Origin of the sequence: Enterococcus sulfureus ATCC 49903 (assembly GCF_000407605.1) — a bacterium.
In the GTDB taxonomy this organism is placed as follows: Bacteria; Bacillota; Bacilli; order Lactobacillales; family Enterococcaceae; genus Enterococcus_G; species Enterococcus_G sulfureus.
Window position 1 is genome coordinate 57,672 of the sequence record NZ_ASWO01000001.1, and the last position, 115,343, is coordinate 173,014.

At 38.6% G+C, this 115,343-nt stretch carries 116 protein-coding genes, 1 tRNA gene and 3 other annotated features (1 of these 120 only partly in view); of the genes, 19 read left to right on the plus strand and 98 right to left on the minus strand.

Annotation, left to right across the window (positions count from 1 at the left end; genetic code table 11):
• The 3 genes in view from I573_RS00300 to map are tightly spaced (at most 19 nt apart) and all read right to left on the minus strand, a layout consistent with a single transcriptional unit that may run on beyond the window.
• Positions 1–253, minus strand: the beginning of a protein-coding gene (locus I573_RS00300) for a glycosyltransferase family 4 protein (RefSeq protein ID WP_016184554.1). It extends 884 nt beyond the left edge of the window; 253 of the gene's 1,137 nt are visible here — the first part of the coding sequence; it begins with the start codon at positions 251–253; its stop codon lies off the left edge, out of view.
• Entirely contained in the window at positions 253–1,182 is a 930-nt protein-coding gene (locus I573_RS00305; RefSeq protein ID WP_016184555.1) for a YihY/virulence factor BrkB family protein, read from the minus strand. Before I573_RS00305 ends, I573_RS00300 begins: the two co-directional genes overlap by 1 nt.
• Before the next feature lie 19 nt (positions 1,183–1,201).
• The gene (gene map, locus I573_RS00310; RefSeq protein WP_016184556.1) at positions 1,202–1,966 is read right to left on the minus strand and encodes a type I methionyl aminopeptidase; all 765 of its coding nucleotides are present in this window, start codon (positions 1,964–1,966) and stop codon (positions 1,202–1,204) included.
• A gap of 156 nt (positions 1,967–2,122) precedes the next feature.
• Here map and I573_RS00315 point away from each other — a divergent pair, with 156 nt between their 5' ends.
• On the plus strand, positions 2,123–2,566 hold the full coding sequence (locus I573_RS00315) for a flavodoxin (protein ID WP_016184557.1): 444 nt from the start codon (positions 2,123–2,125) through the stop codon (positions 2,564–2,566).
• Between the two features lie 110 nt (positions 2,567–2,676).
• Here I573_RS00315 and I573_RS00320 read toward each other — a convergent pair whose 3' ends face one another.
• Positions 2,677–3,270 (minus strand): TetR/AcrR family transcriptional regulator, encoded by a 594-nt coding sequence (locus I573_RS00320; protein ID WP_016184558.1) that lies wholly within the window; start codon positions 3,268–3,270, stop codon positions 2,677–2,679.
• A 229-nt stretch (positions 3,271–3,499) separates the two neighbouring features.
• Between I573_RS00320 and I573_RS00325 the strand changes: the two genes are divergently transcribed.
• The 3 genes from I573_RS00325 to zwf all read left to right on the plus strand — a co-directional run bounded on the left by I573_RS00325 (position 3,500) and on the right by zwf (position 7,024).
• The gene (locus tag I573_RS00325; RefSeq protein WP_016184559.1) at positions 3,500–4,735 is read left to right on the plus strand and encodes an aminopeptidase; all 1,236 of its coding nucleotides are present in this window, start codon (positions 3,500–3,502) and stop codon (positions 4,733–4,735) included.
• A gap of 109 nt (positions 4,736–4,844) precedes the next feature.
• Positions 4,845–5,507, plus strand: coding sequence for a transcriptional regulator EfaR (gene efaR, locus I573_RS00330; protein WP_016184560.1), 663 nt, complete (start codon positions 4,845–4,847; stop codon positions 5,505–5,507).
• Positions 5,504–7,024: a glucose-6-phosphate dehydrogenase gene (gene zwf, locus I573_RS00335; protein WP_211213384.1), complete on the plus strand. Its 1,521-nt coding sequence runs from the start codon at positions 5,504–5,506 to the stop codon at positions 7,022–7,024. Before efaR ends, zwf begins: the two co-directional genes overlap by 4 nt.
• Positions 7,025–7,062: 38 nt before the next feature.
• On the opposite strand, the gene I573_RS00340 is transcribed toward zwf, so the two are convergent.
• The 19 genes from I573_RS00340 to I573_RS00430 all read right to left on the minus strand — a co-directional run bounded on the left by I573_RS00340 (position 7,063) and on the right by I573_RS00430 (position 31,243).
• On the minus strand, positions 7,063–8,502 hold the full coding sequence (locus I573_RS00340) for a glutamate synthase subunit beta (RefSeq protein ID WP_016184562.1): 1,440 nt from the start codon (positions 8,500–8,502) through the stop codon (positions 7,063–7,065).
• A gap of 5 nt (positions 8,503–8,507) precedes the next feature.
• A complete protein-coding gene (gene gltB, locus I573_RS00345) occupies positions 8,508–13,001 on the minus strand; it encodes a glutamate synthase large subunit (protein ID WP_016184563.1) in 4,494 nt (1,497 codons plus the stop codon).
• Between the two features lie 296 nt (positions 13,002–13,297).
• Complete coding sequence (ileS, locus tag I573_RS00350) at positions 13,298–16,093, minus strand: isoleucine--tRNA ligase (protein WP_016184564.1); 2,796 nt, start codon at positions 16,091–16,093, stop codon at positions 13,298–13,300.
• A 58-nt stretch (positions 16,094–16,151) separates the two neighbouring features.
• Positions 16,152–16,359: a binding site (T-box leader), on the minus strand.
• Positions 16,353–17,051: a DivIVA domain-containing protein gene (locus I573_RS00355; RefSeq protein ID WP_016184565.1), complete on the minus strand. Its 699-nt coding sequence runs from the start codon at positions 17,049–17,051 to the stop codon at positions 16,353–16,355. (Overlaps the previous feature by 7 nt.)
• A gap of 18 nt (positions 17,052–17,069) precedes the next feature.
• Positions 17,070–17,852 (minus strand): YlmH family RNA-binding protein, encoded by a 783-nt coding sequence (locus tag I573_RS00360; protein ID WP_016184566.1) that lies wholly within the window; start codon positions 17,850–17,852, stop codon positions 17,070–17,072.
• 21 nt (positions 17,853–17,873) lie between these two features.
• Positions 17,874–18,128, minus strand: coding sequence for a YggT family protein (locus I573_RS00365; protein ID WP_016184567.1), 255 nt, complete (start codon positions 18,126–18,128; stop codon positions 17,874–17,876).
• Positions 18,129–18,164: 36 nt separating this feature from the next.
• Positions 18,165–18,803 carry a cell division protein SepF gene (locus tag I573_RS00370; protein WP_016184568.1) on the minus strand — a complete coding sequence of 213 codons (639 nt, stop codon included), beginning with the start codon at positions 18,801–18,803 and terminating at the stop codon, positions 18,165–18,167.
• Positions 18,804–18,819: 16 nt separating this feature from the next.
• Positions 18,820–19,497 carry a YggS family pyridoxal phosphate-dependent enzyme gene (locus I573_RS00375; protein ID WP_016184569.1) on the minus strand — a complete coding sequence of 226 codons (678 nt, stop codon included), beginning with the start codon at positions 19,495–19,497 and terminating at the stop codon, positions 18,820–18,822.
• Positions 19,498–19,512: 15 nt separating this feature from the next.
• Positions 19,513–20,754, minus strand: coding sequence for a cell division protein FtsZ (gene ftsZ / locus I573_RS00380; protein ID WP_016184570.1), 1,242 nt, complete (start codon positions 20,752–20,754; stop codon positions 19,513–19,515).
• Positions 20,755–20,778: 24 nt separating this feature from the next.
• Complete coding sequence (gene ftsA / locus I573_RS00385) at positions 20,779–22,116, minus strand: cell division protein FtsA (RefSeq protein ID WP_016184571.1); 1,338 nt, start codon at positions 22,114–22,116, stop codon at positions 20,779–20,781.
• A 164-nt stretch (positions 22,117–22,280) separates the two neighbouring features.
• A complete protein-coding gene (locus I573_RS00390; protein ID WP_016184572.1) occupies positions 22,281–23,225 on the minus strand; it encodes a cell division protein FtsQ/DivIB in 945 nt (314 codons plus the stop codon).
• 11 nt (positions 23,226–23,236) lie between these two features.
• Entirely contained in the window at positions 23,237–24,331 is a 1,095-nt protein-coding gene (gene murG, locus I573_RS00395; protein ID WP_016184573.1) for an undecaprenyldiphospho-muramoylpentapeptide beta-N-acetylglucosaminyltransferase, read from the minus strand.
• A 14-nt stretch (positions 24,332–24,345) separates the two neighbouring features.
• Positions 24,346–25,710 carry a UDP-N-acetylmuramoyl-L-alanine--D-glutamate ligase gene (murD, locus tag I573_RS00400; protein WP_016184574.1) on the minus strand — a complete coding sequence of 455 codons (1,365 nt, stop codon included), beginning with the start codon at positions 25,708–25,710 and terminating at the stop codon, positions 24,346–24,348.
• 12 nt (positions 25,711–25,722) lie between these two features.
• Positions 25,723–26,685 carry a phospho-N-acetylmuramoyl-pentapeptide-transferase gene (gene mraY, locus I573_RS00405; protein WP_016184575.1) on the minus strand — a complete coding sequence of 321 codons (963 nt, stop codon included), beginning with the start codon at positions 26,683–26,685 and terminating at the stop codon, positions 25,723–25,725.
• A gap of 22 nt (positions 26,686–26,707) precedes the next feature.
• On the minus strand, positions 26,708–28,924 hold the full coding sequence (locus I573_RS00410) for a penicillin-binding transpeptidase domain-containing protein (protein ID WP_016184576.1): 2,217 nt from the start codon (positions 28,922–28,924) through the stop codon (positions 26,708–26,710).
• Positions 28,925–29,332, minus strand: coding sequence for a cell division protein FtsL (gene ftsL, locus I573_RS00415; protein WP_016184577.1), 408 nt, complete (start codon positions 29,330–29,332; stop codon positions 28,925–28,927). It lies immediately after the preceding gene.
• Positions 29,325–30,296: a 16S rRNA (cytosine(1402)-N(4))-methyltransferase RsmH gene (gene rsmH, locus I573_RS00420; RefSeq protein ID WP_016184578.1), complete on the minus strand. Its 972-nt coding sequence runs from the start codon at positions 30,294–30,296 to the stop codon at positions 29,325–29,327. Before rsmH ends, ftsL begins: the two co-directional genes overlap by 8 nt.
• A gap of 13 nt (positions 30,297–30,309) precedes the next feature.
• Complete coding sequence (gene mraZ, locus I573_RS00425; RefSeq protein ID WP_016184579.1) at positions 30,310–30,741, minus strand: division/cell wall cluster transcriptional repressor MraZ; 432 nt, start codon at positions 30,739–30,741, stop codon at positions 30,310–30,312.
• A 130-nt stretch (positions 30,742–30,871) separates the two neighbouring features.
• A complete protein-coding gene (locus I573_RS00430; RefSeq protein WP_016184580.1) occupies positions 30,872–31,243 on the minus strand; it encodes a DUF3397 domain-containing protein in 372 nt (123 codons plus the stop codon).
• Positions 31,244–31,347: 104 nt separating this feature from the next.
• On the opposite strand from I573_RS00430, the gene I573_RS00435 reads away from it, so the two are divergent.
• Positions 31,348–32,301 carry a magnesium transporter CorA family protein gene (locus I573_RS00435; RefSeq protein WP_016184581.1) on the plus strand — a complete coding sequence of 318 codons (954 nt, stop codon included), beginning with the start codon at positions 31,348–31,350 and terminating at the stop codon, positions 32,299–32,301.
• Between the two features lie 81 nt (positions 32,302–32,382).
• The gene (locus tag I573_RS11295) at positions 32,383–32,502 is read left to right on the plus strand and encodes a DUF4044 domain-containing protein (RefSeq protein ID WP_081634494.1); all 120 of its coding nucleotides are present in this window, start codon (positions 32,383–32,385) and stop codon (positions 32,500–32,502) included.
• Positions 32,503–32,541: 39 nt separating this feature from the next.
• Here the strand turns inward: I573_RS11295 and recN are convergent, their stop codons facing one another.
• The 21 genes from recN to I573_RS00540 form a co-directional block, all read right to left on the minus strand.
• Positions 32,542–34,227 (minus strand): DNA repair protein RecN, encoded by a 1,686-nt coding sequence (recN, locus tag I573_RS00440; protein ID WP_016184582.1) that lies wholly within the window; start codon positions 34,225–34,227, stop codon positions 32,542–32,544.
• A 19-nt stretch (positions 34,228–34,246) separates the two neighbouring features.
• A complete protein-coding gene (argR, locus tag I573_RS00445) occupies positions 34,247–34,699 on the minus strand; it encodes an arginine repressor (protein ID WP_016184583.1) in 453 nt (150 codons plus the stop codon).
• 12 nt (positions 34,700–34,711) lie between these two features.
• A complete protein-coding gene (locus I573_RS00450) occupies positions 34,712–35,524 on the minus strand; it encodes a TlyA family RNA methyltransferase (protein ID WP_016184584.1) in 813 nt (270 codons plus the stop codon).
• A 1-nt stretch (position 35,525) separates the two neighbouring features.
• Positions 35,526–36,407, minus strand: a complete 882-nt coding sequence (locus tag I573_RS00455; protein WP_016184585.1) for a polyprenyl synthetase family protein — start codon at positions 36,405–36,407, stop codon at positions 35,526–35,528.
• Positions 36,404–36,625 (minus strand): exodeoxyribonuclease VII small subunit, encoded by a 222-nt coding sequence (locus I573_RS00460; protein WP_016184586.1) that lies wholly within the window; start codon positions 36,623–36,625, stop codon positions 36,404–36,406. Before I573_RS00460 ends, I573_RS00455 begins: the two co-directional genes overlap by 4 nt.
• On the minus strand, positions 36,606–37,961 hold the full coding sequence (xseA, locus tag I573_RS00465) for an exodeoxyribonuclease VII large subunit (protein ID WP_016184587.1): 1,356 nt from the start codon (positions 37,959–37,961) through the stop codon (positions 36,606–36,608). Before xseA ends, I573_RS00460 begins: the two co-directional genes overlap by 20 nt.
• Positions 37,942–38,811, minus strand: coding sequence for a bifunctional methylenetetrahydrofolate dehydrogenase/methenyltetrahydrofolate cyclohydrolase (locus tag I573_RS00470; RefSeq protein ID WP_016184588.1), 870 nt, complete (start codon positions 38,809–38,811; stop codon positions 37,942–37,944). Before I573_RS00470 ends, xseA begins: the two co-directional genes overlap by 20 nt.
• Before the next feature lie 123 nt (positions 38,812–38,934).
• Positions 38,935–39,384, minus strand: coding sequence for a transcription antitermination factor NusB (gene nusB / locus I573_RS00475; protein WP_016184589.1), 450 nt, complete (start codon positions 39,382–39,384; stop codon positions 38,935–38,937).
• On the minus strand, positions 39,377–39,802 hold the full coding sequence (locus tag I573_RS00480) for an Asp23/Gls24 family envelope stress response protein (RefSeq protein ID WP_016184590.1): 426 nt from the start codon (positions 39,800–39,802) through the stop codon (positions 39,377–39,379). Before I573_RS00480 ends, nusB begins: the two co-directional genes overlap by 8 nt.
• A 166-nt stretch (positions 39,803–39,968) precedes the next feature.
• Positions 39,969–41,036, minus strand: a complete 1,068-nt coding sequence (locus I573_RS00485) for a M24 family metallopeptidase (RefSeq protein WP_211213385.1) — start codon at positions 41,034–41,036, stop codon at positions 39,969–39,971.
• Positions 41,037–41,134: 98 nt separating this feature from the next.
• Positions 41,135–41,521: a DUF956 family protein gene (locus I573_RS00490; RefSeq protein ID WP_016184592.1), complete on the minus strand. Its 387-nt coding sequence runs from the start codon at positions 41,519–41,521 to the stop codon at positions 41,135–41,137.
• Positions 41,522–41,587: 66 nt separating this feature from the next.
• Positions 41,588–42,499 (minus strand): PTS system mannose/fructose/sorbose family transporter subunit IID, encoded by a 912-nt coding sequence (locus I573_RS00495; protein WP_016184593.1) that lies wholly within the window; start codon positions 42,497–42,499, stop codon positions 41,588–41,590.
• 24 nt (positions 42,500–42,523) lie between these two features.
• Entirely contained in the window at positions 42,524–43,324 is an 801-nt protein-coding gene (locus I573_RS00500; RefSeq protein WP_016184594.1) for a PTS mannose/fructose/sorbose transporter subunit IIC, read from the minus strand.
• 25 nt (positions 43,325–43,349) lie between these two features.
• Positions 43,350–44,333 carry a mannose/fructose/sorbose PTS transporter subunit IIA gene (locus tag I573_RS00505; protein WP_016184595.1) on the minus strand — a complete coding sequence of 328 codons (984 nt, stop codon included), beginning with the start codon at positions 44,331–44,333 and terminating at the stop codon, positions 43,350–43,352.
• 33 nt (positions 44,334–44,366) lie between these two features.
• Positions 44,367–44,855: a mannose/fructose/sorbose PTS transporter subunit IIB gene (locus I573_RS00510; RefSeq protein WP_016184596.1), complete on the minus strand. Its 489-nt coding sequence runs from the start codon at positions 44,853–44,855 to the stop codon at positions 44,367–44,369.
• A gap of 200 nt (positions 44,856–45,055) precedes the next feature.
• A complete protein-coding gene (locus I573_RS00515; protein WP_016184597.1) occupies positions 45,056–47,866 on the minus strand; it encodes a sigma-54-dependent transcriptional regulator in 2,811 nt (936 codons plus the stop codon).
• A 15-nt stretch (positions 47,867–47,881) separates the two neighbouring features.
• Complete coding sequence (locus I573_RS00520) at positions 47,882–48,244, minus strand: DUF1634 domain-containing protein (protein WP_016184598.1); 363 nt, start codon at positions 48,242–48,244, stop codon at positions 47,882–47,884.
• Positions 48,244–49,080, minus strand: a complete 837-nt coding sequence (locus I573_RS00525; protein WP_016184599.1) for a sulfite exporter TauE/SafE family protein — start codon at positions 49,078–49,080, stop codon at positions 48,244–48,246. Before I573_RS00525 ends, I573_RS00520 begins: the two co-directional genes overlap by 1 nt.
• A complete protein-coding gene (locus I573_RS00530) occupies positions 49,077–49,619 on the minus strand; it encodes a GNAT family N-acetyltransferase (protein WP_016184600.1) in 543 nt (180 codons plus the stop codon). The genes I573_RS00525 and I573_RS00530 overlap by 4 nt, the downstream gene beginning before the upstream one ends.
• The gene (locus I573_RS00535; protein WP_016184601.1) at positions 49,620–50,531 is read right to left on the minus strand and encodes a diacylglycerol/lipid kinase family protein; all 912 of its coding nucleotides are present in this window, start codon (positions 50,529–50,531) and stop codon (positions 49,620–49,622) included.
• A 32-nt stretch (positions 50,532–50,563) separates the two neighbouring features.
• Positions 50,564–51,283: a GntR family transcriptional regulator gene (locus I573_RS00540; protein WP_016184602.1), complete on the minus strand. Its 720-nt coding sequence runs from the start codon at positions 51,281–51,283 to the stop codon at positions 50,564–50,566.
• 148 nt (positions 51,284–51,431) lie between these two features.
• Between I573_RS00540 and I573_RS00545 the strand changes: the two genes are divergently transcribed.
• Both I573_RS00545 and I573_RS00550 read left to right on the plus strand, forming a co-directional pair.
• Positions 51,432–52,328 carry an ABC transporter ATP-binding protein gene (locus I573_RS00545; RefSeq protein ID WP_016184603.1) on the plus strand — a complete coding sequence of 299 codons (897 nt, stop codon included), beginning with the start codon at positions 51,432–51,434 and terminating at the stop codon, positions 52,326–52,328.
• Positions 52,321–53,580, plus strand: a complete 1,260-nt coding sequence (locus I573_RS00550) for an ABC transporter permease (protein WP_016184604.1) — start codon at positions 52,321–52,323, stop codon at positions 53,578–53,580. Before I573_RS00545 ends, I573_RS00550 begins: the two co-directional genes overlap by 8 nt.
• Before the next feature lie 43 nt (positions 53,581–53,623).
• Here the strand turns inward: I573_RS00550 and celB are convergent, their stop codons facing one another.
• The 22 genes from celB to I573_RS00660 all read right to left on the minus strand — a co-directional run bounded on the left by celB (position 53,624) and on the right by I573_RS00660 (position 76,670).
• Positions 53,624–54,892 carry a PTS cellobiose transporter subunit IIC gene (gene celB, locus I573_RS00555; protein WP_016184605.1) on the minus strand — a complete coding sequence of 423 codons (1,269 nt, stop codon included), beginning with the start codon at positions 54,890–54,892 and terminating at the stop codon, positions 53,624–53,626.
• A 21-nt stretch (positions 54,893–54,913) separates the two neighbouring features.
• Positions 54,914–56,335: a glycoside hydrolase family 1 protein gene (locus I573_RS00560; RefSeq protein ID WP_016184606.1), complete on the minus strand. Its 1,422-nt coding sequence runs from the start codon at positions 56,333–56,335 to the stop codon at positions 54,914–54,916.
• Positions 56,336–56,417: 82 nt separating this feature from the next.
• Entirely contained in the window at positions 56,418–56,864 is a 447-nt protein-coding gene (locus I573_RS00565; RefSeq protein WP_016184607.1) for a GNAT family N-acetyltransferase, read from the minus strand.
• A gap of 55 nt (positions 56,865–56,919) precedes the next feature.
• The gene (locus tag I573_RS00570; RefSeq protein ID WP_016184608.1) at positions 56,920–57,738 is read right to left on the minus strand and encodes a M15 family metallopeptidase; all 819 of its coding nucleotides are present in this window, start codon (positions 57,736–57,738) and stop codon (positions 56,920–56,922) included.
• Positions 57,701–59,584: a glycoside hydrolase family 13 protein gene (locus tag I573_RS00575; RefSeq protein WP_016184609.1), complete on the minus strand. Its 1,884-nt coding sequence runs from the start codon at positions 59,582–59,584 to the stop codon at positions 57,701–57,703. Before I573_RS00575 ends, I573_RS00570 begins: the two co-directional genes overlap by 38 nt.
• Positions 59,565–62,006: a glycogen/starch/alpha-glucan phosphorylase gene (locus I573_RS00580; RefSeq protein ID WP_016184610.1), complete on the minus strand. Its 2,442-nt coding sequence runs from the start codon at positions 62,004–62,006 to the stop codon at positions 59,565–59,567. The genes I573_RS00575 and I573_RS00580 overlap by 20 nt, the downstream gene beginning before the upstream one ends.
• A gap of 84 nt (positions 62,007–62,090) precedes the next feature.
• Positions 62,091–63,527, minus strand: a complete 1,437-nt coding sequence (gene glgA / locus I573_RS00585; protein WP_016184611.1) for a glycogen synthase GlgA — start codon at positions 63,525–63,527, stop codon at positions 62,091–62,093.
• A gap of 5 nt (positions 63,528–63,532) precedes the next feature.
• Positions 63,533–64,675, minus strand: coding sequence for a glucose-1-phosphate adenylyltransferase subunit GlgD (glgD, locus tag I573_RS00590; RefSeq protein ID WP_016184612.1), 1,143 nt, complete (start codon positions 64,673–64,675; stop codon positions 63,533–63,535).
• Positions 64,665–65,807, minus strand: coding sequence for a glucose-1-phosphate adenylyltransferase (locus I573_RS00595; protein ID WP_016184613.1), 1,143 nt, complete (start codon positions 65,805–65,807; stop codon positions 64,665–64,667). The genes glgD and I573_RS00595 overlap by 11 nt, the downstream gene beginning before the upstream one ends.
• A 29-nt stretch (positions 65,808–65,836) precedes the next feature.
• The gene (gene glgB / locus I573_RS00600) at positions 65,837–67,720 is read right to left on the minus strand and encodes a 1,4-alpha-glucan branching protein GlgB (protein WP_016184614.1); all 1,884 of its coding nucleotides are present in this window, start codon (positions 67,718–67,720) and stop codon (positions 65,837–65,839) included.
• Between the two features lie 244 nt (positions 67,721–67,964).
• Positions 67,965–68,639: a TVP38/TMEM64 family protein gene (locus tag I573_RS00605; protein WP_016184615.1), complete on the minus strand. Its 675-nt coding sequence runs from the start codon at positions 68,637–68,639 to the stop codon at positions 67,965–67,967.
• A 19-nt stretch (positions 68,640–68,658) separates the two neighbouring features.
• Positions 68,659–68,838 (minus strand): hypothetical protein, encoded by a 180-nt coding sequence (locus tag I573_RS00610; protein ID WP_016184616.1) that lies wholly within the window; start codon positions 68,836–68,838, stop codon positions 68,659–68,661.
• A gap of 102 nt (positions 68,839–68,940) precedes the next feature.
• Positions 68,941–69,234 (minus strand): 50S ribosomal protein L27, encoded by a 294-nt coding sequence (gene rpmA, locus I573_RS00615; RefSeq protein WP_016184617.1) that lies wholly within the window; start codon positions 69,232–69,234, stop codon positions 68,941–68,943.
• 12 nt (positions 69,235–69,246) lie between these two features.
• A complete protein-coding gene (locus I573_RS00620) occupies positions 69,247–69,591 on the minus strand; it encodes a ribosomal-processing cysteine protease Prp (RefSeq protein ID WP_016184618.1) in 345 nt (114 codons plus the stop codon).
• A gap of 25 nt (positions 69,592–69,616) precedes the next feature.
• Positions 69,617–69,925 carry a 50S ribosomal protein L21 gene (rplU, locus tag I573_RS00625; RefSeq protein ID WP_016184619.1) on the minus strand — a complete coding sequence of 103 codons (309 nt, stop codon included), beginning with the start codon at positions 69,923–69,925 and terminating at the stop codon, positions 69,617–69,619.
• Between the two features lie 19 nt (positions 69,926–69,944).
• Positions 69,945–70,018, minus strand: a sequence feature (ribosomal protein L21 leader region).
• Between the two features lie 61 nt (positions 70,019–70,079).
• On the minus strand, positions 70,080–70,655 hold the full coding sequence (gene leuD, locus I573_RS00630; protein WP_016184620.1) for a 3-isopropylmalate dehydratase small subunit: 576 nt from the start codon (positions 70,653–70,655) through the stop codon (positions 70,080–70,082).
• A gap of 1 nt (position 70,656) precedes the next feature.
• Positions 70,657–72,036, minus strand: coding sequence for a 3-isopropylmalate dehydratase large subunit (leuC, locus tag I573_RS00635; protein WP_016184621.1), 1,380 nt, complete (start codon positions 72,034–72,036; stop codon positions 70,657–70,659).
• Positions 72,020–73,078: a 3-isopropylmalate dehydrogenase gene (gene leuB / locus I573_RS00640; RefSeq protein WP_016184622.1), complete on the minus strand. Its 1,059-nt coding sequence runs from the start codon at positions 73,076–73,078 to the stop codon at positions 72,020–72,022. The genes leuC and leuB overlap by 17 nt, the downstream gene beginning before the upstream one ends.
• Positions 73,075–74,592, minus strand: coding sequence for a 2-isopropylmalate synthase (locus tag I573_RS00645; protein ID WP_016184623.1), 1,518 nt, complete (start codon positions 74,590–74,592; stop codon positions 73,075–73,077). The genes leuB and I573_RS00645 overlap by 4 nt, the downstream gene beginning before the upstream one ends.
• A gap of 370 nt (positions 74,593–74,962) precedes the next feature.
• Positions 74,963–75,036 (minus strand) — tRNA-Arg (locus I573_RS00650).
• Positions 75,037–75,092: 56 nt separating this feature from the next.
• The gene (locus tag I573_RS00655; RefSeq protein ID WP_016184624.1) at positions 75,093–75,938 is read right to left on the minus strand and encodes an alpha/beta hydrolase; all 846 of its coding nucleotides are present in this window, start codon (positions 75,936–75,938) and stop codon (positions 75,093–75,095) included.
• Positions 75,939–75,956: 18 nt separating this feature from the next.
• Entirely contained in the window at positions 75,957–76,670 is a 714-nt protein-coding gene (locus I573_RS00660) for an O-methyltransferase (RefSeq protein WP_016184625.1), read from the minus strand.
• Between the two features lie 377 nt (positions 76,671–77,047).
• Here I573_RS00660 and proS point away from each other — a divergent pair, with 377 nt between their 5' ends.
• Positions 77,048–78,484: a proline--tRNA ligase gene (proS, locus tag I573_RS00665; protein WP_016184626.1), complete on the plus strand. Its 1,437-nt coding sequence runs from the start codon at positions 77,048–77,050 to the stop codon at positions 78,482–78,484.
• Positions 78,485–78,531: 47 nt separating this feature from the next.
• On the opposite strand, the gene lplA is transcribed toward proS, so the two are convergent.
• From lplA to I573_RS00710, 10 genes are all read right to left on the minus strand, one after another.
• Positions 78,532–79,536: a lipoate--protein ligase gene (gene lplA / locus I573_RS00670; protein ID WP_016184627.1), complete on the minus strand. Its 1,005-nt coding sequence runs from the start codon at positions 79,534–79,536 to the stop codon at positions 78,532–78,534.
• An 11-nt stretch (positions 79,537–79,547) separates the two neighbouring features.
• The gene (locus I573_RS00675; protein ID WP_016184628.1) at positions 79,548–80,285 is read right to left on the minus strand and encodes an MBL fold metallo-hydrolase; all 738 of its coding nucleotides are present in this window, start codon (positions 80,283–80,285) and stop codon (positions 79,548–79,550) included.
• A 43-nt stretch (positions 80,286–80,328) separates the two neighbouring features.
• Positions 80,329–81,411, minus strand: a complete 1,083-nt coding sequence (locus tag I573_RS00680; protein ID WP_016184629.1) for a M42 family metallopeptidase — start codon at positions 81,409–81,411, stop codon at positions 80,329–80,331.
• 117 nt (positions 81,412–81,528) lie between these two features.
• Entirely contained in the window at positions 81,529–82,806 is a 1,278-nt protein-coding gene (gene dltD, locus I573_RS00685; RefSeq protein ID WP_016184630.1) for a D-alanyl-lipoteichoic acid biosynthesis protein DltD, read from the minus strand.
• Positions 82,803–83,039: a D-alanine--poly(phosphoribitol) ligase subunit DltC gene (gene dltC, locus I573_RS00690; protein WP_016184631.1), complete on the minus strand. Its 237-nt coding sequence runs from the start codon at positions 83,037–83,039 to the stop codon at positions 82,803–82,805. The genes dltD and dltC overlap by 4 nt, the downstream gene beginning before the upstream one ends.
• Positions 83,040–83,062: 23 nt before the next feature.
• On the minus strand, positions 83,063–84,262 hold the full coding sequence (gene dltB, locus I573_RS00695) for a D-alanyl-lipoteichoic acid biosynthesis protein DltB (protein WP_016184632.1): 1,200 nt from the start codon (positions 84,260–84,262) through the stop codon (positions 83,063–83,065).
• Positions 84,259–85,794, minus strand: coding sequence for a D-alanine--poly(phosphoribitol) ligase subunit DltA (dltA, locus tag I573_RS00700; protein WP_016184633.1), 1,536 nt, complete (start codon positions 85,792–85,794; stop codon positions 84,259–84,261). The genes dltB and dltA overlap by 4 nt, the downstream gene beginning before the upstream one ends.
• On the minus strand, positions 85,784–85,933 hold the full coding sequence (locus I573_RS11300; protein WP_016184634.1) for a teichoic acid D-Ala incorporation-associated protein DltX: 150 nt from the start codon (positions 85,931–85,933) through the stop codon (positions 85,784–85,786). The genes dltA and I573_RS11300 overlap by 11 nt, the downstream gene beginning before the upstream one ends.
• Positions 85,934–86,080: 147 nt before the next feature.
• The gene (locus I573_RS00705) at positions 86,081–88,153 is read right to left on the minus strand and encodes an FtsX-like permease family protein (RefSeq protein ID WP_016184635.1); all 2,073 of its coding nucleotides are present in this window, start codon (positions 88,151–88,153) and stop codon (positions 86,081–86,083) included.
• Positions 88,143–88,910, minus strand: a complete 768-nt coding sequence (locus I573_RS00710; RefSeq protein ID WP_016184636.1) for an ABC transporter ATP-binding protein — start codon at positions 88,908–88,910, stop codon at positions 88,143–88,145. The genes I573_RS00705 and I573_RS00710 overlap by 11 nt, the downstream gene beginning before the upstream one ends.
• Positions 88,911–89,179: 269 nt before the next feature.
• Here I573_RS00710 and nrdD point away from each other — a divergent pair, with 269 nt between their 5' ends.
• Together nrdD and nrdG are read left to right on the plus strand one after the other, a co-directional pair.
• Positions 89,180–91,339, plus strand: a complete 2,160-nt coding sequence (gene nrdD, locus I573_RS00715; RefSeq protein ID WP_016184637.1) for an anaerobic ribonucleoside-triphosphate reductase — start codon at positions 89,180–89,182, stop codon at positions 91,337–91,339.
• A 15-nt stretch (positions 91,340–91,354) separates the two neighbouring features.
• Positions 91,355–91,912, plus strand: coding sequence for an anaerobic ribonucleoside-triphosphate reductase activating protein (gene nrdG, locus I573_RS00720; RefSeq protein WP_016184638.1), 558 nt, complete (start codon positions 91,355–91,357; stop codon positions 91,910–91,912).
• Here nrdG and dinB read toward each other — a convergent pair.
• Positions 91,903–93,030 (minus strand): DNA polymerase IV, encoded by a 1,128-nt coding sequence (gene dinB / locus I573_RS00725; protein WP_016184639.1) that lies wholly within the window; start codon positions 93,028–93,030, stop codon positions 91,903–91,905. The two genes, nrdG and dinB, sit on opposite strands and share 10 nt — an antisense overlap.
• 131 nt (positions 93,031–93,161) lie before the next feature.
• Between dinB and I573_RS00730 the strand changes: the two genes are divergently transcribed.
• Positions 93,162–95,078, plus strand: a complete 1,917-nt coding sequence (locus tag I573_RS00730) for a fructose-bisphosphatase class III (protein WP_016184640.1) — start codon at positions 93,162–93,164, stop codon at positions 95,076–95,078.
• Between the two features lie 160 nt (positions 95,079–95,238).
• Here I573_RS00730 and rsmI read toward each other — a convergent pair whose 3' ends face one another.
• Genes rsmI through dnaX form a run of 9 tightly spaced genes read right to left on the minus strand, consistent with a single transcriptional unit; the run spans position 95,239 to position 101,918 of the window.
• Positions 95,239–96,096: a 16S rRNA (cytidine(1402)-2'-O)-methyltransferase gene (gene rsmI, locus I573_RS00735; RefSeq protein ID WP_016184641.1), complete on the minus strand. Its 858-nt coding sequence runs from the start codon at positions 96,094–96,096 to the stop codon at positions 95,239–95,241.
• 54 nt (positions 96,097–96,150) lie between these two features.
• A complete protein-coding gene (locus tag I573_RS00740) occupies positions 96,151–96,495 on the minus strand; it encodes a DNA replication initiation control protein YabA (protein WP_211213379.1) in 345 nt (114 codons plus the stop codon).
• On the minus strand, positions 96,488–97,309 hold the full coding sequence (locus tag I573_RS00745; RefSeq protein WP_016184643.1) for a PSP1 domain-containing protein: 822 nt from the start codon (positions 97,307–97,309) through the stop codon (positions 96,488–96,490). Before I573_RS00745 ends, I573_RS00740 begins: the two co-directional genes overlap by 8 nt.
• A 12-nt stretch (positions 97,310–97,321) precedes the next feature.
• Positions 97,322–98,236, minus strand: coding sequence for a DNA polymerase III subunit delta' (gene holB, locus I573_RS00750; RefSeq protein WP_016184644.1), 915 nt, complete (start codon positions 98,234–98,236; stop codon positions 97,322–97,324).
• Positions 98,237–98,249: 13 nt separating this feature from the next.
• A complete protein-coding gene (locus tag I573_RS00755) occupies positions 98,250–98,579 on the minus strand; it encodes a cyclic-di-AMP receptor (RefSeq protein ID WP_016184645.1) in 330 nt (109 codons plus the stop codon).
• Positions 98,580–98,584: 5 nt separating this feature from the next.
• Positions 98,585–99,229: a dTMP kinase gene (tmk, locus tag I573_RS00760; RefSeq protein ID WP_281168753.1), complete on the minus strand. Its 645-nt coding sequence runs from the start codon at positions 99,227–99,229 to the stop codon at positions 98,585–98,587.
• Between the two features lie 28 nt (positions 99,230–99,257).
• Positions 99,258–99,854 (minus strand): recombination mediator RecR, encoded by a 597-nt coding sequence (gene recR, locus I573_RS00765; RefSeq protein WP_016184647.1) that lies wholly within the window; start codon positions 99,852–99,854, stop codon positions 99,258–99,260.
• A 16-nt stretch (positions 99,855–99,870) separates the two neighbouring features.
• Entirely contained in the window at positions 99,871–100,185 is a 315-nt protein-coding gene (locus I573_RS00770; protein WP_016184648.1) for a YbaB/EbfC family nucleoid-associated protein, read from the minus strand.
• Between the two features lie 20 nt (positions 100,186–100,205).
• Positions 100,206–101,918 carry a DNA polymerase III subunit gamma/tau gene (gene dnaX, locus I573_RS00775; protein WP_016184649.1) on the minus strand — a complete coding sequence of 571 codons (1,713 nt, stop codon included), beginning with the start codon at positions 101,916–101,918 and terminating at the stop codon, positions 100,206–100,208.
• Positions 101,919–102,093: 175 nt separating this feature from the next.
• Between dnaX and I573_RS00780 the strand changes: the two genes are divergently transcribed.
• From I573_RS00780 to I573_RS00795, 4 genes are all read left to right on the plus strand, one after another.
• Positions 102,094–103,317 carry an SPFH domain-containing protein gene (locus I573_RS00780; protein WP_016184650.1) on the plus strand — a complete coding sequence of 408 codons (1,224 nt, stop codon included), beginning with the start codon at positions 102,094–102,096 and terminating at the stop codon, positions 103,315–103,317.
• Between the two features lie 20 nt (positions 103,318–103,337).
• Positions 103,338–104,408, plus strand: a complete 1,071-nt coding sequence (locus I573_RS00785) for a TFIIB-type zinc ribbon-containing protein (RefSeq protein WP_016184651.1) — start codon at positions 103,338–103,340, stop codon at positions 104,406–104,408.
• Entirely contained in the window at positions 104,405–105,211 is an 807-nt protein-coding gene (locus I573_RS00790) for a TPM domain-containing protein (protein WP_016184652.1), read from the plus strand. The genes I573_RS00785 and I573_RS00790 overlap by 4 nt, the downstream gene beginning before the upstream one ends.
• A gap of 114 nt (positions 105,212–105,325) precedes the next feature.
• On the plus strand, positions 105,326–106,345 hold the full coding sequence (locus I573_RS00795) for a branched-chain amino acid aminotransferase (RefSeq protein WP_016184653.1): 1,020 nt from the start codon (positions 105,326–105,328) through the stop codon (positions 106,343–106,345).
• Positions 106,346–106,438: 93 nt separating this feature from the next.
• On the opposite strand, the gene I573_RS00800 is transcribed toward I573_RS00795, so the two are convergent.
• The 6 genes from I573_RS00800 to rplK form a co-directional block, all read right to left on the minus strand.
• A complete protein-coding gene (locus I573_RS00800; RefSeq protein ID WP_016184654.1) occupies positions 106,439–106,639 on the minus strand; it encodes a cold-shock protein in 201 nt (66 codons plus the stop codon).
• Between the two features lie 276 nt (positions 106,640–106,915).
• The gene (locus tag I573_RS11480; protein WP_016184655.1) at positions 106,916–107,089 is read right to left on the minus strand and encodes a hypothetical protein; all 174 of its coding nucleotides are present in this window, start codon (positions 107,087–107,089) and stop codon (positions 106,916–106,918) included.
• Between the two features lie 89 nt (positions 107,090–107,178).
• Complete coding sequence (gene rplL / locus I573_RS00805; RefSeq protein WP_016184656.1) at positions 107,179–107,544, minus strand: 50S ribosomal protein L7/L12; 366 nt, start codon at positions 107,542–107,544, stop codon at positions 107,179–107,181.
• A gap of 61 nt (positions 107,545–107,605) precedes the next feature.
• Positions 107,606–108,109: a 50S ribosomal protein L10 gene (rplJ, locus tag I573_RS00810; protein ID WP_016184657.1), complete on the minus strand. Its 504-nt coding sequence runs from the start codon at positions 108,107–108,109 to the stop codon at positions 107,606–107,608.
• Between the two features lie 36 nt (positions 108,110–108,145).
• Positions 108,146–108,270, minus strand: a sequence feature (ribosomal protein L10 leader region).
• Positions 108,271–108,324: 54 nt separating this feature from the next.
• Positions 108,325–109,014, minus strand: coding sequence for a 50S ribosomal protein L1 (rplA, locus tag I573_RS00815; RefSeq protein WP_016184658.1), 690 nt, complete (start codon positions 109,012–109,014; stop codon positions 108,325–108,327).
• A 99-nt stretch (positions 109,015–109,113) separates the two neighbouring features.
• On the minus strand, positions 109,114–109,536 hold the full coding sequence (gene rplK / locus I573_RS00820; RefSeq protein ID WP_016184659.1) for a 50S ribosomal protein L11: 423 nt from the start codon (positions 109,534–109,536) through the stop codon (positions 109,114–109,116).
• Positions 109,537–109,758: 222 nt separating this feature from the next.
• On the opposite strand from rplK, the gene sdaAB reads away from it, so the two are divergent.
• Both sdaAB and sdaAA read left to right on the plus strand, forming a co-directional pair.
• Positions 109,759–110,424 carry an L-serine ammonia-lyase, iron-sulfur-dependent subunit beta gene (gene sdaAB, locus I573_RS00825; RefSeq protein WP_016184660.1) on the plus strand — a complete coding sequence of 222 codons (666 nt, stop codon included), beginning with the start codon at positions 109,759–109,761 and terminating at the stop codon, positions 110,422–110,424.
• Between the two features lie 12 nt (positions 110,425–110,436).
• Complete coding sequence (sdaAA, locus tag I573_RS00830; protein WP_016184661.1) at positions 110,437–111,303, plus strand: L-serine ammonia-lyase, iron-sulfur-dependent, subunit alpha; 867 nt, start codon at positions 110,437–110,439, stop codon at positions 111,301–111,303.
• Positions 111,304–111,346: 43 nt separating this feature from the next.
• On the opposite strand, the gene I573_RS00835 is transcribed toward sdaAA, so the two are convergent.
• The 4 genes from I573_RS00835 to rpmG form a co-directional block, all read right to left on the minus strand.
• Positions 111,347–112,207: an alpha/beta hydrolase gene (locus I573_RS00835; protein ID WP_016184662.1), complete on the minus strand. Its 861-nt coding sequence runs from the start codon at positions 112,205–112,207 to the stop codon at positions 111,347–111,349.
• 53 nt (positions 112,208–112,260) lie between these two features.
• On the minus strand, positions 112,261–112,806 hold the full coding sequence (nusG, locus tag I573_RS00840) for a transcription termination/antitermination protein NusG (protein WP_016184663.1): 546 nt from the start codon (positions 112,804–112,806) through the stop codon (positions 112,261–112,263).
• A gap of 121 nt (positions 112,807–112,927) precedes the next feature.
• Complete coding sequence (gene secE, locus I573_RS00845; RefSeq protein ID WP_016184664.1) at positions 112,928–113,098, minus strand: preprotein translocase subunit SecE; 171 nt, start codon at positions 113,096–113,098, stop codon at positions 112,928–112,930.
• 18 nt (positions 113,099–113,116) lie between these two features.
• Positions 113,117–113,269, minus strand: a complete 153-nt coding sequence (rpmG, locus tag I573_RS00850) for a 50S ribosomal protein L33 (RefSeq protein ID WP_016184665.1) — start codon at positions 113,267–113,269, stop codon at positions 113,117–113,119.
• Between the two features lie 141 nt (positions 113,270–113,410).
• Here rpmG and cbpA point away from each other — a divergent pair, with 141 nt between their 5' ends.
• On the plus strand, positions 113,411–114,052 hold the full coding sequence (gene cbpA, locus I573_RS00855; protein ID WP_016184666.1) for a cyclic di-AMP binding protein CbpA: 642 nt from the start codon (positions 113,411–113,413) through the stop codon (positions 114,050–114,052).
• 29 nt (positions 114,053–114,081) lie between these two features.
• Here cbpA and I573_RS00860 read toward each other — a convergent pair whose 3' ends face one another.
• Complete coding sequence (locus I573_RS00860; protein WP_016184667.1) at positions 114,082–114,579, minus strand: QueT transporter family protein; 498 nt, start codon at positions 114,577–114,579, stop codon at positions 114,082–114,084.
• Between the two features lie 117 nt (positions 114,580–114,696).
• Complete coding sequence (locus tag I573_RS00865; protein ID WP_016184668.1) at positions 114,697–114,972, minus strand: hypothetical protein; 276 nt, start codon at positions 114,970–114,972, stop codon at positions 114,697–114,699.
• Positions 114,973–115,343 lie beyond the last annotated feature (371 nt).

The window sequence follows — 115,343 nt, forward strand, 5'->3', positions numbered from 1 at the left end:
ACGCGCCTAATAAAATCGGAAGTACACTTGTATCCAATAGATTCGAACGAAATTCCCAAATCGTCGAGAGCGTAAAGGTAATAAAAATCGCCAATCCACCTGCAGTAGGCATCGGTTTTTTATTGATTCGTCGCGCATTGGGCATGTCGACGGCTCCGATTTGAAAAGCCAATAACTTCACGATCGGTGTGATCACTGCAGCAAACATCATCGTCAAAAATAACTGCGTAATAAGTTTAAAGGTAAATTCCATTAGTCAGACCCACCTTCTTTTTTTACTTTACGTTTGATTTTACGCGACAAGCGATTGATGCGATCTTTCCCTTGTTGCACTTCGCGCCCGCTGACCATTTCTTCAATCACGGCATTTAAAATCCCACCTAAAATAATGATCATCGAAATAAAATTCAACCAAATCATCAGAACGATAAAACTTCCGATAATCTGATACCCGCTGACCCGTCTAGCAAAGTAAGTCGCATAGATCCCAAAGACTTGGGACAACACGATCCAACCAATCGAAGTAAAGACTGCTCCAGGAAGCGCCGAACGTAATTTTACTCGACCGTTTGGTACTAACCAATAGATCATCGTCATCATCGCGATCAACACTACCATCGTCAGTGGCCAACGAATCGTTTGGAAGAGACTGACCCATTCACTTGGGAACTGCAAAATCGGTTGCAATACATCTAAAATCACTTTTCCAACACCAAAGACGATGAATACGCCGACAATCGAAATCATAAAGAAAATAATGACGACCAACGATACTGCACGGACCACAAAAAAGTTGGCTCGTTCTTCTACACCATAGGCTTTGTTCATCGCCGTTTGCAATGCATTGATACTTTTACTCGCTGACCATAACGCACCTAATGCCGAGATCGACAATAATTTTCCAGATCCCTGTGTCAATAATTCTTTGATTACAGGACCTAAAAATTGATAGATTTGCTCTGGGATCAGCTCTTGCATATACGGTAAAATTTTATTCGGATCGATTTGTAATAAAGGCAACACATTCCCTATTGCGATCAATAATGGAAAAACAGATAACAATAGATAATAGGTGACTACTACTGCGCTGTTTCCGATTTCCGCGTCTGTTAAGCGTGTTTTTAAAATATCTAGAAAATGGGTGAGTTTCTCATTTTGGAGAATCTTGTTTACACGTTTCATATGAGCTACCTCTCAGGCATTAGTACGTGCCTTCTTCTCCTTGTGAAGTCAATAGACGTGGACCATCTTTCGTAATCGCTAAGCTATGCTCATATTGGCAGCTTAATGAATTGTCTTTGCTGTAAGCTGTCCAACCATTTGGATCCATTTTCATCCGCCAATCGCCAATATTGACCATGGGTTCGATCGTAATGACCATTCCTTCACGCAAACGCAAGCCTTTTCCAGCTTGACCATAATGCGGGACCATGGGTTCTTCGTGGATCGTAGGTCCAATTCCATGTCCAATAAAGTCACGGACCAATCCATAACCCTCACCTTCAACATACGTTTGAATCGCATGTCCAATATCACCAATACGATTTCCAACTACCGCTTGTTCGATCCCAAGATAAAGAGCTTTTTTTGTTACTTCCATTAATTTCTCAACTTCAGGTGTTGGCGTTCCTACTGAATACGCCCAACATGAATCAGAGATAGCACCTTTATAGTCGACACACATATCGACCTTAATCAAATCGCCTTCTTTTAATACTTTTTTGCGTGGAAAACCATGACAGATTTCATCATTGATACTGCAACAAGTCGCATATTCATATCCTTCATAGCCAATTTGAGCTGCCACAGCTCCACGGCTTTCAATTAAATCACGAACAAATACTTCGATATCCCAGCTTGTAATCCCTGGTTTGATAAATGTGCGCAATTGTTTATGTACATCTGCTAAAATGGCACCAGATTCTGCCATTTGGTCAATTTCACGTTGTGATTTTAAAGTAATCATAATTTTTTCGTCCCCTTTATTTAAATACTACTCATTTTACCATAGGAGAATTCATTTTTCCAAATTCTCTCATGGTTTTGTTGTCTATTTTCAATCATTCTTTCTTTTGCTATACTAAGAGCAGATACAGAAATAACGAAGATGGTGGGAATAACAATGACTGTAGCAAAAATTGTTTATGCAAGTTTAACTGGAAACACAGAAGAAATCGCCGATATCGTAGCGGAAACAATGGAAGATGCTGGAATCGATGTCGAGATCAATGAGTGTACACAAGTTGATGCATCTGAATTTAGTGATGCTGATATTTGTATCGTTGCTTCATATACCTATGGAGATGGTGATCTTCCAGATGAAATCATGGACTTTTATGACGACTTAGAAGAACTCGATTTAACAGGTAAAATCTTTGGGGTCTGTGGTTCTGGCGATACATTTTACGATTTCTTTTGTAAAGCGGTAGATGACTTTGAAGCAGTATTTGAGAAAATTGGTGCTTCAAAAGGTGCGGATAGTGTAAAAGTCGATCTTGCAGCGGAAGAAGAAGACATCCAAGCGCTTGAAGCATTCGCAAAAAAACTGATTGAAGCCGCTCAATAATGCCAAAAAGGATATTCTAGACAGATTTTTCATTGTCTTAGAATACCCTTTTTTTCATACTGTTTTTTCGCATTTTCGTCCCTTACACTTCTAAAAACACTGAAACGGTCCTACAAAATCTCTTTGCTGTGGTTAATATCAACTACAATTTTTACATTATCATGCACAATTGTATTTAAAGTATCTTCCAAAATCTCGATTGTACGGTCGCGAGTTGGGTTGATAATTCCTGCTGACATTAAAGAAGCTAAACCTGTCGTCATGATCCAAAATCCCATATAAACAGATTGAAACTGTTCACTAGGTAATTCTGCGTATTCTGGATCTGTCGACGAAACTTTTTTAAACCATTCAAAAGAAGTTTCTTGCATTAATTCGCCATTTCCTGAATCTTCTAAATACAATGCTCGATACAAACGCTTCTCTGAGGTTGCAAAGTCGATATAATTTAAGCCAAAATCTACTAATTTGTTCCCAGTTACTTCACGAGTAAACACTTCAGTCGATAAATAATCAAAAATATCCTGAATCAATGTTTGCTTCAGATCGTCCATGTTTTTAAACTCCAAATAAATAGGCTGTGTTGAGCATTTCATCTTTGTAGCAATGTTTCTAGCTGTAAATTTCGAGAATCCTTCGCTTGCAACTACTTCATGAGCAGCTTTCAAGATTTGTTCGCGCGTAATCGTCTTTTTTCTAGCCATTTCTACATCTCCTTACAATTACAATACTTCGTTTCCGCCCTTACTATATTCATTCTAACACTCTTAGAACATAAAGCAAAGTTTCAGTCTCGATTATCAAAAATAATAATCGAAAAGATATTTTTGAGAACCTATCTCCGATGGATTATAATTGTCAGCATTTTTAGGCAATGTTATTATATAGGGAGTTATACAACAAATTATAATATAAAAAAGGAGCGAGGTTTTCATGTCTTTAGAAAATTTTAATAAAAATTTAAACAAATATGCAGAGTTGATTACAAAAGTTGGGGTCAACGTGCAAAAAGGCCAAACAATTGTTCTGAATATTAGCGTAGAACAAGCTCCTCTAGCTCGTTTGATCACTGCATCTGCTTATGCTTTAGGTGCTGCTGAAGTGGTCGTTCAATGGAGTGATGATACCATCCAACGTGAGTTTTTAGCTCATGCACAAACAGAACGCTTGACAGAAGTCCCTCAATATAAAGTCGACCAAGCAGATGATTGGGTTGAAAAAGGCGCAAGTCGCATTAGTGTAGTATCTGCTGATCCTAGCGCTCTAGCTGGAATCGATTCTTCACGGATTGCTTCTTACCAAGCCGCAGTTGGGAAAGCCATGATCAATCTTCGAAAAGCAAGCCAAGCCAACAAAATCAGTTGGACTGTCGTCGCAGCTGCTAGCCCTGCTTGGGCAAAACAAGTTTTCCCAAAACTTGACGAAGAAGAAGCTACAGATGCCTTGTGGGATCAAATTTTTAAAACGACACGAATTTATGAAGAAGATCCAATCAAAGCATGGCAAACACACGATGAAACTTTACGCACAAAAGCAGAATATTTAAACGAAGAGCAATTCGATGCACTACACTATACTGCACCAGGAACAGATCTTACAATTGGACTTCCTAAAAACCATAATTGGGAAGGAGCTGGAAGCTTTAATAGTCGCGGTGAAGAATTTATGGCCAACATGCCAACTGAAGAAGTCTTTACTGCACCAGATTCTCGTCGCATCAACGGCTATATCTCCAGTACAAAACCACTAAGCTACGCTGGTACGATTATTTCTGGTATGAAATTTACATTTGAAAACGGAAAGGTAACTGATTTTTCTGCAGAACAAGGCCAAGAGGTGTTGGCTAGTTTGCTTGATATCGATGAAGGCGCAAGAAGTTTAGGTGAAGTCGCACTTGTTCCCCATCACTCTCCAATCTCAAGTTCTGGAATCATTTTCTTTAACACCTTATTTGATGAAAATGCATCTAATCATTTGGCTTTAGGGTCTGCATATGCGTTTAGTCTAAATGGCGGAACTGAAATGAGCGAAGAAGAATTAGCACAAGCTGGATTAAATCGTAGTCAAACACACGTTGATTTTATGGTCGGTTCTGGTGAGATGTCGATTGACGGCATTCGTGAAGATGGCTCTCGTGTTCCGATTTTCCGTAATGGTGAATGGGCATAATCCAAAAAAGCAAAAACATCTGTGATGTTTTTGCTTTTTTCATGCCCTTTACATAGTAATATTTTCAATTTTTTGTTAAAATTTAGAACATACAGAAGGGATGAATGATATGACACCAAATCGTGAAGATTATTTAAAGCTGATATTAGAATTAGGTGGCGACCAAGAGAAAATCTCCAATAAGCAAATCGTCTCCGGATTAAATATCTCTGCGGCTTCTGTGAGTGAAATGATCACAAAGTTAGTAAAAGAAGGATTAGTCGATCATACTCCCTATCAAGGTGTCCAATTAACACAAGCTGGACTTGTCAATGCTAGCTCATTGATTAGACGCCACCGACTCTGGGAGGTCTTTTTGGTAGAACACCTTCAATATTCTTGGAATGAAGTTCACGATGACGCCGAAGTTTTAGAACATGTAACATCAAAAAAACTTGCGGAACGTTTAGAAGACTATCTTTCTCATCCGATGTATTGTCCTCACGGAGGTATGATCCCAAAAGCAGATGAGCCGATACGTGAGCAAAAACGTCATACACTGACTTCCTATCCTATTGGGACAAAAGTGAGAATCGCGCGTGTTCTAGATGAAAAAGAACTACTCGACTATCTAGTCTCTCTCGATCTTCAAATCCACGAAATCTATACGATCAGTGATATCGCAGATTACGAAGGACCGATTACGATCGAAAATGAAACAAAAAAACTTGCTGTCAGTTTCAAAGCAGCCTCTACAATTTTTGTAGACCAATTAGAAGGGTGTGACCAATAATGAAAGAAAAAAATGTCTTAATTACGATTTTTGGTGGAACTGGTGATTTAGCTCAACGTAAACTATATCCATCACTTTTCCGTCTTTACTTAAAAGGAGAACTACAAGAATCTTTTGCTGTCATTGGGACTGCAAGACGTCCTTGGAGCGATGAAAAATATCGTGAAGTGGTCCAAGAAACCATCAAAGATATAGCCGAATCAACAGAACAAGCAAAAACATTCTCAGAGCACTTTTATTATCAATCTCATGATGTAACAGATACCGAGCATTATGATCACTTAAAAGATCTAGCTGATCGTTTAGATAAACAATATGATCTACAAGGCAATCGTCTCTTTTATTTAGCGATGTCACCAAACTTTTTTGGCACGATCGTACAACATTTAGAATCTCAAGGTATGTTGGATACAGACGGTTACCATCGTGTCATCATTGAAAAACCATTTGGAACTGATTATGAATCTGCAAAAAAATTAAACGAAGAGATCAACGACGTCTTTTCAGAACAAGAAATTTACCGTATCGACCATTACTTAGGAAAAGAAATGATTCAAAACATCTCCGCAATTCGTTTTGCCAACAATATTTTTGAATCTATGTGGAATAACCGTTATATCGACAATATCCAAATCAATATCTCAGAAAACTTAGGTGTTGAAGAACGCGGTGGCTATTACGATAAAAGTGGTGCATTAAAAGATATGGTCCAAAATCATATCTTACAAGTGTTGGCGTTACTTGCTATGGAACCACCGATTGAATTTAGCGAACGTGGCATTCGTCAAGAAAAAATCAAAGCCCTAGATTCTGTACGGATCTATACACCAGAAGAAGTGAAAGAAAACTTTGTTCGTGGTCAATACGACGATGGTCATTTAGAAGATAAGACTTTTACTGGTTACCGTAAAGAAGACAATGTCGATCCAAATTCAGCAACAGAAACGTTTGTCGCTGGAAAATTCCAATTAGACAACTTCCGTTGGTCAGGTGTTCCATTTTACGTTCGTACCGGAAAACGTTTGACTGAAAAAGGAACACGAATCAATATCGTATTCAAACCAACACCGGTTAATGTATTCAAAACATCGATCACTGAACCGTCTGAACAAGAAACTTTAGCTCCAAATGTCTTAACGATTTATATCCAACCAACAGAAGGCTTCTCTTTATCTCTAAATGGGAAAGAAGTCGGAAATAGTTTTGATATGATTCCAGTCAAACTCGATTACCGAAATAGCGCAGAAATCATCGGCAACACACCTGAAGCTTATGAAAAATTGCTTTTAGATGCCTTTGAAGGTGATGGAACAAACTTTACCCATTGGGATGAGGTTGCACAATCATGGCGCATCGTGGATGTTATCCGTCATGCTTGGGACAATGAAACACCTGATTTTCCAAACTACGCAGCTGGAACAATGGGACCAAAAGCTGCTTATGATCTATTAGCTAAAGATGGCTTTGAATGGATTTGGACACCGGATGAATGGTATCGTGAACGCAACTTATTATAAACATAAAAAAACAACCTGATCATAATCAGGTTGTTTTTTTATTGGTAAACAAGAGCGCGTAAACTTTGATCAATTTTTTCTGCTGTCATTCGTCCTTCTTTGATTCCCCAAATCACTAAACTTGGACCACGCTTAGCATCTCCTGCCACGAGTATCCGTTCATTATTCGTCGTATTGTCATCATAGATTTCTTCTACGCCAAATTCTTCAAATAAACTGCGCTCTGGTCCAGAAAAACCCATAGCCAATAACACTAAATCGGCCTTTAAAATCGTTTTGCTTTCTGGGATTTCTTCATAGCGATCTTTCATTCGAACCACTTCAACGCCAATCAATTGTCCTCTTTCTGCTCCAATGAATGCTGTAGTGTTGATACTATTTAATTTGATCGAGCCGCCATAGACTTCGTGAGCTTCGATTTGTCCATAGCCTAATTTATCCACTTGTGGATATTCTGGCCACGGATTGTCTGCTGTACGCTCATGAGGGAGTTCTGGATTGATATTCAATTGCTTGATCGAAGCTGCTCCTTGACGCAAGGCAGAGGCCACACAATCGACTGCTGTATCTCCTCCACCAATTACGACAACATGTTTGCCTTCTAATTTACGACTCGTTGCTTGTTTGCCATGTTTTAAAATATCTTTGGTTGTTTCCGTTAAGTAATCCACAGCATAACGAATCCCATTTAACTCACGGCCAGATACTTTTAAATCACGCGGGACACTTGCTCCGGTTGCAATCACGACACGATCATAGTTTGCTTGTAATTCTTCTGCAGCTATATCTCGTCCAATTTCTGTATTGGCAACAAATGTAATCCCTAGATCCATCATCAAATCAATTCGTCGTTGAACGATTTCTTTATCTAATTTCATATTTGGGATACCATACATCAATAATCCACCAAAACGATCACTTCGTTCATAAATCGTTACGGCATGTCCCAATTGATTTAAACGCCAAGCAGCAGATAATCCAGCTGGTCCACTGCCAATAATCGCAATCTTAAAGCCGGTCGATTCTCCAGGTAAACCAGATTCTTTTACCCAGTCTTCTTCAAACGCAGTATCGATAATAAATCGTTCGTTTTCGTGAATGGTCACCCCTTCACCATTTAACGCTTCAGTACAACTTTGTTCACATGGCGCTGGACAGACTCTTCCTGTCATTTCAGGTAACGGATTTGTTCGTGCCAATCGTTCAAACGCATCTTTAAAACGCCCTTGATGTACAAGATCATTCCATTCTGGTATCAAGTTGTCATTTGGACAACCCGATACCGTCTTTTTCCCACCAAAAAATGTACCTGTATGGCAAAATGGAATTCCACATCCCATACATCGTGCAGCTTGCTCTTGACGTTCTTTAGTCGATAATGGAACTTGGATTTCCTCCCAGTCTTTTATCCGTTCAGCCACTGCACGTGCAGGATTTTCTTTTTTTTCGTATTTTAAAAAACCAAATGGATCTGCCATTATGTTCAGTCCTTTCTTGATGGAATCGATAGTTGTGCCCCAATCATCGATTCAAATGCTTGTTCAACCGCATCTACTTTTGTAAGACCTTCTTGTTCAAAGGCTTTTGTTCGATCAATCATTTCATGATATTCAGTTGGATATACTTTGACAAAATAGCGTTTTTCTTCTTCCCAGTGGCTTAAGATATATGCTGCTTTCGTCGATTTTGTATAGAGCAATTGTTTTTCAATCATTTCTTTAACGACTTGATCATCGCCACTTTCATCTAGACCGAATAAGTCTACCATTTCTAAATTGCATTTTTCATGAAAAGTCTGAGTTTTATCATACACATACGCTACTCCACCAGACATTCCCGCTGCAAAATTGCGTCCTGTTTTCCCTAAAATGACAACCGTACCACCTGTCATGTATTCACAACCGTGATCTCCAACACCTTCTACGACAACATTCGCCCCGCTATTTCGGACACAAAAACGCTCGCCAGCCGTTCCTCTAAAGTAAGCTTCTCCTTTATTGGCACCAAAACAGGCTACGTTTCCTACAATTGGAGAGTGATCGACATCATAGGCCGCGTCTTTTGGTGGCATGATGATCAAACGCCCTCCGCTTAGACCTTTTGCGACATAGTCATTTGCTTCACCAATCAGCGTCAGCTGCATTCCTTGTGTTGCAAAAGCGCCAAAACTTTGTCCAGCGATCCCCGTGTACGTATAATTCAATAGTCCAGATTGTAAGGTATAATTGCCAAAACGTTCTGCGATCCAACCAGCCATTTTCGCACCCACTGAACGTTCGACATTGTTGATCGTTTGTGTAGTCGATGCAGCAGTCGCATTCGTTAGGGCTGCTTGACTATAGGCATCTAATTCTTTCCATTGACGTTTTTCAGCAAACGGATCTTCTACTTTGCGCTCGATTCCAATATTGCGACCAAGCATTTTTGAAAAGTCCAATGATTTTGCTTTTCCTTTAGCCAGATAACGCGGTTGCAATACTTCAGCCTGTCCGACCATTTCATCGATCGTTCTAAATCCTAATTGTGCCATAATCTCACGCAAGTCTTCAGCTAAAAAGAACATCGCATTGATGACATGTTCTGGTTTTCCTGCAAAGAATTTGCGCAAGGCTGGATTTTGTGTCGCTACTCCTACTGGACAAGTGTTTAAACTACACACACGCATCATTACACAACCTACTGCAACCAAGATCAAAGAGGCAAAACTGTATTCTTCTGCACCAAGTAACGTAGCGATCGCGATATCGCGACCGGTCATCAATTTACCATCCGTCTCAAGTGTCATACGTTGGCGCAAGCGATTCATACTCAATGTTTGATGCGCTTCAGCTAAGCCCATTTCCCATGGCAAACCAGCATCACGAACTGAATTTCTTGGTGAAGCGCCAGTTCCTCCATCATATCCTGAAATCACAACGACATCAGCACCTGCTTTGACCACACCGGTAGCAATCGTCCCTACACCGGTACTCGACACCAATTTCACGTTGATTTTCGCATACGGATTGATCGTTTTTAAATCATAGATCAATTGTGCCAAATCTTCGATCGAATAAATGTCATGATGTGGTGGTGGTGAGATCAAGCGAACTCCAGGTGTTGACCCACGGATCTCGGCAACCCAAGGGAAAACTTTATTTCCTGGTAATTGTCCTCCTTCACCAGGTTTTGCTCCTTGAGCGATTTTGATTTGTAACTCTTCTGCACTCATTAAATACTCTGCATTTACGCCAAATCGTCCTGAGGCTACTTGTTTGATTTTAGAATTCAGATTGGTTCCATCTTTTTTCGGATAAAAACGATCGCGATGCTCGCCGCCTTCTCCACTATTTGATTTTGCACCGATTTGATTCATGGCTTGTGCGATACAAGTATGTGCTTCTTCGCTCAATGATCCATACGACATCGCCCCTACTTTAAATCGCTTCACGATACGTTCAGCCGGTTCTACTTCTTCTAAGGCAATCGAAGGACGTGTTTGCTTGAATTCCCAAATCGTACGTAAGGTCGTCGGTGTCGTCAAGGCTTCTTGATTCAACTGATTGGCATATTCCTTATACAAACTATAATCACCCGTACGCACGGCTTTTTGAAAATTATAAATCGTTTTAGGATTAAACAAATGATGCTCTCCATCTGATTTATATTGGAAGCTCCCGCCAGATGGTAAATAATCACGTGCTTTTTCACCATATGCTGCATCATAACGTTTGATATATTCTTGTTCGATTTGTTCTAATGATAATCCTTCGATCCGTGTCACGGTTCCTGTAAAATATTCTTCGATTACAGCACTAGAGATCCCTACCGCTTCAAACAATTGTGCTCCTTGATAGCCTGCAATGGTCGAAATCCCCATACGTGACATAATTTTAATAATGCCTTTTTCACAGGCTTTACGATACGATTCGATTTTGTCTTCTAAATGATAAAAAGCAAGGGTTTCATAAGCGCCGTAAGGATGAATCGCACTTGCACCGTATCCAATCAACATCGCGTAATGATGGACCTCACATACTTCTGCAGTATCTACCACTAAGGAAACTTGTGACGCTTTTCCTTGACGAACCAAATGATTATGCAACCCTGCTACTGCAAGCAAGATCGGAATCGCTAGTTGTCCTTTTTGACGATCACGATCGGTCAGTACTAAAATCGTAGCCCCTGCATCGACTTTTGCTTCTGCCTCTTTAAACAGAGTCTCCAAGGCAGTTTTTAAGGTATGTCGTGTTGCTTGTTTGGTGTACAGAATGGATTGTGTCATCGTTTTTTGCTTATTTTGTTTAAAGGCACGCAGTTTTAAAAAATTATTTGTGGTTAACACTGGACTGTCGACTTTTAGTTTGCGACTATTTTCTGGAATATCTTGACGGATATCCGCTGCTCGACCTAAAAATAGAGAGGTTCCAATGACAAGCTGTTCACGGATCGCATCGATCGGTGGATTCGTTACTTGCGCGAATTGCTGTTTAAAATACGTAAACAACGATTGTGGCTGATCGCTTAAAATCGCTAATGGAGAATCAAAGCCCATTGAGATCACAGGCTCTTCGCCATTTTGAGCCATTGGGATGATCAAGGTTCGAATAATCTCATCTGTGTATCCATTTAGTTTCCATAGTCGAAGCAATTCTTCAGAGTCATATGTAGCTGTCTCGTTTACATCCGGTAGCTCTTCTAACGTGAGTAATTGTTTCGTCAACCATTTTTTATATGGATATTTTGTTGCATATGTAGTTTTGATTTCATCATTGTACGTAATTTTTCCAGTTGTCGTATCCACTAAAAAAATATTTGCAGGTCCTAAAACACCTTTTTTGATGATCGTAGCAGGATCTATATCTACTACACCAGATTCAGACGCCACCACGACTAGACCATCTTCAGTGATCAAATAACGTGAAGGGCGTAATCCATTACGATCTAGACAAGCGCCTACGACTTCACCATCTGTAAAACACAAAGCAGCTGGTCCATCCCAAGGTGCCATGAAACTTGCATTATATTCATGAAAAGCTTTTAATTCATCTGATAATCCTGTTTGTTCTCCCCAAGCTTCAGGTACCATCATCATTAAGGCTTGTGGAATATCTCGTCCGTTACGATACAAATATTCCATACAATTTTCTAATTTAGCTGAATCTGAACTCTCGTCATCATAGACTTCGATTTGATGACTATGCATCCAATTTTCGGCGCCTCGCAATGTATTGATTTCTCCATTATGCGCTAAAAAACGAAACGGTTGTGCACGGTCCCAACTTGGGAACGTATTCGTCGAAAAACGAGAATGGATCAATGCCACGTGTGTTTGTAGCTCAGGATCTTGCAGATCTTTATAGAATAAACGAACTTGATAGGCATGTAACATCCCTTTATAGACGATCGTTTTACTTGATAAACTACAGATTGACACTTCGTTCGCTGCAAAACTTTTTTCTAATGTGCGTCTTAACTGAAAGAGTTGATCTTCAAATGCTCGACCAACAGGCGTATCTAATGGTTTTTCAATAAAAATTTGTACAAAACTCGGCATCACTTGTTGCGCACCGGGTCCACAGTTCGAAAAAGCATATGGAACATCTCGCTGCCAACGTACACTAAAACCTTCTGCTGCAATTTCTTGAATGATCGCTTGTTGCATCGCCATTTTTTTCGTTTTCTCTTTAGGAAGAAACAACATCGCGACGGCATAATCACCTAAATGAGGTAAGGTGATCGCCGCTTTTTTTGCTTCTTTTTGAAAAAAAGTATCGGGTAACGCCATTAAAATTCCAGCACCATCTCCAGTATCTGGTTCTGCTCCCGTTCCTCCACGATGATTCATTCTTTCTAACATCGTCAATGCATAATCTACTAATTGATGCGAAGGTTTTCCTTCTCGTTGGGCAATAAAGCCCATACCACATGCATCTTTTTCGAAAGTTGGATCATATAAGCTGTATTTCATCTCGTCATGGTTTAAAAAAGTGTTCATAGTCTACACCTACTTTTTTTATTTGAAGATTCAGATAATTCATATTATGAGAAATAAATTGTTAAATATTACATTTTCTCATTCTATTTTTATATTTATACGTCGTAATCTACAGTTTACACATTTTTCGCTATTTTTCCATGCCATTTTTCTGTTTATATATGAGAATCGTTCTCATTTATCGATTATTTTTTATTTTATATCGTGTAACCGAATTCTTTATCTACTTTTCCTAATAAAAAAAAAGAAGATTCCCGTTAAGGAATCTTCTTTTAAAGACGAACGTTATCTAGTAATTATTTTTGTTCGAAGCCTTCTGCTACTGCTTCAGGAAATTCTGCTTCCACGATTTCTGTACAATGGTCACATAAATGTGGCAATTGTGGGTTTGATCCTACATGTGTTTTCACTTGACGGCAACGTTCACATACTTCTCCGTCGGCTTTTTCAACTAAAATGGCCACATCATCAAAAACTTGTGCTGCTTCTGGAGCTGCTAATGAAGCTGGTTTTACTTCAAAGAAGTCTGGTGAAATGATCAACAACTGGGCAATATCCGTATCGACTGCATGAAGCAATGTATGGATTACTTCAGAAGGATAGATAGTCACTTTTGCTTCCATTGATTTTCCAATCAATTTCTCATTACGTGCTACTTCTAAAGCTTTTAAGACATTGTCTCTAAAGTCCATGAAGGCAGACCAGATATCTAGTAGTTCTGCTTGGTTCGTAAACTCTACTGCTTCTGGTAATTCAGCCAATTGCACATACTCTTCTTCTTCTTTCAAATGAGACCAAATTTCTTCAGCTGTATGCGGTAAGATCGGTGTCATGATTTTTGTTAAGGCTACTGCCACTTCATAAAAGACGGTTTGCATACAACGACGCGCGTGTGCATCTGCTTTTTCAATATAGACCACATCTTTAGCAAAGTCTAAATAAAATGCAGATAGATCAACCGTTAAGAAGTTCATCAATGTACGATAGATATGAACAAAGTTGTATTTTTCATAGCCTTGTTCACGGATTTCTTTAATCACTTGATTCAAACGAACCATTAAATATTTATCAACTGAACGCAACTCTTCATAAGGTACAGCCATTTCTGGTGTAAAGTCTTCCGTATTAGCTAGTAAGAAACGCATTGTATTACGGATTTTACGATAGACTTCTGACACTTGTGTCAAGGTATTCATGTCGACACGAACATCTGATTCAGAGTCTACACTTGCTACCCATAAACGTAAAATATCCGCACCCATTTGATTGATGACTTTATTTGGTTCGATTGTATTGCCTAGTGATTTACTTTGTTTACGACCTTGAGGATCTAAAGTAAATCCTTGAGATAAGACAGCTTTATAAGGTGCGACTTTATTGATCGCCACACTTGTCGTAATACTTGAGTTAAACCAACCACGATATTGATCAGAGCCTTCTAAATACATATCTGCAGGGAAACTTAAGTCTTTGCGTTGACGTAAAACGGCTTCATGTGAAGAACCAGAATCAAACCAAACATCCATGATATCTGTTTCTTTTGTGAACTCATTATTTGGTGAACTTGGATGTGTGAATCCTTCTGGTAACAACTCACGTGCTTCACGTTCAAACCATACATTTGATCCATGTTCAGCAAATAGATTCGCAATATGTTCAACCGTTTCTGGTGTGATGATTGGATCTCCATTTTCAGCATAAAAAATTGGTAATGGTACACCCCAGGCACGTTGACGTGAGATTACCCAATCGCCACGATCACGAATCATGTTATATAGACGCGTTTTACCCCAAGGGATGATCCAGTCGACTTTTTCGATTTCATCTAAGATATCTTGACGGAATTTATCGATTGAAGCAAACCACTGCGCAGTTGCACGGTAGATCACTGGTTTTTTCGTACGCCAGTCATGTGGGTAGCTATGTGTAAAGTAATCCACTTTTAATAAAGAATTATTTTCTTTTAATTGTTCGATTACCATTGGATTGGCTTTTTCATAGAAAATACCTTCAAATCCAGGTGCTTCAGCTGTGTAGACTCCGCGACTATCTAATGGAGACAATACGTCTAAACCATATTTTTTCCCTACGATATAGTCATCTTCACCATGGCCTGGTGCTGTATGAACTAATCCTGTACCTGCATCAAGTGTGACATGGTCTCCTAGCATCACAAGTGAAGTACGATCATACAATGGATGTTGTGCTGTCATGTATTCCAATTCTTGACCTGCAAATTCATTGATGACTTCCACTTCTTGCCAACCGATTTCATTTGTTACAGTTTCTAATAAATCTTTCGCTACAACAAATTTACGACCATCGGCTACGATCTGTACGTATTTATACTCAGGATTTACCGAGATACCTAAGTTCGATGGAATCGTCCAAGGAGTTGTTGTCCAAATGACAAGTGCTGTCTCTTGATCCAATAACTCTTTTCCATCTACAATGTTAAACGCAACATAGATTGAAGGAGACTCGACATCTTTATACTCGATTTCTGCTTCTGCTAATGAAGATTCACTTGATGGTGACCAATAAATTGGTTTTAAACCTTTGTAGATATAGCCGTTTTCAGCCATTTTTCCAAATACTCGGATCTCTTCAGCTTCATAATCAGGAGTTAAGGTGATATAAGGATTTTCCCAATCTCCAGCGATTCCCAAACGTTTAAAATCTTCACGTTGTTTGTCTACTTGACTCATCGCATATTCATAACATTTTTGACGGTATTCTGTCATCGACATTTCTTTACGTTTGATTCCTTTATTTGCCAAGACTTGCTCGATTGGTAATCCATGTGTATCCCAACCTGGTACATACGGTGCACGGAAACCTGACATTGCTTTTGAGCGCACGATGATGTCTTTACTGATTTTATTTAATGCATGGCCTAAATGGATATTTCCGTTCGCATACGGAGGACCATCATGCAAAATAAAAGTTGGTTTACCTTCATTTTTTGCTTGGATCATGTTGTACATGTCCTTTTCGTTCCAGTCTTTTTGCCATTCTACTTCACGAGTTGGCAAATTTCCACGCATTGGAAAAGCGGTTTTTCCAAGATGCAAGGTTTCTTTCATCTTCATTGAAATTGCTCCTTTAATTTTGATTATAAACCTAAAAAAAAGCCCCTTCTATTCACATAGAAGGGACGAATTTACACGCGGTACCACCCAGATTTCAGATAGTTGTCTATCTGCACTCTTGATTGGTAACGAAATCACTCGTCATATCTTACTGATTTCAGATACGAAACTTTTAGAGGATCTAACGTTATACAGGGTTTACTGGGCTCGCACCATTTCCAGTTCGCTTTAAAAATATATACCGTTTTTCTGTTCTAAATTAGTTATCTTGAGGAACGTCGATGATTTTTTCGCTTGAATCTACCACTACGATTTCATCCACAAGTTCTTCTGTTTCAACTGAGTTTACTTCAAATTCATTTTCATTGTCAAGCTCTTTTGATAAAACTTCTTTGATCAATGAATCGCTATCTTGTACATACGTAGAAAATGGTTTTAAAATTTCTTCCCATTCTGGACTTTTCACTTGCTCTAATTGTGCTTCTAGCATCAATGAAAGATTGCTGTGGAAGACACGGGTCTTTTTCTTCAACTCATTTGTTTCGTTTGCTAATTGACGTGCATTTTCAGTAGCAGCTTCTAAGATTTCTTTTGCTTTTTCTTCTGCAGTCGTTGTAAGTTCGTATGCACGTTTTTCAGCAGTTGTAATCAATTCATCTGCACGATTTTCTGCTGCAGCGACCAATACTTCTGATTCTTTGCTTGCACTAGTTTTCACTTTATCTGCTGTATCTTGAGCTACGATGATTGATTGGTTCAATGCATCTTTTAGTTCATTGAAATATTCTAATTTTTCTTCTGCATGTTTTAAAGCTTTTTCAAGTTCACGATTTTTTTGAACAGCTGCTTCGTAGTCACGAACAACAAGATCTAAAAAGTCGTCTACTTCATTTTTTTCATATCCGCGCATTTTTACGGGAAAGTTTTTATTTTGAATGTCTAATGGAGTTAATGCCATGTCTTACACCTCTTCATATTATTTACGCAATACACCTAATGCTAGACGTATCTTTTCTTTTTTCGTGGTTCCTTCGATTCGCTGGATCTGAATTCGACCATATCCACGTATCGATAAAATATCAAGTAAATCTAATGGAAAATCTGGTTTCGTAATCACACGCCAGTTTAATTTTACCTTCTCAGAATCGATCAATTGTTTTGCTCGTTGTCTTGAAATCGAAAAAACAGAAGCAATGATCGTATCTAAACGCATGGAGCTAACAATCACAAGTTCATCAGACCAACTATCTTTTGGTAAAATCATCTCTGTATAGTTTTTTTCTTCTAAACGCGCATTGACACGTCCGATTTTTGTGACTTGCATCTCGATATAACGGCTGACTTCTTGGGCTACAAACACTTGCCATGTTTCTCCATCCGATAAAATATCACCGAAAAATTCACGCTTTACTCCAGCATTGACTAAAGTACCTAAAATTTTACCATGCGTCAATGTTGTAAATTTTTTAGGATAATTGATTTCAAATAATACGATATCAAATTCTTCGGTCGTTGGTGTATAGTAATCAGGATAGATCAAACACCGTACACGTTCTGCTTGTTCATAACCGCCGTAAAACCGAAATTCTAGATCCGAAGTTTGTCGAATCAATGTTTCCACGATATAGGCTTGTCTAGGATCTAAAAAATCAGTGAGATATGGTGCATATTGTATCTGAACTTGTTCGATCCAGTCACTCACGCTATCAATAAAAGGGTGTTCATCGGCGCGAAAATGTTGGTACACATTTGCGTTCATCGATAATTCACCCCCTTTTGGTTAAAAAATTAGATTTGCTAGAATAGTTGTTAATGCTTGACTTGCTAGATTTAAAATAATGATTGCCGCTGCAATCGTAAAGTCGATTGGCCCCAAGCGTAAATTCAAATGATCAAATAGACTTAAATATGGTTCACAAATGCGACTTAATAGTTTTCCAAATCCAGACTGGTATCCTCCTGGAAACCAAGATAACAAGGCATAGATTACTAGTAAAATCGTATATACATATACGATATCGTTAAATAACGACAATAGTTGATAGATTAAGATAAGCGTACCCTCCTTTGCCTATTGCTCAAATAGATGGCTGCTTGCTAAAGACTGTGCGGTACCATCGATTTCAATTCCTTTTGGTGTGCATAAAAAGATTTCATCGGCAACACGTTTAATGTCACCATCTTCAGCATACACGGTGCCAGTCAGAAAATCAACGATTCGACGTGCTTGGTACTCTTCAATTAAGTGAAAATTAACCAATACCGGTTTTCCCGCTAAAATCGTTTTCGCAATCGTCATCGCTTCAGAATAAGCACGAGGTTCCATAATCACGATTCGGCTATGATCTACAGCTTGAACTTTGTTCATTCGATTTTGAGAAGGTTGATCATGCATCTTCACGACTTTTTTCGTTTCTTTTTGTGGCGCATGAGTAGTCATTGGTTCTTCATCATATGCAACGTTTGTTTGATTGATATCAATTGAAGAAGGTTTAGGAATTTTCACACGCTTTTTAGATGTTTTCTCAACAGGCTCTTTTTTTGTCGGGCTTGCTTGTTTTGTGACAGTTTCAGTTGCAGCTTCTGGTTTTGGTTGCTTGACCAAGGAAGGTTTTGACGGCGTAGCTTTTGGCTGCACATAATCAAGTTCTTCATCGGGCATACTATCATTTAACCCAAAAAAATTCGAAATACTATCTTTTAATGACATGCTCAGTCCTCCTTTCTTACTCTTTAAATAGAGCAGTTCCAACTCGAATAAACGTCGCGCCCTCTTCAATGGCTACTGGATAGTCATTACTCATCCCCATACTTAATTCTGTACAAGGAGCGTAAGAAAGAGATTGGCTAGCGATCTGCTCTTGCATTTGTTTTAATTGATGAAATAGTGCATGTTGTTGTGCCACGGTTGAATCAAATGGTGCCATCATCATCAATCCTACAACACAAATACGATCATACTCAGCTAATTGTTGAATAAACTCAGGCACTTCCGTTAAGGAAATCCCTTGTTTACTGTCTTCACCGGAAACATTGACTTCCACAAAACACTGAATCACATGTTCCGCTCGTTTTTGAATTTCTGCAGCTAATCGAAGGCTATCTAGTGCATGGAAATAATCCAATTCATTGATGACTTGCTTCACTTTACGTCGTTGGAGATTGCCGATAAAATGCCAAGTCAAATTTTTTTCGTTCGCATGAACAGCTGCTTTTTTTGCTAAAAAAGCATCGACCCGGTTTTCTGCGCAATGGGTGATTCCTGCATCAATGATGTCTTGCGTTGCTCTTGCATCACTTGCCTTTGTAACAGCAATCAATTGTACGCTGTCACGCTTGCGTGAAGCAAGAGCACAAGAATTCTGGATTACTTGCTCCACTTGTCGCAAGTTCTCAGAAATCATGTGCTCGGCCTCCTCTTATCGTTTGCGACGGAAAAATGGTGGCGTATTTAATTCGTCATCATTTCCGGCTTGTTCTTCACGATGGAATGTGTCAAAGTCTTTTTTCTCAATTGAGTCAAATTGAGGTTCTTCAGTTTTTTGACGTACTGTTTGTTCTTTACGGATATCCCAATTTCCAAATGTGCTATTTTCTTCTTCAGCAGGAGTTGGTTGTGCTTGATCCATTTCTAAAACAGGTTTAGTTGGTGTTGTTTGGATCTGACTCGCTCTTTGTGTACGAGCAGATCTAACGTCCTTTTTTGTTGGGTCGATTCCTGTAGCAATAACTGTTACACGAATTTCGTCGCCCAATTCTTCATTGATTGATGTACCTAAGATAATATTTACATCTCCGCTTGCAGCACTTGCTACGATATCAGAAGCATCTTGTGCTTCAAATAACGTCATGTCCATACCACCCGTGATATTTAACAATACTTGCTCGGCACCATCGATTGATGTTTCTAACAATGGAGATGAGATCGCTTTTTTCGTTGCTTCAACGACACGTTCTTCACCTGTCGCTACACCGATACCCATCAATGCAGTACCTTGGTTTTCCATTACTGTTTTCACATCAGCAAAGTCTAAGTTTACGTAACCTGGAGCTGTAATCAAATCAGAGATTCCTTGTACCCCTTGGCGTAAAACGTTATCTGCTTCACGGAAAGCTTCTAGCATTGGTGTCTTTTTGTCTACTACTTCTAATAAACGGTTATTTGAAATAATTAATAATGTATCTACATTTTCTTTTAATTTCGCGATTCCTTCAGCTGCAAAGCGGCCGCGTTTTGGTCCTTCAAAAGTAAATGGACGTGTCACAACACCTACAGTTAATGCGCCTAATTCTTTCGCGATACTTGCTACGATTGGAGCCGCACCAGTACCTGTTCCGCCGCCCATTCCGGCAGTAATGAAGACCATATCCGCGCCTTCTAATGATTCACGGATCAATTGTTCACTTTCTTCAGCAGCTTTTTCGCCTACTTCTGGTTGAGAACCAGCACCCAATCCACGAGTGTATTTAGGTCCTAATTGAATGACTGTTTCAGCTTTTGAATTTTTTAATGCTTGAACGTCAGTATTTACGGTGATGAATTCAACACCTTTAACGTTTTCTTCGATCATACGGTTTACTGCGTTTCCACCACCGCCACCGACTCCGATGACTTTGATTACAGCGCCTTCGTTGATATTGTTATCAATTGAAAATTCCATAAGTGTTTATTCCTCCTACGTTTACTAATCAAAAATATTTGAAAAGAATCCTTTTACTTTATCGGTAATGCTTTCGTTATCTTGTTTTGACTCGTCGTCTACATCTTGATACACTGGAGCATCTTTTGGTTCTTCTTGTTTTGGTGTTTCTTTCACTGGCGCTTCTTTGACAACAGATTTCACTGTTTTTGTTAATTTTTCGCCAGTTACAGCGGCATTGGCTGCACGATAGACATCGCCAAGGTTTGCTGCATAATCAACTAAACTGATTACATTTGTAAAGACTGGATTACGAAGACCCATGTGGTTTGGTACGTATAATTTAACCGTTGTATCAAAGATCTCTTGTGCAAGATCTACAACACCTGGAAGACTTGCTGCACCACCAGTTAATACAACCCCACCTGGTAATTCAAACGCCTCAATATCGTCTAACACATCTTTTGCTTTGTTAAAGATTTGTTCCATACGCGCTTCAATAATTTCTGATAAATAACGTTCATCTACTTTAATTGGTTCATCTTTCCCAATTACATCAACTGGGAAATCTTCTGCAGCAGACGTACGTTCTGGATACGCATCTCCATAATTGATTTTTAATGCCTCGGCATTGTTAAATGAAGTGTTCAAGACTGTGGAAATATCTTTTGTGACAAATTCGCCACCTTCTTGATTGACGTCGGTAAATTTCAATTGTTTGTCATGCATCACTGCAACAGTCGTTTGACCGCCACCTAGATCCATTACGATCGTACCGAAGTCTTTTTCGCCATCTGACAAGATCGTTTCTGTTAAAGCTAGTGGTGTAATGATAACTTCATCGATAATCAAACCAGCTTTTTCTACACATTTTTTCACATTGTGAACAATGGTTTTTGGTCCAGTGTAGATTAACCCAAACATTTCTAAACGAACCCCAATCATACCGCGGGGATCTTTGATCCCTTCAAAACCATCTACAGTAAATTCTTGCGGGATAATCGCAACGATTTGACGTTCAGGTGGAACTGAACGAACCATTGCAGCCGATGCAACATTTTTTACATCTTCTTCCGTGATTTCTTTTGATTCACTGTTGACCGCAATCATCCCTTGGCAATTTTCAACTTCTAATAAGTTTGCCGGTAACCCTACGCTCACGCTACGGATTTGAATTCCTGCTTTTTCTTCTGCTTGTTTTACTGCTCGTTGAATCGCGTTCACTGTTTTTTCAATATCTACGACGATTCCTCGATTGATTCCTTCTGATTTAGCGTTTCCTACGCCAATGATATTCATTTGGTTGTCGACATATTCTGCAACAACAACTTTGACAGATGATGTTCCAATATCTAAGCCCACATAGATCCCTGATTTTGCCATGGATGGAATTCCCTCCTAATTGTTTCCTAATCGATTTGAATGAAACGTCTTCTCTAAAATTAGCACTCTCTTTTCATTTCTACCAATTTTACCATACCTTGGTAAGAATGATAAAGATGTAAGAATAAATTAATCACTAAATTTAATATAAAGCCCCCGAATTATTACGGATTGGTGACAGTTTCACTGGAATTAGGTGTTTCTTGTTCTTTTGAAGCTGATGTCGTGGTAGTTTCTGTTGTTTCTTCACCTTCAGAAGTTTCACTATATGGTGTATAAAAGATGCCGACTTCCATATCGATAATTCCTTTATCAGGTAGATCCTTGGCCACTTTAGGATAATACACCAATTGTTTGGCTAAATTTTCAATATTGACAATCACAGTATTGCCATCTTTCATCATCAAACGCAGTAATGAATCGTTTGCTTTTGTTGGCGTCGCATTGATTTGTGATATCGCCGATTGGATATCAGCTGGTAATTTTTCATATGCTTTGATTGTATCAATGATTGCTTGATCGTGTTTAAAGTCTTCTAAAATCACAAAACCATTTGTTGGTTTTTTTGTCCCCTGATCTAGCATCTTCCCATTTTCTAAAATCGGATAGTACAGGTTGCCTTTTGATAGTTGAGCGATTTGACCATATTCGGTCACGTTGATTTTTAATTCATTGAACGATTTGGGTACAATGCTTACGGATTTGATACGCACATTTTCTTTTTTGATCGCAGATATAGCCGTGGATCTATGCATATACTGTGTCAAAAAATCTTCATCATATACAAATTTAGAATCTGCAATCAACTTGTTCGCATCAATCGTCTGATTTCCACTGACCTGTATTGCGGCTAAGCGACTAGCAGGTGACACATAATAAATGGTAATCAACAATGGAATCAGCAAGATCCCAATAATCGTGCTAAGTCGACGCCACAATTTTTTACGTTGATACTTTTTAAACTGCGGTAAGGTATCGGTAAATGAAGGATGTTCTTTTGTTTCTTTTGGCTGGATATCTTTATTTGATTTCATTTTTTTTGACTGTTCGTCAAGCTCAACTTGTGATGGTTCAGTTGGTTTAGTGTTTCGTTCTTTATCTTTTGTCATCTTGCCTCTCCTTATTTCACTAGTTGTTGAACAAGATCATAGAGGCGACTAGAAGCATCGGGAATTCCTTGTGCTTTAGAAGCTTGCTTCATTTTTTGACGTTTAGCTTCATCTAACATGATCTCATCCACTGCAGCAACTAAATTAGTAGCAGTCAAGGTGGCATCTGAAATCATCGTAACCGCTCCAGCATTCACTAGGCTTTGTGCATTTTTTGTTTGATGATCATTGGTAACATACGGACTTGGGATTAAAATTGCTGGTAATCCTAAAGCAGTAAATTCCGCAATCGATGTCGCACCCGCGCGGCCAATTAACAAATCACTATTTGCCATCACTTCAGCCATTTGATCGATATACGGCTGGATACTAATATTTTTGAATCCATCTTTTGCCATTCCGATTTTTTCTTCGATTTCCTCATAATACCGTTCACCAGAAGCATATAAAACTTGATACTCTTTTTTAGAAAACTCTGGCAACGCCTCTAATACCGCTTGATTGATTTTCATCGCTCCTTGACTCCCACCGAAAATCAATACTGTTTTTTTAGTTGGATCTAAACGATATTGTTTTAAAATAGCAGATTCTTGAACATTCGCTACTTCTTGTGCCCGTGGATTTCCAACTAAACTCGTTTTTTGTTTTGGAAAATAGTGTTTCGCATCCTCAAATGCTACCGCTATACGATCGACATAACGCGCTAGAAACTTATTGGTCATTCCAGGTACACTATTTTGTTCATGAACGATCGTTGGAATGTTTAATTTAGCTGCAGCATATACCACTGCACCCGAAACATATCCACCCGTCCCGATGACTACATCTGGCTGAAATTCATTAAGAATTTTCTTTGCCTGACGAATACTTTTTAAAAACAACTGAATCGTTTTGACATTATCAAATGAAAGACTTCGTTTAAAACCTTGAATTTCTAATGTCTTAAATGGAATATTCATTTGTGGAACGATTTTATTTTCTAATCCTCTCGTAGCGCCCACATACATAAATGATGCATTAGGATCGATCGATTGGACGTACTTCACAAAGGCCAATGCTGGATAGATATGTCCACCAGTTCCTCCGCCTGTAACTAAAATTTTCATAGTAGACCTATCCTTTACTTATTTTTTACTGCTTGGACTGCGGCAATAAATCGATCTCCACGAATTTCAAAATTCGGGTATTGATCCCAACTGGCATTTGCAGGTGACAGTAAAATCGTGTCCCCTTCTGTCGCTAACTCAAACGCTACAGGAACAGCTGTTTCTACGTTTTCAGTTTCAATGATCGTTGAAATCCCTGCTTTTTTCGCTGCTCGTATCAGCTTGTCTTTCGTTTCTCCAAAAACAACGATAGCTTTTATTCCCTCTAGCGAAGGGATTAACGCATCAAATTCATTACCACGATCTAGGCCACCTGCAAGTAATACTAAAGTCGAGTTTTCAAATCCACCTAGAGCCATTTGTGTCGCTAAAATATTTGTCGCTTTTGAATCGTTATATACGCGAACCCCTTCAATTTCTCCTAAATATTGTGTACGGTGTTTTACACCTGAGAAATGACGAAGGGCATTTACGATCGCTTGTGTTTCGATGTTTTGCAATTTAGCTACTACAATCGCTGCTAAAGCATTCTCGATATTATGTGCTCCTGGCACTCCAAGCTGTGAAACAGGCATGATCTCTTCATGTTGATAATACATTATTCCCTCTTGGACATAGGCACCTGCGACTACTTCTTGAGTACTAAATGGCACGACCGTAGCACGCGTTTTTTTAGCAAGTCGTCTTAACTCTTCTTGATTGAAGTTTAACACCAAGTAATCTTCTGGAGTCATGTTCTTTTGCATTTCCCACTTCGCTTTTACATAGTCTTCACGCGTACCATGATAATCTAAATGTGCTTCATATAAATTCGTCACAACCGCAATATGAGGATGAAACGCTGTGATTCCCATCAACTGAAAACTGGACAATTCCATCACCAAACGATCTTGAGCACTTACTTCTTGTGCGACTTCACTTGCAGGAAAACCAATATTTCCAGATAATCGCGCCACTCCTTTTTCCATTCCTGCGTTCAAACATTCGCCAATCATCGTCGTCGTGGTCGTTTTCCCATTTGTCCCTGTAATCCCAATAATCGGTGCATCTGAGATCTCATAAGCTAGTTCTACTTCAGTAATCACAGGGATCTGACGCTGTAAGGCACGTTCTATAAAAGGATGTGTATACGGAATACCAGGATTTTTTACGATCAGTGAAAATTCTTCATCCAGTAACTCTAATGGATGACTTCCTGTGATCACTTTAATTCCCTCTGTTAACAAATCTTGAGCTTGCGGATTTTCTTCAAACGGTTTTCCATCGTTAACGGTAACAAGTGCGCCCAAATTATGTAATAATTTGGCCGCACTAAATCCGCTTTTTGCAAGTCCGAATACAAGGACTTTTTTATTTTGATATGTCGTGATATTTTTCATCTTATCTCACTCCTATAATACGATCCACAATGTCAATAGTGAACAAATCAATCCAACTAACCAAAATACGATATTGATTTTCCACTCTGACCAGCCACTCATTTCAAAATGATGGTGGATCGGTGACATTTTAAAAATTCGTTTCCCTGTTAATTTGAAAGAGGCAACTTGCAACATAACACTAGCTGTTTCGCATACATATACTAATCCAACCAATAATAGCGTCCATTCTTGATGCAATAAGATCGAGATTGTTGCCAGTAACCCACCTAAAGCTAATGAGCCTACATCCCCCATAAAAATTTTAGCAGGTTTATGATTATAAAAGAAAAATCCGATTAATCCGCCTACTACGCTTAAACAAACAATTAAAATCGCATATTGTGCTTGCGCATAGGCAATGATTCCATAAGTGGCAAATGAAATTGTTCCTAATCCTGCAACCAATCCATCGATTCCATCAGTAAGATTGACGGCATTTGAAAAGCCGACTAACCAAATGACTACAAATAATCCAAACGCATAAGATAACGGAATCTCTAAGCCAAATGCATTCACTGTATTTGGTTGTCCATCAGAGAGATAGACTAAGTAAAATACGATTGCGCCAATAATTTGGCCAATTAATTTTTGAAGAGAATTTAATCCCATATTGCGTTTTTTAAAAATTTTTATAAAGTCATCTAAGAAACCAATAACGCCGTACAACGCTAAAATAAACAATAAGATAAACAAAGTAGAAGTTGCGGCTTTTTGCCAAATCCCTACCCAGATACTGGTAAAGATGATCGCGACTAAAAATACGACCCCGCCCATAGTAGGAGTACCTGATTTGACTTGATGCCATTTTGGACCTTCATCGCGGATTTCTTGTCCATATTTCTTCATTTGAAAATAGCCAATAAAAAGTGGCATAAATGCGATTGTAATGCCAAAACTACTGGCAATTGGTAATATCATTTCTTCCCAATTCATGTGTTTTTTCTCCTATTATAATTTACTCATTACTCGCTAGCGTAATGGTGATTCGATCTGATTTTTGAACAGGTTGATATGCTTCAATACTTTGTGCGGTCACAAACCCATCTCCTTTAAACTCTACATCTAAATCAAGTAGTGAAGCTAAACTTACCACATCTGCTTTAGACCATCCGGTTAAATCTGGCAAGACATGATCGGCACTATCCGTAAGTAAAATCAACCGCTCACCAGCTAAAACTTTGCTTCCAGTTGGAATCGATTGTTTCACCACTTTGGATCCAGTTCCAACCACGATTGGTTCTAATCCTATTTTTTGAGCAGAAGCTGCAGCTTGATCGGTATCAAAATTACGGTAATCCTCAACCATCACTTTTTCGATCTCCGCACTTGCTTCTTTCGTAGGTTCATCATTTGTTGAAGACAAGTCCATTGCACGTTTTAAAACTGCATTGGTAATATCAGATAAAGCATTGTAGTCATAGTCTTTTGGTTTTTTAATCGTCAGATAGAAGATATATTCTGGATTTTCTGAAGGCACCATCGAAACAGCCGAATAAATATAATCTGTTCCGCCAAATAAATATTTTCCATTTTCGACAATTTGAGCCGTTCCGGTTTTGACACTTACATCATATCCTGGAACATTATATTTTCCATAGGCGATTCCGTAATCTTTATTTTCAGTCGTATCGCGCATATATTGACGAGTCAATTGGGCGCTTTCTGCAGTCACAGGATTGCCAACTACTTCTTTTGACATCACGGTTTCTTTATTCGTATTTGGATCGACCAATTTTGTGATAAATTGTGGTTTGACCATGACACCATCATTTGCAATTGCCGTAAATGCTTGCATCATTTGAAAATTCGTGACCGCAACACCTTGCCCAAATGCGCTCATCGCACGGTCTACGATATTATCTGCTGGTAATTCACCACTAACTTCACCATTTAATCCTGAATAAGTACTTCTGCCAAAACCAAATTTTTTCAAATATTCTTGCCATGCATCAGGCATTTTTTCTTCTAAGATGACCATTCCTTTATTACTTGACCAAGATAATGCTTGTCGCATTGTAAGTAGGCCTTTTTCGCCATGGTCCCAATCATCGATTGTAGTATCGGCAACTTGGATTTTGCCACCTTGATAGGTTTCGTTTGGATTGTATACTCCTTGAGTCATTGCCGCAGCCGTCGTTAAGATCTTCATCGTTGAACCAGGCTCATAGGTATCTTGAACCAGAATATTTCCCCATTTAAATGTATCCGCGTTCGTACCTTCTTTTGTTTCTGGATCAAAACTTGGCTGTTGAGATAGCGCAATGATTTCTCCTGTATCCGCTTTGACTAACATAGCCGTCATATTTTCAGCATCTAATTTATCAAAATATTCCTTCATATATTGATCTAGATACACTTGGATCCGACTATCTAATGTCGTATAGATATCTTTTCCATCTTCAGCTGGTGTGGATTCTGAAATCGTCCCTGGCAGTGGATTTTGATAATTATCTTTTTGATAGACGATTTTCCCGTCTTTTCCTTTTAAGATATCATTATAAGCTGCTTCGATCCCCATTTTTCCGACAAGTTCTTTTTCACCGGTCTTTTCTTCCACGACATCAGTATACCCAATCAAATGAGAAGCGAATGCGCCATTTGGATAAAGACGTGCTGGACTTTCTGTAAAATAAATCCCTACTACATCTTTTTTTGCCATCGCTTCTTCAATGGCTTGTTTTTGTTTCAACGTTAGATTTTTAGCACTATTGACTTCGACTTGGTAGGATCCTTGTTTTTCACCATTTTCAAGTAATTTCACCACATCGTCAACATCTACGTTTTCAACTTGTGCCTTTAAAATTTTTGCCAAAGTTTCAAAGTTTTTTGACTCCGCATATAACTTTTTATCCCCTGTTGTATAGGTTTTGGATAACACAATATACGCAGAATACGAAGTCGCATCTTCCGCAATCGCGATGCCATTGCGATCATAAATCGTACCGCGTTTGGCAGCTACCGTTTCGCTTCCTTTGTATAGTGCATCTGTTTTATTTTTTAATGAGACATCTGCTACTTTGCCTGCTAATACGATATAACTCAAACGACCCGCAAATAAAAAGAACATCACAAAAGTCATAGAGAACAAAAAGATCCCTACTTTTTTGCGATTGCTCTTAGGTGTGCCGTTGTGTTTAGTGAAATATCGCTTGATTTTTTTTATGAGATTCATTTATTTCACATTCCTTAAATTATCCTCTTTATTGGTTAATCCTTTTTCTTCAGCGATTTTTTTAATACGATCGGTTTTGGTTAATTCATTTTTTTCTTGACGTAAATCATTGATTTGATTTTGATTTGTTGTAATTTCACTTTGAACTGTTGAGATTGCATTTTCAACAGAACTAATAGTCGTACGTAAATTGATTGTAAATAAGCCTAATGCGATTGCTCCAATGATAATACTTGCAATCAAATATTTTTCTAGACGACTTAATACAGCCAAACGATGTGCAGGAGACGTTGGCACAGAAACGACTTCTGGACGAATCAGTTGATCGGCATATCGAGTAGATTGCTCCGTTTGTTCTTCAGGTGTTAATGGTTGGAATTGATCTTCTTGAAACTTCAATTCAGCCATGGTTCGTCTCCTCACTTTCTTTTATTCTCTCTACGATTCGTAATTTAGCACTACGTGAACGATTATTTTCTTCCAGCTCTTCTTTAGAAGCTGTAATTGGTTTACGATTGACCAAACGTAGTTCTGGTTGAAACTCTTCTGGTATCATCGGTAGACCCGGTGGTACATCTTTTTGTTGACTGTACTCTTTAAAAATGGTTTTAACGATGCGATCTTCCAGTGAGTGAAAGGTGATCACACTGATTCTACCGTGAAGTGCAAGCAGATCGATTGCTTGTTCTAGTGAGTCTTCCACTACACCAAGTTCATCATTGACTGCAATACGTATCGCTTGAAAAATTCGTTTTGCTGGATGTCCACCTTTTCGTCTAGCTGGTGCTGGAATTCCTTCTTTGATCAACTCTACAAGTTCACCGGTTGTTTCGATCGGTTTGATTTCTCGTGCGCGTTCAATTTCTCGTGCAACTTGTTTTGAAAATTTTTCTTCTCCATAGCGAAAGAAAATTTTCACCAATTCATGGTAGCTATATGTATTGACCACATCATATGCAGAAAAATCTGCTGTCTCATCCATCCGCATATCAAGGGGGGCATCTTGATGGTAGCTAAATCCACGTTCCGCTTCATCTAGCTGTGGAGAGGAAACTCCCAGATCGTATAAAATCCCATCAACACGTGAGACACCTAAAGCCATAAGTTCTTCTTTCAAATAGCGGAAATTCCGTTTAATAAAGGTCACTTGACCTTTTTCAACATAAGGAGCTAAGCGCTGTTTCGCAAAATCAATGGCTTTTTGATCTTGATCAAATGCATAAAGATGACCTGAATCTCCCAATTGCTGAAGTATATATTCACTATGACCTGCACCTCCCAAGGTACAGTCTACGTAAATACCATCTTCTTTGATATTCAATCCGTCAACAGTCTCTTTTTTCATGACTGTATAATGCTGAAATTCTGTCATCTTCTGCCTCTTTCTAAAACCCGAAATCTATCATATTTTCCGCGATCTCATCAAAATTTTCTTCTGCTTCAATTGAGAAAGATCGCCATTTTTCTTCATCCCATATTTCAATTCGATTGGCTACACCAATAATGGTGCAATTTTTCGTTAAATTTGCGTAATCACATAAAGTTTTTGGAAGGGTAATTCGTCCTTGTTTATCAAATTCACATTCTGTTGCAGCAGAATAGAGAAAACGGACGAAGGTGCGAGCTTCTTTTTTGGCTAAAGGCATTTCACTTAATTTTTGTTCAAGTTTTGCCCATTCATCTTTTGGGTATCCAAAAAGACAGCCATCTAGACCTCTTGTTACGACAAATTGAGGTGCTAGCTGCTCACGTAGTTTCGCGGGAATAATTACTCGGTTTTTGGTATCGATTGTATGCTGAAATTCGCCCATCAACATCGCAAAAACCCCCGTTCACCACTTGATAAATCAAGTCTACCACAATCCCCCACTTTCTACCACATTTTCTCAGAAATTGAAAAAAAAGTTTTGATTTCTTCTTTTTATTTTCACACACTTTTTTTCAAGTTTAGATAATCAAACCAATCAAACTGACAATAATCAATAAAATATAGATGAATAAAGTGAATAAAAATACCATTCGCCAATACATTTTAAAAAAACGTTGGTAATTGATTTCATCAAAAAAGTACGCATGTACGAAAGCTAATCCAATCGCTAGCAATATGATCGACATGAAATAATACGCTAAAAGCGTCGTACCAAGGACTTCTAGGGAAAGTTGATGAAAACCGAAGATCAAAAAGAAAGTCGCGATATCTGGAGCTTTCAAATTGAACTTTCGTTTTAATTGAAAAAATGTCACGATGAATTGCGCACCAAAAAGTGCTATGATTGGAAAAAGGTACCAAAATAGTAAACTAATTGTAAATGTAATCATAATGTGTTCCTTTCTTATTTTCTGAATACTCAGAAGTGTTTTTTTGGATTACGGGCTTTAGAAAAATTTAGAAAACAATACTATTAAAAAGGAGAAAATCAGCTATGTTCCATTACTATACGTTCATCAATGACGAATTGCATCGCCAAGATTCTATGCAAGTGTCTACACAGTGGATTCATCTTGAAGCTCCAGATCCTCACGAAATAAGCGAATTGATCGCAGACTATCAATTACCAAGAGACTATGTAACGGCCATTTTAGATGATGCAGAAAATTCTCGATGTGAACAATTGAAGCAACCCCATTTTGCCAAACAGCCAGCACTGGTCTTAGTTCAATTTCCAAGGAAAGTCGCAAAAAATCAATACGAAACCTATCCGTTATCGATTATTTTTACACACACTCCCTTGGTTATTACGGTATCAAAATTTCCACCGATACTATTTGATACATGCACAACAGACCAAGTGCCTTTTTTCGTCAACTCACCAGAAGTACACTGGAAAATCAGTTTTCCTATATTGTGGTGCCTTTCTCATTCGTTTAATCTTTATTTAAAAGAAATCAAACTCCAACTTCAACAAATCGAACAACAAATCAAAGTCTCCACTGAAAATCAGCAGCTTTATTACATGCTTGAAAGTCAAAAAAGTTTGGTGCTGATCGAGTCTGCCACAAAGAATAATTTGGAAACACTTATGATATTCTCAAAAAGTGAGCCGATAAAAGAATCGGATTTATTGGCTAACTATATGCAAGATATTTTGATTGAAACCAAACAATCTGTTTCTTCTGCTTCGATCCATTTGCGTTTGATCGATCAAATCAACAATACGTTTTCGGCTATCGTCTCGAATAATTTAAACAATGTTATGAAGTTTCTAACGTCTTTGACACTGGTATTGACGATTCCAACAATTATTGGTGGCATCTATGGGATGAACGTCACGCTACCGTTTGAAGATTCTAAGATCGCCTTTTGGCTGATCGCGCTAATAACCGCAAGCTTATGCATTACCGCTATTACCATCTTAAAAAAGAAAAATCTTCTTTAATTTCTGCCATTGATTCTTGAGTTTTGCTATACTTGAGAGTAAACTAAGCAATAACTGATTCTTTTGGAAAGGTGATAGACGATGAGCGGAAAAAAACCAAAAAGTAGATTTGAAAAAATTACCATGGTCGTAGTATGGCTAATGTTGATCTTAACAATTGGCTCCATTGTATTGGGCGCAATTGCTAGTATCAAAGGATAACAGACAATGAGCTGAAAGCTGTAGAAACCTCTACGACTTTCAGCTCGTTTTTTCTTGTTTTGCAATCTCCAATAATTCTTGTGCATGCTCAAGCGTCAGTGGCGTCACTTCTGCTCCAGCAAGCATGCGTGCGACTTCTTGGACACGTTTTGTCGCAGACAATAGATGGACTGTCGTTTTTGTTCGACCTTCCAAGACTTCTTTTTGAATAAAATATTGATGATCTGCAAACGCAGCTACTTGTGGCAAATGCGTAATACACAATACTTGTGAACGTTGGCCGATCGTCGCGATTTTTTGCGCAATCGCTTGTGCCACTCGACCACTCACTCCTGTATCCACCTCATCAAATACAATACTTGTCAATGCTTGATTTCTAGAAAAGACGGTCTTCAATGCAAGTAAAATCCGCGATAATTCTCCACCACTTGCAACTTTAACTAACGGTTTTAAAGGTTCTCCTAGATTTGTCGATAAATAAAATGCGACTTTATCAATCCCACGATCGGTCGGTTCACTTGTAGAATCAAAACGAACTTGAAAATCAGTATTTTCCATGTATAGTTCTTTTAATTCCTGTAAAATCCCTTGCTCTAATTTTTTAGCGATTTCTTGACGCATATTATGCAACTCTTGTGCCTTTTCATTAACCAATGCTTCTTTTTCAGTCAACTGTTCGACTAAGTAAGCTAACTGTTCATCTGAGTGATCTGCGTCGGCGACTTCTTTTGAAATCTGTTCATAATAAGCTAAAACCGCTTCGATCGATTCCCCATATTTACGCTTCAACTGACGAATCACTTCTAGACGAGCGTATATTTCTTCAAGACGCTGCTCATCAAACTCTAAACTATCCAATTGACGAGATAAATCAGAAGTAACTTCTTGGACTAAGTAATACGCCGATTGTAAAGACTCCGCCATTTTCTCATAGTCTTTATCTAATGAAGAAATATTTTCTACTTGTCCCATAGCTTGACTTAACTGGTCGGTTGTTCCTTGTCCATCTTGCGTTAGCAGCTGATAAGTCAGTCCTAGTGTATCTACAATTTTTTGAAAATTGACCAATTTATCGCGTTCTTCGATCAACAACTCTTCTTCTCCAACTTGCAAGTCCGCTTGCGCTAACTCATCCAGCTGAAAATGTAACATATCCATACGTTGTACGTACGATTGTTCATTTTCTTTGATCTGTTTTACTTTTTTTTCAATCATGCGATACTCATGATACACCTTTTGATAAGCGTTTACTTTTGCTGTAAATTCGGGAGTACCAAATTCATCTACCAATCGCAAGTGTTGCTCGGGTTGCAGTAAAGCCTGATGATCATTTTGACCTTGGATGTCGACTAAAAAAGCACCGATTTTCCTTAGGTTCGCTAGCGTCATGACCCGTCCGTTTACACGACAGATCGATTTCCCAGCTATCGACATATCGCGCTGAACGATCAAAAAGTCTTCCTCTTGATCGATACCTAATGTCTCTGCTAATTCCAGAAAGGCTTCTTGTGTCGGCCATTCAAATACTCCTTCTAATCGACATTTCTCTGCACCTTGACGAATCATGTCAACTGAACCTCGACCGCCTGCTAGCAAGCCCATCGCATCGATAATAATCGATTTCCCAGCACCCGTTTCACCCGTTAAGGCATTCATCCCTTGATAAAAATTCAGATGCAAGGATTCAATAATTGCAAAATTTTCAATCGTTATCTCAATTAGCATCTTTTCACCTATTTTCTATCTACTGTTCATATCGTCTGATTTCTTCGTATATCAAATCACGTGCTTCTTGTGCTTTAGCAATCATCAAAATCGTATCATCATCTGTCATAATCCCAAAAAGTTCTTTAGCGTAATATGTATCGAGTAAATGAGATAATGCACTAGCATTTCCAGGCATCGTTTTGATCAAGACAAACTTATCCATACGTTTGACAGATTTCACAGCATTTTTTAATAAATTTTCTAGTTTCTGTGCGATTTCGATATCATTTTGAGCAGGTAAACTATAGCGATAGCCTCCGGTTGCCGAAGGGATTTTAACTAGTTTTAATTCCTTGATATCTCGCGAAATTGTAGCTTGTGTGACTTGGATTCCTCTTTGTTCTAATATTTCAACAAATTCTTCTTGTTTTGCAATATCTTGCTCACTTAATAAGCGCGTCAATAATTGATGACGGTCTTTTTTTCTCATACTCTCGCTCCTTTAGGTCAATTGACGATGGGCATAGTCAACTAATTCTGGAATATTAATTGTCGATGCGATCGTTCCTGGAACCGTACTTTTTTTCAAATGAACAATGAACTCGATATTGCCTTCACCACCTGTAATTGGTGAAAAATCAAGTTGCTTCACGTCATATCCTTCTTTAGCAGCAAACGATACGATTCGTTCAATTACTTGCTCATGTGTTTTCGCTTCACGAACGATTCCATGTTTTCCAACTAGTTCTTTTCCTGCTTCAAACTGGGGTTTAATCAATGCCATGACATCTCCACCTTCGATTAAAATCCGATGAAGGTTAGGCAAAATCAAACGTAAAGAAATAAACGAGACATCGATTGTTGCAACTTCTGGTACTTTCGCAAAATCTTCTGGATTCGAATGTCGAAAGTTCACACGTTCCATTACAACGACTCGCGGATCTTGTCTTAATTTCCAAGCCAATTGATTATACCCTACATCTAGTGCATAACTCATTGTCGCTCCATTTTGTAAGGCAACATCGGTAAATCCACCCGTTGAAGAACCAATATCTAATACGACTTTATCCGTCACGGTAAAATCAAATTTTTTTAACGCTTTTTCTAATTTCAATCCACCTCGAGATACGTAAGGCAATTTTTGTCCTTTAATGGCTAAAGGGATTGACGCATCAATTTTCTCACCTGGTTTATCTAAACGTTCACTATTGACTTCTTTGTAAACTAACCCTGCCATTACACCGCGTTTTGCTTGTTCACGGGTTTCAAATAACCCTTGTTGGACTGCTAATACATCCACACGTTCTTTTTTCATCTTATGCCTCTTCCTTTAATGCAAGTTGTTCAATAATCCGTTGTAAAGGCGTAATTGTATACCCTTTTTGTGCCAATAATGTCAAAATAGCCGTGGCATCTTGTAGTTCCTGAGCTAAAGCTGCTTTCGCTTCGTTAAGTCCTAGTAATTTGGGATATGTACTTTTTTCTAACACCTCATCACGATGAGCCGTTTTTCCTAATTCAGCAGTTGTTGAAATGACATCTAACACATCATCGCGAATTTGAAAAGCCAATCCGATCTTACGGGCCAATCGATCTAACGCAACGTAGTCTTCTTTAGGAGCTTTTCCAATAATTCCACCTGCTAGTAGCGCAAAACGGATCAATTCACCTGTTTTTCGTTCATGTATGGCTTGTAATTCGATTTGATCGACTTGTCGCTTTTCAGCACGCATATCCGCTACTTGACCTGCTACCATCCCTTTAGGACCTGCTGTTTCTGCTAACAATCGAATCAATTCCACCAAACTAGTAGCGTCAAGATCAGCCATCGCCACCACTTGAAACGCTAGCGTAAGCAAAGCATCTCCTGCTAAGATCGCCATATCTTCACCAAATACTTTATGATTCGTCGGCTTGCCTCGACGTAAATCATCATCGTCCATAGCAGGTAGATCGTCATGGATCAACGAATAAGTGTGGATCATCTCAAGTGCTGCAGCAGTATCTACTGCTGCACTTGGGATCGTTTCTTGAAATAGTAACACGGTACTCAACAATAACAGTGGACGGATTCGTTTACCACCAGCTGCAATAGAATAGTGCATGCTTTCTGCTAATCGTTCCTCATTCGTATAGTCGGATACAGCTTGTACTAATTTTTTTTCTACTTCCACTAAATACATTTGGGCATCACTCATTTTGTTTCCTCATCAAATACAAGTTCTTCATTCGTCTCACTCATGATTTTTGCAAGTGTTTTTTCTGCATGTTGAAGGGTGTCTTTGCATTGTTTACTTAGCTCCATTCCACGCTTAAATGCGGTTAAGGATTCTTCCAATGCGACATCTCCTTGTTCTAATTGGGTAACGATCTTTTCTAATTCTGCTAAAGATTTTTCAAATGTTTGTTGACTCATCTTCATGTCCTTTCTCTATATCGACCACTTCAACTATAGCTTGTCCATCAGATAGATGTAACGTTAGTTGATCTTGGGGCGATAGTTGATTGATCGAGCGTACGATTTGCTCTTGTTTGATTGCATAACTATATCCACGACTCATGATTTTTAACGGACTTAATAGATCAAGTGCTTGAATCGTTTGGTTCGCGTGTTGTTGCTTTTGAGCCATGGACTGAGTGATCGCTTGCTGCAAACGAGCTGTATGATATTGAAGCTCCTGCTGCTTTTGTTTGACATTACTTTCCATACGTTGCGGGGATAGACGATAGAATACATGATTCATTCGTTCTGTCTCTCTTGAAATACGTGTTGCCATATGTTGCTGTATCCGCTGTGTCAATAAATCAACTTTTTGGATTTTTGACTCATATAGGCGTTCAGGCTGACGTAAAATGTATGAATTCGCTAGCGCTGCGTATCGTTGTTTTCGATACTCTAACTGCCGCAAAAAGGCTTGTTCCAAGCGTAACTGTTTTTCTTTTATCGCTACGATCTCTTGCGTTAAAACGGGTACTGCTAGTTCTGCTGCGGCTGTTGGTGTGGCAGCACGCACATCGGCTACCAAGTCGGCAATCGTCGTATCGGTTTCGTGTCCCACTGAAGAAATAATCGGAATCGGCATATTGGCGATCATTCGCGCTACCGCTTCTTCATTAAATGGCCATAAATCTTCAATCGATCCGCCACCACGGCCCACGATAACCGTATCAAAATTACCAGCTGCAGCAATTCGCTCTAGATTTTTGACAATATCCGCTGTGGCCTTTTCACCTTGCACCACCGTGGGATACAAGACGATTTGAGCGATTGGATAGCGTCTTTGAACCGTTGTGATGATATCTCGGATCACAGCTCCACTTGGAGAAGTCACTACAGCGATTCGTTTGGGAAATCTTGGCAACTCACGTTTCGGCCGTGCAAATAACCCTTCTTTTGCTAATTTTTCTTTTAACTGTGCATAGGCTTGATACAATGCACCGACCCCATCTGGTTCCATATGTTCTACATAAAGTTGATAATTTCCAGTCGATTCAAACAAGGAGATCCGCCCAATAACCAATACCTTCATTCCTTCTTGAGGTGTAAAGTTTATTTTGCTAAACGCTTGTTTGAACATCACAGCCGAAATTTTAGCCTGGTCATCTTTTAAACTAAAATATTGATGATTCGGCCGTAACCGAAAATTTGAAATTTCTCCAGTTAAATAAACGCGCTCTAAATATGGATCTGCGTCAAATTTACGTTTTAAATATGCCGTAATTGCTGCAATGCTAAGATAATTTGTTTTCAAGTTTACTTCTCTCCTGACGTTTCGCTGCTTCATAGGTTTGTTGCATCAGCATTGTAATCGTCATTGGACCTACTCCTTTTGGAACTGGCGTGATAAAACTTGTCAAAGGAGCTACTTCGTCAAATTTTACATCTCCGATCAACTTTCCTTTGTCATCACGATTCATTCCTACATCAATGACGACGGCCCCTTCTTTAATAAATTCTTGGGTCACGAAATGACCACGTCCAATTGCTACGACTAAAATATCAGCGGTTTTCGCTAATGCAGCTAATTCTTTCGTTTTAGAATGTGCCATGGTCACTGTCGCATTTTGAGCCAATAATAATTGAGCCATCGGTTTTCCGACAATATTACTACGACCAATTACTACGGCATGTTTGCCTGTAAGGTCGATCTCATACGCGTTAAACATCTCCATGATGCCATAGGGTGTACAAGGAATCATTTCTGGTGTCCCAGCAAATAGATGACCTAAATTCATCGGATGGAACCCATCGACATCTTTTTTAGGATCGATGGCTTCCACGATTTTCGCTTCATCGATATGTTTAGGAAGTGGAAGTTGAACCAAAATACCATGAAAGTCTTCATGGCGATTATAAAAAGCTATTCTTTCAAGCAATTCCTCTTGTGTAATTGTGTGACTCAATCGTTCGATTTTTGAATGGATACCAATTCGAGTTGCAGCCAATTCTTTATTTTTCACATACGTTTGGCTCGCTGGATCTTCCCCTACTAATAACACCACTAAACCAGGTGTCTTCATAGTCGTTTCTTTAGCTATCGTTTCTTTCAATCGTTCTTGCATTGTTTGGGCTAACCCTTTTCCGTCAATAATTGTTGGCATTCATTCCACTCCTTTACACTTTCTCATATTTTATCATACGAAAGAAAGGGATTGAACTGTCTAAACACGAAAGATCGATTTTTAGACAAAAACTTAGGAACTATACCAAAAAAAGAAGCTAGCTTATACGCCAGCCTCAAGTTCTTTATTGATTGAAGACAACACACCATTGATGAACTTACGTGATTGTTCATCACTAAATGTTTTTGCTAGTTCGATTGCTTCGTTTAAAACAACACGATTGGGAACCTCTTCAACATAGAGCATTTCAAATAATGCTAGACGCAAGATTGTCACATCGATTTTTGCTAAACGTTTGATCGACCAACCTTTACGCAAATGTTTGCCGATCAAAGTATCTAATTCTTCTTGTTTTACGCAAACACCACTCACGACTAAATCGAGATAAGCTGGCACAAAATGCTCTTCTTCTTCGTCAAGTAATTCGGTATGGTTTAGCTCGATTGCATGATCGATCGCTGCTTGTTTTGAAAAATCTTTATTAAAATCTAGAGGAAATAATGCTTGTACACCCATTTCTCTGATCTCATGTCTTGATAACTCTTTATTCATTGTCTTCCTCTTCGTTTCCAAATAATTCTGCCATATTTAACTCTTCAGTTTTTTCAGGCACTACGGCCAATACATGAACGTTTACTTCACTCAATACAACATCGGTCATAAACAAAACTTGTTGTTTGACGATTTGCTGAATCTCCATGGCTACTTTCGGTACAGACACTCCATACTTCATATAGCTATATAGATCTACTTTGATCCCTGATTCATCAATTGTCAAATGAACACCTTTACGATGAGCTGAACGTCCTAACAATTCATTTACATTATTGGTAAATGACCCACGCATTGCATATACACCTTCAACTTTAGCTGCTGCAATCCCAATGATCACTTCAATCACTTCTGGTGCAATGACGATCTCGCCTAATTCTTGATTTGCTTCTAATACTAAATTTGTTTCTTCAACCATATTGTCTCCTCCGTCCCTAATCATGAGCACGAACGAGTAGCGCTCATTACCATTACTTAATTCTCACATTGTTTTCGCTTCGGTAACAGTGTATCATTTTCTAAAGAATTTCGCTATAAAAAGTCTAGTTTATAGCGAAATTCTAAGATTTAGACTACTAGTTTTTTTAAAGTAAAATCAATTCTTTAGGTGCTTGTGTGAATACGCGATTTCCAGTCGATGTGATCAATAGATCATCTTCGATCCTTACACCACCGATTCCTGGTAGATAAATACCGGGCTCATCTGTGATGACATTTCCAGCGACAAACGCTTTTTCTGCTCTAAAAGAAACATTCGGCCCTTCATGGATTTCTAATCCAATGCCATGACCTGTAGAATGACCAAACGCTTCTTTATATCCGTAAGAAGCGATATGATCACGGGCAACGGCATCTAATTGGATTCCAGTCATACCAGGTTTAGCCATCTCAATCACTTTTTGATTGGCTTCTAATACGATCTGATAGATTTCTTTTAATTTTTCTCCTGGATCTCCAATTGCAAACGTTCTTGTGACATCAGAGACGTATCCTTCATAATAACAACCAAAATCAATGGTAATCAAATCATTTTTTTCGATGACTTTATTGCTTGCTACTCCATGCGGCATAGCTGAACGTACACCACTGGCCACGATCGTTTCAAACGATACACTCGTTGCACCTAATGAGCGCATAAAAAAGTCCAATTGATTCGCCACTTCAATTTCCGTCATACCTGGGCGAATCGTTTTTAACGTGTTGGCAATTCCTTGATCGGCGATTGCACATGCTTTTTGGATCAATTCGATCTCATTTTCATCTTTGACTTCACGCAATGTTTCGATCATACCAGAAATCGGAACTAAAGAAGATTCTTCAATGATCTCTTCTAACCACTGGTAATCTGCAAAACTGACAAAGCTTTCTTCAAAAGCGATTGCGTTAATTTCTTCTTGTAAACAAATTTTTGCTACTTCATCAAAAATAGGTCCTTTATTTGTTACAATCTCAAATCCTTGCGCTTGTGCAGTCGCTTGCTCCGTATAACGGAAATCTGTCACAAAAAAAGCTTTATCTAGCGTGATCACAGCAAGTCCAGTCGTTCCAGTAAAGTTTGTCAGATAGCGTAAATTATATGGACTCGTTATTAAGAACGCATCTAGCGCTTCTTTTTTCATTGCTGCACGTAATTTTTCAATTTTATACATAATTTTCCCTCTTTCTGTTTCAGATTCACTTCATTAGTATACCAAATTTTCATTGATTCTGGTAACAAACAAAATAGACCTCCAATAAAGGAGGCCTATCTTTATTTCGATTTCTTTTTTCCCGTAAATAATGCTACAACTCCACGTTTTACGACATCCGTAAAAGTCAAAGAGCGAACCATATGACTAGGCTCCACATATTCTTGAATCGCACGCAACACTTTTTTAGGATGTTTTGAAGCAAATGTATAAGTTCCGTTTTTTTTCGTTTGGATCGCATAACGTGGAATCCATTTCCCTTTAAACATAACAGAGGCAATGACGTAGTCTACTTCCTCCCAAGGGATTTGGATATATTTTCGTGCATCCCGATCGTTAAAAAACTCAAATCCATGATTTCCGATCATGATCTTTCCATAATCCGTAATCCCTAGATAAGATGTTGCATCAATTACCAAATCGACTTTAGAATTAATAGACTGTACCATATTATCCTCCACCTTTTATGTAAAAATGAAGGCCTTAACTAAGACCTTCATTTCCGTTTTTCTATATTATAACAAACCAATTACGTGGCCGACAACACCGACTACGAATAAACCTAAAATGATCACGATTGGAGAAACTTTTTTCTTCAATAACCACATACAACCTAAAGTTAACAATAAAGCGGCAAGTCCTGGAATCAATTGATCCAAGTTATCTTGTAACGTTGTCACTTTTGTTGCATCTAATGCGCGACCTGAAGCAACTTGACCAAATGCATCTTTTAGTCCTTGGCCTGACAATGGGATTTTATCCCAATCTACATATGCACCATCATCTAATTTTACACGTGAAATCACTGGTGTAAATTTGATGGATACCCAACGTTGAACTAACGATCCTAATACGAACATTCCGAGGATCGAAGCACCTTTTGTTACTTTTTGCAGTAATCCACCTGATAAATCTTCTGTGATTTTTGATCCTGCTTTGTAACCAAATTCTTGTGTATAAACCATAAATGCCCAACGAATAATATTCCATAAAACAAAGAATAAAATCGGACCTAAGATATTTCCAGTTAAAGCTAATGAAGCCCCTAATGCACCTAGCATTGGACGAACAGTAAACCAGAATACTGGATCACCAACACCAGCTAAAGGACCCATCATCCCAACTTTTACCCCTTGGATGGCTACATCATCAACTGGTGCGCCGTTTGCGCGATCTTCTTCTAAGGCTAACGTTACCCCTAAAATTGGTGAAGCGATATATGGATGTGTATTAAAGAATTCCAAGTGACGTTTTAATGCTGCCGCACGATCTTCTTTTGTTTTATATAATTTTTTGATTGCCGGGATCATTGCAAATGCCCAACCACCATTTTGCATACGTTCATAGTTCCAAGAACCTTGAATAAATGTTGAACGCCATGCTACGGACATCCGGTCTTTTTTGGTTAATTCAATTCTATCTGCCATGTTGTTTTTTCCTCCTTCTTTCGCTTAGTAGTCGTTTAAAATATCGCCTAATGGATCACCAGTGTTTCCACCGCCGCCTTTAGAAGATCCACCCATATCAGAAAGGTTCAAGTAGATCAATGCAATTGCGATAGCTAACGCACCAATAGCGATTAAAGTTAATTGTGAAATCGCCGCAATAACAAAACCGATAATGAAGAATGGCCAAACTTCTCTTGTTGCCATCATGTTGATTACTAACGCGTAACCTACCGCAACAACCATTCCCCCACCAATTGCCATACCATCTGTTAACCATGCTGGCATTGATTCTAAGAAATTACGCACAACATCTGCTGGAATAAATAATAGTGCTGCTGCTGGAATCGCAATACGAATCCCTTGTAAACATACGGCTACAATATGCCAAAATTCGATTTTACGGTAGTCTCCTTGTTCTGCTGCAGCATCCATAAAGTGAATGATCGGCACGGCGATCGTACGAACTAACATTGTCAAGAATAAACCAGCTACAGCTAATGGAATCGCTACTGCAATCGCTGAGTCTACCCCTTTAACTCCTTGACCACCTAAAACTAAAATAATTGCTGATGCTACTGAAGCAAGTGCTGCATCGGGAGCTACTGCAGCCCCAATGTTCGCCCAACCTAGTGCGATCATTTGAAGTGAACCACCTAAAACGATTCCGGCTCCAAGATTTCCTGTTACTAATCCAATCAACGTACAAGCAACTAATGGTTGGTGAAATTGGAATTCATCCAAAATCCCTCCCATCCCCGCTAAAAACGCAACGACGATGACTAAAATCATAGATATAATCGACATATCTTAATCCTCCTTATATTTGACGTTAAGCTTTACCTAACTCTTGTTTTGCTTTTTTCAATAAGTCATTCATATTGCTCTTCGAATCATTCGGTACTTTACGAACGTCAAATTTAACGCCCATTTTCTCTAATTTTTCAAACGTTTCAACATCTTCAGTTCCCATTGAAAGTACTTTATTTACAACCACTTTACCTGTAGAATGTGCCATTGAGCCTACGTTGACTTCTTTAATGTCTACGCCACCTTCAACAGCTTTTAATAAATCTTCAGGATTTTCAAAAAGTAATAATGCTTTTGTTCCACCAAAACGAGGATCTTTTGCCACTTCGATCATTTTTTTGATCGGTACGACATTTGCTTTTACTCCTGGAGGAGCGGCTTGTTCGATCAATTTTTTACGTAGATCATCTTTTGCTACGGCATCAGAGACAACGATAATACGTGTTGGCAAAGTTGCTTTAGTCCATGCTGTAGCTACTTGACCATGCAGTAAGCGAGTATCGATACGTGCAAGAACATACTTGATCTTACCGTCGCCAACGACTGTTCCTGGCGCCATTGCCCCTTGAGGAGCTTCTGCTTGAACAGGTGCGGCAACTTCTGGTTCTAATTCTTCCGGTTTTACCTTCACACCATCTTTAGCTGTGTTGATGATCGCTTTTGCAATATCTTGTGCAGATTCCATTGAAAAACGAGAAGCATAGGCTTCAATCACCATTGGCAAATTCATTCCGGCAACGATCGCCCAGTTTTCTTTATGCGCTTCAAACAAACTATTGGCTTGGTTGAAAGGTGTTCCTCCCCATAAATCAACTAAAAATAAGATTTCATCTTGGCTATCAAATGACGCAATCGCTGCTTCCATTTTTGCCTTGATATCATCTGGTCCTTCACTAGGTTCTAATACACACGCGGCAACATTTTGCTGTTCTCCAAAAATCATCGCACCTGATTGTAAAATCCCTTTAGCGAAATCACCATGGCTGGCTAAAATTATTCCGACCATTCTTTTCCCTCCTATACTTTTTTGACATTTGTGTCATTTTTTCTCCTTCTCTAATAAATCGATCAAGGATAATTTACGATCTGTCGGAACTTTTCGCAACTCCAACTCGATCCCTCGAGAATGAAGATCATAAAAGGCTTGCCGATCCTTTTCGTCAATAGAAACATAATTTGTAAGCATATGCTTGCCAACTTGAAAGCGCATGCCACCGATATTCACACTTGATAAGGATAATCCTCCTTGAACAACGCGAACCACATCTTGCGGATTCGTAAACAATAAAAGAATAGCTTGTTCAGAAAATAAAGAATAATCACGAATCTGCAGCATTTTTTCAATGGTTACCACGTTTGCACGAATGCCTGGTGGGGCAGCTTCTTTCAATAAAACAGTTCGAAATGGATCTTTCGCCACTTCGTCGCTCACAACGATTATTCGATTGATATTGGTCATTTTTGTCCAAGCAGTTGCAACTTGTCCATGGATCAATCGATCATCAATCCTTGCTAAGCGAATTACCATCTGAGTTCTCCTTATGCTTACATTTTTGTTATCTATTGATAAATTGGCCTTTCAATTCTATTAGTAGCAAGAAGCGTGCCAACTTTTATATACACTAAAAAAAGAGTGAATTACAAGCTAAAAAAACACTAAAACGATACACTTTTATTAGTGTATCGTTTTAGTGTATACAAATACAGTATGATTTTCATCACAGTGTATTATTGTGTATCGATTTTTAAACGGATCATCTCCGTCAAATAATATTCTTCCGTCTCCGCAATATCTAAGCCAAATGGTGTGACTAATTTTGTCAATTCTCGATGTAAAAAGGAATACGCTGGAAAGTGATGAAGACTGATTAGTTGCTCACTTGTCGCAGTTAACGGGCGTTTTAGTAAAGCACGCTCCACCATTCCACTACAATGCGTCACGATATTTGTACGAAAGGCATACGTCTCATCTTCAATCGAAAATACATCAAGCAATTGATCTGCAAATAGCCAAAGCGGATCGATGAGCTTTTCCGGATTGAAAAAGGTCAACCCATCTGCCATAAAACGTAAACAAGCTTGTTTTGCATGTTCCAAATCAAGTTGACCTTCTTCTTCTAGTAATTGCTCTTCAAAATCAGATTCCATCAATAAATAATCAATCAATTCATCCGTATCTGCATTGATAAAACGTTCCAATGAAATAAATGGTGCTTCGATTTTTGGATCTACAACTCCTGTCGATGCAATGATCTCATATTGCTCAACAAGATCAGCCAATCTTGTGTTGAGTTCCAATACAGAAAGTGTCAATACTTTTAAATCTTCGATATGTTGCTGTCCTAATGAAGTTTCAATGATTTTTTTCACTTGTTGAGCTGTCCCTTCACCAGAAGCACAAATCGCTAAGATGACTCGATCTTTTTTCGTAGTCGTTGCTTTTTCTTGTACATGACCATATCCGCGAAATGTTCGTAATGCATCGTAAATACTATCTAGATCACTGCCGATTACAGAAGCTTTACGAGCAGCTTCTAAAACATTTGGCGTTGTAACCATGTCGAGTGTCCGTACTTTAATCCCTGTATCCCGCTGAATTTGTTCTTGGAATGTCGCCAATGATCCCATATCTACCATCAGAAGAACCCCGCTATAATCATGCACACGTTTCACCGATTCCACTACTTTTTCATAAGCTACTTTTGGTGACATATCTAGCGGCATATCTACCGCAGCGATTTGATCGACGCCTAGTAACGATTTGACGACATCGACCATACTACTTGCTGTACTTTCTCCATGAGCTGCTACAACTACACCAATTTTTCCTGTCATTGAGGCATTGCGCAACGAAATCAATAATACGGCAAGATAATCTTCTTCTGCTTGTGGGATCTCTACGTCAAAAAAGTCAGCGATCTGTTTACGAATTTCATGAGCAAGTTCTAATTCTTCTGGATAGCTATGCACCATTTCTCGAATATTATCATTTGAATAGCGAATATCTCCTAACTGAATTTTTTTCATAAATGAACTGATATGCAAACTCATCGCATATAAAAAATTCTGTTCGATCGCTTCTCCAAATCGCGCATGAACGGTCTGATACAATTGATTGGTCAATTCAATAATTTTAGGATCTACAAACTCACTCAACTTATTCTCAGATTGAAATGAAAAGCCATGATTTTTATAAAATGATTTTAAATGGACATTGATGTCGGTTGAAATAAAATGATGAATCGTTTCTTGATCCACCCCTTCAGCTTTCAATAAATCTGCTTTATCTCCAATAATATCATATAAATTGTAAGGCAAATCGTACGATCCTGTTTGGATGTCGATTAGTGCATCATCTGGTTGGATCACTAATTTAGAAGTCAAATATTGTGATAGAGAAGTTAAGTTTTGACGCTTACCTGCTAAATGCACTAAACCTGAACGAATCCCTTCTGGTACATCATCCATCGTAATTTCAATTTCATGATGATACATATGGTTTAAAAATCCTCTTGCACAAATCAATTGTACATTTGATTTTAACTGTCCAATATTTCCAAACGTCACCGCCCCAATCAGTGATTTGACGACGTCTTCAGTTAACGAAATCGTCCGTTCAATCCGTTTAGCCTCTTGTGCGACCATGACCTTGACCAAATCGATTTTTTCGATCGCAGGTCGTTCATCAAATGAAGGTAGTTGGATCGTAATCGGAATACGTCTTAAAAACGTCCCTAGTAAAGTCGAGGAAGGATTTTCAGTTGTCGCTCCAATAATCCTTACACTGGCTTGACGATTTTTTCCACTTTCACCTAGTCGATTATAGCGCCCATGATCCATAAAATAAAAAATCATTTCTTGTCCTTCAGGTGGCAACCGATGGATCTCATCTAAAAAAAGCATCCCATCATTAGCTTCTTCAATGATGCCTTCTTTATCTTTTTCTGCGCCAGTAAATGCTCCTTTCGCATACCCAAATAAATGACTCATTAAGAGTTCTGGATTATGTGCATAGTCGGCGCAGTTAAATACAATCAACTCTTTATCCGCAGCAATCACTTCATTTTGACGCGCAAATTGAAACATAGCATGTGCGAAATGTGTCTTTCCAGATCCAGTCGGTCCTGTGATCAAACAATTCAGGCCTTTTGGTGGATATAAAATCGCAGCTTTTGCTTGTTCACCCGCATTTTTCATCGAGCCATTGATCCCAATGATCGTCTGAAATACATCTTGTGATTTCTCAAGCGTTAAGCGCGATTGCTCAACTGGTGTTTCTTTGTAACTAGGAACATATTTTTCAATTGGTGGCTGTTTACGTTCTGGTGTAACCCTTGTTACAGCTTCTAATAAAAAGTATGTAACTGGACGTCCGTCGCGTTTACTTAACTTTTCTTGACGAACCCACTCATTTAATTCTTTACTCACATTTGAACGCTGCATGCCTAACGCTTCTGCGATTTCTTTTGTTGTAAATCCACTTTGTTTCGTTGCTCTTGATTGTAAGTAAGACCAAATCAAGTCTTTGCGTTTCGCCAAATAAACCCTCCCCCTTTATCCTTCTATCCCAAATACCATACTGATGATTAGAATCAAGAATACTAAAATCGTAATACCTGTATAAATAAGATCACGTTGTTTGACAAATAAAAAAATCGAAACCAGTACGCGCAACACAGGCGTCAGAATTAATAAAAACAATCCTACTAATAAATAGGTATCTGGAATCAAATGTGTCAGCCCATAGATCGTTTTTGACCATGAAAATAAATCAGTCGCTACAAACACTTGATTTGTATCTTGTAACGTCAAGAACAGTCCGATAACTAAAAAACCAGCGGACACATAAGTTCCTGTAGCTAAAATACGGCCAATCAATACTTCGATTTGCTGAATCTCTTGTTCGTTTGACTTCATTATATACCTCCAAATCCTTTGATCACCATTTGAATACCCAAATAAAGTAAAATTGGAACAAAGATAAAGCGAATCGTCTTGGTTTTTAATTTTTGCATGATCCGCGTACCAATCGTAGATCCGATCAACACACCAATAGCTAAAGGCGCCGCAATAGTTGGCTGAATCGATCCATTGAAAAAATAAATCGTCGCACTTGCAGCAGCCGTAACCCCCATCATAAGATTGCTCGTCGCGCTAGATGGTTTTAACGGCATTTTCATGATCGTATCCATGGCCAATACTTTGAACGCACCGCTTCCGATTCCTAAAAGACCACTTGCGATCCCAGCGCCAAACATCATTGAAAATCCTCCCGTTAGATTGGTCAATTGATAAGAAATCGTCTTTTTTTCTTGTTTATCGTAATAAGAACCATTTAATTGCAACCGAGTAACGAGCGGAGATACTGGGCCTTGATAACGTACCTCTTTGCTACGACCGATTAATTTTTTTACCATATTATAAGCAGAAAATAATAGCAGTGAACCAAAAAAAATATACAGTACGTCAGGAGCAAATATTCCCGTCAACAATGCTCCTACGATTGCACCAAGAGTCGTGGCGATTTCTAAAAACATGGCGACACGTAGGTTCAATAAATCGTCTTTCAAATAGGCGATACTCGCACCAGAACTAGTTGCGATTACAGAAATAACACTTGCACCGATTGCATACTTGATATCGATCCCTAGCGCTAAGGTCAAAAAAGGGGTGACGATAATTCCGCCACCTAGTCCTAAAATTGCACCTAAAATTCCTGCAGCAATTCCACTTGCTAAAAATAATCCAATCATTTTGATTCTCCTCCAGATCCAAAGGGACAAAAATCAGCGGGCCTTTCAGATGTGAGCAATTGCTTTTGCATCCATGTAATGTCCCACCATTGATCAAATTTATAGCCTACTTGTTGAAACTGTCCGACTACATGATATCCCATTTTTTCATGAAACGAAATACTAGAACAATTAGCTGACGTAATGCAAGCGAGCACTTGGTGTACTTGTTGTGTGCGTAATGCGTGCTCAAGTTCTTCATACAGTGCACGTCCGATTTTTTTTCCAATGGCTTCAGGCGCTAGATAGACACTGACTTCTGCACTCCAGTCATAAGCAGCTCGCGCTTTGTATGTGCTCGCATAGGCATATCCTACGACGCGGTCCTGTTCACAAGCAACGATATAAGGATAACGTGCTGTTATTTCGTGCACCCGTTTAGAAAATTCGCTTAGTGTTGGTATTTCATATTCAAATGTTGTCGCAGTTTCGCGCACGTAATGACTATAGATCGCTAAGATCGCGGGTATATCTTGCTGCGTTACGACCCGAATATCCATTTATTTTTCCACCTTTTGATCTTCAGGGCCACAAAATACTTGTAAATGCTGTGGATAAATCTCTAATGTAACAGGTAGAGCTGGACCAGGATCTCCATCGACATTGGTCTCTAAGTGTGTCGCAGTTGTTAGTTCAATCGTTCCTTTTTTAAAGGTATGGTAGCCCACATTTTCACTTGATGTTTCAACCCCTTGATACAATTCAGGGATACTTTTGATTACATCTAGCATCGATTGATCTTTTAAATAAAGCAAATGAAATTGACCATCATCGACTTGCGCTTTCGGCAATAATTGCTCGAATCCACCAATCGAATTGGTTAAGCCAATCAAAATCAAACTACTTGTCGTCTCGACTTCCGTTTGATCAAATTTTAATAAGAAATCATAAGATTCATTTTTAATCAATTGTTTTAATCCTGAAAAAATATAGGCGAATTTTCCTAGTTTCGTTTTTGATTCGGGATCGACATCATTGATCGATTCTGGAATCGTCCCGATCGCCACTACATCCATAAAGTAGCGGTCATTGATTTTTCCAATATCTAAAGGTTTGATTTGATCAAATGAAATACATTCAATAGCTTCTTTAGGATCTAAAGGTAGATTTAATGCTCGTCCTAGATCATTGACTGTTCCTAATGGAAAGAAACCAAATAATGGCCGGACTTCATGTTCAGCTAGTCCGTTGATCACTTCATCTACCGTGCCATCTCCACCCATTGCAAATACAGCATCGTAACCAATTCGGGCTGCTTCATCTGCAAAGCGAGTCGCATCATCTTCTTTTTCAGTATACTGAATGTCTACTCGATCAAACATTGACCGTAATTTCTCTTCGGCTAACGCAGCATATTCTTTTGCTTGTTCTTGACCTGAACTAGGGTTGATAATTAATCGTACTCTTTTCATCTTATAAAACTTCCTTTCTTCGCATCTCTTTATTACGCGTCCACACTACTCATCGAATAGCCTCTTACGTCGAAACGATTACGGCTTTTTGAATATTCTAGTGGTCGACCATCTTTTAAATAAACGACTTGTTCTACTTCTAAAACTGGATCTTCCACTGCACAAGACAAATACTCTTGATCATACGTATCCGAACGATCCGCTTGGATACTGCGATATGCTCCACCAAATTGCAGACCAAGTTCTCCTTTTACGTAATCGTAAATCGAATGCAGTAAAATTTCTGTAGTTAATCCAGGTACGAGATCGCATGGCATATACGTATGTTCAATCAAATACGGTACCCCTTCTAAAATCCGTAACCGAATCAATTTATAAACAGGTTGCTGTGCTTGGATCATCAGGCGTTGCTGAACTTCCGCACTTGGAAACATGACTTCAAAACAAATCACTTTACTGGTTAAAGTTTTATGTTTTGCTGCCATCTGCTTACTTAACCCATCATATTCACCAACTGGAGAGGTATCTTTGTTCCAGAACGATCGATTCAAAACTTTCGTTCCAGCTCCTCGTCTAGCATACACACGCCCTTCCATCATTAGAAGATCAATTGCTTTTTTTATTGTCATACGACTTGCATCAAATTCTGTTACCAACTCTGTTTGGTTTGGTAGCAACGTATCTTCGGCATAGACTCCTGAATCGATACGCTCTCTTAAGATATTGGCGATTTCTTCATATTTGGGTTTCAAAAAAACCACCTCCTTTACCATTTTACTCGATATCAAATTGTTAGACAATTTTTACCTAGCTTAATTTTCAAATCGTCTTGACAGTTGCGGGACTATCTACTAGGCTTAAAGGGAATTAGGAGTAAAAATACGAATAAAAGGAGTCTCTATGTTAGAAGTACATGAGTTGGTAAAAACATTTGGAACACTTACAGCAGTTGATCGCCTTTCGTTACAGATTCAAGATGGTCAGATCTTAGGATTGATTGGGCAAAATGGAGCCGGAAAAACAACTACGTTTCGCTTGATTCTCGACTTTTTAAATCAGGATAGTGGGACTGTAAAATGGAATGGCCACGAATTGACCGACAAAGACTATAATACTATCGGCTATCTTCCTGAAGAACGTGGGTTATATCCCAAATTATCGATCCAAGATCAATTACTCTACTTTGCTGCATTACGAGGAAAATCAAAAAAAGAGATCGAACCTAAGATCGATGCTTGGATGGAAAAATTTCAAGTCAAAGGCAAGAAAACAGACAAAGTTAAATCGCTTTCTAAAGGGAATCAACAAAAAGTACAACTGATCGCTACATTGATCCATGAACCAAAATTAGTGATTTTAGACGAACCATTTAGTGGACTTGATCCTGTCAATGCTGAATTGTTGAAAAATGGAATCCTCGAACTAAAAGAACAAGGTTCTTGTGTGATCTTTTCAAGCCATAACATGGAAAACGTCGAACAGATTTGCGATCACTTGATCATGCTACGAAATGGCCAAACTGTTTTAAATGGTAGTGTACAGGAAATTCGTGAATCTTTTGGTCGTACAAAGCTATTTTTAGAAGCGCCTGTTACACGTACTGAATTAGAAACAATCCCAGGTCTACATATCGTAAAAGAAGACAATCATCGTTTTGAACTTACGCTCGATCATCCAGAAATTGGAAAAGAAGTCTTTGCTTTGGCAACCAAACAAGGCTACATTCCAATGTTCAATCAGCAACCTCCGACTTTAGAAGAAATTTTCAAACGAAAAGCAGGTGAACAACATGAATAAATTTTGGATCATTGCCTTAGATGTGTATAAAAAGAACGTCCGCTCGATCTCCTTTTTGATTATGTTACTCGCACCTTTTCTATTGATGGGAATCATCTATTTAGCCGGCTCACTTGCATCAAACTTTTCTAGTGATACAACGATTGGAATCGTCACCTCTGATCATACGGTGAGTCAAGCTTTGACAAAAAGCAAAGTAGCAGATCTCTCATTTAAGTCCTATGACTCTCAAAAAGCGGCACAAGACGCATTGAAAAACGAAAAAATTGATGGCTTTATGGAGCTAGATACCACCGATAATACCGTAGTCGCTACATTATATAATACGTCTTCGATTGGAAGCACAACAGAATTAGGTCTTCAACAGATGCTCTCTCAAATTCAAAGTACACTTCGAGCGCAATCGCTTGATATTTCTACTGAAGCGGCAGCTTCTTTATCTCAACCAGCTACTTTTTCAAAAACAAAAGTGTCCTTTAACGATCAAGGGAAAATGATTCAAGGCGAGGACAATTCTGCTGTTCAGTTGATATTAGTGATTGGGATCACCATTGTTCTATTTATTTTCATTACCAGCTATTCTTCCATTATTGCACAAGAAATCGCGTCAGAAAAAGGAACACGAATTATGGAAGTCATTTTATCTAGTACAAAAGCAAAAACCCATTTTTATGGAAAACTCACCGGTGTTATCCTTGTTGCACTAACACAAATCGTGGTCTATGTCGCAGCTTTTTCAATTGGATATACCCAATTGAAAAAATTAGATTTCGTGAAGTCTCTTTTAGAAAACTTTACCCTAGATAAATTATTTGGACCTGCTCTTTGGTTTACACTACTCTTCTTTATCTTTGGGATTTTGGTTTACGCGGTACTTGCAGCTTTATGTGGATCTTTAGTTTCCAAACCAGAAGATACTGCCAAAGCTGTTCAACCCATTTTATATATTGGGATGATTGGATATATTATCGGATTTACTTTTGGGACGAATGATCCACAAAATATTGTAATCAAAGTGACCTCTTTTATTCCTTTGATTTCTTCTTATGTGATGCCGATTCGATTGGCAACAAATACTGCTAGCCTAGCTCAAGCTAGTATCTCATTTTTATTATTAGTCTTATTTGGTATTGGTTTGACCTTATTTTCAGCAAATCTCTACAAATCAAATGTATTAGTATATAGTGAAAAAGGAATGTTTCAGTCATTAAAAGAATCTTTAACCATTTTAGCTAACGAAAAACGAAAATAAAATAAGGGTGTGTGACCGAAATTGGTCACACGCCCTTATTTTATTAAATCATACTGTCTTTTTCTTTATCTAACACCCGCAAGAACGGATACCAGATAAAGCCTACGATTACCATGTCCACCAATTGCAACAAACCACCTAAAACAGAATTTGTTGCAAGCATTCCACTAAAGAAGATCGGCACGGTCCAAGGTACGGAAACGCCGGTTGGTGCGGGAACGATCCCTGCTGCCATAACTAAATAATTCAATGTCGTCACCAAAATCGGTGCAATGACCCACGGAATCAAAATCGTCGCATTCAATACGATTGGCAATCCAAAAATAGCAGGCTCATTAACGTTGAAGATTCCTGGAGCCAAGCTTAGTCGTCCAATATCTTTATATTGTTTTTTCTTCATCACAAATGCCATAATCAAAACAACCGCCAACGTCATCCCTGAACCACCTAATCCAACTGTGAATGTTTCCATAAATGGTTTTGTAATAATATGCGGAAGTGTTTCACCCGCTTTATAAGCTTCTAAATTATCTAACATTAAAGTATTCCAAATTGGATCCATCACAGAATTGACAATAATTTGACCGTGTAATCCAAAGAACCATAAAAATTGGACAAAGAATAATGCAAGAAGTGTCGCTGGTAAACTACTACCTAAACCAACTAGAGGTTTTTGAATAATTTCATACACGACATCATGTAAGTTTGTATTTAAGACACCGGTTACAAATGCATTGATCAATAAAAAGATCGTTAAGGTCAATACAGCCGGAATCAATGCAGCAAAAGATTTTGATACTGCCGGTGGTACGCCATCAGGCATTTTGATTTGCCATCCTTTTTTAGTGATCCGACAATAGATCTCAGCGGCTAAAAAGGCAGCGATCATTCCGATGAACATTCCTTTTGCACCCAAACGATCGAGTGACAATACACCGGTTACTTCTACTCCATCAGCAGTCGTCATCATAAATGGTGTTAACAATAAGAAACTGGCAAACGAGACGGCTCCACCAAAGATTCCTTCCACATCATAAGATTTTGATAAATAATAGCCTATCCCAAATGTAACAAAAACAGACATAATACTCATTGTCGCATTTTGACCATTCCCAAACAAATTCCCTAGCGTTCCTTTTGTTGCATCACTAAAGAACGGGAGATTATTTAATACAACAACAATCGATCCAAACATAGTTAAGGGAAATGACAGCATGAAAGCATCGCGCAATACAGATAAATAACGGTTTTGACCTAATTTATTTGCAAAAGGTAAAATCTTTTCAGATAATCGATCCATAAAATTATTCACTATTTTCACATTCCTTATCGTTTAAAATTTGGTAGAAAAAGTTACATCCGATTGAGGCAAGCAGTTGTCTTTTGCGACTTGTTTAAACCAATAGCCAGAGCGTTTGATTGTTTTTATTTGTGTATGGATATTATTTGAAATCAATCCATAGCGATTTTTATAGGCGTTACTCCAAGACCAGCAGTCAATTGGCGTCCATAAATGATAGCCAAAGCAATTTGCACCTTCTTCGATCGCCTGATGAAGATAAGTCAAATGTTCCGTCATAAAGTCGATTCGATAACGATCGTTGACTACACCAGTTTCATCTTGATAGCGTTCTTCATTTGAAATCCCCATACCATTCTCAGAGACAAACCAAGCAATATTGCCATAGTGTTCTTTGATGGAAAGCGCAATATCATAAATTGCTTTTGGATAGATTTCCCATCCACGGTCGAGATTCATTCGTCTTCCTGGAAGTTCGTATTCATCGTAATAACGATCAGGAACCCATTCACCAACACTATTTGGCGAAATATCAGGCGCCTTTACACGATGAGGATGGTAATAGTTCACGCCTAAATAATCGATTGTATATTGTTTAATAATCGCTAATTCTTCTTTTGTACTTTCCCACAACACTTGATTTTCTTTCAATAACTCAACTAATTCTTCAGGAAATTCTCCTTTAATCGCAGGATCTAAAAACAAACGGTTGGTAAATAATTCTGCGATATGTGCTGCTTGTTGATCTTCAGCAGAATTTGTTGCTGGATAAGTTGGGGTTAAATTTAAAATAATACCGATTCGGCTATCACCAGATGTAGTCATTTCTTTAAATAATTGAATCACTTTCGCTGAAGCCAAATTCAAATTATACGCGACTTGCATCGCTTTTTTTCCATCAACTAGTTTGGGATAATGAAATTGATGAAGATATCCTCCTTCAACCACGACGATAGGCTCATTATGTGTAAACCAGTCCTTTACCCGATCGCCAAACAATTCAAAACAGCGTTTAGCAAATAATACAAATAATTCCACGACTTTTTTCGATTCCCACCCACCATATTTATGGTAAAGTTCAACAGGAATATCAAAATGATGCAAGTTCATGACAGGACGAATACCTTTTTGGATCATGGTATCAATCACTTCATTGTAAAAACGTACCGCATCCTGATTCACACTTCCTGTTTCAAAATCATCGATTAAACGCGACCATTGAATCGACGTGCGAAGACTATTAAATGACAACTCTTCCATCATCGATAAATCGCTTTCAAAACTATTGTAAAAATTAGACGCTACATCTGGTCCGATTTGATCATAAAATTCTTCTGGTGACTGCTCGAACCAATAATCAAATACATTAGCATGTTGTTTATTAAAACGACCTTCACTTTGTGGACCCGATGTTGCAGCGCCCCACCAAAAATTCTCTGGAAATTTTTTCACCATTTTTTCTCCCTACTTCCTCTTTAATTCCCCCTTATTATATATTCATTATTTTTAAATGTCTATACTTTTAATTAAAAAGTTTTTATATTTCTAATTTTAACACGACTTGATCGTATAGACGTAAGCCATTTTCAAAAATCGGAGCGTCATAATGCGTGATAAAATAATCCGATACAATCGCATCCATTCTAAAGCCCATTTTTTGGTAAAGGTACAATTGTTTTAAACTGGTACTTCCAGTTTTAATAACTAAGACTGTCACCTTTTGTTTTTTCGCATATTCAATCATATGCGCTAACAAACGTGTTGCGATATGGCGATTTTCAGCTCGTTCTAAAACTGCTAAATGTGTGATTTCAATTGTTTCTTGCTGTCTGATAAATAATAATGCACCTAGAAGTGTTTGTTTTTCGATATAGCAGAATACTTTTCCATTTTCTAATGCTTCTTTAATTGCTTTTTGACTTGGATCCGCTAAACTGAATAGCGCTAATAATTCATTCGATCGTTCTTCACATAATTGAATCATACTGTCCTCCTAAAAAAACCTCAGTCACAAAAATACATTGTGGCTGAGGTCATTATTATTGTTTTTGTTTTGCTACTTTCACTTGTTCTAAAAATTCTTCTAATGTCCATCCATGAGCGGTCATATATTGAGCATATTCCTTCCCAACATAACGCAAGTGCCAAGGTTCGTAATCAATTTTCGTAATTGCTTCTTTTCCTTCTGGATACCGAATAATAAAACCATACTCCGGTGCGTGTGAAGCTAACCATTTTCCGCCCTTAGTCTGACCATAATCAGAATGCAAGACTTCTGAAGGATAGGAGTTGTACCAATCTAAATCTACAATGTCCATCGCTAGCCCTGTATGATGCTCACTATGTCCAGGCTCTGTCATTGTCTTTTTAGCATCAGCCAACGCTTCTTCTTCGGTCATTCCATTGGCGATCCGTTGTTGTACACCAGCATTCAACACCTGTTGTTGATAGTCTACTGAACGATACGCTGAGATGATGACTAAAGGAAATTGCGCTTGTTGTGCTGCTTGTTCCAGTTGTTCATAATCTGATACAATCTGTTTGTTGACCAAGTAATTGCCGACTGTCGCTAAATCAGTTGTTTCATTGACTTCGGCTTTCAACACATGATCTGGACCAACTAAAGGCAAACGCCAATCATCAAGCGATACACTTGCTAAAAAACGCTCTTCTGGTGTTAAGTTGACTTCTTTTTTTGACATATTAGCCTTCTTTTCAGCCTGAACAACATTAGATTCTTTTGTTGGATGGACTAAAGAAATCCCTAATGCAATACCGCCGATAAGCGTGAGACTCGCAATACCGATCCCAATCTTTTTTTTATGCTTTGTGTTCTGCTTGTTCTTGTTTTCGTCCATAGTATACCTCAATTTTCTGATCTTCTTGCGTGATCGTCAAAAAAACAAATTCGCGCTTAGCTAACGGGCTACTGTGTGTTTGAAACGCCTGATAACAACTAGGTGGTATCGGATGTTCACGCACCCAATGGACATTTTCAAGTGTAGCTTGCGTCTGCTGATCTGTAAGATTCATCATAAAAATTGTATACTTATTTTGATAATGACGCAAGCATCCAAAAAGATCTTCCGTATAAAATAGATACGTTTCGCCTTTTTGCAACGCCTCATGTTCATTACGGTATTCAATAAGTTGCTTCATTTGGTAAAACAATTGATGGTCAATTGAATCCCAAGGATAAAACGCGCGATTATCTGGATCTGCTTGTCCTGAAACACCCGCTTCGTCCCCATAATACACACAAGGTGTACCCGGTAAAGCAAATAATAACGCATAGGCCAATCGAACATCAGCTGTTTGATTTCCTAGTTCAGTTAATAGGCGCTTTGTATCGTGTGTGCCTAGATTGTTTAACGATTGTTGCAAAAATTGATAGGGGTAATTTTCTAAAATCGTTTGAATTTTATAGACTACAGAAGGAATTTGATTGGTTTGTAGTAATTCTAAGATAGCATCTCTAAACGGGTAATTCATCACACCATTTAAATTTCCACCTTGTGTATAGCGACGACGCTTTTCATAAGCAATCTTATTCGATGCGTCTTCCCAAACTTCTCCAATCAAGACTCGGTCTTGATAGTGATCCAATACTTGACGAATCCCTTCAATAAACGTATCAGGTAATTCATCTGCAACATCTAAACGCCAACCATCGACACCCAGATCTGTCCAATAACGAATCACGCTATCGACCCCTTGATAAATAAAGTCTTGGAAACTTTTTTGTGTTTTATCGATTTGCGGTAGATCACTAATCCCCCACCATGATTTGTATTCAGTGGGATAATTGGTAAACGTAAACCAAGGATAATATTTACTTTGGCGACTACGACTTGCCCCAACCGATTCTCCATATCGTCCATCTTGATTGAAATAGCGGCTATTGCGTCCTACATGACTAAATACACCATCTAAAATCAAACGAATTCCTGCTTGATGCAAATGATCAAGTAAGGATAAAAAATCAGATTTAGACCCTAATAAAGGATCGATTTCAAAATAATCACTCGTGTCATAACGATGATTACTATTTGCTGTAAAAATCGGATTTAAATACACGACTTGAATACCTAGATCCACTAAATAAGGGATCTTCTCTTCGATTCCTTTTAGGGTACCTCCGTAAAAATCCCATCTCGTCACTTCACCTTTACCATTTTTGATATACATCGGACGATCCGTATGACTTCCATAAATAAAGATGTTCTCTCTTTCCGCCAATAACTGATGACGGGGAAGATGTGTGGCAAAACGATCTGGGAAAATTTGGTACGCTACACTGGTTTCAAACCATGGACGAATAGCTTCTGGAACAAAACACGTCAATTGAAATTCTTCGATTTGATGCGCTTGTTCAACAAATTTCCCTTCACCAGTTAACGATGTTTGCTTGATGTAATATCCGATTTTACGATGTCCTTCTTGTTGATAGGTAATTTGAAAATGATAAAAATACAATCCTTTATCAAGCTGGATCTTCGTCTCATACAAATTAGAGTCGACATCCCATTCCATCGTGACCGTCTGATCCGCTTCTTGATCACGGTGATAGACAAATGCTACGTGTTCGATTTGGCCATTTGGCACAGAAGCTTCTAAGCGAAAAGTAACCACTTGTGCTTGCTCAACTGCTCCAAAAGGTTGCTTATATTTAGCAGACCAAGGATTAAATACTATAGGAATCATGTGTTTCATCCTTTACTTGTTGTGGAGTCTTATTTGGTTTTATACGCCAAATATCCTCTGCATATTTTTTCACGGTATCGTCAGCTGAAAAACGACCGGCATTTGCAATATTGATCAAACTCATTTTCAACCATTTTTCTTGATCACTATAAAGATGTGCGACTTTTTCTTGTGCAGCGACATAATCTGCAAAATCACGTAATACAAAAAACTCATCATTATATTTTAGTAAAGAATCATAGATTTCAATACCTTCTTGCGAACTATTTGGAATCGTTCCATCGATCAATGCATCGATCACCTTACGCAGTTCTACTGATGACTCATAATACTCAAATGCTCGATAGTTGGCTTGTTCATAGTAGGCATATACTTCAGCTTCTGTTAAGCCGAAAATCACGATATTGTCATCTCCTACTGCATCACGAATCTCAATATTCGCTCCATCCAGTGTGGCTAAGGTAATCGCACCATTTAACATCAATTTCATATTACTTGTACCCGATGCCTCTTTTGAAGCCAATGAAATCTGTTCACTAACGTCAGCTGCAGGAATAATTTTTTCTGCTAAACTTACGCTATAATTTTCCAAAAAGACAATTTTTAATTGATCCTTGATACTTTCGTCATTATTGATCAAATTCGCTAATTCATTGATTACTTTAATAATCGCTTTGGCATAATGATAACTTGGGGCAGCTTTAGCACCAAAAATGAAGACACGAGGCTGAATTTTTTTCTTCGGATCTTCTTTTAAATCTAGATATAATTTGATAATGTGCAAAAGATTCAATAACTGACGCTTATAGGCATGCAATCGTTTGATTTGAACATCAAATATTGCGTGATCATTCACAATAACGCCTGTTTCTTTTTCAATAAATTTCGCTAAACGTGTTTTATTGACTTGTTTGGCTTTTGCTAACGCGTGCAATACTTTTTTATCGTCCTTATAGTTCATCAATAAATACAAATCAGAGGCTTCAAAACGCCAAGAAGTTCCAATCGTTTCGTCTAATAAGTGAGAAAGTGTTGGATTGGCTAACTGCATCCATCTTCTTTCTGCGATCCCGTTTGTCTTATTATTAAAACGAGAAGGATATAACCGATAAAAATCATGTAATACTACATTTTTTAATAAATCAGAATGTAATTTTGCTACTCCATTCGTACTATGACTACCAATAATAGCCAAATGCGCCATATGAACGATACCATTTGAGATAATTCTAGTCCGCTCGATGATTCCCCAATCGATCGTTCCTGTCATTTGTTCGACAAAACGGCGGTCGATCTCTTCAATAATTTGATAGATACGTGGTTGTACGCTTCTTAACATCTCCACAGGCCATTTTTCTAAAGCCTCTGCTAAGATCGTATGATTTGTATAACTCATGACTTTAATCGTCAAAGCCCAAGCTCTCTCCCAGTTCATCTGCTCCTCATCAACTAAGATACGCATAAATTCTGGCACACACATAGCAGGATGTGTATCATTAATATGGATCGCGACATATTCATCGATATTATTTAGATTGTATCCATTTGCTTTAAAATGGCGAATAATACTTTGCGTTCCGGCCGAAACGAAAAAGTACTCTTGCATCAAACGTAAACGACGCCCTGCTTCGTTTGAATCATCTGGATATAAGACAGAGGTTAAATCTTCAATTTCTCGACGCTGTTGGATACTACGGTAATTGATTTCTTCTTCCAAAGGAATTTCAGCATCCCATAAGCGTAATGTGTTGACAGTGCCATTTTGGTAGCCTACCATTCCTGTATCATAAGGAATCGCACGTACAACGGTTGGATTTTCATGGATTGGAACTAAGCTACCATCTTCAAGTTCTTTCAAATAAGCATGTCCATTAAATTTTACCGTTACTGCTTTACTATCACGACGTACTTCCCAAGTATTTCCACGAGACAACCACTCATTTGGTAACTCTACTTGATACCCATCAATAAATTTTTGTTTGAATAATCCATATTTGTAGCGGATTCCATTTCCATTCCCAGGAAGGCCTTCTGAGGCGATCGAATCCATAAAACAAGACGCCAATCGGCCTAATCCACCATTTCCTAAAGCCATGTCCGGTTCAATTTCTAAAATATCTTCTAAATCAATCCCTAAATCTTTTAAACTTGCTTCAACAGTATCTAGCCAGCCCATATTTAAAAGATTGCTTTTCATCATGCGACCAGGTAAAAATTCGATTGAAAAATAATATACTTGTTTTTCATGTGTTGTATTGTATGCTCTACGAGTTATTCCCCAATCTTTGGCATACGTTGCGCGAATCAAGGTTGCAAGAGTGGTATACAGATCATAAGGAGATGCCTCTTCAACAGACAAGGCATATTTTTCAGTTAACATATCCATAAATTTTTCTTTAAAGAGCTCTTTACTGATGGTCATCTTAATCATCCTCTACTTTTAGATTAAAGGAAGCTGGCGTACTTTTTTGTACCCCAGCTTTCCCCCTTATTTGTCCAACTATATTTACTCCGTCATTTCTTTATACAAATGAATATAATGCTCACTTGCTGTTTCCCAGCTGAAATCAACATCCATTGCACGAATCACAACTTCACGCCAAACATCAGGCACTTCTGTGTAAATATGCAAAGCAAGGTCGACAGCTTGTTTCAATGCGTATGCATGGAAATCGATAAATCCAAATCCAGTCCCTTCATGAGTCACTGGATTAAACGGCCAAACCGTATCACTTAATCCCCCAATTTGGTGTACGATCGGTAATGTTCCATAACGCATCGACATCATTTGTGATAATCCACAAGGTTCAAAAGCGGATGGCATTAAGAACATATCCGCTCCAGCATAGATTTTTTGCGCTAAATCAACGTCAAAGGTAATACATGCCCGCACTTTACTTGGAAAACGTGACTCGAAGTAACGGAATCCATCTTCAAAACCAGTTTCACCCGTTCCTAAAACGACAATTTGAACCTCTTGTTGCGTCAATAATTCTTCCATTTTTTCTAAGACTAAATGGAACCCTTTTTGATGTGTCAACCGGCTGACCATCCCAATCATCGGAACGTTCTTTTCAATCGGTAGACCAAGTAATTTTTGTAACTGTAGTTTGTTTTCTGTTTTCTTCGCTAATGTTTTTTGATCGAATGGTTCAAAAATATGACGATCATGCATTGGATCATAGATGCTATAATCAATCCCATTTAAAATCCCAACTAATTTTTGCTGTTCTTGCCGTAAGATCGCATCAAGTCCACAACCGAATTCACTCGTTTGGATTTCCTTTGCGTAATTCGGCGAAACCGTATTGACGCGATCAGCATACACGATTCCCGATTTCAACCAATTCACCATTCCATTTTGAGCGATCATCCCATCTTCATAGCGCTCAGCACCTGTTTGGAACCAATCGCCTAAAGTACTCGGTTCAAAGTAGCCTTGAAACTCAATATTGTGGATCGTTACGACCGTTTTGATAGATTGGAATGCTTGGATCCAACGGTACTTTTCTTTTAGTAAGAACGGTACAAACGCAGTATGGTAATCGTTAACATGTAGAATGTCTGGAATAAAATCAATTTTTTCCATAGATTCGATAAGCGCTTGTTGGAAAAAGGCAAAACGTTCTCCATCATCATCATAGCCATAAATTGCTGGTCGATTAAAGTAGTATTGATTATCTATAAAATAATACTGAACTTCATTTAATGTCAACGTTTTGATTCCACAGTATTGTTTACGCCATCCCACATCGATCGTAAAATCTAACACGTCTGTGATAGATTCTTGATATTCTGCAGGGATCATCGGCATAAAGGGCAAAATCACACGAATGTCATGCCCTTTTTCTTTTAATTTCTTCGGCAATGCGCCTGCCACATCACCTAGACCACCGCTTTTAAAAAAGGGAGCACATTCTGCGGCTGCAAATAAAATCTTCATTTTAGTTACGCTCCGATCTGATCGGTAGTAACATGACTACCTTTTTTGATTACGATAGGATGTTCTTTTGTCCCAATTACCTGAACACCAGGTTCCACTGTGACGTTTTTATCTAAAATCGCAAACTGAATCACAGCTTCTTCACCAATTTTTCCATTGGCCATGACGATCGAATCCTCGACTCTCGCCTTCGTTTCAATTGTTGTTCTTCTAGAAATTAAACTTCGATGAACATTTCCTCGAATGATACTTCCTGTCGCAAATTGACTGGAATGGACATTAGACTCTGGTGAAAAATACGTTGGTACTTCATTTTTAGCTTTTGTTAGAATATGTTGACTTGAGTACAATAGTGAATTGAACTTTTTAGGATCCAACATATCCATATTAGCTTCGTAATAACTATTGATATCAAAAATATTACTTAAATATCCCGTATATTCATATGTGGTCGTATTTGTATGGTTGATATTTTGCCATAAAATCTCTTCCATACAAACATATTCTCCAGTTGCTTGCGTTTCTTCTAAAACACGGATCAGCCACTCTGTATTGACTACAAAGATATTCATCGCCAAATTATAAAATGGTTGATCTTGGGTATAGTCTTCAAATACAGTAGCGTCAAACGAGCTTGTATCAGAAAATGAAAGTACACGATCTTTAGGATAGATCTTTTCTTTTTCAACACGTTTGAACAATACGGTGCATTCTCTTTGTTGTTCTTCATGTACGCTGATCACTGAACGGTAATCCACATTACATAAGATTTTATTTCCTGTATAGACCGTGAATTTCGATTTTGACTTACGTAAAAAATCAATCATTGGATCATAAAACGGTTTGCCTGCTTCTTGCGCTTGCTGGATCGACTCTTTAAATGATACAAAGTAATGGCTCAAAATGTTATTTAAATGCCAATGATTGCCTCCACCTAAATGATCAAAAATCGATTGGATGTTCGCTTGACTTGAAATCATATACATTGAACGAACATTCGCATTGACCAAGTTAGATAAACTAAAATCGATCATGCGGTACTTACAGTCAAAATATAATGTCGCTAAGGGACGATTTGCAGTTAATTCGCCTAATCCCTTTCCTTCAAATTCATTTTCCATAATTGCAGATACTTTATTAGCTCTCATCTACCAACACTCCAATCACTTCAGAATAGCCCACTACGGCGATTTCGTCTGTTCCATCGATCTCGGCATTATCTCCCACAATCGCATTTTCACCAACAATCGCTCGGGTAATGGTTACATTTTTTCCAATCGTTGCTCCAGCCATAATGACACTGTCTTTAATTACAGCACCTTCTTTGATCTTCACATCATTGGATAGCAAACTATTTTGTACATCGCCTGCCACGTAACAGCCATCGACTACTAAAGAACCTTTAACACTTGCTTGTTCCGTAATAAAATGAGGTGGTGAAACAGGATTTTTAGAATAAATCCGCCATGCGCTATCACTCATCTTCAAGTCATTTTCTGGATCAATAAACTCCATACTAGCTTGCCATAATGAATCGATCGTACCGACATCTTTCCAATAATCGTTAAACCGGTAAGCAAAAACATTCTCGCCGCTTTCAATATAAGAAGGAATCACATGTTGACCAAAGTCTAACATTTGATCATCTTTGTTATAACTATTTAATAAAACCTGGCGTAGCCGTGACCAATTAAAAATATAGATTCCCATTGAGGCAAGATTACTCTTAGGCTCTGCTGGTTTTTCGTCGAACTCGACAATTCGATCATGATCATCTGTATTCATAATTCCAAAACGAGAAGCTTCTTCGATTGGAACTTCAATTACGGCTACGGTTAGAGAAGCATGATTGCGTTTGTGTGTTTCAAGCATTTTATCATAGTCCATTTTGTAAATATGATCTCCTGATAAAACCAATACATATTCTGGATCGACTTGATCAATGTAGTCGATATTTTGATAAATGGCATGCGCTGTTCCTTCAAACCATTTACTGCCTTCATTACTTGAGTATGGTTGCAAGATCGTGACACCAGAATCCACGCCATCAAGACCCCAACTTGCACCGTTTCCGATATGTTCATTTAAAGCTAAAGGTTGATACTGTGTGACTACCCCTACTGTACTGATACCTGAGTTGACGCAATTGCTTAAAGTAAAATCAATAATACGGTAACGCCCTCCAAATGGTACGGCAGGTTTAGCAATCGTTTGTGTCAACTTCCCTAAACGACTTCCTTTTCCTCCTGCAAGGATCATAGCTAACATCTCTGTTTTCATACTCTCGATGGTTTCCCATCTTCCCTCCCTTATTTTTTCCTTGTAATCGTAATGGCTGTTGGTTTTATGATCAGTGCACCTAAAGCCGGAACAATCATGTCGATAAAATGCTCTCCTGCTTCAGAAACACTTGTAAATGGTGCTTGACCAGTTGTCCAGGTACCACCAAATTCAGCTAATTCCGTATTGACTAATTCTTCATACGTACCTTTGTAAGGTACCTTGATCCGAAAATCCTGTTGTTCTTGAGGTGTAAAATTAAGGACGACAATCAAAAAGTCTTTTTTACGTTTTCCTTTACGGATAAAACTTAAGACAACATCTTTTGTATTGTCTGCATCAATAAATTCAATGCTTTCTTGAGGTGATGTTTCGAGTTCCCATAGTGCTTGTTCTTCTTTATATAACGCATTCATTTTAATTGTAAATGCTTGCATTTTTTTGTTCATATCATCAGCTAGATCTTTCCACTCTAGCCCTTCGTTGTATTTCCATTCTAAAAATTGACCCCATTCATTTCCCATAAAGGAAAGCTTCTTCCCTGGATGTGTGAGTAAATACGTATATAAGTTACGCAATTGCGAAAACTGCTTGTAGCGATCGCCCCACATCTTATGTAATAAGCTTTTTTTCCCATGAACGACTTCATCATGTGACAATGGCAAGATATACTGTTCATTGGCCATGTACATAAAAGAAAATGTCAGTTTATTTAAATGATACTGACGATAAATTGGATCCATTTCATAAAAAGCTAAGGTATCGTTCATCCATCCAAGATCCCACTTATAATCAAATCCTAAGGCGTGATCTTCTACGCGACCGGTAATCTTTGTTTCAGAAGAGCTTTCTTCTGCGATCATCAGTACTTCAGGATGTGCCAGTTTTACGACAGCATTTAATTTTTGTAAAAAGTATACACCATCTAAATTTTGATTCGTTCCTAAGTGATTTGGTTCCCATCCCTTATCATCATAATCTAAATAAATCATACTTGAGACAGCATCTACACGTAAGCCATCAATATGGAAAAATTCAATCCAAAACAAAGCATTTGAGATTAAAAAACTTTGAACTTGTGGTTTACTCAAATCAAAATTCAATGATCCCCAGCGGATGTTTTGTGCGCGATTTTCATCTTGATATTCAAATGTCGGTGTGCCATCGTAGTAAGCAAGTGCATCGTCATTTACACAAAAGTGTCCAGGTACCCAATCAAGCAATACGCCGATATTTTCTTGATGACATAAATCCACAAAAGCTTGAAATTCTTCTGGTGTACCATAGTTTTCTGCTAAAGCAAAATAACCCGTTAACTGGTATCCCCATGAACGATCAAGAGGATGTTCCATAACCGGCATCAATTCGATGTGTGTGTAGCCCATCTCTTTGACATATGGAACTAATTCATCTGCTAATTCTTTAAATGTAAACGGTGTGCCATCCCAATGGTAACGCCATGATCCGGCATGCACTTCATAGATATTCATTGGACGTTTCAATGTTTGGCTTCTTTTATTTCGACCACGATACAACCCATCACGCCATTTATGCGTCGCTACAGTGTATAAAATCGCTGCATTGTTCGGACGCGGTTCAAAGCGAATAGCAAATGGGTCAATCTTATAAACTTGCCGCCCATTTTGTTGTTCAAGCTTAAATTTGTAGAGATCACCTTCTTTAGGTAAATTCGTATGAATTTCCCAAATACCCGATTCATGATCTTTTGTCATCGACAAGGTATGATCCCAATCATTAAATGTTCCAACTAGCCAAACTTGTTTGGCATTCGGTGCAAACACGCGAAAGACATAACCATCCTCAGTTTGATGTGCACCTAGTAAGTGATGTGCGTAAAAATTTTCTCCAGTTGTAAATAATTGTTTTGCTTGCTCTACTTGTTTTAACTCCATCAATGCTATTCGTCCCCCCCTCATAAAAAAACAAAAACCTGTTTACAAAATTATGATAACACATCCATATTAACTGTTACAGAATTATTTCTTAAAAAACTAAATCGTTTTAATCATTTTCAAATCAATTCATCTAAATATAACTAAAAGAACAACTGTTTCATAATTTTTATTTCTCATTTTTTTATCATTTTATGTGTGTCACAATAAAAAAGAAACCGTTATATTAAATAAAAAAAACGAGTTAAACTACTCGTTTTTGATGATCTTTTTTGATATAGAAAATAAATACTGAAAATAAAATAACAATAGCTAGCAAAATAACTCCAAGCTTGATATTTCCTTTAAATAACGCATCTCCACCACAAGCATATAAAATAGATGCTGGCAAGGCTCCTAAAAATACGATACTTCCTTGTTGCTTTTTCGTCATGCGCAATTGCTGGATAGTATAACTAACGAGAATCGATGGAATAAAAGGGATCATATAACTAATCGTTAACCCTGTTTGTGGGTGCTTCAATGTGCTTAAATGTTTGATCCAATGATTTTGTTGTTTATTTTTATGGATCAAGGGAACTTTATTTAAGAGTGAGATCGCTAAAAAATTACCAGATGCATTACCTAAAACATTGATCATACCACCAAATAACGGACCATAACATAATCCTACAAATATGCCAATCACTGAAGTGGGGATGCCTGGGATCATACAACACACTATCGTCAGTGCTACCAAAATAACGGCTGCATCGAGGCCGTGTGAACGGACTAAATCCATCACTTCCGTTTTACTCGCTTTAGGATTGATCCATGCTGTTAAATCAGGAAAATATGCTTTTAACAACAATAAAAGTAAAATAATCAATACGACAAACCCTAAAATCAACCATCGTCTACGAACTGTTTGTTGGACCATTCCGGAATGCTCGTAATGATTATTTCTCATCGCGATCGATTTCAAATACAATACGTTCATCTTTTTGATCAGGGTGCAAAATTTTTAGACGCTGTGGTGGCCTGATATCTTCAGTATACTGCCCTTCACGTACTAACTCTTTGGGATCGACATTGGCATTTTCTTCATCGCCACGATTAAACAAAATGTTTTCTTCCATAACTATCCACTCCTTTTCCTTTATTTTATAGGAAAAATGAGAAAAAACCAAGAATCTTTATTATACAAAAAAAGCTCGACTCCAAAGAGTCGAGCTTTTAGATTATGCTTCTTGAGCTACTGGGTAGACAGAAACTTGTTTTTTGTCGCGGCCTTTACGTTCGAAACGTACCACACCGTCAACTTTAGCAAATAACGTATCATCGCCACCGATACCTACGTTAACGCCTGGATAGATTTTAGTTCCGCGTTGGCGGTATAAAATTGATCCACCACTAACTGTTTGTCCGTCAGCACGTTTAGCACCTAAACGTTTTGATTGAGAGTCACGTCCGTTGGAAGTAGAACCTCCACCTTTTTTGTGGGCGAATAATTGTAAATTCATATTCAATAACATGGAATGCACCTCCTATTTGATTACTTTTGTTTCGATTTGGATAGATTCGCTATTCTCATTTTGAACTGCTTGTAAACCAAGCAACAAATTTTCTAATAAAATTTGCGCAATGTTGGTTTGCTCCTGATTTTTAGAAAACGGCAATTCCATCGCTAAATAGCCACCTTCTTCGTTATCGACTGTTACGATCGGTTCAAAGCCCGCTAGAGCTTCGATTCCATTGACCGTACTGATCGATAATGCAGAAACTGCGGCACATACGATGTCCATTCCGTATTCTCCCGCATTTGCGTGACCTGATAATTCAAATGCTACAATGCGGCCAGAAGCGTCGCGATTGAATGTTCCTTTGATCATAACTCGTACCCTACTTTTTGATTAATTATGCGTTGATCGCTTCGATAACCACTTTTGTATATGGTTGACGATGACCTTGTTTAGTGTGAGAATGTTTTTTAGGTTTGTATTTGAAAGTTACGACTTTCTTTTGTTTGCCGTGTTTTTCTACAGTTCCTTCAACAGTTGCTCCAGCAACAGTCGGAGCACCTACTTTAGTTGATTCACCACCAACTAAAATAACCTCGTCAAATGTTACTTTTTGTCCAGCTTCAACGTCTAATTTTTCAACGTAGATTGCTTGACCAACTTCAACTTTGATTTGTTTACCACCAGTTTTGATAATTGCGTACATGCTATACAGCACCTCCTTCTTTTAGACTTAGACTCGCCATCCCAAGTGATCTTGCGATACTTATGAACTTGTTCTGTGCGGTTGTAGCTGTGGAGTCCACAATTACAACAATACTAATCTATCAAATCTCATCCACTTAGTCAAGAATAACTTGTTAAATTTGCTGTTTTTTTTCATACGCTGCAATTTCATTTTCATATTGTAGGGTAATCGCGATTTCATCTAATCCATTGATTAATTTATGTTTCCAGGTTGGATCGATATCAAATGTATACGAATTTCCATTGTACGTCACCGTTTGCGCATCTAAATCGACCGTGACCTCTTTTGTCGGATCGCTGACTAGTTCTTGTCGTACTTGTTTGTCAAGCACGATTGGCAACACACCATTTTTAGTTGCATTCATGTAGAAAATATCACTAAAACTACCTGCTATGATTACTTTAAACCCATAATCGAGTAGTGCCCACGCTGCATGCTCACGAGAAGATCCTGAACCAAAATTGTCTCCAGTAACCAAAATCTGCGCTTTTTTATATACTGGATCATTTAAAATAAATTCTGGATTTGGCGTGCGATCACGTAAATAGCGCCAATCATCAAATAAAAACTCTCCGAACCCTGTTTTTTCGATTCGTTTCAAATAGGTTTTTGGAATCAATTGATCCGTGTCGATATTATCATTTAACAACGGGACCGCTTGACTCGTCAAAATGTTAATGGCTTCCATATTATGCACGCTCCTTTATAAGAGGTCTGATATCGATAAAATGACCATGAAGAGCCGCAGCTGCCGCCATGGCTGGACTACAAAGATGGGTCCGCGCATTTTTCCCTTGACGCCCAACGAAATTACGATTTGATGTCGAAGCACAATGGACGAATTCTGGCACCTTATCTGGATTCATACCAAGACACATTGAACATCCGGGTTCACGCCATTCAAATCCTGCATCAATGAAAATCTTATCCAATCCTAATGCTTCAGCTGCTTTACGTACTGGACGTGAGCCAGGTACTATGATCCCCGTCACTCGTTCATCAATCGTTTTGCCTTCGACAATGCGTGCGGCTTCTTGTAAATCAGATAAGCGACCATTTGTACATGAACCGATAAATACGTATTCGATCGGGATATCTTGTGCGTGTTGTCCAGGTTTTAGCTCCATATAGTCGTAGGCCATTTGATCGTTATGATCCGCGATTTCAGGAAATGCTTCCTCGATTGAAACGCCCATCTCAGGGTTTGTTCCCCAAGTAATGTAAGGTGAAAGCGTTGAAACATCCAATGAACGTATCTCATCATAGCAACTTTTATCATCGGTATACAATTTGCGCCATCCCTCACACGCGCGATCAAATGACTCAGGTGCATAAGGACGATTTTTTAAATACGTAAACGTTGTTTCGTCAGGTGCGATCATGCCCATTTTTGCGCCCCCTTCAATCGACATATTACAAATCGTCATCCGTTCTTCCATCGTTAACTTTTCGATTGTTTCACCAAAAAATTCAACCGCATACCCCACACCAAAATCCACACCCAGTGTTGCGATCAAGGCTAAGATAATGTCTTTTGCATACACACCTGGTTGCAATTGACCGGTAATTTCAATCCCCATGGTTTTGGGTTTCTTTTGCCATAAGGTTTGTGTGGCCAATACATGCTCGACTTCACTTGTGCCGATCCCAAATGCTATGGCTCCAAACGCTCCATGAGTCGCCGTGTGGGAATCTCCACAAACAATCGTTTTTCCAGGTTGTGTCAGCCCTAGTTCAGGACCAACCATATGCACGATTCCTTGATGTTTGGATCCATTATCACACAACGCAATTTGAAACTCTTCGCAATTTTGACGTAAGGTGTCCATCTGTTTTTTAGAAACTAGATCGGTGATGGTATGGATATCTTTTGTAGGTACATTGTGATCCATTGTCCCAAAAGTTTTTTCTGGACAACGAACGGTTCGCTTTGCTTGGCGCAAGCCTTCAAAAGCTTGTGGTGAAGTCACTTCATGGATCAACTGTAGATCAATATATAGCAATTGCGCTTCGTTTGCTTCTCCTGCTATTACATGTTGTTGCCAGACTTTATCAAATAGTGTTTGCATAAACATTCTCCTTTTTATACGCTGCAAGTACAGCATCTGTAACTTCTGTAGTCGTTGCTTTTCCTGCAAGATCTGGTGTACGACAAGTCGCGAGTGCTTGGTCACAGGCATATTCTAAACGTGTTGCGATCTCCTGTTGTCCAAAACTTTCACGCAACATCATCGCCACGGACAAAATCATAGAAATCGGATTGGCTTGATTGAGTCCCGCAATATCGGGCGCAGATCCGTGAATCGGTTCATATAATGACACACCTGTCCCATGGCTTGCACTAGGTAATACACCAAGTGATCCAGGAAGGACCGAGGTTTCATCGCTCAAGATATCCCCAAATAAATTTTCAGTGACGATTACATCAAAACGAGTCGGATTTTTAATGACTTCCATTGCAGCAGAATCGACATATTGATACGTAACCTCACATTCTGGATACTCTAGCGCGATCTCTGCGACTACCTTGCGCCACAGACGACTTGTAGCGAGTACATTGGCTTTATCTACCGCACAAACTTTTTGACGGCGTATTTTAGCTAATTCAAATGCATAGCGCACGATGCGTTTGATTTCATCTACATGATAATAATTCGTATCGACAGCTTCTTGCTCTTTTTGATAGCTCGGTGTGCCAAAATAAACCCCACTGGTCAATTCTCGTACTACGACGAGATCGGTTCCTTTGACAATACTTGCTTTTAACGGTGAAAAATCAACCAATTGTTCACTAACTTTAACAGGACGAATATTCGCAAATAACGACAAAGATTTACGTAAAGCCAATAACCCTTGTTCTGGTGTTTGTGTTGCATCTTGCCACTTTGGCCCTCCAATGGCCGCTAGTAAAACCGCATCGGCTTCTTGACAAGCCTGTAATGTCTCTTTTGGTAACGGCATGCCTTTTGCCTCAATTGCAGCTCCACCAAACGCATACGCATGATGTGTAAGTGAAAGTCCATGTGTGTCTACGATATACTCTAAAACACGAATGGCTTGTTGCATGATCTCTGGGCCAATGCCATCACCAGCTAATGTTACGACTTTCATACAGTAACCTCCATTTGAGAAAATTTGATGCTCGCTTGTACATAAGCTTTAGCCGAGGCATGGAGCACATCGAAATCGAGGCCATTGCCACTAAATACTTGATTTTGTTTGTTCATCAAAGCCACGTGAACTTGCGCCTGAGCGTCTTCACCTTCTGTAAGAGAGGTGATCGTGTATTCCGTTAGGAGCGGTTCTTGATCAAACACTTGATCGATCGCATGATAAATGGCTTGAATACTTCCATCTCCAACAGCTGAAGCGACTTTCAATTCATCAGCTACTGTGACTTCGATCACAGCACATTGATAGCCATCTGAAACATATTGGACTTGTAGACGAGTCAATTGGGCTTCTTGCTCTTCTTGATGTATCTGTTCACTCACCAATGCATGCAAGTCATAATCACTTAATTGATTTTTCTTATCGGCTAACGCTTTAAACTGGATAAACAGCTCTTGTAGTTCTTCTTTTGATTTCGTATAGCCTAATGCTTTTATTTTTTCACTAAATGCATGTTTGCCCGAAAGTTTACCAAGTGGGAGTGAATTTGTAGCTACACCCACTAATTGCGGTGTAATAATTTCATAAGTCTCCGGATTTTTTAAAACGCCGTCTTGATGGATCCCTGATTCATGAGCATATGCGTTTCCACCGATAATCGCTTTATTTTTTGGCACATGCAATCCAGATAAACGAGAGACTAAATCACTCGTATTTTTTGTTTCTGCCAAGGTGATATTGGATGCACATTGATAAAAATCTTTACGAATATATAACGCAACTGCGACTTCTTCTAGCGCTGTATTGCCGGCACGTTCGCCAATCCCATTAACCGTTCCTTCCACACGATTTGCTCCATTTTCAATAGCAGCTAAAGCATTTGCTGTAGCCATCCCTAAATCATCATGACAATGGGAAGAAAACGTAATAGGGTGTGGACTATGGATATGTTCGATTAAATAGCGAAAGAGTTCACCGTATTCTGTCGGTGTAGAAAATCCTACGGTATCTGGAATATTGATAATCGTCGCACCCGCATCGATCGCTGTTTGGACAGCTTCAAGCAAAAAGTCTTTTTCAGTACGTGAAGCATCTTCTGGTGAGAATTGGACAATTTCAAATAAGGAGCGTGCATACGTCACATGATCATGAATCGAACGCAAGATTTCTGCTTTTGACAGCTTCAATTTATCTCGACGATGAATCGGACTTGTCGCTAAGAAAATATGAATTTGTGGAGATACCGCGTCTTCTAATGCTTCGTACGCGCGGTCGATATCTGGTTTTTGGCAACGTGCTAATGCAGCGACCGTTGTCTTTTTTATCGCTCTAGCAATGGCCTGTACCGCTTCAAAATCTCCTTGAGACGCAATCGGAAATCCCGCTTCGATCGTATCGATCCCCCAATTTTCTAATTGTAACGCCAGTTGGACCTTTTCCTTTTTATTAAAATGAACGCCTGGAGTTTGCTCACCATCGCGTAGTGTAGTGTCAAAAAATTCGATTTTTCTCATCTGTTTTCGCTCCTTTTTTATTGAATTTGGGTATAAAAAAAAACATTCCACAAAGGTTTTCCTTCATGCAATGTGAATAGGACTCTTCAAATACTGCGTCGAAGAATCCTGTGTCATAATAATAATAAGTTTAGAAAAGTCAACGTTTGTTTAGTAGAGTTCATCTTAATCCGCTCCTTTAAATGTCTTTCTTGTATTTGAGAATACCGATATTTAAAAAAGAAGTCAACCACTTTTTCTAAATTTTCTGAATATTTTTTCTATTTATAACAAAAAAAAGAAGCGTTTGTTTCGTAAACAACTTCGTTTCTTTTGTTTCGTCCACTAAAAGATAACAAAAAAACCTCTAGACTATTCTAGAGGTCAAAAGCGTCACAGGAGGGATTCGAACCCCCGACCGTCCGCTTAGAAGGCGGATGCTCTATCCGGCTGAGCTACTATGACAAATCAGCAACAAAGATTATTATAGGCAAGTGCTTGCTGAATGTCAATGCTTTTTGTTATTTATTTTCTTGCCATAAAAAATGATGGATCAAATCAACTACTTCTAGATTTTCAACGAGTGCACTATGTTGCGCATCGCTCGTAATGATTTTTTCCTGATAATCTCCTCGGTCTTGGTAAAGTAAACGACCCGCTAAGACGCTTGTCATTTCGACCACATCATCCGTCGCTTCTCCTGTATCTCCAATGACATTTAAGAAATCAAGTTCTGGAATCCGAGTTTGATTGGCTAAATAATTTGTCAGTTGTGCACTATATTCTTGCGGCGTATCAAACGTAATTTGATTTGCATTATATCGGTCGTCCATATCATTAAATGGTGTGCCAAGGGTCATCGCACGAACTAATTTAGGATCGGCTGTCGTATATTGATCTTCTAAATATTGAGTCAACACTAATCCACCGTTTGAATGCCCCAAAAAAGTATACGTGTCAAAACTGTATTGCTTTTTCAAATACGCTAAACCAATTTGATACCATTTGCCTTGAAGTGGCAATGCTCGATCGCTAGGATCTTCAAATGCAATCACAATGAGCGGCTGAGTATTTGCCCTCAATTTTCCTGACGTCGTCACGGTTTCATCCGTATTGACCTGTACTTTGATCACTGAACTATCTGTCGTTTGTTGTAATGTTTGGATAAGTCCATCAAACCGATCAATCGTTCCACCAGTTCCAGGCACCATAATCAACGGCTGCTTTGTTAGCGTAATAGGCGTTTGCTGCTGACGAAAAATCGGACGCAAGGTTGCGGCTTCTAGTCTTTCAGATAGTGACATGAGACCCAAACTACCCAACACCATAACAACACTAGTAAAACGAATCCATCTTTTTCGAGACATCCTCATCGCCCTTTCTTTTTATTGCTCTGCAGGAAACAAATCACTTAAATCAAATTCGACAACATCCGCTTCTTTTCTGATCAAGGCGATTCCATCTCCTAGTGGTACAAGCGAAGTCGTTAGATCCGGGTGTTCGTTGATTTCTTTTAAGAAGCGATTCAACTTGCGGTAAATCGTACGACGATTGCGTGGAATTTCTTCGATTGGATCAAGTACTGTTCCTCCTTGGAAGATATCATCTACGATCAAAGCGCCACCTTTTTTTAACAATCGCATACATTCAGGTAAAAATTCAATATATTTTGATTTAGCACTATCCATAAAAATAATATCGTAGGGACCTGTCAATGTCGGCAAAATATCAGAAGCCTGCCCTTCAAGCAAGGTAACCTTATCTTCTAATCCTAGACGCTCATATGTTTTTTTTGCTTTTTTAATCATGACATCAAATCGGTCGATGGTCGTTACATGACCTTCTTCTCCGACAAATTGAGCCATCAAACTAGAAGAAAACCCAATTGCAGCTCCAATTTCTAAAATTTGTTTAGGCTGGATTTGCCCTAATAAAAATTGTAAAAACATGACCGTTTCATGTGGAATAATCGGAATTTCCTGTTCATTCGCTTCTTTTTCAATCGCTCCCAGTTCACCTGGTAAAGGTTTTTGGGCGGTACGTAAATACTGAACCAGTTCTTCTTTGACGACTGGTCGGTGCATCATTTCATTGCGCATATTGAATCTCCTTTATGGTTTCTCGTCATATTATACGAATTTTTTATAAAAGGCGCAAACGAACAAGAATTTTTCTCACAAAACTCTTGCTTTTTTTTTCAACATTGATTAGTCTAGAAACAGGATTTGGATTAGTACCTTATGTAGATGTTTTAGAGAGTCGGAGCTAGGCTGAAACTTCGATACCACTGACATAAGCGAACCTACCAATGAGAAGATCACTAATCTGGTCGGCGTGGATGCCTTATCGTCTTTTAAGCAGGATCGATTCACTCGATCAACAAAGGTGGTACCGCGAACATGTCCAAGCATTTCGTCCTTTTTGGGATGGAAGGCTTTTTTTGTGTCCAAAATGAATTTATTAAAGGAGTTTGACTATGTCAGAACAAACAAATGATTTTACCCAATGGTATCTACAAACCGTTCAACAAGCAGAATTAATGTCGTATTCACCAGTCCGTGGATCGATCATCTTCCGTCCCGATGGTTTTGAATTATGGGAACACATCCAAGAAGAATTTAACCGCTTTTTAAAAGCAGAAGGCATTCGTAATGCGTATTTTCCAATGTTGATTCCAAAAAGCTTTTTCATGAAAGAAGCGGATCATATCGAAGGATTCGCCCCAGAGCTTCCTTGGGTCACTGAAGTTGGAGATGAAAAATTAGAAGAGCCTTTAGCCCTACGTCCAACGTCTGAAACCATGATCGGTTCCGCTTTTTCAGATTGGATCAATTCGTATCGTGATCTACCTTATGAAATCAATCAATGGGCCAACGTTTTTCGTTGGGAGAAAAAAACCCTACCTTTCTTACGCACGTCAGAATTCTTATGGCAAGAAGGTCATACGGCCCATGCGGACGAAGAGGATGCTCGTCGTCGTACGATGCGTGTATTAGATGAATACGCACGTCTTTGTGAAGAATTTTTAGCGATTCCTGTGTACAAAGGACAGAAAACACCATCTGAGCGTTTTGCAGGTGCAGTCGACACGTATTCGATCGAAGCCATGATGAAAGATGGAAAAGCCGTTCAAGCAGGTACTTCTCACTACATGGGAACAAAATTTGCTGAAGCATTTGAAATCAATTATTTAAATAAAGAAAATAAACATGTACCGACACATACGACTTCTTGGGGTGTATCAACTCGTCTTTTAGGTTCATTGATCATGACCCATGGAGATGAAAATGGACTAGTTTTCCCACCAACTGTAGCACCAACACAAATCGTGATGATGCCAGTTGGACCTTGGAAGAAAAATCCAGCGATCATGGAAAAACTTGACGCCTTATATGCACACTTTAAAGCACAAGGATATCGCGTACGTTTAGACGATACCGATAACTCACCTGGTTACAAATTCCACGAATGGGAATTAAAAGGTGCTTGTATCCGGATCGAATGCGGTCCTCGTGATCTAGAAAACGGTCACGTGATGACAAAAATCCGTGATATCGATGGAAAAGTCGCCGTATCATTTGACGAGTTAGATGCTTATATTGCGACTGAACTTGAAAAAATGCCTACACGTCTACTTGAGAACGCTAGAAAACGTAATCAAGAAAATGAATACACGTCAATCGAGACCTTGGATGAATTAAAAGCCCATATCGAAACATGCAAACAAGAAAATCGCCCAACTGGATTTGTCTTGATCGGTTGGGATGGTAGCGAAGAAACCGAAGCCAAGATCAAAGAAGAAACTGGCTTTACTACACGTAACATTCCATTTGATGTTCCTGTTGAAAAAACGGTCGACCTTGTCAATGGATCGTCTGCTAAACATACGGTTTGGATCGCACGCGCGTATTAATCAAAAAGAGGGGATGACAGAAATCTGTCACCCCCTCTTTTTTCATCTTAATAAATCAACTCAAATAATTCTTGTGCGTCAATATTCCCAAAATATTTTTTGACATCCAGTTGATCTACCACTTGCTTTAAGGCTTCTTTTTCATATTTGACACCGATAAATTGATCTTCCACTTCTTTGATATCCCCTAGTCCAAAGAAATCTCCATAAATTTTCATTGCGGTGATTTTTCCTTCAGTGACATTAAAATGGATATCGATCGAACCGATTGGAAAACGTTTTGTGCGTTCAATATCAAATTCTGGAGATTTACCATAATTCCAATCCCAATTTGCATAATAATTTTTTGAAATCTCATGAACTTTTTCCCAATCAGATTCAGTCAATGTATACGTTTGGATTTTAGCAAGATCCTCAACACCAAAGACTTTCAGCAAAATTTCTTCGCTAAATTCTTCCGTGGTCATCTCTTGTTTGTCTTTTGGTAAAAATGGTTTGATATTCGTGACACGTGAACGAATCGATTTGATTCCTTTTGATTCGATTTTATCTTTACGTACTTTCAAAGCATTGACCACTTCATTGATATCACTATCAAACATGATCGTACCATGAGCAAACATCCGTCCATTAGTAGCATACATCGCATTACCAGAAAATTTCTGGTCATTGATCACAAGGTCATTACGGCCTTTTAATTGCGCGCCTTCTACTCCTAATTCGTGTAAGGCTTGTACGATCGGTTTCGTCAATTTTTCAAAATCACGAAACGACTGGCCGTCATCAGGCATGATAAAACTAAAGTTAAGATTCCCTTCATCGTGGTACACTGCCCCACCACCACTAAAACGACGTACGACATGAATGTTGTGTTCGTCCACATAATGCTGATTGATTTCCGCAATAGTATTTTGGTTACGGCCAATAATGATCGACGGCTCATTAATATAAAACAACAAGATCGGTTCGTCTGTTTGCATTTCTTGCAGTAAGAATGTTTCAATGGCTAAATTTAAACGTGGATCACGTAAATCATTTGGTACAAAAATCATGGTTTTTCCCCCTAAATAGTAAACACTTTCCCCACAGCTGCTACGTCCACCGGAATGGTTTCAGCAGTTTCTTGTGCTTGAGCTTGTAATTCTGATAATTCACCAAATTGTGGCAAATGGGTTAACACAAGTCGTTTGACCTGTGCACGCTTAGCCAGTTCACCGGCTTCTGGTGCTGTAAAATGAGCATGGTGACGTTCATTTCCTTTAAATAAATACGTATCTGCTAAAAAAAGATCCGCCTGATGAGCAAATGAAGCAAACGTCTCTAAATACCCAGAGTCTCCAGTAAACACTAAAACTTTTTTTGTCGTAGTTTCTTCAATTCGCATCGCATAACACGTCACTGGATGGATCGTCTTCATGAACGTAATATGAAAAGGACCTAATTCCAGCCCTTCATTCGCCAGATAATCGTATCCTTGACTCACTTGTTCAAGCGTCAAATCAGCAAAATGTCGCGTATCTTCACCATGACCATAAATTGGTAAGATTTTCTTGGGATCGCGCATGGGTGACAATTGCCAATAATATTGCAACACACCTAAATCCGCAATATGATCATGATGGTAATGACTTAAAATGACAGCATCCAATTCTAAAGGATCTAGATGCTTTTCTAACTCCACTAGCGTCGTACTTCCAGCATCTAATAATAAGTTAAAGCCTTCAGACTGAATTAAAAAGCCTGTTGTTCCCTCTCCTTGGTATGGATATGCACCAAGACATCCAAGTACAGTTAATTTCATCCTTCACCCTCCACTTCTTAAAACAACGATTTTTTTATGGTGTTTAATAGCTACGGATTTCTTTTACTGTTTCATCATCTAAACGACGAACCACTTCAGTCACTAAACGAACCGTATTTAAATAATCATCTTCATGAATAACCGATGTATGTGAATGTAAATAGCGGACCGGTACCGTAATGGCAATCGAAGGGACTCCATCACGTGTCAAATGCATTTGTCCTGCATCTGTTCCACCACCTGTGATTACTGTGTATTGGAATGGGATGCCAAGATCTTCTGCGGTATCTGTTACAAAATTCAATAATTTTTTATGTGGGATCATTGAGGCATCGAAAATCAAAACTTGTGGGCCTTTGCCTAATTCTGAATCAGCTTCTTTTGGTGTCATCCCTGGTGTATCTCCTGCTGTTCCTGTATCAAGAGCAATCGCGATATCAGGATTTACGATATGCGTACTTGTTCGTGCACCGCGTAATCCGACTTCCTCCATAACGTCACTTCCAGCAAATAAACAGTTTGGATGACCTTCATGTGCAAGATTCTCCAATACACGTAACGATACGGCTGTTCCAACACGGTTGTCCCATGCTTTTGCCAATAAAAATTTGCTGTCGTTCAAGCGTTTGTATTCGATATAAGGCGTGATCATATCCCCAGGTCGAATTCCCCATTCCTGTGCTTCTTCTTTAGAACTCGCACCGATATCAATAAACATCTCTTTGATATCGTATGGTTTTGAACGTGCTTCTGGCGTTAAGACATGCGGTGGTTTTGAACCGATTACTCCGTGAATCAATTTTCCTTCACGTGTTTTAATCTCGACTTGTTGAGCAAGCATTACTTGATTCCACCAACCGCCTAATGTTTGAAATTCGATAAATCCTTTTTCAGTAATTTTTGTTACCATAAAGCCGACTTCATCCATATGACCTGAAATAAAAATTTTCGGTCCATTTCCTTCACCAGTGTGTTTGGCGATCACACTTCCTAAATTATCAAAGAAAATATCTTCTGCAAATTCTTTCGCATACTCTTTAAAGATTTCGCGAACTTCTTCTTCATTTCCTGGTACGCCTCGAGCTGAGGTTAGGTCGATCAGTAGTTGTTCTTCTTTTTTTTCCACGTGTGTCGCTCTCCTATCTATACATCCATCGATGTGTGATCAATTTCTTGATTTGTGTTTTATTATACCGAAAAGTTTGCAATTACAAAAGGAAAGAAGCAATAGAATCTAAAGATTCTACTGCTTCTTTGTTGGATCAGGCAAACGCTCTGGTTTGAGTTTTTGCCAGTCATTCGAATAAAATTCATCTGATAAATGATACGTTGCTTCTTGTTGAGGATTTGTTAAAAACGGCTCAATATAGCGATCGGACTCTAACCAACCTCGCCAACCTAAGTGAATGGTATCGGCCATAAAATAAGGAATCCTTGCTTCTTGTGTAAAATCAACTACATGCTCAAATCCTTGCTCTTTTAACTGATAATTGATTTTTTTACTAAATCCATTCAACATTTTAGGCGACAACCCTGTATAGGCTTGCCACTTCTCGTTGACAGGTGGGATGATAAACAATGGTTTTGCTTGAATTTCAGCCAACTGATTCAATACCAACTGAAAATCACCATATTCTGGTGAACTTAAATAATTGTATCCTTTTTGAGAACCTTTTAATCGTTTAAGATTTTTTTTCACTCGCTGTTGGTAAAATTGATTGTCGATTTCAAATGTATTGTTTGATGTACTTTTTTGTCCTTGCTTCGTAGCTAATTTTTCTAGCTCATGATAATCATAGGTTTTTGGTAATTTTTGTGCGGCTTGATCGATTTTCTTTTGTTTAGACAATAAGCCAAAACGACTGAACAATTGATCTTCTCGACTTAATATACGGGTTTCTAGCGCTAAACGCGTTCTTGAAAAACCAGAAGGGAGTTTTCCTTGCTCAATTTGAGCTAAACTATTCATAAAAGCTTGATTTTTCTGCACTTTTGCATAAGACAATAATCTCGTCGCCACATAACGATCACTAGGTGTCACGTTTGTTAGCGAAAGTGCCCATTCATAGGCTTGAAGCTCAGAAAAATACGCATTGAAATAATCGTCTTTCATCCCATCGCGTACAAACCACTGAGGTGAAATAATAAAGACGACTGGTTTTCCTTTTAACTCGTCTTTCATCGATTGGATCATCATAAATTGCGTCAAGGATTGCGTTCCTGGTGCACCAAGTAGAAATGGCGTATATCCTCGATCATAAGCTTTTGCTAATGCAGAAGGATGAAAAGAATCGATTCGACTTAATTCAGAAGAACCGAAAAAAGGAATATACTCTCCTGAACCAATCGCAGCATTTTTTATACTATTGCCACGCAAGACATTTGCTGCCATCGAACTAGAGGCTTCTTTCCACACCGTATCGTTTTGTGTACGAGTAAAAAATGGTGATAGGAATAAAATCGCAATGGCTACGATCGCACAAAAAATTGGACCAAAAATCATCCACAGTTGCTTTTTCATTCGCCTTTTAACATTTGAACTTGTTCGATAATTTTGCGTGGCGTCGCCCAAGCTTCACGTTCAAATTCAGATACTGGAACTTGTACATCTAATTGTCCTTCCAATTCAACCAACAATTGGACACTCCCTAATGAATCCAATAATCCTTCATCAAATAAAGCTAAATCTAAATCTTCACGTACTTCGTCTGTTCCAGTTAATTCTTCTAAAATCGCTAACACTGTTTCTTCCATGTTCGGTCACTCTTTTCTATTTATTATTTAAAGAATAATGTATCTAAAAATCCTGAGAAAATCAGGAAGCTTATACAAACACCATTAAAGGTTAGGAAAATCGCTAACAAATACGTTAAACGATTCGAAGGTAAGTTTTTGTGTTTCTTTTTGTAGCGGATCCAAGCATCATTTAAACAAATCCAAGCTGCATGGTACACGCCATAAAGTAGATAATACCAAGTCAAGCCATGCCACACGCCCATCAATAAGAATAAAGCAAAATATCCGACGTTTGAGGATACGATACGGCTTTTAAAGACTTTCTTTTTCATCAATGTAAACATCAGACGCATGTAAACATAATCTCGAAACCAAAAAGATAATGACATGTGCCAACGATTCCAAAACTCTTTGATATTTGGCGACAGAAAAGGCTTATTAAAGTTCACTGGAACATTGTACCCCATGATATAACTCGTTCCTACCGCAAATAAACTATAGCCGGCAAAATCAAAGAATAGATACAGACTATAGACATACATATAGCCGACTAAACTCCATGAAAGCCCTCCAGCTACGAGTGAACGTTCTGAAACGATAGGTAACAACACTGTACCAAGATAATATCCGATAATGAATTTGTATAAAAAGCCCATCATGATCGAATGAATCCCTTTACCGAGTAACTCAACGTATTGTACTCGTTCTGGGACCGTTTGTTCATCTTTTAAAAAGCGACGGTAACGATCGATCGGTCCGGAAGAGATTGTTGGGAAAAATAATAAAAAGCGTAAATAATTGATCCAACTATACTCTTTGATCAATCCATCGCGTGTTTCCATGATCATCTGTACAGAACGAAAAGTCAGATAGGAAATACCTAAAAACCCTAAAATAGAAGGTTTTCCTGCCGTAAAAAAAGGAACGACTTTTGTGATGGCTAAAGGCAAGATGGCCAGACATACCGCTAAATAAAATATCGGGGTACTATTTTTCTTTTGTTTGATGGCAAAATAACCACCCACTAATACACATTGATAAAAAACATATCCAATCAATGCCAAGCCTTGGTGTGCAAATTCGCCGCCAAAGCTGATCCATAAAAAGAATACCGTCAATAAGGCTTCATAGAGTCGCAGTCGCTTTCCAAACCACAAACTGATCCCTACTGGAAGTAAGGCAAGAAATAAATACAAAAAATACAACGGTTGTGCATACGGGATCATATGAGGAATGATCATAATGGATTCACCTCAGCAATCAGTGCCTTACGATCAATTTTTCCATTGGCCGTTCGTGGCAGCTGATCGACATAAACAAATTTTTGAGGGATCATATAGGGCATCACTTGTGTGGCAAGTTCTGATTTGATTGCTTTGGTTAATTGGAACGCCTTCTCATATTCATGAGGTTCCGTTACAACGTATGCAACAAGTTGCTGTACTTTATGTTCTTTATACTTAGGCACTACGCTTGCTTGTTTGACTAATGAAACGTGCATCAAATGATGATCAATTTCTTCTAATTCCATTCGATACCCATTTAATTTCACTTGAAAATCTAGACGTCCGTCATAACACAACATACCATCTGCAGTCATATACCCCGCATCTCCCGTTTTATAGGCTCGTTGTCCCTCATATTCGAAAAATGCTTGTGCTGTCTTTTCAGGATTGTTTAAATAGCCTTTTGACACACTCGGACCTACAATAACAATTTCGCCTTTTTCGTCAATTCCACAGATTTGTTCTTCTTCCATGATCAAGACACGAGTATCTGATTTAACATAGCCAATCGGAACTCGAGGATATTGTGTTAAAAGTTCTTGTGTGACCTTTACCGCGCTAATCGCTACGGTAGCCTCTGTTGGTCCATACGTATTATAAATCGTAGCCTCTGGAAAACGCGTCAGCAATAAACGTGCAGTTTCTGGTGTCAACTCTTCCCCACAAAATAAAAAGACACGTAACTGGGGTACATGTTGCTGATCAAAAGTCGGTTCCATCAAACAAATATCCATAAATGATGGCGTTGACACCCAAACATCGATTGGAAGCGTCGGAAGAACTTGAAACAGTTGTTTGAAATCTTCGATCGTTTCTTTTTCCATCGGAACTAATGCCCCACCGCGAACTAAAGCTGGATAAACTGACATGACCGATAGATCAAAAGAAAATGGTGCTTGCGATAAAAATCGATCACCTGATTGAATGCTCAGTTGTGTGCATTCCCACTCCACAAAGGACCATAAATTTTCGTGACTGATTTGAACACCTTTAGGAATCCCAGTAGTCCCTGAAGTAAAGATAATATAATAGACTTCTTCTCGTGTGATTCCCTTTGCGATATCGATCTCACTGATTTCTTCTAAAATCAGCGAAAGTTCTTCGCTTGTCACTACCGGATAAGCCGTATCGTGTAACGGCCAATCATCTACAGCAAAAATCATCGTCGGATTCGCTACGGATAAAATCAAATCGATCCGTTCATTTGGCGTATGCGTATCAATTGGTATATAAGGATGACCTGATTTGCTAGCAGCTAAAAATAGCACTAGCATTTCCATTTGTTGTCCCCCAAAGACGACGATTGGCTCTCGATTTTTAAAATGTTTGCTTAAATAACTTGCTACTCGATCCGAATATGTTTTTAATTGACCGTACGTATAGGTCATCGCGTGATGCTGATACACGATTCGTTCTGGATCTGTTTGGGCCCATTCATCGATGACTTGGTACAACAATCGGTTTTTATTAGTTATATTAGAATTCATTGTAAATAAATGAGCCTCCTTGAATATTTTTATAATGATACAAATAAATCAGCATTACAAAGATAAACATATAGAGGCATGTTCGCCCCACAAATCGAACCCAGTCTTTCGCAAAAAAGTCACGAATTGTTTGATTCATCTCTTTGTCCCTCAATTCAAATTCAAATTTTCAATGATTTTTCAGTAAGATCATTAACTTTTGTCATTTTACCACTCTAATGGCCTCAAAAGCGTAAAAATGAGGGAAACTTTTGAGCATATTAAGAATATTTTAACTCTTTTTGACTTAATGTTGTTCTTCTGTCATCCGAATCGAAACCAATGAACAGACAATATAGACGATAATGTAAATGATGACACTTAATATCGCAAATAAATAGACAATCCAATAATTGGTACCATGAATCAGTGTTCGAATAACATGGACCGCGACGATCCCATGCAATGTCGCCAATATCGAAATCGGTCCCAGGATCAAGGCATTTCGATAGTAGATCACTTTTCGGATCATATGCTGATCGATTCCGATATTGCGCAATAATTGATAGGTTTTTCGTTCCGTTTCGACTAGAGTAAATTGTCGTACTAAAAGTGATGATGCCGTACTGATCAAGATCGTGACCCCTATAAAAACAAAAATATAGACTTCAAGCCCCAAAGTACGTCTAGCTGCGCGTACCGCTGCATAGCGATCTTTAAAATTCAGACGACTTTTTTCTCCAGAAATCGAGAGGAGATCTTGTTCGATCGTCACACCAATCGGTTTTTCTTTTGTAATCTGACCATCGATTCCATTCTCATCATACGAGTACGTGTAATATATCGGATCATTCCATGTTTCATCGATACGGCTAGAAATCAAGTGTTCCATGACACTTTTATTGTATCCTGTAGCATTGATATAGGTGATTTTGTTTTCTAATCCTTGGTAATGAGAAAATACTTCATCGCTTACGACCAATAAATTGTTCGTATACCGCATACGAGGTTCTCCAAAAACATCCGTATAGATTTTTTTAATTTTTAATTTTGATCCATCTTCTAATTCAACATGATGATCTGTTGACACTAAACGACCATCGACTAAATAATTTTGATAAAAATAAACGGCTTCTTGATCATGATCTAGTGTAACTTCTGGAAAATATCCTACAATTTCATTTAATTGCTGATAAGCAGATAGCGGGATCAAGTTGACTAGTTCAACCTTACTATACAGATCATCATCAAATAGATTGGTTTGTTGCAGATGGAAAGCTGTTAATTTATACGTCAATTCTTTTTTGACGGTGATTTTTCCATTTGCTTGTTGAATCAAATTTTCCAATTGATTGACTTGTTGCGGGATGACTTGAAACGTCGTAGGGTTAGACAATTCGACTAAATTATAAGTCAACGAAAAAATCCCTAGGATCCCTCCGATCAAAAACGTCGATAAGCCCAAGACTACCGTAATAAATGAGAAGGTTTTCCAACTCTTATGCAAATGCAAGCGGGTATTGCTAAGTAAAAAACTAGTCAATCCATTTGTACGAATCCCTGTCAATCGAGACAAATAGAATAAAATAGCGGGTAAGGTATACGCAAAAAAGAAATAGGTCCCAATACTGCATAATAGAATAATCAATAAGGGAAACCAAAAAATTGCAGTATAATCATTGGTCGCTACAATATAGCGTCTGAGTGACGGAATAAATAAAAAAGAGAAAGAATAGCCTAATACGATACATAATACGCCCATAACTCCTAGTACCAAGCGTGTCCAGTGGATCGATGTTTGAAACGTCAATTCTTGTTTAGTAGTTTGAAATAATTCACTTAATTGATTGCGTCGGATCAATAAAATATCTTGTAAGACAATCAAAATCAAGGCAATCATAAAGACTGCAACGGTTAATACTACTGACGTAAGTGAAATAAAAAAGCGACTTTCAATATTTAGATCCATCGCTTTGACTAGCATCATCGAAAACAATTTAGAAAATAAGATTCCTTCAAAAATCCCAATAATCAAAGAGATGAGATTTAAAAACATGGTTTCAATCAAAAACACGCTGATGATCTGTCTTTTTTGCATACCAAAAAGGCGATACAATCCCATCTCGTTGCGTCGTTTATTTAAAAAAAAGCGATTGGCACTCAACGTAAAAATCAAAACGATCACTGCAACGATGATATTGCCAATCACTAAAGAACCTGAGATCTGCACATCTTGCTTTACACTTAAGATCAATGGTTGATCATAATTGATCGCACTAAACGAATAAAAGATCATGACTGAAGTCGACATACATAAAAAATAAACAAAGTAGGATTTTAATTGTTTAAAAAAACTGCGTAATAAAATTTTAACGAGCATTCATTCGCCCTCCTCCACCGATCGTTGCTTGCATATCGATGACTTGGTCAAAAAATTCTTTACGATTTCCTCGTCGAACGACTTCAGAAAAAAAGACACCATCTTTTAAAAATAAAATCCGATCACAATAACTTGCAGTGAATGGATCGTGCGTGACCATTAAAATCGTTGTCGCTTGTGCTTCATTGATTTCGACTAAGTAATTCAATAGTTCTGTAGCTGCTTTAGAGTCTAGTGAACCTGTTGGCTCGTCGGCAAAGACGACTTTAGGCTGTTTGACGATTGCCCGTGAAGCTGCGACACGTTGCTTTTGACCGATCGATAATTCATTGGGATAGCGTTGCAATAAATGTCCGATCCCAAGCATTTTTGTCACTTCTTTTACCCGAATTTCGATTTCTTTAGGTGCTAATCGCTCGATCGCTAAAGGTAGACTGATATTATCTTGGACATTTAGTGTTTCTAACAAATTAAAATCTTGAAAAATAAACCCGATTTTATTTCGACGGAAGCGACTGCGCTCATCTTCTGTCATTTTGGTAATGACTTCATCTGCAATCGTAATCGACCCTAATGTCGGCAACGTGATTGTCGCTAGTAGATTCATCAAAGTCGTTTTTCCAGCTCCACTTGGTCCCATGATCCCAACGAATTCTCCTTTTTCGACACTAAATGATAAATTATCTAAAATTTTATTTTGGTTAAATCGACTACCATAGGCTTTTGTTAAGTGGTCGACTTGAATAATTTTCTCCATCGTTTCACCTCTTATCTCCTTATTTTTCTCATTTCTATCCTATCATATTTTTTACGCGTTCACGAATTTGTTTCACAAAAAAGCAAAAATCTTGAGATAAAATCACAAACTTTTTTTTATTTTTTGAAAAAGGAAGACTTTATTTGTTTTCATACGTTTTACATCCCACATATAGTGTGTGAATAAAAATAAAACACAATATCTAGTTGTTTTATACTGTTTTTTTCCTTATGATAGATAGGAACATATGCAGAAATGAGGGACGATAAATGGCTTTACAAGCAACAGAAAACGCGATTATTCGTGCATCACTAAACAATGAATCAACGATTTTGAAACGTTCGGGTCAACATGTGGGATTTGACTTTCGTCACGTTCGATATTTACTAGAATCGCTCACTAAAAAAGCACAACTCGATACTGGATTGATCGATCCTTGGTGTGTAGAAATCTTACAAACATTCAACGGACTTGAGCCTGAAAAAAAGACGACTGCAGAATTGAAACAAATTCTCATAAACGTGACCAACTCGTATCCAGAAATTGCCAATCTAATTCAGACGTACGATCATAATTTTGAACATACACTGCATGAACAACAAGATTTAGATCAACTAGTCTACCGTTTGCATCAAAAAGATCAAACGATTGCCAATGAAAATGCTAATAAAGACAGCAATATCTTTAATACCCAGCGTGACCTAACTGCCGGATTGGTTGGAAAAACGACAGGATTAAAGTTATTACCCAAAGCAGTGGCTAAAGCCCATCTTAAAGGCGACTTGCATTACCATGATTTAGATTATCATCCTTATGCTCCGATGACGAATTGTTGTCTGATCGATTTTGAGGAAATGCTCTCACATGGATTTAAAATTGGAAATGCTGAAGTTGAAAGTCCACATTCGATTCAAACAGCGACTGCACAGATCTCACAAATTATCGCCAATGTCGCCTCTAGTCAATATGGCGGATGTTCCGTTGATCGAATCGATGAATTATTAGCACCGTTTGCTAAAAAAAATTACGACAAAAATTTAGAACTTGCCCAAGAATGGGTCGCTAAAGCAGATAGAACCCAGTTTGCTAAAGAACGAACAAAAAAAGAAATTTACGATGCAATGCAAAGTTTAGAATATGAAATCAACACCTTATTTACTTCAAATGGGCAAACACCCTTTACTTCTGTGGGATTTGGCTTGGGCACAAATTGGTTTGAGCGAGAAATTCAAAAGGCTATTTTAAAGATTCGAATCGAAGGATTAGGGATTGAAAAGCGAACAGCGATTTTTCCTAAATTGATTTTTACTATCAAAAAAGGAATCAATTTTACTCCCACTGACCCAAATTATGATATCAAACAACTGGCTTTGACCTGTTCGACACGTAGAATGTATCCAGATATTTTAAATTATGACAAGATCGTAGAACTTACAGGTAGCTTTAAAGTGCCGATGGGCTGTCGCTCTTTTTTACAAAGTTTCAAAGATCAAGACGGAAACGAAATTACCAGTGGGCGTATGAATTTAGGTGTCGTCACACTGAATCTCCCGCGTTTAGCTCTACGCTCACAACAAGATCAAGCATATTTTTGGCAGTTATTCGAAGACAAGCTCGAGCTAGCCAAAGAAGCGTTATGTTACCGCATCGCACGGTGTAAAGAAGCTGTACCGAAAAATGCCCCTATTTTATACCAATCTGGTGCCTTTGGAATTCGTCTAAGTGACACACAAGCAGTCGATGAGGTCTTCAAAAACAAGCGTGCGACGATTTCATTAGGCTATATCGGATTATACGAGGTGGCTACTGTATTTTATGGTCCAGACTGGGAACAAAATCCTAAGGCCAAGCAATTTACACTTGATATCGTGAAAAAAATGGATCGTGCGACAACCTTGTGGAGCGAACAATATGGCTACCACTTTAGTGTCTATGCAACACCAAGTGAGAGTTTAACAGATCGCTTTTGTCGTTTAGATCAAGAACGATTTGGTTTAGTCCCTTCCATTACGGATAAAGCGTATTACACAAATAGTTTTCATTATGATGTACGCAAACAGCCTACCCCATTTGAAAAACTTGATTTTGAAAAAGACTATCCCGTGTATTCTTCAGGAGGATTTATTCATTATTGTGAATATCCGATACTTAAACACAATCCTAAAGCACTAGAAGCCGTGTGGGATTATGCATATAGTCGTGTTGGCTATTTAGGGACGAACACACCTATCGATCGTTGTTTTGCGTGTGGTTTTGAAGGAGAATTCGCGCCTACTGAACGTGGATTCGAATGCCCTACTTGCCATAACCATGATCCTAAAAAATGTGAAGTAGTCAAACGAACGTGCGGGTATCTAGGAAATCCTCAAGCACGTCCAATGGTTCATGGTCGGCATAAAGAAATTACCGCCCGAAAAAAACATGTATAGAAAGAAGAGATAAAGATGGATCCTATGAAATGGCAAGCATGTGACTATACGAAATGCCGTATCGCCTCTTATCAACCATTTACATTTGTTGACGGACAAGGCGTACGTAATAGTATCTACGTCAGCGGTTGTCTATTTGCCTGTAAAGGATGTTTTAATAAGGCGGCACAAGATTTTAATTATGGAACACCTTTTTCAAATTTTTTACTGGATCAAATCGTTGATGATTGTGGCCACGAAGCGATTCAAGGGATCACATTACTTGGCGGCGAACCCTTTTTAAATACACCTGTCTGTCTAGAAATCGTTCGTGCTATTCGGAGCAACTATCAACATACAAAAGATATCTGGGCGTACAGTGGCTATACTTTTGAGCAACTTTTAAAAGGATCTTCAGATAAACAAGAATTATTGTCCTTTTTAGATGTGCTGGTTGATGGCCCGTTTGATCTAAAAAAACGCGATCTTTCTCTCGAATTTCGTGGTAGTTCGAACCAGCGAATTTTAGATGTCCCTCGTTCACTTCAAGCACAACAAGCATGCCTATGGCAAAAAGAACCTGATCAAGTATGATCAGGTTCTTTTTGCCATAAAGGTAATTCAATATGTTCATACGCGATAGGATCCAATCCTGTCACTGTGATTCCTAATAAACGTACACCTTGTTCTTCTTGGAAAACTTCTTCAAACAATAAACTAGCTTGCGAAAACAACTCTTCTTTACGATGAATCGCTTGCCTCAAACTGATTCGTTTTGTTTTGGTTGTAAAATCATCGTATCGTAATTTTAACACAACGATATTCCCATGTTTTTGTTCTTTGAGTAATTGTTTTTCTACATCTTGCGCAAGTTGTCGCAATTGAGCGAGACACTGCTCTTCTGTTTGCAAAGCTTGACCATACGTTCGTTCTCGTCCCAATGATTTGCGTTCGCGATGGATCTCGACTGGCGCCAAATGAATCCCTCGAACTTTTCGGTATAATGAATAACCCATTTTACCAAATTGTTGGATCAAATCCATTTCTGAATATCTTGCTAGATCTTTTCCAGTAAAGATTCCCAATTCATGCATTTTAGGGATCGTCTTTTTGCCCACTCCATGAAATTTTTCGATGGGCAATCGTTGCAAAAAATCTTGCGCCTCCTCAGGTAAAATGACCGTTAATCCTCTTGGTTTTTGATAATCGGAAGCTAATTTTGCCAAAAATTTATTGTAGCTCACTCCCGCTGAACACGTTAGTTGCAATTCATTAAAAATATCATGTTGAATACACTTTGCCACTTTGATAGCCGAACGACTATGGATATGATTTATAGTGACATCTAAATAAGCTTCATCAATCGAAACAGGTTCAACCAAATCGGTATAACGAAAAAAAATTTCGCGTACTTGTCGTGAGATCTCTCGATATTTTTCATGGTTTCCAGGAATAAATCGTGCTTTTGGACAAAGTTCATATGCTTTTTGAGCACTCATCGCCGAATGGATCCCAAATTTTCGGGCATGATAGTTGGCAGTCGTGACCACACCACGCCCACCAGTGTCTTTAGGATGACGTGCGATGACCAGTGGATGTGCAGCAAGCTCAGGCTGATCGCGTTCTTCAACAGATGCAAAAAATGCATCCATATCGATATGAATAATTTTTCGTGTTGTATCATTATGTAATGGAAATTCTAGACCGCTCATGCGCTTCACCTCATGTCTATTATAATGCAAACATGCGTTTGTTTTCAACGTGCAGTTTTTCACTTGTCCGTTTTATCTATACAAGTGATTTTTTTTCTGCTATAGTTTTTTTATTGGATGAGGTGATGAGAATGGATGATAAAAAATATTATACGCTGTTAAAAGAGAAATTTCCGACAAAAGAACATGTCGCTACTGAAATCATCAACTTAGAAGCGATTTTACAATTACCCAAAGGAACAGAACATTTTATCAGTGACGTTCACGGAGAATTTTTAGCATTTGATCATGTATTACGTAATGGTTCTGGAAGTGTTAAAGAAAAGCTGCGTGAGTGCTTCACAACAAAACAAGTAGACCTCAATGCATTAGCAGTATTGATTTACTATCCTGAGCAGAAATTAAATCAAGTGAAGCGTCAAAAAAAAGGAAATGCCTTACACGATTGGTATCAAAAAAATATTATTTTGCTAGTCACAGCTACCAATCACGCGAGTAAAAAATATACCCGTTCTAAAGTACGAAAAGCATTGCCTCCTCGCTTTAGTTACATCATTGAAGAGCTATTAACAGAAAGTCATGAGAATCAAGATAAAGAACATTATTTACATGCAATTATTGAAAAAATCATCTCTCTAGGTCAAGCAGATGAATTAATTGAAGATTTAGCCTATACCATTCAACGTCTCGTTGTCGATCACCTGCATGTCGTAGGCGATATTTATGATCGTGGTCCTGCACCAGATGCGATTATGGATCGACTGATTGCGTATCATTCAGTCGATATCCAGTGGGGAAATCACGATATCATCTGGATGGCTGCCATGGCAGGATCTAAAGTCGCACTGATGAATCTTTTACGGATCAGTGCACGTTACGGTAATTTAGATATTATTGAAGAACGTTATGGGATCGCTCTACGTCCATTAGTTGAATATAGTCGTACGCACTATACGCCACAAAAAAAATTCGCTCCAAAACTTGCGCCAACAGCCGATATTTCTAAATTAGAAAAAGATACCTTAAATGTCGTACAACAAGCTACAGCGATTTTACAATTTAAATTAGAGGGGCAACTGATCAAGCGTCGTCCTGATTTTCAACTAGACAAACGGCGAGTACTGGAACATATTGACTATGAAACAAAAGCAATCACATTAGATGGATGCACCTATCCTTTGGTCCATTTTGCCGCACCCACAATCGATCCTAATGATCCCACTGCCTTAACCAAAGAAGAAACACAATTGATCGAACAATTGATCCAATCCGTACAACAATCTGAACGTTTAAAGCGTCATATGGATTTTTTGATTGAAAAAGGAAGCATGTATTTATGCTATAACGATAATTTATTGATCCACGGATGTATCCCCTTGCATGAAAATGGTGATTTTAAATCATTACGAATCAACAATACTCAATATGCGGGCAAAGCATTACTTGATTTTTTTGAACAACAAGTTCGAATCAGTTATCGTCAACCCGAAGTCAAAGAAGATTTGGCTACGGATCTATTGTGGTATCTTTGGTCTGGAGAGTGCTCTTCTTTATTTGGAAAAACGGCTATGACGACGTTTGAACGCTATTATATAAAAGATCCACTCGCTCACATCGAACATAAAAATGCTTATTACAACTTGCGTAACGATCAACGTGTGTGTCAAGATATTTTGCAAGCATTTGGGTTATCTAAAACTGGCCATATTATCAATGGACATACACCAGTGAAAGAAAAAGATGGTGAAAATCCAATCAAAGCCAATGGACAAATGCTCGTCATCGACGGTGGATTTGCAAAAAGTTATCAAAAAGAAACCGGAATCGCTGGATATACTCTACTTTCCAATAGTTATGGACTTCAGCTAGCGGCACACCAGCCATTCTCTTCGATCGAAGAAGCTGTATTATACGGAACGGATATCGTATCGACCAAACGTTTAATCGAAACAGTCGACGATCGAACAACTGTAAAAGAAACCAACATCGGGACAGCTCTTACTCTAGAAATGAAGGACCTTGAAGTACTTTACGCACACTATGAATAAGGCTGTAACAAAAGCAATCAACTCTGAGAAATAAGCCGCATCATTGCCGAAATAGGAAAACTATTCTCGTAAATGATGCGGCTTATTTCTTGAAAGTTACGTCTGGGACACCGCTTATTTTTTTAGGGGTGTGACAGACTTCTGCCACACCCCTATTTTTTTATAAGTCGTGATACAACGCATATACCACTTGACGAGATTCATTCATGGTTTTTGCCACTTCTTTGATTGCTGCATTCGGCTTCATCCCTTGTGCTACTAATTGCGCTACTTGTTCTTTTAACGGGACAGTACTTAACGGGATATCAGAGGCTTGTTTCCCAGCGACCAATAAACAGCACTCTCCTTTAAGTGGTGTTTCTTTTGTATAGGCTATTAATTCTTCCAACGTCCCTCTTAAGTATTCCTCATGAATCTTTGTCAATTCACGGCAAATAACGGCTTGACGCTGTGCACCAAATACTTCCCCCATTGCACTTAACGTCGCATGTACGCGATGAGGAGATTCATAAAACATCATCGTTGCATCTTGTGGTTCTAAAGCTTGCAATGCTTCATGCTGTGCATTTTTTTTACGTGGTAAAAATCCATAGAATAAGTTTGGTTGAGGATTGAGTCCTGAGGCAATCAGTGCAGTTAGACCCGCTGTTGGTCCAGGTAGTGCAACAACAGGTATCTCCAGTTCAAGACATGCTTCGACCAATTCATGTCCTGGATCGCTAATTGAAGGCATTCCTGCGTCACTGACTTGAGCAACCATCTCTCCTGCTTCTAAGCGTTCGATGAGTTGCGGAATCCGTTCTTTATAATTGTGCTCATGAAAGCTTTTTTGCGGAGTCGAGATAGCAAAATGATTCAATAATTTTTGGGTATTTCGTGTATCTTCACTTGCGATCACTATCGCTTCTTTTAAGATCTTGACCGCACGAAATGTCATATCGTCTAAATTTCCAATTGGAGTAGGAACGAGATAGAGGATACCTTTTTCTTGATGTTTATAACTTTTTTGTCGCTGCATAATTTACTCCTTTAAAAAAGAAGAAAGCAACGGTTGCTTTCTTCTGGTTTGATCTTATTTACTCTCACGATAGATTACTTCTAAACAAAATGCGCATGGTTCATCATGTTCGCGTCTTGATCCATATAGATCATAACAAACATGAAACCCTTCTTCGTATATTTTTTCTAAGTTCATACGTGATTTAGACAACTCTTGGGTAACTTTTTCTGCAGGTGTTTCTGAAGTTTGATTCAACTCACGAATATGATCACGCAAACGTTGATTTTCAAGCTCCAGCTGAGTATTTTTTTCGACTACTTCTTGCAATGAGGTTTTCATTTCAACTAAGTTAGTCAATAATGCACGAAACTCACCTTCGAACTGATTCAATCCATCATACAATGAGCGTTTATCCATTTTCATGACCTTCACCTGCTTTTAATTCTTCATACTCATACTCGACAGCGGTCGGTGGACCACCAAACAAACGAACTTGGACGATTCGGCTCAACAAATTCAAGCCCACGACTTTGCCTTTGCCTTCTGGTGTCATGACTTCTTGACCATAATCCGGTAGTTCTTTTTTTGCTTGTTCATATTCATCATTTTCGTAATTTAGACAGCACATCAAACGACCACATAAACCCGATATTTTAGCAGGATTCAAAGATAATCCTTGATCTTTCGCCATTTTAATCGATACTGGGACGAAATCACCTAAAAATGTTGAACAACACAATTGTCTCCCACACGGACCGATTCCACCTAAAATCTTTGCTTCGTCACGAACACCGACTTGTCGTAATTCGATACGTGTTTTAAAAATACTGGCTAATTCTTTAACGAGTTCACGAAAATCGATTCGATTATCGGCAGTAAATTGAAAAATCATTTTTGAACGATCAAATGTATATTCTATATGGATCAGTTTCATTGCCAACTCATGTTCACGAATCTTTTGTTTACCGATTTGTAAGGCTTCTTTTGCTTCTTTTAGATTCGCTTCATGTTTGTTCACATCTTGATCCGTTGCACGACGCATGATCGGTCGTACATCATTTGGTAAGTCATCTGGTGACATTTGTTTATTTGGAATCGCGACTGTCGCGAAATAAGTTGATTCTTGCGCATGGACAATCACTTGATCATTATATAAAAAAGTTTCTGAGCCAGGCGAAAAGTAGTAGATCTGGCCGGCAGCACGATATCGAATTCCTATTACTTCAACCATTTAGACCCTCCTTTAACTTGAGACCGCACGTAAAGCAAATTGTTCAATACTATTTTGAAACGAAACATTTGCCTGTATCTTCCGTTGCGCTTGCAACAAAAGCTCCATTTCACGGTAAGACACTTTTCCCGTTTGAAATGCTTCTTCATAATATCCTTGTACGATTTTTAACAACAACACCTGTTGCTGTTTGTCTTTAGCTAATGGCACGATTTGTTTTTGAACAAACAAGAATGCATCGGTTGTGTTTGTTATCAATAAATCAAACCACTTTTTAGCAATCTCTTTACTTTCATTAAACCATTCATCCTCTGAGATTTCAACTGCTTTTGAAAAACTATTCGTCAATTGCACAAGTAAGCGTGCCGTTGATTTTGAAATTCCTTTTTCAGTTAAACGTGTCATCAGATGTGCTTTTGATAAGGGCGCAAAATGAATCACTTGGCAACGAGATTGAATCGTGGGCAACATTTTACCCAAACTCGCTGTTTCTAAGATTGCGACAAATTTTCCTGGTGGTTCCTCCAAAAACTTCAATAAGCTATTAGCAGCACTCACACTCATCGTATCTGACTGACGGATAATAAAACATTGGTCTCGCGTTTCAAAACCGGTTTTAGAAAATTCTGCTTGTAATTGGCGAATCTGATCGACTTTGATCGTTTGTCCATCTGGCTCGATAATCTGCACATTCGGATGCTCTCTTTGATCGATTCGGACACATTGTAAGCAGACATTGCAAGGATTCCCTTGAACGACTTGCTCACAAAACATTCGCTTAGCTAGCCATATACTTAATTCATGTTTGCCGGTCCCTTCATCGCCTTCAAAAAGATAAGCATGAGCGAGATGCTCATGCTCCATCATTTTTTTCATTTGTTCCAAGAGACGCGGCTGGTATTCACGTAAAAATTCAGTTTCCTCCATAGTCGCTCCTTGATTAATAGTGATAGAATCCTTCCATTGGTAACACGAACACAGTTGCCCCACCAACTTCGACTTCTACTGGATATGGCACTTGACCATCTAATGAAATGTCTAATGACATAGGTGTAGAGACATATTGATGTCTTGATTGACATGTCTTTTTGATCAAGCCTAATGCTTCTTCTACACGCTCATCTTCGATCCCTACGATAAACGTACTATTTCCGGCTTTTAAAAATCCCCCAGTAGATGATAATTTTGTCGCACGAATATTGGCATCAATAAATTCATTAGCCAAACGGTTACTGTCTTTGTCTTGAACGATTGCGATTACTAATTTCATATCTCTCACTCCTCAAAAAAGTTTGGGTAGGTCTCTTTGATCAATGCAAAACATTCATCGACAACGACTTGAATCCCCTGTTTTGCATTGATCGTGTGGATCCGTTCTGGATTTGCTTCCGCCAATTTTAAATAAGAGTGACGGACTCTTTGATGAAATTCTAACCCTTCAAGCTCCAATCGGTCAACCTGTCCGCTGCGATTACGTGCAATTCGTCGTAATCCTTCATCAGAATCGATATCTAAATAAAGTGTAAAGTCCGGGCTCAAGCCTTCGGTAGAAAATTCATTGATTTGTGCAATTTTGTCGACACCGATTCGACGTCCAGAACCTTGATAAGCTAAAGAACTATCGACAAAGCGATCACATAAGATCACATTGCCTTTTTCTAAGTTTGGCAAAATCACTTCGATCAAATGTTGTCGTCTAGCCGCAGCATACAGTAACGCTTCTGTCCGTTCGTCCATCTCTTCATGTGCTGGATCTAAAATGATCTTACGGATTCGCTCAGCAATCTGGCTACCTCCAGGTTCTCTGGTACGAATAATTTCTTTCTTCATTGTGCGTTGCAAAATCGGAAACAACTCGTTCATCACTGTTGTTTTCCCTGCTCCATCTGGGCCTTCGATTGTAATAAATAAACCGTTCAACATTTTTCCTCCATCTTACTAGTAGCTACTAGATTTCTCTTCTGCCTTCTACGGCTTTTAGTAACGTAACTTCGTCTGCATATTCGATATCACTTCCAACTGATAGTCCATGTGCCAAGCGCGTCACTTTGATTCCAGCTGGTTTGATCAATCGTGAAAGATACATCGCTGTAGCCTCTCCTTCAGTTGTGGCATTTGTCGCCAAAATCACCTCATTGATCCCATCATCATGCAATCGTTCGATCAAAGAAGATAAATTGATATCTTCAGGTCCAGTCCCTTCCATTGGGGACAATACACCATGTAACACATGATACAGACCATGATATTCTCTTACTTTTTCTAAAGCCATAACGTCCTTTGGCTCTTCGACAACTAAAATTGTGCTTTTATCACGTGTCGTATCTGCACATATCTCGCAAGGATCTTCTTGCGTGATATTGCCACACACTGAACAAAAATGCAGATCACGTTTTGCACTTAGTAATGACTTGGCAAATTCATTGACCGTTTCATCTTTCATATCAATGGTATAAAACGCTAATCTAGTAGCCGTTTTTTGACCTATACCAGGTAAATTCATATAACTCGCGATCAATCGCGCAATTGGTTCTGGATATTGCAAACCGGTTCGCCCCTTTTTAGAATCCTGGTAAGCCTTTAGTGTATTTGCCCATCGTTGATTCGATCTCTTTTTCAACTTTACTGATAACATCATTTACAGCTAAAGCCACTAAATCTTCAAGCATCTCAACATCTTCTGGATCTACAACGTCAGGATTGATCGTTACAGCTTTTACTTTACGATCTCCAGTAACCGTTACCTTGACATAACCGTTTGTTGATTCTCCAGTGAACTCTTTTTCATTTAATGCTTCTTGTGCTTGTGCCATTTCTTTTTGCATTTTTTGTACTTGTTTCATCATACCTTGCATATTTCCCATTCCACGCATCATAATTTATAGCCCCATTTCGTTTAATTTTCTTCTATTTTAATCAAATCGCCAAACAACTCTTGTGCTTTGGTGACGACAAGATCTTCTGTTTCTGGTAAAAGAGAGACTTCTTGATTATCCGACTCTTCTACTTCTAGTGTACCATCTCCTTGATTTCCTGCAAGAAAATCATTTCGCAAGCTTGGCCAGTCCTCTTGAGTGATAAAAATCGATTCTGGCGCATAGTTCTCAATAAAACGACTCATGTGATTGTGAAGTGCAAGTGAAAATTCTGGATCACTGGTCGCACGCTGACAGATAATTTCATAATCAAAGGCGATTACAATTCCCGTATCACTGGCAGCTTTTGGTTCACTCGCACGTAACATCGCTTTTTGTGTTGGACTAAGTGAGTCTAACAAATCTTCCCATATCTTTTTGACTTGTAGCATCCGCTCTTTTGTAGCATTTTTCAATACTTGATTGACCCGTTCTCTAGGAACACGGTACGTACTAGCAACTTGACGTACTTGATTTTTTGGTTTTGCTGTTTCTTTTGGTTGTACGTGTAAGTGCTTGATTTGTTGACGCAGTTCAGTTATTTCTTGTTGCAATACCTTGATTTGTTGACTATCAGGTGCCGCACTATCCGCTATAGTCGTCACGGCTTGAGTGGCTGGTGTCGCAAGTTTGACAGTCGCAACTTCTAAATAAATACCAGGACTTGTGGTAAAGCGAATTTCTTGTTGCGTCTCATTTAAAATCGTAATAAATTGATACAACTGCTCAACTTGTACTTCTGAAGCCAGGTGTTGAAATCCTTCACTTATTTGTTTGCCTTCTTGTTCTAATAATGCAGGTGCTTGTTGGTACAGTAGCAGATCCCGACAATAAAACAAAAGATTTTCTAACAGTCGACTAGCTTCTTTCCCATCTTCTAACATGCCTTGCAATTGCATCAGCGCATCTGAAACTTGCTGATCCACACAGGCTTGCAAAAAGTGATCCATCCGTTCGTTTGTCAAGCTACCCGTCACATCTAAAGCTGTCGTCTCTGTAATTTGGCCTTCACTAAACGCGATCGCTTGATCCAAAATACTCAAAGCATCCCGCATTCCACCTTCGGCCGCTCGAGCAATGATCGTCAAGGCATTTGGTTCATACTCTACAGCCATTTCTTGTAAAACATCTGCTAGATGTTCGACGATATCTGCAACTTGAATCCGTTTAAAATCAAATCGTTGTGTTCTTGAAATGATTGTCGCGGGGATTTTATGTGGTTCTGTTGTTGCCAAAATAAAAATCACATTTTTTTTAGGTTCTTCTAACGTTTTTAACAAAGCATTGAATGCTCCAGTTGATAGCATATGTACTTCATCAATAATGTAGACTTTATATGTCGCTTGCGTCGGTGCATAGTTTGCACGATCACGAATAAATCGAATTTCTTCTACTCCATTGTTGCTTGCCGCATCTATCTCAATAACGTCTTCTTGACTTCCATTTGTAATCGACAAACACATGTCGCATTCATTACATGGTTCTCCATCTACACTGTTTGGGCAGTTGATGGCTTTGGCAAAAATTTTGGCCGCACTTGTTTTCCCGGTTCCTCTTGGTCCAGTAAACAAATAGGCATGCGAGATTTGTTCTTGGACGATAGCATTTTTTAACGTTTGCGTGATCGCGCGTTGTCCAACGATCGCATCAAAGCGTTGCGAACGAAATACTCGATAAAGTGCTTGATAAGCCATTATTTTTTCCCCTCTTAAAAAAATTTACTAACTATCATTATACGAAATTTTACGGTAAAAATAAAGTAGCACTCTTTATTTCTAAAAAAAGTCCTACGTCTTTTGACCGATAGCTGGATAAAAATAATCTATGGTATACTATAAGAAGAATAACGATGTTTAAGGAGGAACTACAATGGGATTGATTAAAGCAGCAACAAGTATGATCGGTGGCGGACTTGCCGATCAATGGGTCGAAGTCATTGAACCTGATCGCTTAAGTGATACTACCGTTTTGACCAAAGGTGTAAAGGTTAGAAAAGACAGTAAACGTGGCGCAAATAAAAAAGGAACTGCGGATGTTTTAACTGATGGTACCGTTGTCCATGTCTATCCAAATATGATGATGCTATTAGTCGATGGTGGAAAAATCATCGATTATACTGCTGAAGAAGGTTATTACACCATCGAAAACAATTCAGCTCCTTCTATGTTAAATGGTTCGTTAAAAGAAGCGATTTCTGAAACATTCGATCGGTTTAAATACGGTGGCGTCACTCCCCAAAAACAACAGATTTTCTATATTAATTTACAAGAAATCAAAGGCATTCGTTTTGGAACAGCGTCTCCTTTAAATTATTTTGATAACTTCTATAACGCAGAATTGTTCTTGCGTGCACACGGAACGTATTCAATCAAAATCACAGATCCGATTTTATTTTACAAAAATGCCATCCCTCACGATCGGACACAAGTAGAGATTCAAGATATTAATGAACAATACTTAGCCGAATTTTTGACGGCATTGCAAACGTCGATCAATCAAATGTCAGCTGATGGCGAACGAATCTCCTATGTTCCCTCTAAAAGTATGGCTTTAAGCAAATATATGAGTCAGATTTTAGATGATGAATGGCGTGAATTACGTGGGATGGAGATCGTATCAGTTGCTGTCGCTAGTATTTCTTATACGGATGATTCGATGAAATTGATCAACATGCGCAATCAAGGTGCAATGTTGGGCGATCCTGGTATTCGTGAAGGATACGTCCAAGGTGCGGTAGCAGAAGGTATAAAAAATGCCGGTAGCAATCCAAATGGGGCTACAAATGGCTTTATGGGAGTAAACCTCGGTATGAATGCTGCAGGAGGCTTTATAAACCAAGCTTCTCAAAATAATCAAGCACAGATGCAACAACAAGCACAACAAGCAAAAGACAGTTGGACATGTGGCGAGTGTGGCCAAGAAAATCAAGGTAAATTCTGTAGTAACTGTGGCTCGCCAAAACCTACGACGACAGCAGCAAGTATCAAAATGAAGTGTGCTGCTTGTCACGCAGTAGTGGACCTAGCAAACGGGGTACCAAAATTCTGTCCAGAATGCGGGCAACCCTTTCAAGCAATCCCATTAGATGAGTAATTTGGAGGTGAGTTCAGTCTATGGAAGTCGTAACCCATAAATGCCCCAATTGTGGTGGGGCTTTGACCTTTGATCCAAGCGATCAAAAATTCCACTGTCCTTATTGTTTAAGTATTTTTACTGCAGACGAAGTCGCAAAGGCTGAACAGGCACAACAAGAAGCTCATGTTGACCCGCTGATTACCGAAACAAATCTAGGTGAAGAAGAACAAGCAACTATGGATCTCTTCACCTGCCCTAGTTGCGGTGCAGAAATCGTCACCGATGCCACAACAGCAGCAACTTATTGTTATTTTTGTCATAACCCTGTTGTTTTGACCGGTCGCTTGAGTGGAAAATTTTTACCTAGCCGTGTCTTGCCTTTTGCCATTGATCAAGCAGAAGCGAAAGAAAAATTTTTGAGTTGGGCTAAGAAAAAATGGTTTGTACCGAAAGATTTTTTTGACGAAGCGCAAGTTGAAAAATTAACGGGCGTGTATTTTCCTTACTGGTCGATCGATGCGAAAACACGTGGTGAACTCTCAGGTGTGGGAACATCTGTAAGAGTGTGGATCGTAGGCGATCTGGAGTATACTGAAACCAAACGATATGCCGTAAGACGTAAAGGTACGATGGCCTTTAAAGAATATATCCAGCATGCATTATCAAAAAACGTCCAACAAAAAATGGTGACTGGTGTTCAACCGTTTCCATTAGAAAAAGCCGTTCCCTTTCAAAATCAATACCTATCGGGATTTCAAGCTGAAAAGCGTGATTTAGAGTTTATCGACATCAAACCTGAAGTAGATGAAGCTTTGACACAAGCTAGTCAGCAGCTTTTACGAAATACTGTGAATGGCTATACGACATTTCGTACCAATCAAACGAATGCACAAATCCTTGAAGAACAAAATGAGTACGTCTTACTTCCAGTCTGGTTGGTGACTTATCAAGGGCGAACACAAGACACGCCATTTTATTATGCGATGAACGGCCAGACAGGGAAAACAAGTGGGATTTTGCCCTTAAGCTATCTTAAGTTAGGTCTCGTATCAGGTAGCATATTTGTTGTCCTTGCGATCTTATTGATGATTGGAGGGTATTTTATATGAAAAAGCGTTTCATTTTCTATACCTTTGCTCTCCTTGGTCTGTGTCTGATGTATTTCGCTCCTAATGCACATGCTCAAACCGTTTTTGATCAAGCAGGATTATTTACTACAGAAGAAATCAATGCTTTAGATAAACTAGCACAACCTTTAGATGACACGATCAAAGGAAAAGTATTTGTTGCCACAACCACTGAAAACCAAGAAGATGAAGAAACATTTGCAGATGATTTTCTACGCGATCAAGTTGGCAATAATCAAAATGGTTCAGTCTTTTTGATCGATATGGGCAATCGTGGATATCATGTGTCGACTTCTGGGAATATGATCGATTTTGTAACAGATACGCGTTTGAATGACATGCTAGATACGATCCAAACGCAACTTGCGGCTGGAAATTATTATCAAGCCGCGACGACTTACCTTACTAATTTAACAAAATTTGTAGAGGCTGGGATCCCGAATCAACAGTATCAGATCGATCGAGATACTGGTAAAATCACTTACTCTAAATCCCTGACTCCTTTAGAGATTACAATTTCTTTAGCAGTAGCTGCTGTTTTTAGTATCGGTTTTTTTGTCATTATCAAATCGCGTTATCAGCTAAAAGGAAAAACCTATCGTTATCCTACTGAAGAAAAAGCAACACTAGATTTAACTGAACAGCAAGATCGCTTAACCAATTCGTTTGTGACGACGCGACGAATCCCAAAACCGAACAATAATAATGGTGGTGGATTTGGTGGTGGTAGTACGACACACTCAAGCGGTGGTGGAACATTTGGTGGTGGCGGCGGTAAATTTTAAAAACAGCAGTGTGTGGACACTGTTGTTTTTTCTTTTTAATGCACGAATTTTCAGAAAATAATGACAATAAAATTCAGAAATGATATACTGTGAAAAACAAAAGGAGTGGATGTTATGACAGCAACAATCGATTGGGAAAATTTAGGGTTTGACTATATCAAAACCCCTTATCGCTTTTTAGCGACATATAAAGATGGCGCTTGGGATGACGGCGTGTTAACAGAAGACAATGTTCTTCACATTTCTGAATCCTCTCCTGCTCTTCATTATGGTCAACAATGTTTTGAAGGATTAAAAGCCTATCGTAGAAAAGATGGCCGTATCAATTTATTCCGAGCGGATGAAAATAGCAAACGGTTAAATAAAAGTGCTTCACGTCTACGAATGCCTGACGTTCCCCAAGAGCTATTCTTAAAAGCCGTAACTGATGTGGTAAAGGCAAATGAAGAATTTGTACCTCCATACGGTACAGGAGCGACATTATATTTACGTCCATTACTTATCGGTGTTGGCGATATTATTGGCGTAAAACCGGCTAAAGAATTTATTTTTACTGTCTTTTGTATGCCAGTAGGTCCTTACTTTAAAGGTGGCTTGGTTCCCACAAACTTTATTGTCTCGGACTATGATCGTGCAGCACCAAATGGAACTGGTGCGGCGAAAACAGGTGGAAATTATGCAGCTAGTATGTTGCCAGGTGAAGAAGCGCATAAACAAAACTTTTCTGATTGTATCTATCTTGATCCTGAAACACATACCAAAATCGAAGAAGTTGGCTCAGCAAACTTTTTTGGGATCACTGCAGACAATCGTTTTATCACACCAAAATCACCTTCTATTTTACCAAGTATCACAAAATATTCATTACTTTATCTAGCTAGTGAGCGTTTAGGTCTAGATGCGATTGAAGGAGATATTTATATCGATCATTTAGATGAATTTGTCGAAGCGGGCGCATGTGGAACCGCTGCTGTTATCTCTCCTATTGGTGGAATCCAAACGAAAGATGATTTTCATGTCTTTTACAGTGAAACTGAAGTTGGCCCTGTCACAAAATCTTTATACGATGAGTTGGTTGGGATTCAATTTGGAGATAAACCGGCACCTGAAGGTTGGATCATTACACTTGATTAAGAAAACACGCGCCTCGTTAAACGAGGCGCGTGTTTTTAGATACAAAAAAAGTACTGTTACATAGGGTAACAGCACTTCGACATTAAATGTGAATTAAGCTTTAACTACGTTAGTTGCTTGTGGTCCACGTTGACCTTCTTCAACATCAAATGTAACTTCTTGGCCTTCTTCTAATGTTTTGAAGCCGTCAGTTTGGATAGCTGAAAAATGTACGAATACATCGTTTCCATCAGCATCTGTGATGAAGCCAAAACCTTTTTCTGAGTTAAACCATTTTACTGTACCGTTATTCATTGATAACTTACCTCCATAACACATCTCGTGTTTAATTGTAATGGAGTATGCGAAATGAAGTGAAATCCATTGTTAGAGTTACTCATTGTTGCATATCCGATTATTACCAAAACATCATACCATGAAATGTTTTGGACTACAATATTTTTGCTATAAGAAATTTCTATAAAAATTAAATAACGATAAATTTTTATTCTAATATGCATATTTTTCTTTTATAACAGTATATTTTTAATATAAATAATAAATAAAAAAACAAAACAACTATTTTTTAAATCACTTTTTTTTCCTAAAAAATGGTGTATCTTTATGACTATCATCCTCCGAAATAAACGATTCATCTTCTTTTTTGGTCGATAAACTGCCATACAAAATATCAAATCCTAAAAGCCCTAACACGATGGACAATGGAATATACACTCGTTTTTTTTCATACCATTTTGTTTTCATAGGTCTACACTCCTTTTTCTTGAGTATACACCCGTAAATACAAAAAAACTAGTAACTGGAGATCCAGTTACTAGTTTGAACATTAAAAATTATTTTAATGTGATTGAAGCGCCAACTTCTTCTAAAGCAGCTTTTAAAGCTTCTGCTTCTTCTTTAGAAACGCCTTCTTTAACTGCTGATGGAGCACCATCAACTACAGCTTTAGCTTCTTTTAAGCCTAAGCCAGTTGCTTCGCGAACTGCTTTGATAACTTTAACTTTTTGATCGCCAGCTGCAGTTAATTCAACAGTAAATTCTGTTTGTTCTTCAGCAGCAGCACCACCAGCTGCAGCAGCCGCTACAGGAGCAGCAGCAGTAACGCCAAATTCTTCTTCGATAGCTTTAACTAAGTCGTTTAATTCTAAGATTGTTGCGCCTTTAAGCTCTTCAACAATGTTTTCAATGTTCAATGCCATGATTGAGTTCCTCCATTTAATTAGGTTTTTTTATATAAAATAATGAATCATTATGCGGCGATTAAGCTGCATCTCCGTCTTCTTTTTCTGCCACTGCTTTGACAGCGTAAGCCACGTTGCGCACAGGCGCTTGTAGTACAGATAAAAGCATAGATAGCATTCCTTCGCGGTTTGGTAATTTCGCCAAAGCTGTAATTTCTTCCAAAGAAGAAACTTTACCTTCGATGATCCCACCTTTGATTTCTAATGCTTTTGCTTCTTGTGCAAATTCATCGATAATCTTCGCTGGAGCTACTACGTCTTCGTTACTAAATGCAACGGCTGTTGGTCCTGTGAATACTTCGTCAAGACCTTCTAAACCAGCTGCTTTAGCTGCACGAGATAAGATAGAGTTTTTGATTACTTTCATTTCTACGTTAGCGTCACGTAATTGTTTACGTAGACGAGTCACTTCGTCAACAGTTAATCCACGGTAATCCACAACGACTACAGATGCAGCGTCTTTGAATTTTACAGATACTTCTTCAACGATAGCGGCTTTTTTTGCGATAGCTGCTTCACTCATTTTATGTTTCACCTCCTGATTTTGATGGAAGAGTTTTTTTACAATAAAAAAACCCTATGCCACCGTAGACATAGAGGGACAATTGAATCGCTTCAATACATGTCCTCGGTAGGAATTATGGCTAAGCCACCTACTGTCTTCGGTACAGTTAATTATTAACCTTACACACCTTATCATAGATAAGATGTGCAAGTCAAGTGTTTTTCGCTTTTTTCTTAGAAAGAAGCTTGATCTACATGGATACCAGGACCAAATGTTGTTGTGATCGTGATATTTTTCATGTATTGACCTTTAGCAGCTGATGGTTTAGCTTTCACTAATACATCATTGATTGTTTTAAAGTTTTCGATTAATTTTTCGTTATCGAATGAAACTTTACCAATTGGTACATGAACGTTTCCAACTTTATCCACACGGTAAGTTACTTTACCAGCTTTTACTTCGTTGATTGCTTTTGTAACGTCCATTGTTACAGTACCAGTTTTAGGGTTAGGCATTAAACCTTTTGGTCCTAAAACGCGTCCTAGTTTACCAACTTCAGCCATCATGTCAGGTGTAGCGACAACAACGTCAAAGTCGAACCATCCGCCTTGGATTTTTTTCGCCATATCTGCATCGCCAACATAGTCAGCACCAGCAGCTTCAGCTTCTTTAGCTTTATCGCCTTTAGCGAATACTAAAACTTTTTGTGTTTTACCAGTTCCGTTAGGTAGAACCACAGCACCACGAATTTGTTGGTCTGCTTTCTTAGGATCTACGTTTAAACGGTAAGCAACTTCAACAGTTGCGTCGAATTTCGCGATATTTGTATCTTTCGCTAATGCAACAGCTTCTTCTACAGAGTAAGCTTTTGTCGCATCAACTTTTTTCAATGCATCTTGCATTTTTTTGCTTTTTTTAGCCATTTTGTGTTTCCTCCTTGGATGTGGTTATAGCGGTAGAACCTCCCACGTGTTCTTTATCTTTCAATATAGAACGAACTGAGAAGCTACTTCCTTTGGGTTTTATTCTACGATAATTCCCATGCTTCGTGCAGTTCCTTCGATCATGCGCATAGCAGCTTCTACGCTAGCAGCGTTTAGATCTTCCATTTTTAATTCAGCGATTTCTTTAACTTGATCGCTAGAAACAGTTGCAACTTTAGTTTTGTTTGGTTCACCAGAACCTTTTTCGATGTTTGCAGCTTTTTTCAATAATACTGCAGCCGGTGGTGTTTTTGTAACGAATGTGAATGAACGGTCTTCGTATACAGAAATCACTACTGGAATGATTAAACCTGCTTGATCAGCAGTACGAGCGTTGAATTCTTTTGTGAATCCCATGATGTTTACACCCGCTTGACCTAATGCAGGACCTACTGGTGGTGCTGGTGTTGCTTTACCTGCAGGAATTTGCAATTTAACGATTTTTTCTACTTTTTTTGCCACGAGACAAACCTCCTTAAGTCCGTGATGTGGTGAATTGGAGATACGTATTTCTCCTCCCACGTTAAAAACACACTTCAACACGAATTGAAGCATACTGGTATATTATAGCAAAGAAAAAATAAATTTCAACTAATTTCTCTCTCATTTTCAAACAAATTTCATACGCTTCATTCATTCCTGTGCTACACTACAAACGAAACCTATAGATTGAGGAGAAACAATATGGAACAATTAAATTATCGTAGCGTCTTTGATATTATCGGACCCGTTATGGTTGGGCCTAGTAGCTCACATACGGCAGGTGCTGCCAGAATCGGAAAAGTCATTCGTCATATTTTTGGTGAACAACCCGAAGTCGTCGATATTTTCTTATATGAATCATTTGCAAAAACCTATCGCGGTCATGGAACTGACATCGCTCTAGTAGGTGGCTTACTCGACATGGAACCAGATGATCCTCGTTTAGGCGATTCGCTTAAACTTGCCTATGAAGCAGGTATGGAAGTCCTCTTCACTCCTAAAAAGGAAAAAGCGGAACATCCGAATATGGTACAAATGGTTGTATCAAAAGGAAACCGTAAGTTGTCGGTTACAGGTATTTCAATCGGTGGTGGAAATATTCAAATTTCTGAGGTCAATGGCTTCAAACTTTCTTTAAGCTTGGGTACACCGACGTTTATTGTTGTTCACCAAGACGTTCCTGGAATGATCGCTCGTGTCAGCAACGTCTTATCAGATGCCAATGTGAACATCGGGACCATGACCGTTACCCGTGAATCTAAAGGAGAAAATGCCATCATGATCATTGAAGTCGATGAACGTGATAATGAAGTGTTAGAAAAAATTCGTCAAATCGCCCAGATCCATAGTGCGGCTTACTTTGATTAAAGGAGAATTCAAATGTTTTATTCGATAGAAGATTTAGTTGCACAAAGCGCAACTTACCCCTCAGTTGCTGAACTAATGATCGCAACTGAAATTGAGATGACGGGTCGAACGCGAGAAGAAATTTACACCTTGATGGAACGCAACTTGCACGTGATGGAACAATCGATCGAAGAAGGCGTTGCTGGTGTAACGTCTGTGACTGGACTAACTGGTGGCGACGCCGTTAAGATGAACGATTATTTAGAAAATGGACAATTTTTAAGCGGTGAAACGATTTTAACTGCCGTTCGCAATGCAATTGCTGTAAATGAAGTCAATGCCAAAATGGGCTTGATCTGTGCCACACCTACAGCAGGTAGTGCCGGCGTTGTCCCTGGTGTGTTAATGGCTTGTCGTGAACGCTTAGCATTGACTCACCAACAACAATTAGATTTTTTATTTACCGCTGGAGCTTTTGGGCTTGTCATTGCCAACAATGCTTCAATTTCAGGCGCTGAAGGTGGCTGTCAAGCCGAAGTTGGTTCTGCTAGCGCGATGGCAGCTGCAGCACTTGTCGCCATCAATGGCGGATCTGCACATCAATCTGCTCAAGCCGTTGCCATTACGTTAAAAAATATGATGGGGTTGATTTGTGATCCTGTTGCAGGACTTGTCGAAGTCCCTTGTGTAAAACGCAATGCATTGGGTTCCTCGCAAGCTTTTATCTCTGCTGATATGGCTTTAGCTGGTATTGAAAGTGTGATCCCACCAGATGAAGTCGTCGAAGCGATGTATCAAGTTGGCCGTCAAATGCCTTCGATTTTTAGAGAAACTGGTGAAGGCGGCTTGGCTGCAACGCCGACTGCTCGCCGTTTAGCTAAAGAGATCATGGGTGACTAATAAAAAAACCATCACAGTAGCATTCGGCTGCTGTGATGGTTTTTTACTTCCATAAGAAATTGGCCACAACTCGATCGACCTTTTCATTTTCATGTAAGGCACTATGCTGAGCTTGTTCACCTGTAATAATCGTTGAATGTACGTTGATTCCTTCTGCATTAAGTAAAGGAATGATCGATAAACTACTCGCTAACGGAACCGTCCCATCACTTAACTCATCTGCAGATAGTTCACCACTAATAATTTCGACCTGAATGTCTTTAGGCAAGTAATCTGCTCCCATTTGATAATTTTCATATCGCGCAGAAAGTTGATCTGGCCCATTTTGTAATAACTCTTGTTGTGTTTGCGTTTCGAAAGTATCCAAAAATTCGTTGAATGGCGCTCCTATCGCAATGACTTTTTCAATAAGTGGATGCATCGTATCTTGATCTTGCATTAGGTAATCAAAAATACTCACGCCTCCCATCGAATGTCCCACTAGATTCACCTGTTCTATCCCTTGGGTTTTTAAAGAAGCTAAGACTTCTGAGATCCAAAAAGCTTGATTGTCTTGGGTACTTTTATTGTCTTCAAAGATTACTTGAATCATGGGATTTGTCTTTTGTTTTGATACCGTCCCCTCTTGTCTAAGCTCTCCTGTTTCCGATACATAAATCGTGGCTTCTTGCGTAGCATCGGCTAAACGTGTTAATCGTTTGAGCATCGAACCAAATGATCCCTTACCACCAGAATATCCATGAAAAAAAACAGTCGGTGTACTCGTTTTTTGTATATTTTGCTCACTTGAAACAACTTGTTGCTTTGTTTGTTTTTCTTCAGGCTTCGTGAGACCACACCCTGAAAGCACAAAGAATAAGACTACGATACTCATAATCATTTTAATCCATACTCGTTTTTTCACTGCGCTCACTCCTTAAAAAAACCGCAAACGAGCGTTCGTTTACGGTTTAACTATTAGTCGATATCGTCTACTTGATCAAAGTCAAGTTCAGTACTTGTTTCACGACCAAACATGTCGATATTTACTTTTAATTTTTGTTTTTCTTCGTCGATTTCTGCTACTTGACCTTCAAGACCTGAAAAAGCACCTTCGATAATTTTGACGGTTTGTCCAAGTTCAACGTTTAATTCTACAGCACGTGTACTCATGCCTAATGAGCGCAAGATACTATTGATTTCTTCTGGTAACAATGGTGCGGGTTTGCTTCCTGCGCCATGAGAACCAACAAATCCTGTTACACCTGGTGTATTGCGGATCACATACCATGACTCATCGGTCATAATCATTTCGACTAACACATATCCTGGGAATGTCTTATGTACGATCTCTTTTTCTTTCCCATTCTTTACTTCTGTTTCCACTTCTTCTGGCACAACTACACGGAAAATGTAATCGCCCATACGCATACTTTGCGCACGTGATTCAATGTTTGTTTTGACCTTATTTTCGTATCCTGAGTATGTATGAAGTACATACCAACTTCTCTCAAAAGATTCCATCACTTAAGGACTCCTTTTATTTTTTTGTAAAATAAAAAAACCTCAGTTACACCGAAGTTTTTTCTCTCGTACCAAAGTATAGCATGGAATGCAGAATATTTCTAGTCGCAAAACGACAAGTCTATTTTAAAATCCAAGCAAATACGTTTTGGATAGCTGTATCCATCAAGAAGAACAAAACAGCAAAAATCAACGAAGTCTCGATAACGACAATCGTATCTTTACGCAATTGTTTTCCTGAAGGCCATGTAACATTTTTCATTTCGTCGATGACGCTGCGAATAAATTTCATGAGAACTGCCTCCGTTTTTTATTTTGTTTCTCTATGTATTGTATATTGGTTACAATATTTACAAAACTTATTGATCTCTAAGCGATCGCCTTTTTTGCCTTCGCTAACTGATTTCGAATAATTTCGAGAACCACAAACAGAGCAAGCCAATGCTGCTTTTTTTGTTGCCATAAGATAGCCTCCTGTCCGTTTCTTTTCTCACTTCTTAAAGTTAGCATGATTTAAAAAAACTGTCAATCACGATCAAAATTATTTCTATAGTTTTTCGAGTAGGTATGCTATCATAAACGAAAAGGATAAGGAGGTTTCTTTATGTTATTAAAAACAATGGTGTATAAAAAAGCAGACTTAACGACGGTCCTAGAAACGGCTACGTTAGCCGAAGCATTGACGATTTTAGAAGATTCTGGTTATCGTTGTGTCCCGATCTTAGATGAAACAGGTAAGATCTTCCGTGGAAATATTTATAAAATGCATATCTATCGTCATAAAGCCAATGGTGGCGATATGAGTTTACCTGTTACTTCGCTATTAAAAAATGCTACTAAATTTATTTATGTCAATTCATCTTTCTTCAATGTGTTCTTTACAATTAAAGAATTGCCATATATTGCCGTATTAGATGAGCACGATCATTTCTATGGGATCTTAACACATAGCTCACTACTTTCAGTTTTGGCACAATCTTGGAATGTCGAACAAGGAAGCTACGTACTAACGATTGCTTCTACTGGTAAAAAGGGTGATTTAGCTGCTATTTCCAAAATTATTGCGAAACATAGTAGTATCGCAAGTTGTATCACACTAGATATCGGTAAAGATGAATTTATTCGTCGCACGTTGATTACTCTGCCTGCAGAAACGACACAAGCGACTTTAGACAAAATCATCGAACAACTCGAAAGCAAGCTCTTTAAAGTCGTTGAAATCGAAGACTTAAAAGCAGAACGCTAAAAAAGAGACGACTAAGGTCGTCTCTTTTTTTAAATACGCTCTTTAAAATGAACGACTCTATCGACAGCTAACATAACCGGCGCAGAGATCGTCATAATAATCAATTCGCTTAATGCAGTTGTTGCATACGTTGGCCAGAACGGTAGATCTAATGTCAGATATAACATAAAAGCAATCAAACACATACTGATGGTAAAAAAGAAAATGTTGCAGATCATCAATATAAGTTTGTTTTCGACGAATTTCCCTACCCAGATCGTTGCAGCTAGCGCAATTAATGTCTGTCCTCCACCAAATAACACATCCAATGGTCCATTTCCAAAAAATAGATTATAGACGATAACGCCGCCAAAGACGCCCCAAATAAATTTACGATTGAACACGACTAAATGATTCAGACTTTCTGATAGACGAAATTGGATCGCTCCAGATTGATACGGTAATACAAAACACAAGACTACATAAATCGCCATAATCACAGCATTTGCAGTCAAGGTACGAACTGACATCGCTTGTTTTGATTTCATAATTATATTTCCTACTTTCTCCGAGTTTTGATTACGCGGGATGGTTGATGAACCGCGTGGTATTTTACACACCGTTAGCTAGTGTAAAGAACTCTATAAAAAAAGTCAAGCAGAGAATCAACTCGCTTTTTTTTCAAGGAATCGTGCCGCTTGTCTCGACGTTGAAATCGGTTGGACAGGTGTGCTTTCCACATCTAACGCTTCTTCTTCCTCTTCGTTCGTATGCACTAGAAAAAAATAGCCGATAACAAGGAAACTATATAATCCTAACAATATCGTTTGTAGACTAAGAAAAAAATAATTGCTAACTCGACTGTCTAGTGCGAATTGTTGCATCCCCCATTGAACGATTACTAGAAATAAAGAAGTCCCCACTAGATGATAATATTTCATCTTATCACTCCTTTGCTTGCAAAAGTATAGTCAAAAAGACTTTAGAAAGCAAGTAGTTTTACCTCTCAACAAAATGTAAACGCTTGCTTTATTCTTTTGATTATAGTAGAATTATACACGTAAGGAGGACACGTACATTCCCAGTCAGACATTCGATGTAGGTAATGTCTAAACAGAATTGTGTAAGCCTCTATAAGCGTAAGTGGGAATCGGACATGCTCCTTACTCACTATTATCCATGACTCAATTACTAGACAAAGTGCAGTAAAGATGCAGACCACCTTTGTCTCAGGAATTGAGTCCTTTTTTATTTTGGTTCCAAAAGAGATAATGGTATAATAAAGGTCAAGTTGATTTTTACTGGAGTGTAG

What these genes read in the sequence shown, in the direction of transcription:
- I573_RS00660 (WP_016184625.1), bottom strand. Translation starts at nt 76,670, where the DNA reads ATGCGCAATGAAATGATGCACCGACCAGTCGTCAAAGAAGAACTGGTT.
- I573_RS00320 (WP_016184558.1), bottom strand. Translation starts at nt 3,270, where the DNA reads ATGGCTAGAAAAAAGACGATTACGCGCGAACAAATCTTGAAAGCTGCT.
- ftsA (WP_016184571.1), bottom strand. Translation starts at nt 22,116, where the DNA reads ATGGCAAAATCAGGGATCTATGTGGGCTTAGATATTGGAACATCATCT.
- ftsL (WP_016184577.1), bottom strand. Translation starts at nt 29,332, where the DNA reads ATGGCTGAATTGAAGTTTCAAGAAGATCAATTCCAACCATTAACACCT.
- ileS (WP_016184564.1), bottom strand. Translation starts at nt 16,093, where the DNA reads ATGAAGATGAAAGAAACCTTGCATCTTGGAAAAACCGCTTTTCCAATG.
- dltC (WP_016184631.1), bottom strand. Translation starts at nt 83,039, where the DNA reads ATGGAAGAAACAGTGTTAGCGATTTTAGAAGAATTAACTGGAACAGAC.
- map (WP_016184556.1), bottom strand. Translation starts at nt 1,966, where the DNA reads ATGATTACTTTAAAATCACAACGTGAAATTGACCAAATGGCAGAATCT.
- I573_RS11295 (WP_081634494.1), top strand. Translation starts at nt 32,383, where the DNA reads ATGAGCGGAAAAAAACCAAAAAGTAGATTTGAAAAAATTACCATGGTC.
- glgD (WP_016184612.1), bottom strand. Translation starts at nt 64,675, where the DNA reads ATGAGAGCTAATAAAGTATCTGCAATTATGGAAAATGAATTTGAAGGA.
- rpmA (WP_016184617.1), bottom strand. Translation starts at nt 69,234, where the DNA reads ATGTTATTGAATATGAATTTACAATTATTCGCCCACAAAAAAGGTGGA.
- I573_RS00795 (WP_016184653.1), top strand. Translation starts at nt 105,326, where the DNA reads ATGACAGCAACAATCGATTGGGAAAATTTAGGGTTTGACTATATCAAA.
- dltA (WP_016184633.1), bottom strand. Translation starts at nt 85,794, where the DNA reads ATGAATTCTAATATAACTAATAAAAACCGATTGTTGTACCAAGTCATC.
- I573_RS11480 (WP_016184655.1), bottom strand. Translation starts at nt 107,089, where the DNA reads ATGAAAACAAAATGGTATGAAAAAAAACGAGTGTATATTCCATTGTCC.
- I573_RS00525 (WP_016184599.1), bottom strand. Translation starts at nt 49,080, where the DNA reads ATGATTGGATTATTTTTAGCAAGTGGAATTGCTGCAGGAATTTTAGGT.
- I573_RS00450 (WP_016184584.1), bottom strand. Translation starts at nt 35,524, where the DNA reads ATGAAAAAAGAACGTGTGGATGTATTAGCAGTCCAACAAGGGTTATTT.
- nrdG (WP_016184638.1), top strand. Translation starts at nt 91,355, where the DNA reads ATGGATCCTATGAAATGGCAAGCATGTGACTATACGAAATGCCGTATC.
- leuB (WP_016184622.1), bottom strand. Translation starts at nt 73,078, where the DNA reads ATGAAAGTCGTAACATTAGCTGGTGATGGCATTGGCCCAGAGATCATG.
- argR (WP_016184583.1), bottom strand. Translation starts at nt 34,699, where the DNA reads ATGAGAAAAAAAGACCGTCATCAATTATTGACGCGCTTATTAAGTGAG.
- mraY (WP_016184575.1), bottom strand. Translation starts at nt 26,685, where the DNA reads ATGAATTGGGAAGAAATGATATTACCAATTGCCAGTAGTTTTGGCATT.
- I573_RS00305 (WP_016184555.1), bottom strand. Translation starts at nt 1,182, where the DNA reads ATGAAACGTGTAAACAAGATTCTCCAAAATGAGAAACTCACCCATTTT.
- I573_RS00325 (WP_016184559.1), top strand. Translation starts at nt 3,500, where the DNA reads ATGTCTTTAGAAAATTTTAATAAAAATTTAAACAAATATGCAGAGTTG.
- secE (WP_016184664.1), bottom strand. Translation starts at nt 113,098, where the DNA reads ATGAAATTTATTCGCAGCGTCATCGACGAAATGAAAAATGTTACATGG.
- I573_RS00575 (WP_016184609.1), bottom strand. Translation starts at nt 59,584, where the DNA reads ATGATTCCTATAGTATTTAATCCTTGGTCTGCTAAATATAAGCAACCT.
- lplA (WP_016184627.1), bottom strand. Translation starts at nt 79,536, where the DNA reads ATGATTTTTGTACCAAATGATTTACGTGATCCACGTTTAAATTTAGCC.
- I573_RS00675 (WP_016184628.1), bottom strand. Translation starts at nt 80,285, where the DNA reads ATGAAATTAACTGTACTTGGATGTCTTGGTGCATATCCATACCAAGGA.
- I573_RS00780 (WP_016184650.1), top strand. Translation starts at nt 102,094, where the DNA reads ATGGGATTGATTAAAGCAGCAACAAGTATGATCGGTGGCGGACTTGCC.
- I573_RS00500 (WP_016184594.1), bottom strand. Translation starts at nt 43,324, where the DNA reads ATGTCGATTATATCTATGATTTTAGTCATCGTCGTTGCGTTTTTAGCG.
- murD (WP_016184574.1), bottom strand. Translation starts at nt 25,710, where the DNA reads ATGAAAAATATCACGACATATCAAAATAAAAAAGTCCTTGTATTCGGA.
- I573_RS00490 (WP_016184592.1), bottom strand. Translation starts at nt 41,521, where the DNA reads ATGGTACAGTCTATTAATTCTAAAGTCGATTTGGTAATTGATGCAACA.
- I573_RS00545 (WP_016184603.1), top strand. Translation starts at nt 51,432, where the DNA reads ATGTTAGAAGTACATGAGTTGGTAAAAACATTTGGAACACTTACAGCA.
- mraZ (WP_016184579.1), bottom strand. Translation starts at nt 30,741, where the DNA reads ATGTTGATGGGCGAATTTCAGCATACAATCGATACCAAAAACCGAGTA.
- efaR (WP_016184560.1), top strand. Translation starts at nt 4,845, where the DNA reads ATGACACCAAATCGTGAAGATTATTTAAAGCTGATATTAGAATTAGGT.
- I573_RS00430 (WP_016184580.1), bottom strand. Translation starts at nt 31,243, where the DNA reads ATGATTACATTTACAATTAGTTTACTATTTTGGTACCTTTTTCCAATC.
- I573_RS00710 (WP_016184636.1), bottom strand. Translation starts at nt 88,910, where the DNA reads ATGGAGAAAATTATTCAAGTCGACCACTTAACAAAAGCCTATGGTAGT.
- I573_RS00595 (WP_016184613.1), bottom strand. Translation starts at nt 65,807, where the DNA reads ATGAAAACAGAGATGTTAGCTATGATCCTTGCAGGAGGAAAAGGAAGT.
- rplL (WP_016184656.1), bottom strand. Translation starts at nt 107,544, where the DNA reads ATGGCATTGAACATTGAAAACATTGTTGAAGAGCTTAAAGGCGCAACA.
- I573_RS00730 (WP_016184640.1), top strand. Translation starts at nt 93,162, where the DNA reads ATGGATGATAAAAAATATTATACGCTGTTAAAAGAGAAATTTCCGACA.
- I573_RS00800 (WP_016184654.1), bottom strand. Translation starts at nt 106,639, where the DNA reads ATGAATAACGGTACAGTAAAATGGTTTAACTCAGAAAAAGGTTTTGGC.
- dltD (WP_016184630.1), bottom strand. Translation starts at nt 82,806, where the DNA reads ATGAAAAAGCAACTGTGGATGATTTTTGGTCCAATTTTTTGTGCGATC.
- I573_RS00705 (WP_016184635.1), bottom strand. Translation starts at nt 88,153, where the DNA reads ATGCTCGTTAAAATTTTATTACGCAGTTTTTTTAAACAATTAAAATCC.
- I573_RS00510 (WP_016184596.1), bottom strand. Translation starts at nt 44,855, where the DNA reads ATGGTAATTCGCTTAGCAAGGATTGATGATCGATTGATCCATGGACAA.
- glgA (WP_016184611.1), bottom strand. Translation starts at nt 63,527, where the DNA reads ATGAAGATTTTATTTGCAGCCGCAGAATGTGCTCCCTTTTTTAAAAGC.
- I573_RS00770 (WP_016184648.1), bottom strand. Translation starts at nt 100,185, where the DNA reads ATGATGCGTGGAATGGGAAATATGCAAGGTATGATGAAACAAGTACAA.
- I573_RS00410 (WP_016184576.1), bottom strand. Translation starts at nt 28,924, where the DNA reads ATGAATCTCATAAAAAAAATCAAGCGATATTTCACTAAACACAACGGC.
- I573_RS00565 (WP_016184607.1), bottom strand. Translation starts at nt 56,864, where the DNA reads ATGATTCAATTATGTGAAGAACGATCGAATGAATTATTAGCGCTATTC.
- I573_RS00360 (WP_016184566.1), bottom strand. Translation starts at nt 17,852, where the DNA reads ATGAACGCAAATGTGTACCAACATTTTCGCGCCGATGAACACCCTTTT.
- I573_RS00560 (WP_016184606.1), bottom strand. Translation starts at nt 56,335, where the DNA reads ATGGTGAAAAAATTTCCAGAGAATTTTTGGTGGGGCGCTGCAACATCG.
- I573_RS00605 (WP_016184615.1), bottom strand. Translation starts at nt 68,639, where the DNA reads ATGGTCCAACAAACAGTTCGTAGACGATGGTTGATTTTAGGGTTTGTC.
- I573_RS00655 (WP_016184624.1), bottom strand. Translation starts at nt 75,938, where the DNA reads ATGTCTCGAAAAAGATGGATTCGTTTTACTAGTGTTGTTATGGTGTTG.
- gltB (WP_016184563.1), bottom strand. Translation starts at nt 13,001, where the DNA reads ATGAACACTTTTTTAAACCATGACGAGATGAAATACAGCTTATATGAT.
- I573_RS00745 (WP_016184643.1), bottom strand. Translation starts at nt 97,309, where the DNA reads ATGGTTGAAGTAATAGGAATTCGATATCGTGCTGCCGGCCAGATCTAC.
- I573_RS00435 (WP_016184581.1), top strand. Translation starts at nt 31,348, where the DNA reads ATGTTCCATTACTATACGTTCATCAATGACGAATTGCATCGCCAAGAT.
- I573_RS11300 (WP_016184634.1), bottom strand. Translation starts at nt 85,933, where the DNA reads ATGAATCAAACAATTCGTGACTTTTTTGCGAAAGACTGGGTTCGATTT.
- I573_RS00740 (WP_211213379.1), bottom strand. Translation starts at nt 96,495, where the DNA reads ATGGATAAACGCTCATTGTATGATGGATTGAATCAGTTCGAAGGTGAG.
- I573_RS00580 (WP_016184610.1), bottom strand. Translation starts at nt 62,006, where the DNA reads ATGACCATCAGTAAAGAGCTCTTTAAAGAAAAATTTATGGATATGTTA.
- I573_RS00570 (WP_016184608.1), bottom strand. Translation starts at nt 57,738, where the DNA reads ATGGACGAAAACAAGAACAAGCAGAACACAAAGCATAAAAAAAAGATT.
- I573_RS00755 (WP_016184645.1), bottom strand. Translation starts at nt 98,579, where the DNA reads ATGAAATTAGTAATCGCAATCGTTCAAGACAAAGACAGTAACCGTTTG.
- I573_RS00610 (WP_016184616.1), bottom strand. Translation starts at nt 68,838, where the DNA reads ATGGAAGAAAACATTTTGTTTAATCGTGGCGATGAAGAAAATGCCAAT.
- leuD (WP_016184620.1), bottom strand. Translation starts at nt 70,655, where the DNA reads ATGGAAGCCATTAACATTTTGACGAGTCAAGCGGTCCCGTTGTTAAAT.
- I573_RS00620 (WP_016184618.1), bottom strand. Translation starts at nt 69,591, where the DNA reads ATGATCAAAGGAACATTCAATCGCGACGCTTCTGGCCGCATTGTAGCA.
- leuC (WP_016184621.1), bottom strand. Translation starts at nt 72,036, where the DNA reads ATGCAAACACTATTTGATAAAGTCTGGCAACAACATGTAATAGCAGGA.
- I573_RS00315 (WP_016184557.1), top strand. Translation starts at nt 2,123, where the DNA reads ATGACTGTAGCAAAAATTGTTTATGCAAGTTTAACTGGAAACACAGAA.
- nrdD (WP_016184637.1), top strand. Translation starts at nt 89,180, where the DNA reads ATGGCTTTACAAGCAACAGAAAACGCGATTATTCGTGCATCACTAAAC.
- rplJ (WP_016184657.1), bottom strand. Translation starts at nt 108,109, where the DNA reads ATGAGTGAAGCAGCTATCGCAAAAAAAGCCGCTATCGTTGAAGAAGTA.
- proS (WP_016184626.1), top strand. Translation starts at nt 77,048, where the DNA reads ATGTCAGAACAAACAAATGATTTTACCCAATGGTATCTACAAACCGTT.
- I573_RS00355 (WP_016184565.1), bottom strand. Translation starts at nt 17,051, where the DNA reads ATGGCATTAACTCCATTAGACATTCAAAATAAAAACTTTCCCGTAAAA.
- I573_RS00340 (WP_016184562.1), bottom strand. Translation starts at nt 8,502, where the DNA reads ATGGCAGATCCATTTGGTTTTTTAAAATACGAAAAAAAAGAAAATCCT.
- I573_RS00460 (WP_016184586.1), bottom strand. Translation starts at nt 36,625, where the DNA reads ATGAGTCAACAAACATTTGAAAAATCTTTAGCAGAATTAGAAAAGATC.
- rpmG (WP_016184665.1), bottom strand. Translation starts at nt 113,269, where the DNA reads ATGGCAACAAAAAAAGCAGCATTGGCTTGCTCTGTTTGTGGTTCTCGA.
- I573_RS00370 (WP_016184568.1), bottom strand. Translation starts at nt 18,803, where the DNA reads ATGTCATTAAAAGATAGTATTTCGAATTTTTTTGGGTTAAATGATAGT.
- sdaAB (WP_016184660.1), top strand. Translation starts at nt 109,759, where the DNA reads ATGGAACAATTAAATTATCGTAGCGTCTTTGATATTATCGGACCCGTT.
- I573_RS00455 (WP_016184585.1), bottom strand. Translation starts at nt 36,407, where the DNA reads ATGAGTGATGCCCAAATGTATTTAGTGGAAGTAGAAAAAAAATTAGTA.
- I573_RS00645 (WP_016184623.1), bottom strand. Translation starts at nt 74,592, where the DNA reads ATGAGAAAAATCGAATTTTTTGACACTACACTACGCGATGGTGAGCAA.
- I573_RS00390 (WP_016184572.1), bottom strand. Translation starts at nt 23,225, where the DNA reads ATGACAAAAGATAAAGAACGAAACACTAAACCAACTGAACCATCACAA.
- dltB (WP_016184632.1), bottom strand. Translation starts at nt 84,262, where the DNA reads ATGATCATTCCTCATATGATCCCGTATGCACAACCGTTGTATTTTTTG.
- I573_RS00860 (WP_016184667.1), bottom strand. Translation starts at nt 114,579, where the DNA reads ATGAAATCAAAACAAGCGATGTCAGTTCGTACCTTGACTGCAAATGCT.
- nusB (WP_016184589.1), bottom strand. Translation starts at nt 39,384, where the DNA reads ATGAATAAAGAGTTATCAAGACATGAGATCAGAGAAATGGGTGTACAA.
- rplA (WP_016184658.1), bottom strand. Translation starts at nt 109,014, where the DNA reads ATGGCTAAAAAAAGCAAAAAAATGCAAGATGCATTGAAAAAAGTTGAT.
- I573_RS00790 (WP_016184652.1), top strand. Translation starts at nt 104,405, where the DNA reads ATGAAAAAGCGTTTCATTTTCTATACCTTTGCTCTCCTTGGTCTGTGT.
- I573_RS00550 (WP_016184604.1), top strand. Translation starts at nt 52,321, where the DNA reads ATGAATAAATTTTGGATCATTGCCTTAGATGTGTATAAAAAGAACGTC.
- nusG (WP_016184663.1), bottom strand. Translation starts at nt 112,806, where the DNA reads ATGGAATCTTTTGAGAGAAGTTGGTATGTACTTCATACATACTCAGGA.
- glgB (WP_016184614.1), bottom strand. Translation starts at nt 67,720, where the DNA reads ATGGAGTTAAAACAAGTAGAGCAAGCAAAACAATTATTTACAACTGGA.
- I573_RS00470 (WP_016184588.1), bottom strand. Translation starts at nt 38,811, where the DNA reads ATGCCAACAATTATTGACGGAAAAGGGTTAGCCCAAACAATGCAAGAA.
- dnaX (WP_016184649.1), bottom strand. Translation starts at nt 101,918, where the DNA reads ATGGCTTATCAAGCACTTTATCGAGTATTTCGTTCGCAACGCTTTGAT.
- rsmH (WP_016184578.1), bottom strand. Translation starts at nt 30,296, where the DNA reads ATGACAGAATTTCAGCATTATACAGTCATGAAAAAAGAGACTGTTGAC.
- I573_RS00505 (WP_016184595.1), bottom strand. Translation starts at nt 44,333, where the DNA reads ATGGTCGGAATAATTTTAGCCAGCCATGGTGATTTCGCTAAAGGGATT.
- I573_RS00495 (WP_016184593.1), bottom strand. Translation starts at nt 42,499, where the DNA reads ATGGCAGATAGAATTGAATTAACCAAAAAAGACCGGATGTCCGTAGCA.
- I573_RS00535 (WP_016184601.1), bottom strand. Translation starts at nt 50,531, where the DNA reads ATGAAAAGAGTACGATTAATTATCAACCCTAGTTCAGGTCAAGAACAA.
- cbpA (WP_016184666.1), top strand. Translation starts at nt 113,411, where the DNA reads ATGTTATTAAAAACAATGGTGTATAAAAAAGCAGACTTAACGACGGTC.
- dinB (WP_016184639.1), bottom strand. Translation starts at nt 93,030, where the DNA reads ATGAGCGGTCTAGAATTTCCATTACATAATGATACAACACGAAAAATT.
- ftsZ (WP_016184570.1), bottom strand. Translation starts at nt 20,754, where the DNA reads ATGGAATTTTCAATTGATAACAATATCAACGAAGGCGCTGTAATCAAA.
- rsmI (WP_016184641.1), bottom strand. Translation starts at nt 96,096, where the DNA reads ATGCAGCGACAAAAAAGTTATAAACATCAAGAAAAAGGTATCCTCTAT.
- I573_RS00480 (WP_016184590.1), bottom strand. Translation starts at nt 39,802, where the DNA reads ATGGTTGAAGAAACAAATTTAGTATTAGAAGCAAATCAAGAATTAGGC.
- I573_RS00520 (WP_016184598.1), bottom strand. Translation starts at nt 48,244, where the DNA reads ATGAAGTCAAACGAACAAGAGATTCAGCAAATCGAAGTATTGATTGGC.
- sdaAA (WP_016184661.1), top strand. Translation starts at nt 110,437, where the DNA reads ATGTTTTATTCGATAGAAGATTTAGTTGCACAAAGCGCAACTTACCCC.
- recN (WP_016184582.1), bottom strand. Translation starts at nt 34,227, where the DNA reads ATGCTAATTGAGATAACGATTGAAAATTTTGCAATTATTGAATCCTTG.
- holB (WP_016184644.1), bottom strand. Translation starts at nt 98,236, where the DNA reads ATGGAGGAAACTGAATTTTTACGTGAATACCAGCCGCGTCTCTTGGAA.
- I573_RS00785 (WP_016184651.1), top strand. Translation starts at nt 103,338, where the DNA reads ATGGAAGTCGTAACCCATAAATGCCCCAATTGTGGTGGGGCTTTGACC.
- I573_RS00375 (WP_016184569.1), bottom strand. Translation starts at nt 19,497, where the DNA reads ATGATTTCTGAGAACTTGCGACAAGTGGAGCAAGTAATCCAGAATTCT.
- rplU (WP_016184619.1), bottom strand. Translation starts at nt 69,925, where the DNA reads ATGTACGCAATTATCAAAACTGGTGGTAAACAAATCAAAGTTGAAGTT.
- I573_RS00865 (WP_016184668.1), bottom strand. Translation starts at nt 114,972, where the DNA reads ATGAAATATTATCATCTAGTGGGGACTTCTTTATTTCTAGTAATCGTT.
- I573_RS00530 (WP_016184600.1), bottom strand. Translation starts at nt 49,619, where the DNA reads ATGGATATTCGGGTCGTAACGCAGCAAGATATACCCGCGATCTTAGCG.
- murG (WP_016184573.1), bottom strand. Translation starts at nt 24,331, where the DNA reads ATGAAAATTTTAGTTACAGGCGGAGGAACTGGTGGACATATCTATCCA.